At 53.7% G+C, this 115,343-nt stretch carries 80 protein-coding genes and 2 tRNA genes (2 of these 82 cut by a window edge); 35 read left to right on the forward strand and 47 right to left on the reverse strand.

Annotation, left to right across the window (positions count from 1 at the left end; genetic code table 11):
* From Pla22_RS10475 to pdxA, 8 genes are all read right to left on the reverse strand, one after another.
* Window positions 1–78, reverse strand: the 5' portion of a protein-coding gene (locus tag Pla22_RS10475; RefSeq protein ID WP_146514568.1) for a PDZ domain-containing protein. 633 nt of this gene lie to the left of the window's left edge; the window shows 78 of its 711 coding nt (coding positions 1–78); the start codon lies at window positions 76–78; the stop codon falls past the left edge of the window.
* 124 nt (window positions 79–202) lie between these two features.
* Entirely contained in the window at window positions 203–727 is a 525-nt protein-coding gene (locus tag Pla22_RS10480) for a hypothetical protein (RefSeq protein WP_146514569.1), read from the reverse strand.
* A gap of 107 nt (window positions 728–834) precedes the next feature.
* A complete protein-coding gene (locus Pla22_RS10485; protein ID WP_146514570.1) occupies window positions 835–4,662 on the reverse strand; it encodes a protein kinase domain-containing protein in 3,828 nt (1,275 codons plus the stop codon).
* Window positions 4,663–4,828: 166 nt separating this feature from the next.
* The gene (locus Pla22_RS10490) at window positions 4,829–5,968 is read right to left on the reverse strand and encodes a hypothetical protein (RefSeq protein WP_146514571.1); all 1,140 of its coding nucleotides are present in this window, start codon (window positions 5,966–5,968) and stop codon (window positions 4,829–4,831) included.
* A 198-nt stretch (window positions 5,969–6,166) separates the two neighbouring features.
* Window positions 6,167–7,069 (reverse strand): dihydrodipicolinate synthase family protein, encoded by a 903-nt coding sequence (locus Pla22_RS10495; protein ID WP_242631921.1) that lies wholly within the window; start codon window positions 7,067–7,069, stop codon window positions 6,167–6,169.
* Between the two features lie 129 nt (window positions 7,070–7,198).
* The gene (gene araD, locus Pla22_RS10500; RefSeq protein ID WP_146514572.1) at window positions 7,199–8,920 is read right to left on the reverse strand and encodes an L-arabinonate dehydratase; all 1,722 of its coding nucleotides are present in this window, start codon (window positions 8,918–8,920) and stop codon (window positions 7,199–7,201) included.
* A 231-nt stretch (window positions 8,921–9,151) separates the two neighbouring features.
* Entirely contained in the window at window positions 9,152–10,729 is a 1,578-nt protein-coding gene (locus Pla22_RS10505) for a DUF6798 domain-containing protein (RefSeq protein WP_242631922.1), read from the reverse strand.
* A gap of 25 nt (window positions 10,730–10,754) precedes the next feature.
* Window positions 10,755–11,696 carry a 4-hydroxythreonine-4-phosphate dehydrogenase PdxA gene (gene pdxA / locus Pla22_RS10510; protein ID WP_146514573.1) on the reverse strand — a complete coding sequence of 314 codons (942 nt, stop codon included), beginning with the start codon at window positions 11,694–11,696 and terminating at the stop codon, window positions 10,755–10,757.
* Window positions 11,697–11,899: 203 nt separating this feature from the next.
* Here pdxA and Pla22_RS10515 point away from each other — a divergent pair, with 203 nt between their 5' ends.
* From Pla22_RS10515 to Pla22_RS10525, 3 genes are read left to right on the forward strand one after another with little or no spacing between them, the layout of a single operon-like run.
* The gene (locus Pla22_RS10515; RefSeq protein WP_146514574.1) at window positions 11,900–12,436 is read left to right on the forward strand and encodes a DUF6702 family protein; all 537 of its coding nucleotides are present in this window, start codon (window positions 11,900–11,902) and stop codon (window positions 12,434–12,436) included.
* Window positions 12,433–13,803, forward strand: coding sequence for a competence/damage-inducible protein A (locus tag Pla22_RS10520; RefSeq protein WP_242631923.1), 1,371 nt, complete (start codon window positions 12,433–12,435; stop codon window positions 13,801–13,803). Before Pla22_RS10515 ends, Pla22_RS10520 begins: the two co-directional genes overlap by 4 nt.
* Window positions 13,800–14,264, forward strand: coding sequence for a hypothetical protein (locus Pla22_RS10525; RefSeq protein ID WP_207310329.1), 465 nt, complete (start codon window positions 13,800–13,802; stop codon window positions 14,262–14,264). Before Pla22_RS10520 ends, Pla22_RS10525 begins: the two co-directional genes overlap by 4 nt.
* Window positions 14,265–14,326: 62 nt before the next feature.
* On the opposite strand, the gene Pla22_RS10530 is transcribed toward Pla22_RS10525, so the two are convergent.
* Complete coding sequence (locus Pla22_RS10530; protein ID WP_146514575.1) at window positions 14,327–15,613, reverse strand: GspE/PulE family protein; 1,287 nt, start codon at window positions 15,611–15,613, stop codon at window positions 14,327–14,329.
* Between the two features lie 218 nt (window positions 15,614–15,831).
* Between Pla22_RS10530 and Pla22_RS10535 the strand changes: the two genes are divergently transcribed.
* Window positions 15,832–17,277: a RecQ family ATP-dependent DNA helicase gene (locus Pla22_RS10535; RefSeq protein WP_146514576.1), complete on the forward strand. Its 1,446-nt coding sequence runs from the start codon at window positions 15,832–15,834 to the stop codon at window positions 17,275–17,277.
* Window positions 17,278–17,443: 166 nt separating this feature from the next.
* Window positions 17,444–18,853 carry an outer membrane protein assembly factor BamB family protein gene (locus Pla22_RS10540; RefSeq protein WP_165440591.1) on the forward strand — a complete coding sequence of 470 codons (1,410 nt, stop codon included), beginning with the start codon at window positions 17,444–17,446 and terminating at the stop codon, window positions 18,851–18,853.
* 72 nt (window positions 18,854–18,925) lie between these two features.
* Here Pla22_RS10540 and Pla22_RS10545 read toward each other — a convergent pair whose 3' ends face one another.
* Window positions 18,926–19,336 (reverse strand): hypothetical protein, encoded by a 411-nt coding sequence (locus tag Pla22_RS10545; RefSeq protein WP_146514578.1) that lies wholly within the window; start codon window positions 19,334–19,336, stop codon window positions 18,926–18,928.
* A 338-nt stretch (window positions 19,337–19,674) separates the two neighbouring features.
* Window positions 19,675–20,652, reverse strand: coding sequence for an SPFH domain-containing protein (locus tag Pla22_RS10550; RefSeq protein WP_207310330.1), 978 nt, complete (start codon window positions 20,650–20,652; stop codon window positions 19,675–19,677).
* Between the two features lie 413 nt (window positions 20,653–21,065).
* Between Pla22_RS10550 and Pla22_RS10555 the strand changes: the two genes are divergently transcribed.
* A complete protein-coding gene (locus tag Pla22_RS10555; RefSeq protein ID WP_165440592.1) occupies window positions 21,066–21,788 on the forward strand; it encodes a carbohydrate-binding family 9-like protein in 723 nt (240 codons plus the stop codon).
* Window positions 21,789–22,169: 381 nt separating this feature from the next.
* Here the strand turns inward: Pla22_RS10555 and Pla22_RS10560 are convergent.
* Window positions 22,170–22,243 (reverse strand) — tRNA-Pro (locus Pla22_RS10560).
* Between the two features lie 220 nt (window positions 22,244–22,463).
* Between Pla22_RS10560 and Pla22_RS10565 the strand changes: the two genes are divergently transcribed.
* Window positions 22,464–23,606, forward strand: a complete 1,143-nt coding sequence (locus tag Pla22_RS10565) for a lactonase family protein (RefSeq protein ID WP_242631924.1) — start codon at window positions 22,464–22,466, stop codon at window positions 23,604–23,606.
* A gap of 14 nt (window positions 23,607–23,620) precedes the next feature.
* Here the strand turns inward: Pla22_RS10565 and Pla22_RS10570 are convergent, their stop codons facing one another.
* The 4 genes from Pla22_RS10570 to Pla22_RS10585 all read right to left on the reverse strand — a co-directional run bounded on the left by Pla22_RS10570 (window position 23,621) and on the right by Pla22_RS10585 (window position 27,606).
* Window positions 23,621–24,985: an SGNH/GDSL hydrolase family protein gene (locus tag Pla22_RS10570; RefSeq protein ID WP_146514580.1), complete on the reverse strand. Its 1,365-nt coding sequence runs from the start codon at window positions 24,983–24,985 to the stop codon at window positions 23,621–23,623.
* Window positions 24,986–25,032: 47 nt separating this feature from the next.
* Window positions 25,033–26,466, reverse strand: coding sequence for an anthranilate synthase component I family protein (locus Pla22_RS10575; protein WP_146514581.1), 1,434 nt, complete (start codon window positions 26,464–26,466; stop codon window positions 25,033–25,035).
* Complete coding sequence (locus Pla22_RS10580; protein WP_146514582.1) at window positions 26,466–27,290, reverse strand: TatD family hydrolase; 825 nt, start codon at window positions 27,288–27,290, stop codon at window positions 26,466–26,468. Before Pla22_RS10580 ends, Pla22_RS10575 begins: the two co-directional genes overlap by 1 nt.
* A 64-nt stretch (window positions 27,291–27,354) precedes the next feature.
* A complete protein-coding gene (locus Pla22_RS10585; protein WP_146514583.1) occupies window positions 27,355–27,606 on the reverse strand; it encodes a hypothetical protein in 252 nt (83 codons plus the stop codon).
* Window positions 27,607–27,904: 298 nt separating this feature from the next.
* Here Pla22_RS10585 and Pla22_RS10590 point away from each other — a divergent pair, with 298 nt between their 5' ends.
* The gene (locus Pla22_RS10590; protein ID WP_146514584.1) at window positions 27,905–29,464 is read left to right on the forward strand and encodes a hypothetical protein; all 1,560 of its coding nucleotides are present in this window, start codon (window positions 27,905–27,907) and stop codon (window positions 29,462–29,464) included.
* Complete coding sequence (locus Pla22_RS10595) at window positions 29,461–29,886, forward strand: hypothetical protein (RefSeq protein WP_146514585.1); 426 nt, start codon at window positions 29,461–29,463, stop codon at window positions 29,884–29,886. The genes Pla22_RS10590 and Pla22_RS10595 overlap by 4 nt, the downstream gene beginning before the upstream one ends.
* Window positions 29,887–29,904: 18 nt before the next feature.
* Here the strand turns inward: Pla22_RS10595 and Pla22_RS10600 are convergent, their stop codons facing one another.
* From Pla22_RS10600 to Pla22_RS10615, 4 genes are all read right to left on the reverse strand, one after another.
* Window positions 29,905–35,061, reverse strand: coding sequence for a DNA repair ATPase (locus Pla22_RS10600; RefSeq protein WP_146514586.1), 5,157 nt, complete (start codon window positions 35,059–35,061; stop codon window positions 29,905–29,907).
* 82 nt (window positions 35,062–35,143) lie between these two features.
* Entirely contained in the window at window positions 35,144–37,093 is a 1,950-nt protein-coding gene (locus Pla22_RS10605; RefSeq protein WP_146515366.1) for a flotillin family protein, read from the reverse strand.
* A gap of 92 nt (window positions 37,094–37,185) precedes the next feature.
* Window positions 37,186–37,917, reverse strand: coding sequence for a DUF1449 domain-containing protein (locus Pla22_RS10610; protein WP_146514587.1), 732 nt, complete (start codon window positions 37,915–37,917; stop codon window positions 37,186–37,188).
* 102 nt (window positions 37,918–38,019) lie between these two features.
* Window positions 38,020–38,460 (reverse strand): nucleoside deaminase, encoded by a 441-nt coding sequence (locus Pla22_RS10615; RefSeq protein ID WP_146514588.1) that lies wholly within the window; start codon window positions 38,458–38,460, stop codon window positions 38,020–38,022.
* A 46-nt stretch (window positions 38,461–38,506) separates the two neighbouring features.
* Here Pla22_RS10615 and yidD point away from each other — a divergent pair, with 46 nt between their 5' ends.
* Window positions 38,507–38,782 carry a membrane protein insertion efficiency factor YidD gene (gene yidD, locus Pla22_RS10620; RefSeq protein WP_242631926.1) on the forward strand — a complete coding sequence of 92 codons (276 nt, stop codon included), beginning with the start codon at window positions 38,507–38,509 and terminating at the stop codon, window positions 38,780–38,782.
* 258 nt (window positions 38,783–39,040) lie between these two features.
* Here yidD and Pla22_RS10625 read toward each other — a convergent pair.
* The 3 genes from Pla22_RS10625 to ykgO form a co-directional block, all read right to left on the reverse strand.
* Window positions 39,041–39,129, reverse strand: a tRNA-Ser gene (locus tag Pla22_RS10625).
* Window positions 39,130–39,168: 39 nt separating this feature from the next.
* Window positions 39,169–39,558 (reverse strand): DUF4430 domain-containing protein, encoded by a 390-nt coding sequence (locus Pla22_RS10630; protein WP_146514589.1) that lies wholly within the window; start codon window positions 39,556–39,558, stop codon window positions 39,169–39,171.
* A gap of 91 nt (window positions 39,559–39,649) precedes the next feature.
* Window positions 39,650–39,802: a type B 50S ribosomal protein L36 gene (gene ykgO, locus Pla22_RS10635; RefSeq protein ID WP_146514590.1), complete on the reverse strand. Its 153-nt coding sequence runs from the start codon at window positions 39,800–39,802 to the stop codon at window positions 39,650–39,652.
* 147 nt (window positions 39,803–39,949) lie between these two features.
* Between ykgO and larC the strand changes: the two genes are divergently transcribed.
* Window positions 39,950–41,146 carry a nickel pincer cofactor biosynthesis protein LarC gene (gene larC, locus Pla22_RS10640; protein WP_146514591.1) on the forward strand — a complete coding sequence of 399 codons (1,197 nt, stop codon included), beginning with the start codon at window positions 39,950–39,952 and terminating at the stop codon, window positions 41,144–41,146.
* Window positions 41,147–41,187: 41 nt separating this feature from the next.
* On the opposite strand, the gene Pla22_RS10645 is transcribed toward larC, so the two are convergent.
* The 4 genes from Pla22_RS10645 to Pla22_RS10660 are packed head-to-tail and all read right to left on the reverse strand — an operon-like array spanning window position 41,188 to window position 48,988.
* On the reverse strand, window positions 41,188–43,290 hold the full coding sequence (locus Pla22_RS10645; protein WP_146514592.1) for a sulfatase-like hydrolase/transferase: 2,103 nt from the start codon (window positions 43,288–43,290) through the stop codon (window positions 41,188–41,190).
* On the reverse strand, window positions 43,287–46,388 hold the full coding sequence (locus Pla22_RS10650) for a LamG domain-containing protein (RefSeq protein ID WP_146514593.1): 3,102 nt from the start codon (window positions 46,386–46,388) through the stop codon (window positions 43,287–43,289). The genes Pla22_RS10645 and Pla22_RS10650 overlap by 4 nt, the downstream gene beginning before the upstream one ends.
* Window positions 46,385–48,016, reverse strand: a complete 1,632-nt coding sequence (locus Pla22_RS10655) for a DUF5060 domain-containing protein (protein WP_146514594.1) — start codon at window positions 48,014–48,016, stop codon at window positions 46,385–46,387. Before Pla22_RS10655 ends, Pla22_RS10650 begins: the two co-directional genes overlap by 4 nt.
* 45 nt (window positions 48,017–48,061) lie before the next feature.
* Window positions 48,062–48,988, reverse strand: a complete 927-nt coding sequence (locus Pla22_RS10660) for a ThuA domain-containing protein (protein WP_146514595.1) — start codon at window positions 48,986–48,988, stop codon at window positions 48,062–48,064.
* A gap of 453 nt (window positions 48,989–49,441) precedes the next feature.
* Here Pla22_RS10660 and Pla22_RS10665 point away from each other — a divergent pair, with 453 nt between their 5' ends.
* From Pla22_RS10665 to Pla22_RS10685, 5 genes are all read left to right on the forward strand, one after another.
* Complete coding sequence (locus Pla22_RS10665; RefSeq protein ID WP_242631927.1) at window positions 49,442–50,035, forward strand: sigma factor; 594 nt, start codon at window positions 49,442–49,444, stop codon at window positions 50,033–50,035.
* A complete protein-coding gene (locus Pla22_RS10670; protein ID WP_146514596.1) occupies window positions 50,029–51,747 on the forward strand; it encodes a LamG-like jellyroll fold domain-containing protein in 1,719 nt (572 codons plus the stop codon). The genes Pla22_RS10665 and Pla22_RS10670 overlap by 7 nt, the downstream gene beginning before the upstream one ends.
* 8 nt (window positions 51,748–51,755) lie before the next feature.
* Window positions 51,756–54,482, forward strand: a complete 2,727-nt coding sequence (locus Pla22_RS10675; protein ID WP_146514597.1) for a PSD1 and planctomycete cytochrome C domain-containing protein — start codon at window positions 51,756–51,758, stop codon at window positions 54,480–54,482.
* 37 nt (window positions 54,483–54,519) lie between these two features.
* Window positions 54,520–56,016, forward strand: coding sequence for a DUF1501 domain-containing protein (locus tag Pla22_RS10680; RefSeq protein ID WP_207310331.1), 1,497 nt, complete (start codon window positions 54,520–54,522; stop codon window positions 56,014–56,016).
* A 69-nt stretch (window positions 56,017–56,085) separates the two neighbouring features.
* Window positions 56,086–57,678, forward strand: a complete 1,593-nt coding sequence (locus Pla22_RS10685; RefSeq protein ID WP_146514598.1) for a sulfatase — start codon at window positions 56,086–56,088, stop codon at window positions 57,676–57,678.
* A gap of 12 nt (window positions 57,679–57,690) precedes the next feature.
* On the opposite strand, the gene Pla22_RS10690 is transcribed toward Pla22_RS10685, so the two are convergent.
* Entirely contained in the window at window positions 57,691–58,368 is a 678-nt protein-coding gene (locus tag Pla22_RS10690) for a hypothetical protein (RefSeq protein WP_146514599.1), read from the reverse strand.
* Between the two features lie 300 nt (window positions 58,369–58,668).
* Here Pla22_RS10690 and ychF point away from each other — a divergent pair, with 300 nt between their 5' ends.
* From ychF to Pla22_RS10705, 3 genes are read left to right on the forward strand one after another with little or no spacing between them, the layout of a single operon-like run.
* Window positions 58,669–59,760 (forward strand): redox-regulated ATPase YchF, encoded by a 1,092-nt coding sequence (gene ychF, locus Pla22_RS10695; RefSeq protein ID WP_146514600.1) that lies wholly within the window; start codon window positions 58,669–58,671, stop codon window positions 59,758–59,760.
* Between the two features lie 59 nt (window positions 59,761–59,819).
* Window positions 59,820–60,392 carry a hypothetical protein gene (locus Pla22_RS10700; RefSeq protein ID WP_242631928.1) on the forward strand — a complete coding sequence of 191 codons (573 nt, stop codon included), beginning with the start codon at window positions 59,820–59,822 and terminating at the stop codon, window positions 60,390–60,392.
* 15 nt (window positions 60,393–60,407) lie between these two features.
* Window positions 60,408–60,752, forward strand: a complete 345-nt coding sequence (locus tag Pla22_RS10705; RefSeq protein ID WP_146514601.1) for an amidohydrolase — start codon at window positions 60,408–60,410, stop codon at window positions 60,750–60,752.
* Between the two features lie 70 nt (window positions 60,753–60,822).
* Here the strand turns inward: Pla22_RS10705 and Pla22_RS10710 are convergent, their stop codons facing one another.
* Entirely contained in the window at window positions 60,823–62,343 is a 1,521-nt protein-coding gene (locus Pla22_RS10710) for an MFS transporter (protein WP_146514602.1), read from the reverse strand.
* Window positions 62,344–62,596: 253 nt separating this feature from the next.
* On the opposite strand from Pla22_RS10710, the gene Pla22_RS10715 reads away from it, so the two are divergent.
* From Pla22_RS10715 to Pla22_RS10730, 4 genes are all read left to right on the forward strand, one after another.
* Window positions 62,597–63,187, forward strand: a complete 591-nt coding sequence (locus tag Pla22_RS10715; RefSeq protein ID WP_146514603.1) for a glutathione peroxidase — start codon at window positions 62,597–62,599, stop codon at window positions 63,185–63,187.
* 153 nt (window positions 63,188–63,340) lie between these two features.
* Window positions 63,341–64,192: an SGNH/GDSL hydrolase family protein gene (locus tag Pla22_RS10720; protein ID WP_146514604.1), complete on the forward strand. Its 852-nt coding sequence runs from the start codon at window positions 63,341–63,343 to the stop codon at window positions 64,190–64,192.
* A 253-nt stretch (window positions 64,193–64,445) separates the two neighbouring features.
* On the forward strand, window positions 64,446–65,690 hold the full coding sequence (locus Pla22_RS10725) for a metallophosphoesterase family protein (RefSeq protein WP_146514605.1): 1,245 nt from the start codon (window positions 64,446–64,448) through the stop codon (window positions 65,688–65,690).
* Window positions 65,687–69,568, forward strand: coding sequence for an ATP-binding protein (locus tag Pla22_RS10730; RefSeq protein WP_146514606.1), 3,882 nt, complete (start codon window positions 65,687–65,689; stop codon window positions 69,566–69,568). Before Pla22_RS10725 ends, Pla22_RS10730 begins: the two co-directional genes overlap by 4 nt.
* A gap of 115 nt (window positions 69,569–69,683) precedes the next feature.
* Here Pla22_RS10730 and Pla22_RS10735 read toward each other — a convergent pair whose 3' ends face one another.
* The 4 genes from Pla22_RS10735 to Pla22_RS10750 all read right to left on the reverse strand — a co-directional run bounded on the left by Pla22_RS10735 (window position 69,684) and on the right by Pla22_RS10750 (window position 73,725).
* Window positions 69,684–70,520: a 1,4-dihydroxy-6-naphthoate synthase gene (locus tag Pla22_RS10735; protein WP_146514607.1), complete on the reverse strand. Its 837-nt coding sequence runs from the start codon at window positions 70,518–70,520 to the stop codon at window positions 69,684–69,686.
* Window positions 70,517–71,200 carry a futalosine hydrolase gene (gene mqnB, locus Pla22_RS10740; protein ID WP_165440593.1) on the reverse strand — a complete coding sequence of 228 codons (684 nt, stop codon included), beginning with the start codon at window positions 71,198–71,200 and terminating at the stop codon, window positions 70,517–70,519. The genes Pla22_RS10735 and mqnB overlap by 4 nt, the downstream gene beginning before the upstream one ends.
* A gap of 22 nt (window positions 71,201–71,222) precedes the next feature.
* Entirely contained in the window at window positions 71,223–72,245 is a 1,023-nt protein-coding gene (gene tsaD, locus Pla22_RS10745; protein ID WP_146514609.1) for a tRNA (adenosine(37)-N6)-threonylcarbamoyltransferase complex transferase subunit TsaD, read from the reverse strand.
* Window positions 72,246–72,336: 91 nt separating this feature from the next.
* On the reverse strand, window positions 72,337–73,725 hold the full coding sequence (locus Pla22_RS10750) for a UDP-glucose 6-dehydrogenase (RefSeq protein WP_146514610.1): 1,389 nt from the start codon (window positions 73,723–73,725) through the stop codon (window positions 72,337–72,339).
* Window positions 73,726–74,019: 294 nt separating this feature from the next.
* Here Pla22_RS10750 and Pla22_RS10755 point away from each other — a divergent pair, with 294 nt between their 5' ends.
* Window positions 74,020–74,580, forward strand: a complete 561-nt coding sequence (locus Pla22_RS10755; RefSeq protein ID WP_146514611.1) for a hypothetical protein — start codon at window positions 74,020–74,022, stop codon at window positions 74,578–74,580.
* Window positions 74,581–74,605: 25 nt separating this feature from the next.
* Here Pla22_RS10755 and Pla22_RS10760 read toward each other — a convergent pair whose 3' ends face one another.
* Both Pla22_RS10760 and Pla22_RS10765 read right to left on the reverse strand, forming a co-directional pair.
* On the reverse strand, window positions 74,606–75,943 hold the full coding sequence (locus tag Pla22_RS10760) for a serine/threonine-protein kinase (RefSeq protein ID WP_146514612.1): 1,338 nt from the start codon (window positions 75,941–75,943) through the stop codon (window positions 74,606–74,608).
* Entirely contained in the window at window positions 75,940–78,987 is a 3,048-nt protein-coding gene (locus tag Pla22_RS10765; RefSeq protein ID WP_146514613.1) for a hypothetical protein, read from the reverse strand. Before Pla22_RS10765 ends, Pla22_RS10760 begins: the two co-directional genes overlap by 4 nt.
* A 706-nt stretch (window positions 78,988–79,693) precedes the next feature.
* Here Pla22_RS10765 and pilM point away from each other — a divergent pair.
* The 3 genes from pilM to Pla22_RS10780 all read left to right on the forward strand — a co-directional run bounded on the left by pilM (window position 79,694) and on the right by Pla22_RS10780 (window position 86,043).
* Complete coding sequence (gene pilM, locus Pla22_RS10770) at window positions 79,694–81,880, forward strand: pilus assembly protein PilM (RefSeq protein ID WP_146514614.1); 2,187 nt, start codon at window positions 79,694–79,696, stop codon at window positions 81,878–81,880.
* A gap of 95 nt (window positions 81,881–81,975) precedes the next feature.
* Window positions 81,976–83,856: a hypothetical protein gene (locus Pla22_RS10775; RefSeq protein ID WP_207310332.1), complete on the forward strand. Its 1,881-nt coding sequence runs from the start codon at window positions 81,976–81,978 to the stop codon at window positions 83,854–83,856.
* Between the two features lie 135 nt (window positions 83,857–83,991).
* Entirely contained in the window at window positions 83,992–86,043 is a 2,052-nt protein-coding gene (locus Pla22_RS10780) for a hypothetical protein (RefSeq protein WP_146514615.1), read from the forward strand.
* Between the two features lie 235 nt (window positions 86,044–86,278).
* Here Pla22_RS10780 and Pla22_RS10785 read toward each other — a convergent pair whose 3' ends face one another.
* Window positions 86,279–86,503 carry a hypothetical protein gene (locus Pla22_RS10785; protein WP_146514616.1) on the reverse strand — a complete coding sequence of 75 codons (225 nt, stop codon included), beginning with the start codon at window positions 86,501–86,503 and terminating at the stop codon, window positions 86,279–86,281.
* A gap of 480 nt (window positions 86,504–86,983) precedes the next feature.
* Between Pla22_RS10785 and Pla22_RS10790 the strand changes: the two genes are divergently transcribed.
* The 5 genes from Pla22_RS10790 (at window position 86,984) to Pla22_RS10810 (ending at window position 93,288) form a co-directional block, all read left to right on the forward strand.
* A complete protein-coding gene (locus Pla22_RS10790) occupies window positions 86,984–87,418 on the forward strand; it encodes a secondary thiamine-phosphate synthase enzyme YjbQ (protein WP_146514617.1) in 435 nt (144 codons plus the stop codon).
* 183 nt (window positions 87,419–87,601) lie between these two features.
* Entirely contained in the window at window positions 87,602–88,966 is a 1,365-nt protein-coding gene (locus Pla22_RS10795; RefSeq protein ID WP_146514618.1) for a POT family MFS transporter, read from the forward strand.
* Window positions 88,963–90,591 carry an AAA family ATPase gene (locus tag Pla22_RS10800; RefSeq protein WP_146514619.1) on the forward strand — a complete coding sequence of 543 codons (1,629 nt, stop codon included), beginning with the start codon at window positions 88,963–88,965 and terminating at the stop codon, window positions 90,589–90,591. Before Pla22_RS10795 ends, Pla22_RS10800 begins: the two co-directional genes overlap by 4 nt.
* An 83-nt stretch (window positions 90,592–90,674) precedes the next feature.
* On the forward strand, window positions 90,675–92,372 hold the full coding sequence (locus Pla22_RS10805) for a cation:proton antiporter domain-containing protein (protein ID WP_146514620.1): 1,698 nt from the start codon (window positions 90,675–90,677) through the stop codon (window positions 92,370–92,372).
* 16 nt (window positions 92,373–92,388) lie between these two features.
* Window positions 92,389–93,288, forward strand: a complete 900-nt coding sequence (locus tag Pla22_RS10810; protein WP_146514621.1) for a DMT family transporter — start codon at window positions 92,389–92,391, stop codon at window positions 93,286–93,288.
* A gap of 121 nt (window positions 93,289–93,409) precedes the next feature.
* On the opposite strand, the gene Pla22_RS10815 is transcribed toward Pla22_RS10810, so the two are convergent.
* Window positions 93,410–96,787, reverse strand: a complete 3,378-nt coding sequence (locus Pla22_RS10815) for an NACHT domain-containing protein (protein ID WP_165440594.1) — start codon at window positions 96,785–96,787, stop codon at window positions 93,410–93,412.
* A gap of 487 nt (window positions 96,788–97,274) precedes the next feature.
* Here Pla22_RS10815 and Pla22_RS10820 point away from each other — a divergent pair, with 487 nt between their 5' ends.
* Entirely contained in the window at window positions 97,275–98,360 is a 1,086-nt protein-coding gene (locus tag Pla22_RS10820; RefSeq protein WP_146514623.1) for a helix-turn-helix transcriptional regulator, read from the forward strand.
* Here Pla22_RS10820 and Pla22_RS10825 read toward each other — a convergent pair.
* The 7 genes from Pla22_RS10825 to Pla22_RS10855 form a co-directional block, all read right to left on the reverse strand.
* Entirely contained in the window at window positions 98,280–99,281 is a 1,002-nt protein-coding gene (locus tag Pla22_RS10825) for a hypothetical protein (protein WP_146514624.1), read from the reverse strand. The genes Pla22_RS10820 and Pla22_RS10825 overlap by 81 nt on opposite strands.
* A complete protein-coding gene (locus Pla22_RS10830; protein WP_146514625.1) occupies window positions 99,278–99,997 on the reverse strand; it encodes a class I SAM-dependent DNA methyltransferase in 720 nt (239 codons plus the stop codon). The genes Pla22_RS10825 and Pla22_RS10830 overlap by 4 nt, the downstream gene beginning before the upstream one ends.
* Window positions 99,998–99,999: 2 nt before the next feature.
* Window positions 100,000–100,725 carry an N-acyl amino acid synthase FeeM domain-containing protein gene (locus tag Pla22_RS10835; protein ID WP_146514626.1) on the reverse strand — a complete coding sequence of 242 codons (726 nt, stop codon included), beginning with the start codon at window positions 100,723–100,725 and terminating at the stop codon, window positions 100,000–100,002.
* Window positions 100,726–101,416: 691 nt separating this feature from the next.
* Entirely contained in the window at window positions 101,417–103,546 is a 2,130-nt protein-coding gene (locus Pla22_RS10840; protein WP_146515371.1) for a Tex family protein, read from the reverse strand.
* Window positions 103,547–103,587: 41 nt separating this feature from the next.
* Window positions 103,588–104,082 (reverse strand): ATP-dependent metallopeptidase FtsH/Yme1/Tma family protein, encoded by a 495-nt coding sequence (locus tag Pla22_RS10845; RefSeq protein ID WP_146514627.1) that lies wholly within the window; start codon window positions 104,080–104,082, stop codon window positions 103,588–103,590.
* 55 nt (window positions 104,083–104,137) lie between these two features.
* Window positions 104,138–105,001, reverse strand: coding sequence for an SHOCT domain-containing protein (locus Pla22_RS10850; protein ID WP_146514628.1), 864 nt, complete (start codon window positions 104,999–105,001; stop codon window positions 104,138–104,140).
* 383 nt (window positions 105,002–105,384) lie between these two features.
* Window positions 105,385–108,570 (reverse strand): mechanosensitive ion channel domain-containing protein, encoded by a 3,186-nt coding sequence (locus Pla22_RS10855; RefSeq protein ID WP_242631930.1) that lies wholly within the window; start codon window positions 108,568–108,570, stop codon window positions 105,385–105,387.
* Window positions 108,571–108,858: 288 nt separating this feature from the next.
* Here Pla22_RS10855 and Pla22_RS10860 point away from each other — a divergent pair, with 288 nt between their 5' ends.
* Complete coding sequence (locus Pla22_RS10860; RefSeq protein ID WP_146514629.1) at window positions 108,859–109,947, forward strand: methyltransferase; 1,089 nt, start codon at window positions 108,859–108,861, stop codon at window positions 109,945–109,947.
* A gap of 60 nt (window positions 109,948–110,007) precedes the next feature.
* On the opposite strand, the gene Pla22_RS10865 is transcribed toward Pla22_RS10860, so the two are convergent.
* Both Pla22_RS10865 and Pla22_RS10870 read right to left on the reverse strand, forming a co-directional pair.
* On the reverse strand, window positions 110,008–110,964 hold the full coding sequence (locus Pla22_RS10865; protein ID WP_146514630.1) for an RluA family pseudouridine synthase: 957 nt from the start codon (window positions 110,962–110,964) through the stop codon (window positions 110,008–110,010).
* 110 nt (window positions 110,965–111,074) lie between these two features.
* Window positions 111,075–113,351: a PQQ-binding-like beta-propeller repeat protein gene (locus Pla22_RS10870; protein ID WP_390620261.1), complete on the reverse strand. Its 2,277-nt coding sequence runs from the start codon at window positions 113,349–113,351 to the stop codon at window positions 111,075–111,077.
* A gap of 472 nt (window positions 113,352–113,823) precedes the next feature.
* Here Pla22_RS10870 and Pla22_RS10875 point away from each other — a divergent pair, with 472 nt between their 5' ends.
* Window positions 113,824–114,765: a polysaccharide biosynthesis/export family protein gene (locus Pla22_RS10875; protein WP_146514632.1), complete on the forward strand. Its 942-nt coding sequence runs from the start codon at window positions 113,824–113,826 to the stop codon at window positions 114,763–114,765.
* Between the two features lie 17 nt (window positions 114,766–114,782).
* Here Pla22_RS10875 and Pla22_RS10880 read toward each other — a convergent pair whose 3' ends face one another.
* Window positions 114,783–115,343: the 3' portion of a DUF1552 domain-containing protein gene (locus Pla22_RS10880; RefSeq protein WP_146514633.1), read on the reverse strand. 864 nt of this gene lie beyond the right edge of the window; the window shows 561 of its 1,425 coding nt (coding positions 865–1,425); its start codon lies beyond the right edge, outside the window; the stop codon is at window positions 114,783–114,785.

The following is a 115,343-nucleotide window of genomic DNA, read 5'->3' on the forward strand; positions in this document are numbered from 1 at the left end:
ACATAACGAGGGTAAGCCAAGGGAGGAAACGAATAACGCCACGCAGATGATGGCGATCGGTTTAGTTGTTGGGGACATGATCAGGGTTCCTGTGGTGAACAAAGGTGAACGGGTGACGGAATCGGTTGTCAGGGGCGCATGAAGAAATGCGATCGTCGCCCGATCTACGGGACGACGATCGCTATCAATGATCGGAATGGGTCTAGCGACGCCATCCGTTGGATTGGAAGAAGCCGTTGCCACCGCCGAACTGGCGAGTGTTGCTTCGTGAGTAGGCTTTGGTTCGGTTGCCGAAGCCAGTCGAACTGCTGCCGCCGAAGACTTGGCCGTTTCGAACACCTGTGGAACCTTGTGAAATCACACGGCGATTTCCGCCTTGGCTAACCACTCCACCGTGGCTGAAGTGAGTGCCGTTGTGCCCAATGTTCAGGTTCATGTTGTGGGCCGCACCTAAAGGTCCAGTGCCCGCACCAATCGAGTTGGAGATTGCGATGCCGTTCGGACCGGCACCCAGAGCGAAGCCATGTCCGAATTGGCCGCCATTCTTCGAGCTGCTTCGGGATTTTACGATTTGGAACATGCCGTTAGCCGATCCACCGGCTCCTGCACTGCCGTTGGCGATGTCGACCCAAGAGCCAGCACTTTGAGCGGACGCATCCGAGGCGGTGAATAGGAAAGCAGCGACGAGAGCGGCGACGACGGTTTGGATTTTGATGGAGCGTGTCATGAGTCTTCTCTTAAGCAAGGTGTTGTGTTGTTTGAACTTGGTTTTTGCGGCTTTTAACCGCCTCACCAACACCTGCGGAAAGACTCTTGAAACCCCTTAACTCTTTTTTAGAATTCTTTTCCGATGGTAGTCTGCTCGTTCAATTCAGCCTCCGCGGGGAGCTTCCAGACCTCGAGCTCATCCAACCAAACGTCTGCTCGCCCCGAAGCAACAATCTCGACTCGGCCAGAGACAATCGGCTTGCGAGGCTGGTCGTTCGATGCCCCGAAATCGACTGGCACGTCAAATTCGCCCGCCACTTCGGTCCATTCATACGAGCCCGCGGGAATCTTCAACACCGGTTCGCCATTGACGAGCACTTCAATCGCATCGGCCTGCGTGTCATCGGATCTCGCCATCAACGAAAGTCGGTAGGTTCCGCCGACATCGAGCGGTAACGATTGGCCTGTTTGACCTCGTTGCGATGCCGATGGATGGCCCGAGCTCTGGATCCTCAGGCATTGACGTCCCCGGTAAGGCGTCTGAGTAACAAGCCTTGCGGATGACGCGTATCCTTCGGAACTGTTCCATCTCGCACCGCTCGGATCGGCCCAGTACTTCAAAGTGTCAAGTTCAAAGTCACCGTTCAGAAGTGCTGCGCGATATCCCGCCAATGGAGCTTGCGGGACTTCGATTCTGGACACTCGAGGTGACCGAGCGATGAGCTTCAAGAACTCACGCAGCGGGGGCAACTTCGGAGATCCAGGGTTCTGCTCTCGTAAGTTTGCGTATTCGATGGCTAGCGGTTTCATTGAGCGAGTTAGATCGCTCGCCGGCGCAAGCTGCAATGCGTTGGCTACTGCTGTGGAAGCTTCGTCGAACATGCCCAAACGTGCCGAGGTCCGAGCGTATCCAAGCTGGGCTGCTGCTTGATGTTCGGACGTTCGCAAAAGTTTCAACGCACTTTGGTAGGACTTCCTTGCTTCATCGGAGTGCCCCAATTGCTCTCCACTAGCGGCGACTCCGATAGCAGCCCACGAATGCGTGGGGTCACTGTCGAGTGCTTTTTCGAAATCTTCGCGTGCCTCGGCATACTGCTTGGTGCGCATCCGAAGCATGCCTCGAATGGCATAAGCATGGGACGGTACCGTTTCAAACTCGAAAGCTTTCGCCACGGATTCGCCAGCCTGCTCTGCTCGGTTTTGGTTCAATCTGATTGACGCTAGTAGAACGTGCCCGAGAACGAAATCAGGATCGTCGCTGGTCATGCGAGTGGCAATGTCCGCAGCTTCTTCACGTCCTCGCAGATCATCGGCTCCCACAAACATCACGTTGGTAAGGTCACCGATCGGATGAGTGAGAATGGAAGTTTCAAGAAATTGATCCATCGCTTTGCCCGTTTGTCCCACTTCGAAAAGTGCGAGGCCCAATTGCCAACCCACCCAAGGATCGGCCACTTTAGTGCCATCGGTGCTGAGGGCTTTCGCCCGTTGAGCGTCATTGAGGCTCCACCGTCGTCGTTCAGCGACCAGCAATTCTTGAAGCTCGGGTTTTAGAGTTTCATCCTTTGTGATCGCCCGAGCTTGGTAGCGATACATCGAAGAACGATCGGCAAACGCGATGCTGCGTTCTTCGTCGATGGCAATGCATCGGCCAATCGTCTGAATGGCTCGGTCGTATTTGCGCCACGACGGATCATCGTTGCGATCGGCTGCTAGGAAAACGACTTGAGCCAACGATAGTTGGGTCCAATAGCTTTGTGGACGTTCGGTGGATGCACGACCAAATAGGTCCTGAGCTTCAAGCAGCGGATCATCGCTGCCATAGCCGCGAAATAGTCGTTCAAACGCTGGGTCAAGTCCTGCGATCATGCACAACACACCAAGCCCCTGTGCGTCGGCAGCATTTTTGGTCAATCCTAAGTCGCTGCCACTCAAACGCATTCCATTGCCGAGTCGATAATCGGCGACTGATCGATACCAACGCGCCGCTTCGGACGGACGAAAACGATCGAGTCGATCGCTGATGACGATAGCTGCCCTGGCTTCACGCTTGCCGATGTCCGTCCGAAGGAATCGCACGAGTGAAGGTAGAAGAGTACGCCCGGTTCCGATTCGATCGGCTCCGGCCAATCGTGTGGCGATGGTTTTAATCAATAGTGCGTCGAGCACCATCAACTGTTGATAAACATCGTGTCGCAGGTCGTCGGACTGGGTGGGGGTCAAATCTTGGTCGGGCAAGGCATACCACCAATCGTCTCGGTTCCAAATCCCAAGTGCATTGAGCGAAGCAACCGATTCCACGATTGCTTCGGCATCCTTGCTCATGGTGTTGTGCAGGCGAGACTGATCGGCATGATGATAAAATCGCACGATACGCTCGATGCGGTCACCGCGATCTTGGATCTGCAGAAACTCCTGGGCGAGCTGTGGTTCTTTGCCAATAGCGTCGGTCGTGCCGCGTAAGAATCGCAGAGCCGACGACAGACGATTAGCTGACAATTCTTGTTGAGCGAGTTCGAGGGAAACTGCGGCGCTGGTGCGAAGTTCCAGCAACCGTTTGTCGTTGGCAGCAATCAACTCTGCCGCTTTCACGTTGCGTTCTTCGGAAATTTTGTACTGACGTTCGCGTTCGCGGCCCCAAATCAGGGACCCCACAATCGAACCGATCGTTAACAAAATCAAGGCGACGGCCATCGAGTACGAGGCTGCCTGATGCCGACGAATCCAGCGAGCAGCACGAATTCCAATCGGGTCGTCATGAACTGAAACGGATTCGTCGGCCAACCAACGGCGAACATCGTCGGCCAACTCTGCCGCACTTCGGTACCGCTGATGAGATTGCTTCGACATCGCCTTCAAGCAAATTGCCTCGAGCGGCGCAGAAAGCTCAAGATTGATTTGCGAGGGTGGCTTCAGAACGCCCAAGCCAATGCGAACAAGCAGTTGTTCTAATGTCGGGCATTCATCGTTAAGAGTATGGGGAGCTGACCCGGTCAGTATTTGGTAGAGAGTTGCTCCGAGCAAATAGATATCAGTTCGTTTGTTGATCTCATCGAGTTGACCGTTGGCCTGTTCGGGACTCATGTACTGAGGCGTGCCAACGCGTCCGCCGACACGAGTCTCGGTAGACCCGCTATCGCTTGCATCTTCGAGCTGAAGGTTTTCCGTTAAGCCTTGGTCGCTGGGTACGTCAAGCATCTTTGCCAAGCCCCAATCAACGACCAACGTTTCGCCATAGGGGCCAACCATCACATTGGACGGCTTGATATCGCGATGGAGCACTTGTTTGGAATGCGCGTAGTGAATGGTGTTGCAGACCTCGATAAAGACGGTCAGCAGTTCGCGCAGCTTCAATCGCCTGACCTGACTCTCCATTTTTTTGTCAGCGTCGTGGTAGCCTTTGATCGACTCGGCAAGCGTTTCGCCCTCGATGAACCGCATCGCATAGTAGGACTCACCATTGGGCCACGTCCCCATCGCGTAAACGGGAACGATGCCCGGATGCTCGAGTCGTCCGGTAACTTCGGCTTCCTGAATAAAACGGCGTTTTGCTTCGAGGTGGTCACTCCATTTACCGCGGATCTGTTTTAGGGCAACCTCACGACCGAGTTGGCAATCCATGGCCACATAAACATCGCCAAGTCCACCGCTGCGATGCTTCCCCAGAATTTTAAAGCGAGGTTCACCAAGATCGTCGCTACTCGCATCGGCATCGCTCACATCATGGTCGTTGCTCGAAGGAGCCACCATGTGCTGCATGAAGCCGGGGCTAAGAAAGCCTCGTTCTGCTTCCTCGTCGGCACGTAGCAAAGCCGCCACGGCAGATCGCAAATCCGCGTTGTCTCCACAACGCTGGTCCAAAAACGCCTCTCGATCCTCCGCAGAAACATCTAGAGCTTCAAAGAAAATGAGCTCAGCGTTTTCGGGTTCAGGTTCGGGCGGCGGAACATTCACGAGAGACGCAATGCCTTGGTCGTTCGGGAGGTCTGATGCCCGTGAGTCTAATGGAAGATGAATACCTATGTGGCGTTGGACACACGGCCGGACTCTACCGGCCGTTTGTCGAAAGTGCACCGAAATGGCCGGTAAACGCCGACACTATCCTGCATCACCGTTGGATTTAAGTCGACAACAAGACGATGAACGCCTTGAGATACTTATCGATGGTGTCCGCTGATACTTCGTTCCAGCCGGATGTCTTATGACGCAAAATTGCCAGTTTGAAAGACTCAACCGAATCAGCCAGATCATCAGGCAACTCGGGCAATCCCGCAAACGGTTGCACGGGTGCGGCGGGAGCATCGGGGTCAACCATCGAGATCGCTTCGCCGCCTTGTTCCTTTCCGCTACCACCTAACGACATTAATTCGTCTTCTTCGCCAAAGTCGGGTCCTTCGTAAGTTGGCCCCGAAGCGACACCGGGTTCGTCACCGTACTCTTTCGTGCTGCCGCCACCTTGTGCGGGCAAAACGATGTCTTCGTCGGTATCGACTTCAATGACTTGGCTACCAGTGGGGCGATTGGATTCCACCGCACCGAGAGCTTGCCAACGTTGCTCACGCATACCGGCAACGGACCAACCTTCTTTGGACGCTCCTTCAAGCCATAGCGGAGCATCTTCCCAATCGAGTGCGGCAAGAAAGTGGCTCCAGTAGAGTCCCTGGTAGCTTTCGAACGTCGTTGCAAACCGTTCGTGGACTCGTCGCAAACGTCCCACATGTGGCGCAGTCACGCCGCCAACACGGCGGGTCCACGCTTCATCGGAATACTGACTCGACTCGGCACCCGACTCGATCAGGGCAGCACGCCAATCGGCGATGATGCGACCTTTTTCCCAGTTCGTGGTGCTGATCAACGTGTTCCACTGGCCGACGTAAGGCTGAGCCAATTCGACAAGTTTTTCATCGTCATCATCATCAGCCGCGTTATCAATAACCGCGTTATCGACCGCCGCATTGCTGTCGATCGCGGTATCGCCATCTGTAATCGCTGCGACATCTGAAACGTCTTGCGGATCAGTGGTCGTTTGTCCGTCGGCGTTGCGTGCTTCAGCGGTTGCTTCGTTTGCAGCGACATCGTCGGCGTCAAACGCTTCTTTGGCAGACGCTATTTCAGAATCGGCTTCGGTATCGATCGCGCGATCCGCGTCATTGGTGTCCTCGGCGATCGAGCCCTCTGCGACCGTAAAGTCGAACGGGGTAACTTCGGTTTCGTCTTGAACGTCGTGGGTGTCGGTGTCGCGAATGTTATCGGGTGTCATGGGCATCCAATGCGGGAAAAAAGTCAACTCATACGAGGACTCTTACGCTAACGACCGAAGCCTTTCCGCGGGAGAGAGGCGAGGTGATTTCGCCCCTGAGATTGATTTTTCCGCGTCGATTGAATCGACCAGTGAAAATCTGCGGTGTGGAAAAGGTGTTCAGAACATCGCGATTGCGATAGTCGCGGCCCGAGAAGCCTAAGCCATTTGGCTCACAGCAGCACGAATTCTTTCGATTGACGAATCATCAAGGTCGCTGAGCATTGGTTGCAGCGGCCCCATCTTGGCAATGCCGGCCGCTTCGACCGCGTGGTGAAGCACTCGAATCGGATTGATTTCGTTGCGTAGATCCTCCAACGGGCAGAACCACTTTCGAATCGCCTCGGCCTTTTCGTAGTCGCCGGCGTGGATGGCGTGCATCATCTCCATCGAACGTTCGGGAGCGACGCAGATGCATCCGCTCGTGAATCCGGTAATGCCAAAATCTCGCAGGTGAATGATCGCAGGCTGTTCGCCAATACCGCTGACGATTCGTGTGCTTGGGAAAGCGTCAATGACTTCACGAAGATAGTCGTCATTGGATGTGTCTTCTCGCACCACAGCGTACTTGATCCACGAGATCACGCCGTCATCCTCGAGTGATCGGATCAAAGACGCATCGAGCCAGCGATCGAACTTCAAATACACGACAAGCGGTTTGCCCAGGTCTTCGGCCAATCGCCGGATCGAAGTGGCAATGCCTTGTTGGTCGACGACGTCACGTGAAGGAAGCAGCATCGCGGTGGGGAAGTTGAACTGCTGCAGAACCTCAACTTGGTCGCGGGCAAAACCATAAGCCGGGCCAATTGATGGAATCACCACCGTGTCGTCCGAGGTTGATTCGGACAACCACTGCAGTGTTCCGGAGTACTCCGCAAGCGAGATGTGATAAAAGACAGCGTTGCCACCATAAAGCAACGATCGAACTCCACCTGCTTCGAGGAAACGAATGACCTTTTCGTTTTCCTGTACATCAATGTTGCCGTTTGTGTCTCGCGCCATAGGCGGAACCGCAATCACAGATTGACGAAGTTGAGCAGGTTGAAATTCAGATGAGTCCATGATTGTTCAGTCGAAGTTTTAAAGGAGGGAATCGTAGGCGGGAAAGTGAAGTCGAGAGCGTGAAGGTGAGAAAGTTAGGTTGGCTGAGCGTGGTTAGTTAAGCGTGGTTAGTCGAACTTAAAGTGCAGGCTAGTAAATGCCCGGCTCCGCACCGGGGCTACGACCAGTTAGGAAATCAAAGTCGCAACCCTTGTCCGCCTGTGTGACGTGCTTTGCGTACAACCGACCGTAGCCGCGAGCGGGAACAACATCGGGCAACTTTAGTTCCGATCGCCGCCTTGTAATTTCAGCATCATCAACGTGCCAGTGGATGGTTCGTTCGGGAATGTTGATCTCAATTTCGTCACCGTTTTGCACGAGGGCAAGTGGGCCACCCGCAGAGCTTTCGGGGGAAATGTGCAGAACGCAAGTTCCGTAACTCGTGCCGCTCATTCGGGCATCGCTCAAACGAACCATGTCGCGTACACCCTGGACCAGCAATTTCTTAGGGATTGGCAACATGCCCCACTCCGGAAAACCGGGGGCTCCCAGAGGACCTGCACCGCGAAGAATTAGCACGCTATTGGCGTCAACGTCCAAGTCAGGATCGTGAATTCCGGCCTTCATCGCCGGGTAGTCGTCGAACACGACCGCGCGACCGCGATGGATGAGTAGCTTTGGATCCGCAGCGAGCGACTTGATCACGCAACCTTGAGGCGCCAAATTGCCTCTTAGCAAACACGTTCCGCCGGCGGGTGAAACAGGATTCTCACGCGGACGAATCACTTCATCATCAATGACCTCGGCATTCGCAATCTGCTCACCAAGCGTTACCCCACTCACTGTCTTGCACTGAGTGTCCAGAAGGTCTGTCAGACGGCTTAATAGCGCCGGCACACCACCCGCATTGTAGAAATCCTCCATCAAGTATCGACCACTCGGACGGATGTCACCAATCACCGGAGTAATCCGTGACAGTTCGTCGAAACGATCAAGCGTTAGTTCAAATCCGAGTCGACCAGCAATCGCAATCAAGTGAACGATCGCGTTGGTGCTTCCACCGATCGCTAACGCAGCGGTTAATGCGTTATCGAGTGATGATGGTGTTAGAAACGAAGAGGGCGTGAATTTGTCCCACGCCATTTCGACCGCGCGTCGTCCGGTCGCGACCGCCAAACGCGAATGATCGGCAAAAACCGCCGGGGTGCAAGCGGCGCCCGAAAGTGTGAAGCCCATCGCTTCGGCCACTGAGGCCATCGTGCTTGCGGTTCCCATCGTCATGCACGTTCCTGCGGACCGAGCAATCCCGTTCTCGATGCACTTCCACGAATGTTCGCACAAATTGCCCGCCATCCGTTCATCCCAGTACTTCCAGGTGTCACTGCCGCTGCCGAGCGTTTCGTTCTTGAAGCGTCCCTTCAGCATCGGTCCGGCGGGCAGAAAGATCGACGGAATGTCAGCACTGATCGCGCCCATCAACATTGCCGGTACCGTCTTGTCACAACCGCCCATTAACACTGCCGAATCGATCGGGTGACAACGCAACACTTCTTCGACTTCCATCGCCAACAAGTTGCGGTACAGCATCGTCGTTGGCTTCATCATCATCTCGCCCAACGACATCACCGGCACTTCGACCGGAAAGCCTCCCGATTGAAGAATGCCGCGGCGAACTTCGTCAGCCCGGTTGCGAAAGTGCGAGTGGCACGTGTTGAGTTCGCTCCAAGTATTGAGAATCGCGACGACAGGTCGATCTTGGTAATCGACATCATCAAACCCCATTCCCTTCAAACGCGAGCGATGCCCAAAAGAACGCACGTCATCAGGACCGAACCAGCGATGTGAACGAAGTGAGGTGGGGTCGTGAGTCATGTGGGGCAGGTCAAATCAAAGGCGGGAAGGCGGGGTGCAGGAGGCGTGACAGTCTAGCACGGAAAGGCCACATCCTAGAACCAGACTCCGAGTTGCTGACGCAGATAAGTTGCCGACAAAGAAAGGTTGCTAATTCAGACCCAAGGGTGCTTCGGACAACGCATCGCAACTCAGGCAGCGTGACGAAACTTGGCATCATCAAAACAGTGAACTTCTTGCAGTGCGTTCGGCCTACCGTGGCATTTCGTACACGGCGTAGTTTTCGTTGTCGGTGGATGTTCTCGGATAGACTCTAATCAGCGGCAAATTGTCGCCTACCACCTTGCGATCCACAATCAGGAAACGAACGCCATATCGGTCCCGGAAATCGCGCAGAATGCGATAGTTGATCGAGACCCGAACGGTTCCCCATTCCGGTGGATAGACCTCTAGGAAGCGCCGTTTCCATTCCAACAAACTTGCTGCGTCCTGTGGCACGTCTTTCCAGTTCACAACCTCGGCTCGATGCGCGTACCATTTGAAGGTCTGCTGATGGCGTGGCGTTAGGAATACTTCGTCTTCGGGTGTACTAGCCTTGGCCCATTGGCAAACTCGCAGCCAATCTCGATACGCAATCCGTTGCCGATCCAAGTCGGTGTGAAGCACACGGCCAAGCAATCGCTCGTTCACCGATGGTGGCACGCCGGTTCGCATTCGGGCGATGCTGCTGTACGTCACCAGGATCACCGCGACAGCGAAACCGGCAAAGGCAAGTCGCCGAAACTTGCCTGGTTGATATGCCGTTTGAAAAGCTAAAAGAGAAACGCTTAGTGGAACGATCGCATCGGAAACACGAAACCAGTAGTAACGAAGCAGTTTTGCGGCTAGGTCCGGCGCTACCGGTGGCAAGAATCCGACCAACATTCCCACTGCAGCAATTGCAATGACACCGATTGTCCACGCCATCAAACGTCTTTTGGCAGGAGTGTCTTTGGTTGCCGTTAGCGCAAGAGCAAACAGTAAAAACAATAAGCAAGCGTGACGCAGGTACCACCAAAAATCGAACGCGGCGGGCATCAAATGATGGCTGATTCGAAAGTACGAATACACACTCGCGGCGGCAGCGGAATCTTGCGGATCGGCTCCCATCGAAAGTTGAACTGCCGGTATCACACCGGGCAACGACAGCACGCCGCCCAGGACCAGCCATCGGGTAACCAACGGGCAACGAATATTCGCCGGTTGATTTCGTTCCGTGATCCACCAAGCCACCATCGCTGCCACGACCGACCAACCGCCCGTCAAAACGTGAAAGCCTGCCGCGGCGCCGAACCAAACCCACACGCGATTCCATCGTCGTTGAATCAGGTCTGCGATTCCGAAAAGCACGAAGCCATAAGCGGGAACCTTCGCCTCGATTCCACCAATCACCCATTCACCAGCTAGGTTGCCGTACTCGATGCCCGCTATCCAACCGATCGCAACGGCCCAGGTATACATTAGAGAATGCGGCAGCCCACTTTCACGCGAAAATACACGGCATAAACAAGACAAACCTGCGGCGATTAAAGTCCAACCGATGACTCGCCCGATCCATGCACTCGTTGATAAAGACACCCACTGCGTTAGGTAGCCGAAGGTTGAATAGAACAAGACATGTGCTTTGCCCGACGCTGCAAAAAGGTCATTGGCGCACCATTCCGGTTGCCAAAAGTTCTTGGCTTTGACTAAGTAATGAGCCTCGTTGACCATGGGCGGCGCGTCACCGGCATAGACAAAGAACAGCCCCACCAGCACGAGCATCTCGAGCGCTACTTGAGCTCTGGACAAGATCGGGGGTTTCGGTGGAAGCGAATCAGCCACAGGACAAATCAACCGCCATATCTATCGCTGCCACCATGCTTTGGTGATTCGCGGTCCCCTGCCAAGCCAAGTCCATCGCGGTGCCATGGTCGACACTGGTGCGAACGATGGGCAAACCTAAGGTCACGTTCACAGCATCATCAAATGACAACGCCTTCAATGGAATCAATCCCTGGTCGTGGTACATGCAAACGTAGGCATCCGTCTTCGCACGCATGGACGGTGTAAAAGCGGTGTCCGGGGGCACGGGGCCAACGACATTCATGCCACGCACATGACAGAAATCAACTGCCGGTATAATGATCGACTGCTCTTCGCCATGAGAGAACAATCCGTTTTCTCCAGCGTGTGGATTCAATCCGCAAACAACGATCCGACCCGGACGTCCATGCCGTTTGGTCATTGCTTCATTAGCAAGCGTGATCGCTTTAATGACTAGGTCCGTTGTTAACATCGACGGGACATCCGCAAGCGGAACGTGGATCGTTGTTAGCACACAGGAAATTTCGCGGCTCGTCAGCATCATGCAAAAGTCATCGGTGCCAGTTCGCTCGGCCAATACTTCGGTGTGACCCGGAAAGGGGATTCCTGCTAAATGCCAAGCCTGTTTCTGAATCGGCCCCGTCACCACTCCGGCGACTTTGCCTGACATCGCGTCGCTAATCGCCAAGTTAAACGCATCGAAGGAGGCCTGTCCCGTCGCTAGCGAAAAATGCCCGTGACTCACTTCGCCGGCGTCACCAACGTCAACAATGTCTTTTGGCAAAGCCAGCTTCAACAAAGTTGCGATGCGTTTCAATATGACCAACGGGCCATACAGGACTGGGGTGCATCTTTCAGTGATCTCTGGCAGGGCCGCGCATTTGAGTGCCAGTTCAGGTCCCACGCCGGCAACGTCACCCACGGAAATAGCAATACGAGGTTGAGATGACATGGATGTGACTGAACGAATTGGTGAAGGAACGTTAGAATGTGGCAATTAGAATAGGGCAGCGACAACACAGCGGATCATTTTGGCGGCTTCACTGCGGTGAATCGTCTAGAAATGCCTGTCGCTTGGCATCAAGCCGCGAGTATATCGGTTCAAGCCCTCATTCGACAAACACCCTCGTGGTCAACTCAATCCATCGTTAAGCAATGCATTTACTCTCGTTGTTGTTCCTGTTGATGCATCCTGTCCATGAGACTGTGTCCGAAGTGGAGTGGAACGAGCAAACCAAATCGGTCGAAGTGGCCGTTCGTTTTCACAGGCTCGACGAGGAATGGATCCTTAAACAGCCTGTCGTCAAGAACTTCGGCGATAAATTCAACTCTGAAACGCCCGAGCTAAGTGGCGACGAAGCAAGTGAATTGGGGCGACGCGCGATGGGATACTTAGGTCGTCACTATTGTTTCAAAGGCTTTCAGGATCCACAAGCGATTGCCTTATACCGCTGGATCGGTCGCAAGGAAGAAGGAGCCCACGTATGGTGGTACTTCGAAGTCGTCTCCAATGACAAAACGCGTCCCACATTGATTGACCTAACTCTACTGTTCGAACACAACCAAAATTACACGCATCGAGTCGTGTTTCTCGATCAATCCCCCAAGACTTCCGTCAATCTGACGTCGGCGAAGCATCAGGTTTCACTGCCTAGTCCGCAATCGTCAGAGCTGAAGCAAAGCCAACCATGACTGCATCCTCGGATACCCCTACCCTGCCAATGACCGGCGAAGTGATTTCGATTGGCGACGAAATGACGAGCGGAGCTCGCCTTGATACCAACGCCCAGTGGCTTAGTCGCCGAATGGGTGAGTTGGGGATCGAAATTCAATATCACAGCACGGTGGGTGATTCTCTTGCCAATAACATTGACGTGTTCCGGGTTGCGGCAAATCGGGCCGATGTGATTGTTTGCACCGGAGGTCTCGGACCAACTCGCGACGACCTCACGCGCGAAGCTTTGGCTGCGCTTGCTAATCAGCCCCTCGTAATGAAGCCGTCCGCGATGGCTCACATCGAGTCGATGTTCGCGAAACGAAATCGCGAGATGCCCGCACGAAACCGAAACCAGGCGATGTTCCCCGAAGGTAGCGACGAAATCTTTAACCCTCAAGGAACCGCACCTGGGGTGGATATCACGGTGACTCGTGATGACGGTTCCCGATCACGGATCTTCGCTCTGCCAGGTGTGCCAGCCGAAATGAAGCAGATGTTCGATGACACCGTTGCACCGCGAATCATGGAGTCCTTTTCGGGTGCCAACCATATACGCCACCACGTGATGAAGTTTTTCGGAACGGGCGAAAGCGATATGGAAGAGCGTTTAGGCGACATGATCGACCGCAATCGCACTCCGCGAGTTGGAATCACAGTCAGTTCGGCAACGATCTCATTACGCATCAGTGCAACTGGCGTAACACCGGAAGCTTGCCAATCGCAAATCGATGCAACTCGAGAAGAGATTTTGACTCGAGTCGGCGAATTCTACTTCGGGGATGGCGAAACGTTCGAGCAGCAAGACGCAATCGAACTACTTTTGGCTGAGCGAAACCAATCTCTCGCGATCATTGAATATGGGCTCGCTGCGCCGCTGGGGGATTGGTTTGCCGCGTTGGGTAAGTCGCATTCGTATGTCGGTGGTTTGTCGTTTGCCAATGCCGCCGAACTCGCTCGCATGTTTGGATGCGACGATCATGAAATAGCGCTAGCGACGATTCGACAAAACACAGGTGCGGATTGGACGTTGTTGGTAGACAGTTATCCTCTTTTGGATCACACGAGCGATAAGCCCGTTGAGCCAGAAGAGGTAAGGTTTCTTGTCACGGGACCTAAGGTCACCAACCTCAATGCGAACGCGTCTGATACTCCAGAAGCTGGCGGCAATCAGCCTGAATTTAAGCGGCTTGCTGTCGTCCAGACTTGTGCTGACCAACTTACCGAGTGCACCTACGAGAAATGCGTTAAGCTCGGGGGACACCCCAGTATCGTTCACGCTCGCATCGCGAAAGCAGCGATGGCGTTTCTAAGAAGTTTGCTTGCCAACCAGGAGACCTTATGAAAACCATCTCATTGTTTGTTGTCGCATTAGCCTTGATCTTTAATCCTGTTTTTGCGGACGAACCTAACAATCCGAATCGCGAACTTGACTTGGCAAAGTATCTCACGGGCAAGAAGTTTGTAGGCCAGTTCACCGTTGATGGACGAGACAAGCCACCGAGTACCGAAGAGTACGTCATCAGCAAATGCGAAAAACTGCCGGCTGACGACATGTATCGGCTGACGGCTCGGATTAAGTACGGCGATGTCGATAGCGAAGTGCCGATGGAAATCAAAATCCTGTTTGCGGGCGAAACGCCGGTGATCACGCTCGATTCGCTTTGGATCCCTGGTATGGGGACCTTCGATGCAAGAGTGTTGATTCGCCGAAATCGTTATGCGGGAAGTTGGCAACACGATGATAAAGGCGGCCATCTATTCGGTCGAATTTTACCAGCGGACAGTATTGCCGAGCCTGAGTAGCAATGCTGCCGAACCGAAGTAGAAGTGTTGCCGAGCCGGAGTAGCAACTTTGGCTTTTCTTATCATTTCGCTCGCAACGCCAAATCCGCGAGCATCGGATCACTGAACATCCGGTTGGCTTCGATTGGCGAGGTGATGCCTCGCAAAACGCGGGCGGCCATGACTTCGCTCATGTGGACCATTCCCCGCTCGCAGGCCAGCTTTTCGAGGTCACCTGCTGAGCATCCATTGGCAACCTGTTCGCACAACGCTCGATCAAAGAGCATGATCTCTGGGACGCAGGTCATCGAGTCATACCCATCGCCGAAGCACGCTTCGCATCCATCGGCAAGGTACATTCGCGGGGGTTGGTCGCCGAGCAATTCATTGACGCGTTTGGAAACCTCGTTCAAACCATCGGCCTTGACTGGTTGGGCACAAAGCCGGCAAAGACGCCGAACCAATCGTTGGTTAATTACGCCGATCAAAGCACTCGCCAAGAACTTAGGATTGGTTTCGTACTGCAGCATCGAGTCGACTGCTTCAGCGGCCGTTTTAGCATGAATCGTTGCCAACACGAGTTGTCCGCTCGCTCCCGCCCGAACCGCGGTCGCTGCCGTCCTGGCGTCTCGGATCTCGCCGACCATGATCACATCGGGACTGTGGCGAAGGACAGACGAGAGCAGGTCGGCAAAATCGAGGCCTGCCCGCAAATTGACCTGAGTCTGCATCACTCCGGCTAATGCATGTTCGATTGGGTCTTCCAACGTATGAATCTTACGCGTTCCATCGTTGAGCGCTTCGACCGCAGCGTAAAGTGTGCTGGACTTTCCACTCGCGACGGGACCGGCAACGAGAATTAAACCGGATGGCTGTGATATCAGGTCTTTAATCGCGGTGAGTTCGTCAGGTTCGTAACCAAGGCTTTCAATTGAACGCGATCCGTTGACTGGATCGAACAACCGCACGGCAACGTCCTGCCCGAATAAGGTGGGCATCGTCGACAAACGCAAGTCGACCGTGCGTCCCGATTGAGTCGTCAACACCCCGCGACCTTCAGTCGGACGAATGATCTCACCCGCGTCGGATCCGGCGAGTACTCGTAGGTGACCTTGCAGTTTGCGACCATAGGATCTTGCCAAACAGCGGATCTGCTCGACCTTGCCAAATCTACGAATCGACACCATGACAGAGTTTTCGTTGTCCGAGACAAACAAGTCACTCGCTCGACGGTCGACTGCCCATTCGATCAAATTCGCCGCGTACATCTCGGGCGGTGTCAATTCAGTCTCGCCTTCGATGGCAACGAAATCGACTGCGTCTTTGCCGTTCGCCGTTTTGCCGCCGCCGATGAGTTTGTTACGGTGCATCGCTCGAATCCCTCAAGATAAGTTCACGTTGTAAAGTCACGCTGCGTTTCTTTCGCGGAACCACTATCAAGTATTTGCGTGGCGGTTGCAAAGAGTTTGCAGAGGTTTAATAAACTTTGGCTTAGTAAATCGTCGGTTCCCAGCGGGGGGCACATCGGTTTCAATGCGTGCCATATCCGCACATCATGATGAACCAACACGCTTTTTGACCCGTGAATATGTCCGACCCCAACGCCATCGCGATTCTGCAAAAACACTTCCAATACGACACTTTTCGCGGCAGCCAAGCGGCCATCATCGATCATGTTGTCCAAGGCAATCACGCGATGGTAGTGATGCCAACCGGGATGGGGAAATCGCTGTGCTATCAGATTCCAGCACTGATTCATGGCGATCATGCCGAATCGGACGGTACCCCTTTAACGTTAGTGCTATCCCCGCTGGTGGCGTTGATGAAGGATCAGGTTGATGCGTTGACGGCACGCGGTATCGATGCCGCCTTTATCAATTCGTCTCTTGATCGAACGACCCGCATCGCTCGGTACGAAGAGGTCGCTAGTGGTCGTTACCAATTGCTCTACGTCACGCCCGAGCGTTTTCGAAAAGACGATTTTCGTGAAGTCATACGCAAACGGCATATCGCCTTGATGGCGATCGACGAAGCACACTGCGTCAGCCAATGGGGGCACGATTTCCGACCTGATTATTCAAGGATTCGAGAAATTCGATCATTCGTTGGCAACCCTACCACGATCGCGCTAACGGCAACCGCCACTCGTGAATGTCGTTCGGACATTTATCAGCAAATTGGAATTGATGAAAGCGACATCAAGCTATTTCACGAAGGAATCGATCGGCCTAATCTGGCTTTGGATGTCGTGCATGTCATGGATAATGACGGCAAGTTTGATTCGCTCGTCGAAACGTTGCGCAGCGACGAGTATCGCGGCGGTAGCGTGATTGTTTACTTTTCGTTGATCAAAACGCTCGAGAGTTTCAGCGATCGCATGTTGTCGGCCGGTATTGACCACGTCAACTATCACGGTGATCTACCTCGAAACGTTCGTCGTCGAATTCAAAACGAATTTATGTCTGGCGATTGCGAAATCGTTTTGGCGACCAACGCGTTCGGAATGGGAATCGACAAGTCAGACATTCGTATCGTCATGCACGTTGAAACCCCTGGGTCAATTGAGTCGTACTACCAAGAAATCGGTCGCGCCGGTCGCGATGGAAAACCTAGTCTATGTCGTTGGCTCTACGACCAATCAGACCTCATGACTCAAATGCAGTTCATTGAATGGTCCAACCCAGAAGCGGCTTTCTATGATCGCGTTTACACATTGCTTCGCGAACACAACGAAGAGTGTCGGGCGTTTGGGCTTAACTGGATGAATGGACGATTGCAGCGGGTGGCGAAACATGACCACCGCTTGGCCACCGTGATCGCGATGATGGATCGTCACGGGGTGATCGCCGGTCCCCATGAACCGGCATGTTTCGACGTGCTTGGCCCCCTGCCCGAAGAATTGAGCAGCGACGCGTTGCTAGGAGAAAAGAAACGCAACGATCAACAACGTTTGTACGCCATGGTGCAATACGCCGCGGCGGAGCCCGAGGCGCGACAAGCATTCTTTAACGATTACTTCCTAGGCGAAGAGTAATGATATTCCTCGGCTTTTATCAACTTCCTTCGAAACTTGTGAGTCCCTGGCCGGTTTTGCCTACGCCATAGGTCTACAATCAGCACGCTTGCGTGATCCTCCATTCACACGAAATTCATCCACGGGACGTTTCATGACACCTCATCCGATACGCCAAATTCGTTCAATGGCATTCTCGTCTCTCGCCCTCACTCGTTCTTTGACGATATGCGGTTTGGCTGTGGCGGTTGGTGCTTTGCCTGCTATCGGCGAAGACTGGCCGCGTTTTCTTGGAACTTCGGGACAGCTCAAAGCTGAAGCTACCGAAAAGACGCCGACGAAATGGGGTGATGGCGAAAATGTTAAGTGGGCGACCGAGCTGCCCGGCAAAGGGGTATCAAGTCCGATCGTGGTCGGTGACCTCGTTTTCGTGACTTGCTATTCCGGCTACGGAGTCGGTGGAGAAAATGAGTCGATCGACGACCTAACACGACACGTGATTTGTGTGGATAAGGCGACCGGCAAGGTGCGTTGGCAAAACGAGATCAAGGCCGTTCAGCCAGAGGATCCCTACGAGGGCGTCGGAGTGCCCGCACACGGTTATGCGTCGCACACTCCGGTGAGTGATGGCAAACGAGTTTACGCGTTCTTGGGCAAGAGCGGTGTCGTCGCGTTTGACCTCGACGGAAACGAACTTTGGCGACAATCCGTCGGGACTGGTTCGGGCCCGCAGGGGTGGGGATCGTCTGCGAGCCCGGTTGTCTATCAAGACACGCTGATCGTGACTGCGTCAGAAGAAAGCGAGACAATGTTTGGGATCAACGCCGAGTCTGGCGAGATCAAATGGAAGCAAGAGGCTCAAGACTTGCAAAGCACTTGGAGCACGCCAACGTTGGTCACGTCCGAAGAAGGTCGCACTGACTTGGTCATTAATGTTCCCGGCGAAGTTTGGGGCATCAATCCGGAAACCGGCAAACTGCGATGGTATTCACGCGGCACGACGGATGCTTCGACGGCAGCTTCGTTGACTCCCGGAAATGGACTTGTTTTCGCAACCGGTGGTCGTGGAGGAGAGGCGGTCGCTGTGAAGGTCGGTGGAAAAGGTGATGTGAACGACACTCACGTGATCTGGGACGCAAAGATTCCCGGTCGTTTTTCGACACCGCTATACCACAACGATCTGCTATTCACGTTTGGCGATTCGATCATGACCGTCTTCAGCGCCGAGGACGGTGACAAGGTCGGCCAACTGCGTTTAGGTAGTTCTTCAAGCCGTGGTGGTAGAGGTGCGAGCGACGGAGGTGACGGTGAAGGCAATGATGGTGAAGGAGGTGGACGTGAAGGAGGTGGACGTCGTGGTGGCGGACGAGGCGGCATGTTTAGCATGGACTACGCCTCGCCGGTTCTAATCGGCGACAATATCTACATGACCTCGCGGTCGGGCACGGTTTACGTACTTACGGCAACTCGCTCGCCTGAACTTATTGCCGAAAACTCTTTCCCCGGCGACAGCGGGTTTGGCGGAACTCCAGCAGTCAGTGATGGGGAAATCTTCATCCGCAGTGATAGTAAGCTCTACTGCTTATCAAACAAGTGATTCGCACCGCTTCCGGCGCAGCGACTAGATTGGCGATCGCAACCGATTCGCCATCGAAAGAATGCATCACGGTTAACGAGGCAAGCGAGGCGATGGTTGCTCGCTTGCCTTGAACCCGGCAACCGCTTCCATCGAACGTGGCGTCAAACCAGCCGCCACGAACAAGCGGCTCATGCCGACCATGAGTTGGTGCCAATGCTCGACTGTTTCGGGGGTTCCGATAAAGTGAGCGTGACCGTCATCCACGTTGACTTGATCGACTGACGCAAAACCTCGCTCACTGACACGAATCGTCGGTGCCATGTGCATTAGGGCTTCGAGCATCAAGTGATCATGGCAATCTCGTTCGCTGAGTCCTGCATCATCGTAGATCCACAGATGATTCTGGAGGCTGCGGTCGACAGCGTTGAGGGCTGCTTGCTCAACAGTATCAGCAGTGAGGACGACTTCGACAGGACCGCATTGAACATAGAACTTGGACATTTAACTTTTCTTCCGTGAGTGGCGTTGAAACTTGAATGTCGATCAACTGTGTAACGATCAGTTGGGCGACACAGGTATCATCGCGGAGTCCCGGACAAGTCTGGTCAAAGGTGTCTGGAAAGCTGTTTTTCTCAGTGTTTTGCTGGCAAATAGCCGGCCAGTGCGGGGAGCTCAAACGAGGCCTTTGCGTCGTCATTCACGCAGAGGGATGACCTATGTCGAGCTCGCGAACATAGGAAACGCCTTAGCGCCGAACTTCGTTCTGGCGACCCAGGTCATGTGAGTCAAGCACTCAAACCTAGCTGCCGACTCGACCTGCACTTTGGCAATCGCGTTGCCTAAGACCCAGCTTGAACGACGGGCTGGGTGTGCCGGTCGCTGCAAAGAACCACCAGCAAATTTGAAACAAGCGACGCTCGTTGGTCCGCGGTCAATTCGACAATCTCATCCCGTTTGAGATGCTCCAATGCCATCTCGACCATACCGACGGCTCCATCGACGATTTTGGTTCGGGCCGCAACCACTGCGCCTGCCTGTTGACGCTGCAACATTGCCGCTGCGATTTCCGGAGCGTACGCGAGGTGACTGATCCGAGCTTCCGAGACGTGAACGCCAGCCTTGCCTAGTCGCTCTTGAATGTCGGCGCATAGTTGATCGCAGATCTCATCCGTGTTGCCACGAAGTGACACTTCGTGATCATCGTGATCGTAGGGGTAGCGGGTCGCCAAGCTTCTTAGCGCGGCTTCGCTTTGAACTTCAACATAGTGTTCGTAATCGTCCACCTCAAACAAAGCCTCTGCGGTATCCACTACTTTCCAAACCACCACCGCCGATATTTCGATTGGATTGCCGTCTCGGTCATTCACCTTGGATGGTCGGCTCGCGGTGCGTGACTTCGCTTGCGTGATAACGCCTTGCTGCGTCTTTTGTTCTGGTAACGACGAAGAGCCCGTCTCGAAGTTTCGAATTCGCAATGAAACCTTTCGCTTGGACAGAAATGGGTTGACCCAAAAGAAGCCCGACTTTTTGACCGTGCCTTTGTAATCACCAAATAGCAGCAGTACGCGCGAGTCATTGGGGGCAATCGCCATCAATCCGAACAAGGAAATGAACCCTGCAACGCCCAGCACGATCGCTAAGGGAATGGCCAGAATCCCCGTCCCACTAATCACTCCCATCGCAAATAGAAGCGGCGCCAAAAGCATGCAGCCTAACCCCATCATCAATGGCACCCACGCTGACATGGGCGATTCAATCAATCTTTCATGAATCAGAGGCGACTGGCGGGTGGAACTCGTTTGACTTGATTCGGACATCAATGTTTCTCGCAACCAGGATGAAGGGAGTGCAGGAACACCGTCGTTCACGCATACAATAATATGGCTCAAAAACGTCCCGCAGAGGGCGCGCGTCAACTCGTTTAATTACCAGACACGTTTATCAAGCGTTCGGCCGCGTAACGCTATGGGGCCCACATACCTTCGGCTTCACCTGGGTTGCTCACCAGAGGCTTCTTTGTTGGCTAAAATAGCCGGTCGGTCCAGACGCCATCTTCTGCTTCCACGTTGGGAGCAAGGCATCGCTGAAAAACGCGAACAAGGCGGTAGTGTTTGGTCACGTTACTGTTCCGTCACCGGCAACGATTCTGCTGGTCGCTTCTTAAATTCGAAATGTCATGAACACGCTCTGCCGATCTGCCGTTTTAATCCTTGTTTTTCAATCCTGTTCCGTGCTTGACGCTCAAGAAGAGAAAAAACTTTCGCTTGGTGAACAACCGGTGTTCCACGTATCCAGAACGAATGAAGAGATCGTCGTCGACGGGAAGATGAACGAGACGAGTTGGACGTCGACCGAGTCAAGGACGTTCGAGTACTTCTACAATGTTGACAAACCAGACGATCAGCAACGAAGCACGCTTCGAATGCTTTGGGACGACGAATACTTGTACGTGTTCTATGAGATGCAGGACAAATTCCTGACCGCTCGCGAGAAAAATCGCGATGGGCAACCGTACTTCGACGACTGTGCCGAGATCTTTTTCATCACAGCTCCCGATAGCCTGGACACACACATTGGCTACGAACTGAATCTTTGGAAAGCTTCAAACGATTTCGTTTTCTTTAACGATTTCTACCAAGGTCAAAGCTGCGTCCTAAGAACCTTCAATCCAGATTTCAAAGTCGAAGTGACGTACGAAGGCACGCTCAATGACAATTCGGATCAGGATAAAGGCTGGACCATGGAGCTTGCCATTCCGATCTCGAACTTCGATGGCTTGGCAAAGATTGTCCCCGTCAGTGCCGGGAACCAGTGGGCATTCTTAGCGGTACGACAAGATCGCAACGACGTTGAAGGGAACCGTCATTCGACTTCGACAATCTTTCCGATCTACGACATTACCAAGAATGTGCACCAACCGAATCGCTTTGGTTTGATGAAGTTCATCAAGTGACGATCAAGTGGCGAATGAGTGATTGTTGAGTGATTCTAAGCGATAGGAAACCGCGGGCTGCCGGGGAACTTCAGAACTATGGGTGCCGCCTTTTTCACCAAGCAGGTACGTGCAAACCGTAAACGTTCGGTATAGGCGATGCTGGCTCGCCGAGTTAGCAAGCTGTCGCGACGGTCTAGCTCAACGCTCGCCTTTGCCCAAGGCGCCGACCATCACGCCGAAATTTTGGAATGCGGCGAATGAAGTAATCGGTTTGCCAACCCCAAGGCAGGGATTGCCCCAAGTTTGGGGAAGAATCTGGGGGGCAGTTTACGAGAGGAAAAGGCGACGCTGGCCATCTCTCGACCGACATAGGACGAAGTCCTACGAAATAAAGAAAAGTCGGGGCGACATGATTCGAACATGCGACCTCCTGGTCCCAAACCAGGCGCTCTACCAGGCTGAGCTACGCCCCGATTCGTCACGAATGACGTGGTAGTGGACGAGGGATTTCTCCCTGCGTGGGCACAGATTACATGACGGCGCGGTTTTGCGAAAGGTTCGATCAGCCGTTTCTTTTCAATGAAAATGAGACTATTTTTTGACGGCCTCGTCCCGGCAATCCTCCCGGTGTTGGGGTTTGGTAATCTGGATGAATTGAGCCACGATTCGTTTCCACTTTCTAGACGGTTTTTCATGCAAATTACGCATCTTCGCCCGGTTTTCCTACCGGTTTTGTTGACTCTTTTTCTGATGGGATCGGTTTCGATGGCGGACAATGACAGCCTCGATGTTTGGATCGGCACCAGTGCTTCACCGCAGTCTGAAGGCATCTATCACGCTACCTTTGACCCCGCCCAGGGCAAATTGTCTCCTAGCAAGCTGGTCGCCAAGATGATCGGTCCAGGATTCCTGGCTCAGCACCCGACTCTTGACGTCTTGTACGCAGTCGGCAGGCCCGTCGATGGCGAACCGTCCGTGGTTGCTTTCGCGATCGAAAATAATCAGCTTCGCCAAATTAACGCGGTGGCCGTGGGTGACGGGGATGCGTGCCATGTCAGCGTTGATCCAACGGGCAAGACACTGCTAACGGCTCAATACGGTGGCGGCAGTGTAGCGGCGTTCGGACTGAACTCGGATGGATCATTGGCCGAACGAACTGAATTGATCGACCATGAAGGCGGTTCGGGAGTCGTGGCGGGACGCCAAAATAGCTCGCACGCTCACTATGCCGGAATTTCCCCAAACAATCAGTTCGCATTGGTTCCCGATCTCGGGCTGGATAAGGTGATGATCTATCGCCTTGACCCCGAGACCGCGAAGCTGACACAGCATGGATTTGGGAAGGTTCCCGCCGGGGGCGGCCCGAGGCACATGAAGTTTCATTCCAATGGAAAGTGGATCTATGTGCTTAACGAACTGTCACTTAGTGTGACGTTGTTTGATTGGGATGCGGACGCGGGCAAGATGACCCCTCGGCAAACCATTCCTGCGGTACCCAAGCAGGCATTGGCGAAAGAAAAGTTCAAGAGCGCGTCCGAGATCATCGTTCACCCCAACGGCAAGTTCCTTTATTCAGCCAATCGAGGTCACGACACTATCACGGTCTATCGCATCGATGGGTCCAATGGGGAGTTATCAGTGATTGAAATTGAAAACATACGCGGAGCGACTCCGCGAAATTTCAATATCACTCCCGATGGAAAGTGGTTGCTAGCTGCTGGCCAAGATTCCAACACGGTAGCGACGTTTGCGATCAACGATTCGACGGGTGAATTAACCTACAACCAAAACGTGATTAATTCACCGTCACCGATTTGTTTGTTGTTCGGTCGCTAAACCCCAACGCGTTCCTACATCGCCTCGATTCGGATGGTGTGCGTCACGGGTTGGCGGGCGTCTTGAATGGCTTGGACTAAAGGAGCACGCTTCGATTCGGTTTCCGCGACGGCAGCTTCGATGTCCGCTTGGCCCTTAGGCCCATGGAACACTTTCTTGATTTGAACGGTTTCGTAGGCCTGTTTGTCAGCCACCGCATGGTCGACGGCCTCGAACATGTCGGTGAAGGGGTTCTTAGGGAATTCTTTCGCAAGCAGAATGCCCTTGGATAACTCGTCAGCGTCAAATTCTTGTGATTGCTCACCCCAAGTGACTTTCGCGCGATCGCTGTTCAGGCCGCTGACTTTGAGAACAAAACGATTAAGGTCCTCGTGAAACGGGACGAGCGTCATTCCGCTGCGAATGGAATGGTCACGATCCAACGGACCGTCGGCGCAAAATGGGATTCGGTCACTGGTGATTTCGCATATACCATCGGAAAACGATTTCACCACGTGATGTTCGTCGGCGATTGCCGTTTGTTTTTCGAGGTCAATTTCAATCGTGCCTAAGTCTCCGTCGATTCCCATCGCACGCAAAAATCCGTGAGCCATGATGACGTGACCGGCCCAGCCAGGGTGAATCCCATCGCGGCCGGTGACCTCGTAGGGATGTTCGTCAGTGCTGTAGTTGCGTGGAGCAAACACTTGAGCCTGAAGCATCGGCCAAAACATATCTGCAAAACGAGCATCTTCGGTAACGGCAATGTCCAGGGCGATGTCGCGCAAAGCAGCAAGGTTCAGGTTGTGTTCCGTGACGGTCCCGTTTCGTGATTTGACCCAGGTGGCAATCTTTCCCGCGCAACCCGGTGATCCCACCACAACACGGGCACCAGTGTTTTGAAGCTGGCGAACAATTTCGGTGTAGTGATCTCGATACCAACGACCATTGGTGACATCGTAGGGGCGATAGCGAGCGTCGTTCATACCGTATGCCAACGTGGCCAGCGTCGGATCAAAACGTAGTACATCATTTTCAAGTCGACGCAGCAGCCCTTGGGCTGTCTCGCCGCTCCAGCCGAATTGCCGGGTTGAAATGTCGAGGTGCGGGTAAGCCACCGTCAGATAGGTCTCGATCATCCGCGAGTACATTTTTTGCTCGGTGATCGAATCACCGATAATCGCTAGTCGGTCGCCCTCTTGCAGCAACATCGGCCCAGGTTGCGGCGACTTTCGCAGATTGAACTTTTCGAAAGCTTCGTCGTCCGGTTTCGTCTCGTATTCGTAAGGACCAAAGGTGACCGATGGTTTTTGGGCAACTGCGATCTCTTGGGCAACAGCAGGTGCCGTTAGCAACAACAGAGCGATAGCAGAAGCGAACACGCGAGCGAAGGTTTTCATGGCAGGCAGGTCAAGGCAAAGAAAGGAAACGGAACGACATGCCTATCTTAATCGTCAGCAGCGATGATCGCTCGGATCATGCCCTCCGCTTTCGTCCAAGTTTCGATTTCCTCTGACTCCGGCACGCTGCGAGCGGTGATTCCGCCGCCGACCGGGATTTGCCATTGCCCGCCCGTCGCAGTTATCGTGCGAATCAGGATGTTGAAATCTGCGGTCTCGGGACTACTGATGTAACCGATTGAACCGCAATAAGGTCCTCTTGGGTTGGGTTCCAATTCGGCAATCGTTTTCATCGCTTCAATCTTGGGGGCGCCGGTCACACTGCCACCGGGAAAACACGCTTTCAGTAGTGACACAGCATTTTCATTGTCCCGCAGGTCCCCTTCAACGACGGACACGAGGTGCTGAACATATTGATACGCTTCAAGTTCGCATAACTGCGTGACCTGAACGGTTTCATCTTTGCAAACACGCGACAAATCGTTTCGCATCAGGTCGACGATCATGATGTTTTCGGCTCGGTCTTTTTTGCTTGCCGAAAGCTGGGTTGCCAAACGCTTGTCCGATTCTGGTTCACCACTTCGTGAGACCGTGCCTTTGATAGGCCGGGTTTCGACGTGCGAGTTCCGAAGTTGCAGAAAACCCTCCGGCGAACTGCTAAGCACCTGGAAGTCACCGCCGTCGAAGTAGGCCGCAAAGGGTGCTGGATTGACGCGACGCAATCGTTGATACAACTCTGGCGACGACAGGTCCATTGAATGCACCAACCGCTGCGCAAGATTGACTTGGAACGAATCTCCTCGTCGGATGCGACCAACAATGTCGGCGACGGCGGCTCGAAATTCGCCACTTTGGAAATTACTCGTGATGCCGTGATGGTCGGTGGAAAAGCCAGCTTCATGGCGGGCAGCCAACGAACTTGCCTGCGAAGACATCAACGCCGTCGGTTCAACATTCAGCCAAGATTCGACTTCATCGAGTCGCTGTTGCAGATCTTTGCGAGAAGATTGCTCGTCGAGATTTCTAACAATAATCCAAGCCTGGTTCTTTAAGTGATCGACCGCAATGGTCCAATCGTAAACCCCCAGTGCTATCGCTGGGGTCGGCAAATCGTTGTTGGCTGCTACGCCCACATCTTCGAGCCACGTCGCTGCTTCATACCCAATCAATCCGGCGATTCCGCCTTGAAAGGGAGGCAATTCCGGATCGAGCGATGACCCTAAACGGCTGCACCACTCGCTGAGCGTATCCCATGGATTATCGTCCCCGGGAACCGCGCGCAACGTGGCAATCGGGTCACACGTGATGAACGAATAACGCGACAACTTTCCGCTGGGTAAACCATTCTGCTCAGCAGAGTTAGACGCTGAATCTAGCCATAAACAACCGCGACGCTTCGAAAGCGCAGGGAAGACACGCGCGATGGAAAACGATTCAGGCAGCCGTCGTGACAGGATTGCGGAATGACTTCGGTCGGACATTAGGACGAGAATTGTTCTCGAGCAACGAATCCGAAATTCTTACTCTGAGAGAAAAATTCGATGGGATTGTCATAAACCACTTTGCGAATCAGCGACTCGCTATGACCTCGGCGTCGAAGTTCAAAAATCAAATCCGGTACAGCGGTCGGCTTACTTGGTCCCCAATCGCCCGCCGAATTCGCGAGCAATCGCTCACCACCAAAAGTCTCGATGATGTCGGCGGCTCGCTCGGGAGTGCATTTCGTAACGGGGTACAAGGTCATACCAGCCCAGAAGCCTCGGTCGAGAACTTCCTTCACGGTGTGTTCTTCCACATGATCGACAAGGACTCGTTCCGGATTGATCCGCGAATCGCTGCTCAACATATCCAAAATCATGCGTGTCCCTTGGTACTTGTCTTCCAAGTGAGGCGTATGAATCAGGATGGATTGTTGATACTTGACCGCTAGTTCAAGGTGCTCAAGAAAGATGGTCGCTTCATTCTTCGTGTTCTTGTTGAGCCCAATCTCTCCGATTCCCAGAACGTTGGCGGCGTCCAGGAACTCGGGGATCATCGCGATCACGTCGCGCGAAAGCGAAACATTCTCGGCCTCTTTGGCGTTAATGCACAACCAAGTGAAGTGTTGGATGCCAAATTGAGCGGCCCGTTTGGGTTCTACTTCGGTAAGTTGCCGGAAGTAATCACGAAACCCGTCGACGCTGCCACGATCATAGCCCGCCCAAAACGCGGGTTCACTCATCGCGACGCAGCCCATGCGAGCCAAGGTGGCGTAGTCGTCGGTCGTTCGCGAGACCATGTGAATGTGAGGATCGATGTAATCCATAGAACGTTGTGAATTGGCGATGAGCGGTCGGATGAAAGTGCAAAACTGTAAAACGAGATGGCGGCTACAACTTCATTTCGGTTCGCCATTGTGGGTCAAACGGACGCGAGAACAGATGCTGTAATTGCTCAGCTCGATTGGCTGAATCGCTCATGCAAATCTGCATTGCTTCAAGGATCTTTCCACGCTGCTGCTCTTGTTCTTGGTCCAGCTTGCCAGCCCGATCAACGCGATCAAGTGTTGCGGCAACTTCCAGCAGTTTGGCGCGCACGTCAAGAAAAGACTCGGCAAGGATTTGGTCAGCGTTTCGAGACATCGAATTCCATAGAAGTGCATGGTGGAATACAGGACGAAGCAACCTTCGTGACGATTATTCGGGCTGCTACGCCCTCCATTGTAGCAGCTGAATCTCGTATCGCCGGGGGTGTGCACCACAGTATTAGGGGGTTGGGGAACGCATTCCGATAGTCGATGACGCTGGATTTGCCGATTTTTCTACCGTTGAAAATGTCGGTGAAGAATTGTCGCAGCAAAACAACTTACCAAGCCGCGTTCGCCACTACTTGCGGTCTAGATTTCCCTACCAGAATCTCCTGCAATCAAACGTCGGTCCTATGCAATCCCTGTCGACCACTTACGCAACGCTATCCACGACGCGGAATGAAGCCGCGGTCGAGGTCTTAGCGTCGGTGCTCTCGCAAGCGACGGACGACTCGGTGCGAATGATGGCGATTCGGGCGATGCAGTTGCGTCCTGAGTCTCGTGCACCCGAAGCGATTTTCGAAAACTGGGGATTGCTTCGCGATCAGGAAAAACTGACGCTGCGAGATAATGTTTCGTGGCTTGAAAAAACAGTCCTCGATCAGTTGAAGTCGGCTCACGAATCGACCGGAACCGCGATCGAGGTTGCTCGGTTCTTGTCGATGACGTCGGCAGTTCGTCCATTGATTTCATTGGCTGAGTCCTGCAACGACCGCGAAACACAAGAAACCGCCACCCGCGCCATTCTCGAACTCGTCGCTCCCTTGGGCCAGAACGCTCGGCGCGATCACGATCAGCAATCCGTTCGCCTGCCGATTGTTCAACGCCTCGCAGAATCCGTTGACACTTTCTCGGTACACCGTAATGCAAGCCTCGTTGATGCGTTCCTGATTGCGTCATACTGGGGCGATCGCGAATTGCGTCAGATCTTTGCGGATCAGCGTCAGTCCATGAAATTGATTATTCTGCGATTGGGCAAGACAAAGCATCCAGCGGTTGTCGAATTGCTCGCCGGATACGTACGACGTAAGAAGATTCCAAGCCAAGTTTGTGAACTGATCCACGAGCGAAATGATGTTCACTTTCGCGCGTCTTTGCTAACCGCCATCGGAAGTGAACCACCAATGACGGTGATTCACAATTTGCGAAGCATCACGATGCCCAAAAGCTGCGTTGGCGGAGCCGCGTTGCTTGACTTGCTGCCGGCCTCACTGCACGCCGCGTTGGTTCAGCTCTATGGCGCAGCTTGTCTTGAACCAATCGTCACGATGCACGTTGTGGTAAAGGCGCTCAAACTGGGCGGACCAAAAACAGGACACGCGGCGGCGGTGGCGTTAAGCCGATGCGAAATCCTTGACATCGACTATTGGATGCGAGCGGCTGTACCGGTTGCCGACGACGACCTTGAAGAAATCGCAGCGGACCCAGACGCACAACTTGTGAAGTCACTGATAGATTTGCTCGACCATAAAGATGCCGCGATCGTTCGTGGTGTTCGACGAGTGCTTGGGCCGATGCACGCCGAAGCGATGTTGCCTCGGATGGGGGCGCTTCGGCCGCGAAGTCGTCGCCGGCTTGGTCGAGTGATCATGATGATCGACTTGGATGCGATTGACCGTGTGCGTGACGCACTACGCCACTCGGTTTTGAATAAACGGCTCGAAGCAATCGCAATGGCGGACGCGCTTGGGCTTGTGGATTTGCTAACCGATTCCTTCGCTCACATTTCCACCGAAGATCACCAGGAAGCGAGAATGTTGGCGGCTGACGTGATGGCCGACGCGTCGAGCGAAGAAACATTGCAACTTCTCACCGACATGCTCGAACTGCCGGCAAGTCCGGTGCGTGATGCAGCCGAAGCCGCTGTCTTGAAGCGTCGAAAAGTCAACCAACGATCGGGGACACGCTCATGAACATCACAAATTCATTGACGTCGCTTTCGTTTCCGCTCGCTGAAACACACCTGGCCGAAGTTACCCAGCAGTACCGGGAAGACACTTCGATCGTTGACACGTCGATCTGGTGGTTCATGTTGATCCCCGTAGCCGCGATTGCCATTCCGATTTTCCTGCATTGGTTTGTCAACCGGACGCCGGCAATCGTCAATACACCGCTGGGAATGTTGCACGAACTGTGCAAGGTCCATCGACTCAACAAACGAGAGCGTTTGCTGCTTGAATCTGTCGCCGAAGAATTGGGAATGCAACAGCCTGCGGTTCTGTTCGCGGAAGCTAAGATCTTTACCGATGCGACCGAACAAGCGAGCGGGAAAATGGGCTTTGATCAAAAACAGAAGACCACCATCGCGATCTTGAAACGCAAACTATTCAGTTAGCGGAAACAGCCTAGCCACTTATGGTTCCGGGTCGTCTTCAAAGCTTTGCTGGACGGCTCGATAGTTCGCAAGTACCGCATCGATCTGCTGTTGCAGTTTCGTCAGGTCACGGCCATTTTCGATCGATTCGTTCATAATCGGACGCATCCATTCCTGCATTAGGTGGAACTGGCCTTTGACTAAATCAGCCAGGACTCGTGGCACTTTGTGTTGGACCAGGAACTTTTGGTCCGGTGGTGACGCCGCTTGTTGCTTCGCAATCAATTCCAACCTTTCGCTAGTGGATTGTATTGCCGTTCGGATTGATTCCATTCGCGCGTCCATCCGTTCTTCCGATGCGTTGTCGTCCACGGCCAGCGCCCTTAAAATCACTTGGCGAATGGATTCCAAGCCGTCTCGCATCGATGCTAGTTGCCGCATTAATTGACCGGCTTGGTCTTCGCTGTCCATGCCAGCCATGCGGGTGCTTTCCACGTAAGCATATTTGATCGCGTCCCAACGCTCTTTCTCGTCCGGCGTCAGGATATCCATCAACTCTTTGAACTTAAGCACATTGGCCTCGTTGTCCGTCGTCAGCGTTTGCGCATCCTGTTCGTAACTGCTGACAATTAAAGATTGCAGTTCGCGGTCATTCATCACCGAGGCCACTTTTTCGGCCATTCGATTCATGTTTCGATAACTCCCCTGCAACTTGAAGGGAGGTTCGGTGCGGTAGGCGTCCGCTTGGGCGGCCGAGCGAATGTAGGCTCGGTTGACCTTCAGTACGACGTCGCGAACCTTCAGCAATTTTCGCATCACGCTAAACATGTCGCGAACTTGGTCGGATGAAAAATTGCCCAGTAGTTCCATGCCTTCCAACGAATCTCGCCCAGCAGCCTGGATGATGGCACGGGCATCGTCGGGCGAAGCTGTCGATAGGGGTGCCAGCGTTGGGTTGCTGGTCAAGCAGTTTTCCAGATAGCTCATCTCGAACGCGTCCGCGGCGTCGCCAATGATCTCGCCTAGGTTGTACACATCCGCCCGGTTGGAAAGCATGTCGGGGACTTGGAATCGTTCGCCGCTTTCGGTGTACGGATTGCCGGCCATTACGACCGCGACCCGCCGACCACGTAAGTCGTAAGTTCGAGTCTTGCCGTTTCGAACCCCTTCGATCTTGCGAGTCGCATCACAAAGAGAGATGAACTTTTGAAGCAGTTCCGGGTGGGTGTGTTGAATGTCGTCTAGATAGAGCATGACGTTGTCGCCCATCTCCAAAGCCAAGTTGAGACGTTGGATTTCCTCGCGAGCTGCAGCATTGGGTGCCTCATCAGGGTCAAGCGAGGTCACTCCGTGCCCAATCGCCGGACCATTGATTTTCATGAACACGATGCCGAGGCGATTTGCGACGTATTCCATCAGGGTCGTTTTGCCGTAGCCGGGCGGCGAGATTAGCAACAACAATCCCATCCGGTCGGTACGTTTGTCTTCACCGGCGGCGCCCATTTGTTTGGCAAGGTTGTCGCCGATCAGGGGAAGGTAAACTTCGTCGAGCAATCGGTTGCGAACGAAACTGGTCAAGACGCGTGGTTTGAATTCCTCCAATCGCATGTCATCACGAGCGCTCTCGACCAACCTTGATTTCGTCTGATTCATCCGCCGGAATCGGGGGACAACGTCCGTTTGGTAGTTGCGCACTCGGGCTAGCATTTCGTGATAATGAACCGTCATGGAGCCTTTCTGAATGCGTGAATGGCTGCCAGCGAGTCCGGTGATTTCAGTTGCCAAATTCGCCGAGACAACTCGTGCGTGTTTCGGTCCGCCGTTGGCAATCACCCACGCCACTTCGTCGCGGTAGGCAACCGCAGGATCGGTCGGCATTTCATCCGCACGCGAGTTCAAGTACGCATCCGCCCAATTTCGCGAAAGCACAAACCGGCGAAGGGGGTCCGATTCTTTCGTGATGACTGCGTCAAGCAATTTGCTGCGGTCGATCTCGGGAATCGACTCGCAGAAATGCTGGTACAGCTTGCTCGCTCGGTTGCTCAGCGCCCACGTGTCGGGGTCGGTGGTCAATTGATCGAAAAGATAGTTGGCTACGCGCTCGGGAGTGACCTCGGGAGCAAACGACGCAAAAACATCATCGGTTCCTGTGGAAACAACCGACTGAAGACGCTGGCGAAACTCGACGGCTGGACGAGCCATCGGAAATGCGGATGCCAGGTTGGCAAAACCACTGATCCAATGCAACAACGCTGCTCGTGTGTCGCTGGCAACGACCTCGAAGAAGATGATCAACGATGCTGCACGAACGGATGGAGAATGACGGAGCAAGCCAATTGAATTATGGATGTGAGTCAGCGTTTGGAAGATTAGCGTTGCATCCCGATCATGAACACCTTTGGCGTATCCTTCGTCAAACTTGCCATCGATCGACGGCGTGACCCCCTGTTCGAACGCTTCGACCGCCAAGTATTCCGATCGGTACACGTCAGAGTTTTCACTGATTAGTTCTTGCCCCCACAAGTCTTTCGCCGATGCGAGCGCTTCATCCCTAAGGGGTTCAAAGAATTGAGTGCCGGTTAAGTGCAAACAGAGTTCGCCACCACGAAGCACCGTTGTTAAATCGAGAGGTTGATTGTTCACCGCAAATCGCTGGTTGCCCAGGCGAATGATGTCGCCACCATCCTCGTACAAGTCTTGACGATCTTTTAGCTGACGGGTTGAATCCTCGCGAATCGTTTTCAACCGACTTTGCAAGTCTTCTACTCGAACGGCATCGTCGAGGGATTTTAGGTTCTCGATGATGTCGCGAACTTTTTCGACCATCAAGTCGCCGGCAAAGTAAGCAGCAATATCATCCGTCGATTCCATCTTACCGACGCGGGACTCGATGCCTTTGAGGATGCGTTTGGCGGCTGCATCTAACGATTCAGCACGTCGGTTGCGTTTCTCGACCAAGGAAACTTTGCGAGATTCAAACGCAGCGTAAACGTCATCGCGGCGTTCGGCTAACTGGACCACGAAATCATCAAATTCTGCGAAACGGCCTTCGAGTTCCTCAAGCTGTACCATCACCTTGGTTAAGTATTCATCACACTTGGTCGGCGAATCTGAAACATCAAGGTATCCCGCAACGGTTTGCTCGATCAACTTCAACTGCGACGCAAATTCGGCTTTGCCTTCGACGCTGACCAGTTCACTGACACGAGCTCTCAGCGAACTGCGAACTCGATTGAGCGAACCGAACACCTCGGAAATGGAATCAATGATTTCCGTTCGTTTAGTAGCGTCATCGATCCTTAAATTGCTGACCGTTTCAGTCAGCAATTCCAGTTGAGAAGCCCCTTCGTCGATTTCTTTCTCAAGCGTCTTCGCCTCCGCAACCGTTTTCACGGTTTCGACTTTGTTGCCGGCATCTTGGACGCGAACGGTGTACGGATTCAAGGCGCCTGGTGTGAGCAGGAAGTCGACGCATCGTCGACTGACTCGCTCAGCTCGTTCCGCAGTTTCCCGCTCGAGTGATTCGACCAAAGCCTCATCGACATAGCGAAGTTCTTTTAACCCGAGTGCGTGTCCGCGTTGTTGCCGCAGGCTCGAGAGAACGTTCACGAAATCGTCGATGGTTTCAAAACGCCCCCGCTCGATCGACTTGATCAATTCGCCAATCGACTTTTGAACTTCCTTTGTCTTCGCATCGGTGTCTCGACGAACGCGAACGACCTTTTCAAACTCTTCGACCGCCGCTTCGGCAGCTTGGCGGATCGCTCGAATCGGTTTTGCCAGCGACTCGGTTTCCGGTTTGTCGATCCAGAAGTAAGCGTCAAGAATATCCGCTGATTTTTTGGCGAGATCGACATACAATCCTTCGTAGGAGTCGTCCTTGTCGATGAGTTGCAGCAGTTCGCTGCACTCGGCCATGCCTCGCACGATCTCCTTGTTGCCAATCTTGAAAAGCAGCGAATCGGTTTGGTTCTCGGGAACAAAGTTTTCGCTGGTGAATGGCGTTTGCCAGATTTGAATGGCGTGGTGTTTCGCGGGATCTTCTTGCGCTTTAAAGACGACCATTTCGCCGCGGTCAAAGAACGTCTGACCATGGCAAACCAGCGGCGTGTCAACGGTTTGGCGAATAAGGTTGTATCGCAGTTGAACGTAGGTGCCCGAGGCCGGGTTGTAGAACAAGTACAAGTAGTCTTCGCCATTGGGGGCAGCAATCGTGCGTTGATAACGCATGTCGCTAAGCCCGTGATCGAAGCGTTTGAATTCACCAGTTTGCAGGTAGTAACCGCCCGGAAAAATCACTCCGTGGTCGCCCGGTAGCATCACGCAAGAGTGCTCGATTTCGTCGAGTCGCATGACCTTGGACAACTTAGAATTAAAGATCAGATACCGAGTCTTTTGTTCCTGGTAGGGTCGCATCTTAAGCAGAACCAAGTTGCCTAAAACCGCGTAATGGACCTCGGCATCGTCGAGCGTTTGATCAGGATTGTCGACCGGTTCGGCATAGATACCTTCACCACTGCCGGTATTGTTCTCGACCTTGATAGTTAAGTCGCCACCGACCGTTTCCACAAAAACTAGATCTTCGATCGAAATGTGAGGGTGTGCGCCGTAGTGGTGTTGATCACGCGTGGTGCGGGTCCAGCGGAATTCATGCTGGGGTGGATCTCGTACTTCATGTTCGCTTCGATTGTCGAGATACTCAATCGCGTTGGGTGTGACTCGCCACTTGAACGACTTGATGTCTCGCGCGGTCTTTCCGACCTGGAATACCATGTGCAGCATCGGTCCATCGCGAAAAAAGCGAACAAACCGAGTGTCTTTGTAGAACCGATACAATTCGTGGAAGTCGTTGACGAATCGATCTTGTTGAATCAGGTCGAGTGGTTGCTCGTGAAATTGGTGGTCGCGAAGTTCGTAAGCGGAAAAAACGTCAGCGAGACCAATATCCGTTTTGAGCCCAAACTGAACGTTGTACCCGAGCAGGAACTGATCTCCGATGGCGACTAGATCACGCGGCGTACAGTTGTGGTCCGTCGTCACCCGCTCAGTCGCTACGAGCGTGGTTTCGATGTTTCCGAAGACTTCCGCGCGAGCTTCGTTTAGTTTACCTATGCGGTCATGCAGATCGCTGGCTGCTTCACGCAAGCGATTGCGAAGCACCTCGTAAGTTCCAGCGGCTAGCTTGGATTCAGGCATAGCGAAGTAGATGACCGGTACCAAAGAATGAAAAGAAGAGCGTAGGGCAGGCTCTCACCGGCCCTACGACAAAAGCATGGTTCTATGACGCCGAACCGTTAGTGCCGGCACTGACGTTTGGTGACAGCAGGCGGCTGGCCTTTTGGTCGGCCACATTGGCTGTGCCCGCCATGCTTAGCAAGCTCGTCAATTGCGTCCGCACATCGTCGGTCTTTGCCATGCCCATCAATTTGGCGATCAAAGCTGCGATGGATAGATCCTTAACACCGTCGGTATCCAGGTTGAACTGAGCCATCAATTCCTTGATCTGGTCACGGAAGTATTCGGCATTGCCATCGAAGAAGGTGTCCTTGATGTCCGTGGCCACCTTGCTGTTGTAGACAAAGCGATCAATCGCTTTGCCACCCTTAACAGCCGAGGTGATTTGCTCGAAGAACTCTCCATCGCCGCCGACGATGTCGATACGAGCGGCTCTTAAGGCGTCGCCCACGACTCCAGCTTGTGATTCGGCAATGCCTCGCTGAGCGTCAATGGCTGCGATCTCAACTTGCTTTTCTTTCTCGAGTCGCAGTTTGAATTCCTCGTGGTCCTTGCCGACGCTGTCGAGCTGTTTCATCGCTTCGGCTTTCTCGGTGATACCGATCGCTTCGGCACGATACTTCTCGAGTTCGACGTTCGCTTCGGCGAGACCTTGCTTCTCGGTTGCCGATGCTTTGGCTTCGATCACGGTCGCCTCGGCAAGTCCCGGCGCCGCGGTGGATGCGGCATCGGCTTCAGCCAACATCTTGGTTGCGGCAGTTTCCTTCTCTGCCGCGTCGCGACGAGCTTCGGCATCAATACGAATCTTTTCAGCAAGTAACTCGGCTGATTCCTTTTCTGCTTGAGCCAGCTTGGTAAGCCGTATCAATTCTTCTTCGCCCTTCATTTCGGCGGCCGTGACTTGCACTTTCTTCAAACGATCGGCACGAGCAAACTCTTCAGTGTCCTTGATGCGTTCTTGCTCCTCCACAACCGCACGTTCGACAGCGACTCGTTCACGTATCACTTCTTGAATGTTTCGTTTCTCAACCTCGATCGCCTTTTCTTTCTCGACTTCGGCCACGCCGACAACGCGAAGACGTTCAGTCATTTCTAAATCACGGTCGCGATTGACTCGTTCGAGTTCGACCGCATCGGTCTTTTCTTTGTTTCGCTGGGCAACCAGGATTTGACGGCTCTTGTTTTCTTCCGCCACACCGACTTCTTCTTCGGTGATGATGCGGGCGCGTTCAGATTCGAGCTTCTGTTCGGCCTGGACCTTCGCGGCAGCAGCGTTTTCGCGGGCCGTGATTTCGGCGATTTCTCGCTTTTGCTTTTCAACGGCTTCGACTCGTTGACGTTCGAGTGCCAGGATGGTTTCTTCCGCTTCGACGTCTTGTTTCTTGAGCGTTTTCTCTTTGTCGCGTGTGAATTGGTTTTCCTTGACCTTTTCCATCGACGTCAGTTCAGTGATCTTCTTGATCCCCTCAGCGTCGAGGATGTTGGTCGGCGACAACATCTCTAAAGGCGTTTGTTCCAAATAGTCAATCGCTGCGTCATCGAGCTTGTACCCGTTTAGATCGGTGCCAATGACTTTCAGGATTTCATCCTTGAACTTGTCACGTTGATCATACAAGTCAATGAACTCGAATTGCTTGCCGACCGTCTTCAGTGCTTCGCTGAACTTAGCATCGAAGAGTTCACGCATCGTTTCCATTTCGCTGCAACGCTTTGCACCAATGGATTGAGCAACCACCTTCATTTCTTCTTTGGAGCTGTCAACTCGGATGAAGAAGGCGACTTTAATGTCGGCACGAATGTTGTCGCGGCAAATCAATCCTTCGCTGCCTTGTCGGCTAATTTCGAAGCTCTTGAGCGTCAAGTCCATGAACTCATAGCGATGGAACAAAGGCACCACGAACGTGCCTTCAGCGGTGTAGACCGCGAGTCCACTGATTCCTGATTTGATGATCGCTTTGTCAGGACCGACGACGATGTAGCATTTCTTGAACATGATCAAGATCGCAATGAATGCGATGATTGCGATCGCGGCAGCCGCAGCCCAGAAAAAGGGCCAGCTAAATTCGGCAAGCAATTGAGGGTGGGTCACGATGAGGACTCCGAAGGAAGTGAAGTGACTTTGTAAATTCGTTTCTCTCGGTCGAAACCGATGATGAGGGCTTCCGTGCCTTTAGGAAGATGAGGCCCGTCGGTGCGAATGTTCAACAGGAGTGGCGCAGCTTGGGTTCGAAACTTGGCTTGTCCGAATTCGGGCGTTGCTTCCAGAGTGCTGATTTCACATGTAGCGCCGACCAGGTTACCGGCGTGATAGGAGGGGCCGGCGACGAAGTAACCGAGTAGCGGTTGTGTGATGACCTTGGTAAGGAACGTGGCAATCACACCATTACGAATCGTTAGCAACAGGCTCGGTAAAAAGTTAGGGTCGTATCGTTTCGAATCAAACCCATGCCACAGCAGATACGAGACGATCCAAAAAGCACAGGCAAACACACCCGCCCAGATAATGACAGGCACTCGTCCGAAGTTGGTCACGCGTACGGATGCTGCGCCAATGCCTTGCCAAAAATCCCAGTCGGTTGGCACACCGTCGGGCACGTTAACGGCGACATCGGTATCAAGGTCCACACTTGCATCGAGATCAATACCGGTGCCAACGTCGAGATCAGGGACGTCGAGATCAGGGGCGTCGAGTCCAAAATCAATCAATCCAAACATTGCCATCACGGTGTACAAAACCAAAATTCCCACCACGATCGACGCGGGCCAAAGCGGCCCGACGAACATTTGATCGGCGATGAAATCTAGGGCTTCGTTCACGTCAGCGACACTTGAAAGAGAGATGAAAACGCTATGACAGCGTAATCTCAGGCCCCAAACGCAACACGATTTAGGCGCTCAATTCGCCCGCATTTCAGAAAATCAAACTCCGATGTCCTCGTTCCACAATTCGGGATGTTCAGCTATGAACGCTCGCATCAGTTCGATGCACGTTTGGTCAGCTAAGATTTGCAGGTCAATTCCCCGGCCCAGCACATAGGATTCGGGGCCTTGAAAGGTGACGTTTTCGCCAACAACGATTTTCGGAATTCGGTACAACAACGCCGCACCGCTACACATGTCACAAGGTGATAGAGTCGAATAGAGCGTTGACTTGGCGTAGTCAGCGGCGGTCAGTCGTCCTGCGTTTTCAAGAGCGTCCATCTCGGCATGCAGCACTGGACTACCGCTTTGGATTCGCCGATTGTGTCCGCGGCCAACGATTTGATCGTCAATCACCAGCACGCTACCAATCGGAATACCACCTTCGTCACGACCCTTGATGGCTTCGTCGATGGCGGCTTGAAGAAACGGGTCGGTCATTTTGAATTCATCTTGCTTATGCTAGACATTCGGAAGAGCGTTTAACTTGGCTTTTGGCAATCGGCTGGCATCGAAGAACGAAAAGGGTAATGGTCACTCCATGATTCGCCGAGCGATTTCACGATTGGTGATCTTCCCGATTCGATTCTATCAGATCGGGATCAGCCCGATGCTGCCGCCCTCATGCCGCTTTACCCCGACGTGCAGCCAGTATGCCATCGAGGCGATTGGCAAGCATGGTCCAATCAAAGGAACTTACTTGGCGGTCCGAAGGATTCTGCGATGCCACCCTTGGAACCCGGGCGGTCATGATCCACCGTGACCCTGATGCAGCCCTGACTCCGGTGCAGCCCTGACCCGGTGCAGTAGTAACCCCGATGCAGGCCTGGCTGAAATGCAATGGAACCGCGTAGGAGTTGGTTGGGTTGGATGACCCAGTCGTCGCCTACCGGCCTGCCAAAATCGAGTTGCCTAGTATGTTCGTAAGGGGTGGATGCTTTGGCTGGCGGGCGTCGGATCAACGCGTAAAAAAAGCTCGTCACATTCTCAAAGCGAGAACCTGACGAGCGTCGTTAGCAAGCGGATGGTGAGGGATTCGAACCCCCGGTACGATTTCTCGCACGCCGGTTTTCAAGACCGGTGCCATAAACCAGACTCGGCCAACCATCCTGGGCTGATGCGGATTTTAGACATCGTTGCCATTGCAGGCTAGGGTGAATACTCACCGTACGACCAAGACACGGTTGTGGGAGGCGTCAACTCGAAACTGCCGATTCCGACGTTCACATGCTTTCCGTCAACTTTGTACGTCCAACCCTCGGTGCTGCCGGTCGCCACGTCGCCAATCTGATTCACAAAGGCCGTCGTACCGCTGCCTGAAATGTCGATTTCGATTTCCTCGACGTTTCGCATCACTGCTTCCAAAGTTGTGCCTTCCAAGACATCCTCAACGACCACTTTTTGAGTCTTGCCATCCGTAATGACTTCGATAATGACCGAGCCGGAGACAACCGTAGGAGCGGTTGCCGAACGTTCGGCAGTCTGGGAACCGCAGCCCCATGCGAGCGGAAGAAGACAGAAAAACAGGAGATTTCGCATGAGTGTCAGCTTTCCGTTGGGATGGATAGGCGCATGAAAAACGACCGACGTTTGGCCGGTCGCTTCGTTCGCTGGTCAAAGGTCGCTGGTTCTAGCGACGCGTTTTCTTCGTCTTGGCATTGCCCTGACGAACCTTAAACTTTGGGTTGCTCTTGCAAATCACGTAGATTCGGCCGCGGCGCTTGACCACTTGGCAATCTGGGTGGCGATATTTCAGGGCGCCGATGCTGCTGACAACTTTCATCAGATTGAACTTGTTTTAAGATTATGGAGTGCAATTGGCGGCAGAACCGCTTGTGTTAGGCTTTGAATCGCGGAGTATAGCAACCATCGGCGATCTTTCAACGCCAAGTACACCCTTGACTTACCTAGCACACGGAAAAACCTGAAAATGCCTAAAATCGCCTACTTTGACTGCCTTAGCGGAATTTCTGGCGATATGACTTTGGGGGCTTTGGTGGATGCCGGCGCAGAGATTGCCGCGATCGAGGCCGCTGTTCGCTCGATGGGCCTGCCGGAGCTGACCATTACCTGTACAGAGGTTAAGAAGCACGGTTTCCGGGCGATCAAAGTCGACATCGGTCACCCGCCCGAACACGCTCATCGGCACCTACATCACATCACCGATATGATCGACGGCGCGACCGAGATCGAGCCCGAAGCCAAAGAATTGGCGAAGAAGATCTTTCACCAGGTCGCTGTCGCCGAAGCCAAAGTGCACGGTTCCACGCTGCAGAAGGTTCATTTTCACGAAGTTGGTGCCATCGACTCGATCGCCGACATTGTGGGTGCGGCCGTTGCCATGACTTCGATGGGAATCGAAATCGTCGAAGCTTCCCCTGTTCCAACGGGAACCGGATCGATCACGATCGCTCACGGGAAAGTCTCGATTCCCGCGCCGGCAACCGCCGAAATCTTGAAGGGCGTACCGATTGCAGCAAGTTCCGTGGAGTGCGAGTTAACTACGCCCACGGGTGCCGCCATCTTAAAAGCGTGTGCCCGAAGATTTGGCCCCCTTCCGTCAATGACAATGCACTCGATCGGTTTCGGCGCCGGGACAAAGGATCTTGAATCTCAAGCGAACGTGTTGCGAGTGATCGTTGGCGAAGTCGCCGCCTCGGAACGATCCGCATCAAATAGCATCCAGCGCGATGAAATCATGTTGCTGGAAACCAACATCGATGATTGCACCGCCGAACAGATCGCTGACGCCGCAGAGCGATTGATGGATGCTGGTGCACTCGATGTCATTCAAACGCCTTGCCAAATGAAGAAAGGACGCAGCGGTGTGAGCTTGTCCGTGATTGCCAACATCGATCAAGCCGCATCGCTCGAAGCGATCATGTTCGAATCGACTTCGACGATCGGTATCCGACGCCAAGTGATTCCTCGACACAAGTTGTCACGAACTGACCAAGTCGTCGCGACTGCTTTCGGCGAAGTGTCAGGCAAAGCCGTGACGCTGCCGAGCGGGCAACAACGGTTTAAGCCGGAATATGATTTGGTCAGTCAAATTGCGAAACGTGCTAACGTTTCTCTTGCCGACGTCGTCAGTGCCGCCCAAACGGCCTGGTCCGACAATCGTTGATCGTTTGTCCGAAAAACATTGCGTATTCGATCAACTATCGATCACTTGAACTCGTCGTGGTCCAAATGGCCGTCGTTGTTCTTGTCAAATGTTTTGAAGCGGCGTTCCAGGTTGGCTTGCCCTAGTAGTCCAGCCTTGTATTCATCAAACGATAACCGCTGGTCCCGGTTGGTGTCCCAGCGGACGAACGCGATTTGACGCTTCGATTGACCTTCCATGGATCGGTTGACCTTAGACTTCGTCTTAGTGGTTACATTGACGTTAACGAGTGCCGTTGCCGAATAGGGAACGTTACTTTTCTGATGCGTCGTCTTATCAACCACTTCGGGGTAGCTTCGCAGAAAGTTGTTTTCGTCTATCAGGTTGATGAAGTAGTGCGTCGTTCCTTGCGGCAAGGTCGCCGTCACTTTCGAGCTCGAAACTAACTTCGCAGGCGTGCGAAACCACTCTTCCGACTTCTCGCCACCATTGAGCGTGTAGATCAGATTTGCTTTGGTCACGACGGCGCCCCGTTCGGTGTAGCTAAACTCAACTTGGTCGTCTCTTTGGTGGTGAGCGTCGACGGTGCATACCTGTTCTTTGTGAGGCAGCGGAGTGCGAACGTTAGGGTTGAAGTACGGATAGCTAGCCTTCATTTCAGTCAGTATTTCGCTGAGCCGGTTGTTCATTTGTTGGGCTTTTTGCGGTAGCGACGATGCCAGATTGTTAGCCTCTTCGATGTCGACGCGATGCTGTTTTCCATCTTCGGTACGGTAGAGTTGGTATAGCTCCAGCTCGGCGGGGGCGGTCGGATTGTTGAGATGGTCGTAGTTTCGGACCAGTTTGTAGTCGCCGATTCGAATTGTGCTTTCCAACGCAATGCTGTTGGGGAAATGCCAGACCATTGTGTCGCGAACTTCGCCATCGGGTTCACGAACAAGCGCTGGGTCGCGAGGATTGATCAGAAGCAAATCCGCCAAGTCGTATCCGTCAAACGATTTGTTGTTCGGTACGGGAGTCCCCGTGAGCGAAAGGATCGTGGGATAGAAATCGAGTCCATTGATCATCACGTCTGACTCGACACCCTTGGCTATCTCAGGGCCGAACACGATCAACGGAACGCGGGTACCGCCTTCCATTGCCGATATTTTTCCGCGGTCGAGCGGATAGTTGTCGGTAATGATTTCGCCAGGATGACGCTCCATTGCTCCGTTGTCGGAAGTGAAGATCACGTACGTGTTTTCACTAAGTTTGTGTCCAGGCCACCTAGGGTCGTCGGTTTGATCGAGCAAGTCCACCACTCGCCCCACGTGGTAGTCCAACTCTTCGACCATCGCGCAGTAAAACGGATTCGTTTGTCCGTCGCCATTCCACTCACTCGGGGTCTCGGGCAGCTCAACGCCCAGTTTCTTACAGTACTTCAACAAGCGTGCTTCGCTTCGAGTTTGAATGGGAGCATGCACCAGCCAAGTCGCGTAGTAAAGAAAAAACGGTTGGGCTGAATGGTCGCGAACGAATGTGAGAGCGTCTTCGCTGTTTTGATGGTAAGCGAAACCATTCTCGTCGAGGCGATACGGATCGTTGGCGTCTTCGGTTGCAAAGCCCGTCAATCGGTGCGGCTTCATTTTCGCTGTCGTACCAAGATTGTGGCGTGTCCAATCAAAGCCTTGATCTTCAGGTTGAGGAAATGCGTGATGGTCAATTGCCATGTGCCATTTTCCGCAGTGTCCCGTCACGTAACCGTTTTGCTGAAGCGCACGGGCCAACGTCATCTCGTTCTCGGGCATCCGCCCGCTGTACCAAGGTTCCATCATCCGATGAACGTTTTTGTTGTATGGCGTCGGAGGAGACCCACCAACGACGTGAGTCTTCTGCGCCCGTGCGGGATGGTTGCCGCTCATGATCGCACATCGCGATGGCGCGCAAGTTGGAGCGGGCGAGTAGGCCTGCCAAAACTTGATACCACGATCCGCCATGGAGTCGATGTTCGGCGTCTCCATGGGCGAAGGCTCGTCAATGTCATAGCACTTCACGTCCTGCCATCCCAAATCGTCGGTCAGCAGCAAGACGATATTGGGTTTCGTCGGTCGTGGTTCATCTGCAAACGCAATGCTCGTTACGCTTAGTGCCACAACTGCAAGAGTCGCCCATTGGCTATAGATCATGGATGGAATTCAATCGTTTGAGGTTGGGTGTCCGATGAGCGAACGTTGTAAGTGCGACTCCACGTTTTCGTACTCGGGTCGTAGTCCGTTTGCCAGAAGTCGTTTCCGTGGACATTCTGGTCGAGCGGCTTGCCGTTGACGCTTAAATGATGCCCTCGAGGGGACGCGAGTCCGGTTAGCGTAATCGGAACATATCCAAGCCCGCCGGCAAGGGTGAACTCAGCGTTGTCATTTTCCGCGACGATGCAGACATCGGGGTAAACGCGGACGAGTTTGCCCGTTTCCAATTGAACGTGACGATCATTGCCTATCGCTTCACGATGAATCATTTTCCAAGTGTTCGAGTCGATTGCCAAAGCTGATCGCAAAGACTCGTTGGGACCGTAGTAGTCGTCAGCAAACTGCGGCATCACGATGTGTTCAATCGTCGCTTCAATAAAATCGCCTGGCTCAAGTTGAGTAGTGTTGGGCGGAGGGACAATATCGAGGGTCGACGAGTCTTGTCCATGCCGCGAAACCCCATGTTCGGCCATCCAAGGCAATGCGGTTTTTCCGCCGAGTTGGGCTTTCCAAGAACGAATCACAATCCCTCGATTTGCCCAGGCTCCGTCACCCTGTTTTGGTGCCGGTTGACTTGCCTGATGCAGCGACGCCCAAGCGGTTTGTCCGGTGCATTGGATTGGTTGCCCACGATACACATCGCCGCCACCTTGAGTGTTCCACTCTTCAAGCACACCTGACTGATCGCCGATCGCAAATTTTCGTTCGTGAGTCGAGTTGTACGTGTCGGCACCGACTTGGAAGATGGCTAAGCGAGTAAACGGAGTCGCCTTTTTGACGTCCATTCGCAGCCGATAAACTCCTCGCACGAGATCATCCGTTCTTGCAAGGCTAACGGTGACCGAATGCTTGATGGTGTCGCCGATTCGTCCGTCATAGGTGACCTCGGTTAAGCAAGGACCACTGCGGTGGTGTGTCGACTTCACCTCGCTGTGCGGGACTCGATTCTTATCGGCACCGAAGAAACGAAAGAAATCACCGCCACCAACATTGCTTGTCCAAGTCCACTTCTTACCGTTCATCGAACGAACCATCACCGGACGCACGTCAGTAATCGTGCAGTTGGCCTGCACCTGATCGGGTTCGTAGCAGATGCTTTCGCCCCATGAACCCAAAGCACTCTGGTGCCACAATTGGTTACTGCCCCAGCCAATCAAAGAGAGTTGCGAATGAGAAGCTGCCGCGACACCGCCCCAGTGTCCATAAACAATGGATAGTTCCAACTCGACGTTGGTTTTCGCCGGCAAGCGTACCTGAGTGATCGCGTGCAGCCATTGGCCGCTGTAAACCCCGGCGCTGGTGTTGTTTAATCCTGGATCAATGTGCCAATTCTTGCTTAGTTGAATGGGGATGCCCGTAGGTTCGCCATTGCGGTCCCTTATGATCGCCGAGATTCCCGTGATGGCTGCCCCGAAGCGGTGCCGAAACCCAGTTGATGTTTTCTCGAACATTAACCTTGCGACTTGGTCAGTGTCGGCTGAGTTGGATAAAAACAGACGAACGCGTTCCATCGCGTTGTTGTGCTGCAGCGAAGGGTCGTGGTGATCGGCTTGCGGCAAGATCGGGTCGATACCGTCGAGACTGATTCGGTGACACCCGAGCGTCGAGTCATAGGTTGCCAAAAGTGGATGATCGCTTGGTTGCTCAGTGGCACGAACCTCCAGATCGGTTTGCATGGATGCACGTGTCGATTGCGCGGGGGCGATCGCTAAGCTAACTTGCTTCCAGTCATCGTCAGGCAAATCGGCGGGCAGTTCTCGTTTCTCGTTTAGCACGCCCGCAGGCGATTGAAGCTCAACTTCCAAGGCAGCGATTTTCCATCGCTCTCGTGGAGGGTTCATCGCGGCGGTTCCGTTGTCACGAAAGCACCATTGACGAGTCGGCTCAATCGATGGGTGGGAAGTTTCAGAGTTGGAAGTTTCAGAGTTGGAAACCGCGGGATGATCGAAACGCTTTTGGATTTCAGCTTCGTTTAGCGCTCGGTTGTAAAAATTCACTTCGTCGATCACACCGCGAAAGTGGTAGCCGTCTCCAAAATTGTCCTGCCGACGGCCGAACGTGATCGGGTTGCCATTGGGAACGCGAGGTCGCCCAACGGTCGTTTGTCCCGCCAGTTTTCCGTTTAGGTAGAGCCGCAGAGTTTGTCGGTCGTAGCTGATTGCCAAATGATTCCATGCGTTGAACTGCAATTCATGCCCGCCGGTGGCGTCGGTTTGAATCGTATTCTCGCTTCCGCGCCCCGTGTTAAGACGTGCCTGGGGAACTCCGTTGACGATCACAATCCCGAAGTTTCCTTCGGTTGCTTCGTTAGCGCCTTTGCACACCAACCAAGGAAACGTTTTCTCGCTGGCGCGAAAGTCCTTGGGGACGAACGCCCACAGTTCTAGGGTGAACTTTTCGGAATCCAATTCAACCGGGTGGGCAACTTCGAAATGATTGGTCCCATCGAGCCCAAATCCGCCACCAACTCGGCCGAAGCTGTGGTCGCCGGCTTTGATGGGTTGTCGACCCGGACGTGCTGCCAAAACCAGACCCAAACGATCCGGCCAAGCAACCGTTTCAAATCTTGCTTCGACATTCAATGGTTCGCCGTGATCGGAAACAAAGACAAGGTCCGTGATGTCGGCTCGCTGTAAGAACTGACCTGACTCGATTAAGCGAGGGCCGCCAAAACGCGACCAAGCTCCTCCTTGAGTGCATCGGTAAGATTTTCCGTCGACTTCAACGCGAAGAGTTAACTGCGCCGGAGGAAGTCGTTGGAGTGTGGTTCCCGCTTTGACTTCGTCGGTTGGGCTATGCAGTGAACCAAAATGCGGAACGGCAAGCGATTGAGTGTCGAGAACGAATCCGTAGTATCCCGTCTGGATACACCGCTGCCATTTCGCATGCGGTGAATGAGAGGGGAACCCATCCGCCCACCACATCGACGTGCGGTCCTGCGGATGCGGCATCATCAGCAGCGGATCATTCGCCACTGAGTTCGAAAACCACAATAGCCCGATCAGGATCGACGCGGCGATCTGCGTTGACATTCTCATGGGGTGTTGTCGGGCAAAATATCGACAACCAGAACCGAAAAACCATCGCCTTCGGGCTTCCTAAACGAAGGCCATTGCGAAATCGTTTGCTCGACCGGTTCACTAAAGGTCCCAGTGAATGGATCAAACCAAGTGCCTTTCATCTTTCGACCCTTCGCATCTTTAGGTAGACGCGGCCCGATGCTGATGTTCTCTTTGGGGACGTAGAAGACAAAGAGGTCATCGTCGTTGTGCAGACAAAACCCGCTATTGCATTTGGTATCGCCAGCGATCAATTCACCGAGGCGATACTTTTCCACAAGTGTTCTGAGATGACGGTAGTAATCCAATCGCGGCCGGTCGTCGGGAGCTAAAGATTCGACATCCGGTATGATCACATTCCAAGCTGCATTTTGCCAGTAATGCGTGGGATAGGTTCCCGCAAAAACGCATTGATAGGCACGTTCCAAGCAGGTCTCGGGTGAGACATAGCTGCCTGGAAACACAACATAGGGTGCGTCCTCGTAACCACCATGCTCGATGTTCAATATGGGTTTCCCCGGGAAGTCTTTCACGACGTTCCGCATCGTGCCATACAATTCAGCGTGCCATAATTGCACGGAAATGAAATCGAGTTTGTTGGGGAATCGCCTGCAGTAACTGTAATCGTGAACGGTGACCAAGCGACGGTAAGCATCCAGCTTCCGGAGACGTTCAATCCGTTGGCTGATGTAGTTCACGTCGTTATGGCCGTACCCAAGTGCTTCTTTGGAAATGTCCCAAATCAAGTTGGGAAACGCTTGGTAACGTTTGACGACATAGTCGAAATATCGATTGTCAGCATCCGAGTTCGCTTCGGGCCAGTTCACTTTCTTGTTCCAAACGTAGATCATCAAGTGAGCAGCGATCCCTTTCTGGTCGAGATAGTCGATCACCCGATCAAGTCGTTGGAAATATTCAATGTTCAATTTCGAATGATCAGGATGGGTGTTGTCGCCACCAAACGGAAATACGCGAGGATTGCCATAGTCGTATTCTTTTGGCAACCGATCGTCTTTCTGCCAGTTCACGTCGTAGGCGAAGACATTCATCACCACTTGGTTGAATCCGTTCTCGGCCAAACGATCAATCCATTGACGAGTCAAGGGAATGTCAGTGGGGTTCTCTGCATCCAGAGCGAATAACCAATCGAACTCGAAAGCAATCGGGTAGTACGCTTCGCCATCTTGGTAGTGAAACTGACGTGGCGAATTTTCGTTAACAACAATGCTTCCGCGTCGCCCACTCGCCGCAGGCTCAGCGGCGATCTCTCCTGATTTCTTGTCCAATGCGGTCGAACTCGACCGAGTGACGTATTTCCACGATCCAGGCTTTGGGGGCGTGAATCGCAAGACGAACCCGTTCTGGCCGTCAAAGAAGCCAGGGATCTCGAGTTGGTCCCCGTCGTCGCTTGAAAATGTCGCCGAAAATTCAGTCTCGGTACCCTCATCGGCTCGCAGAGCTTGATTGAACTGAATGTCAATCACGTCCCATTGGCGTGCGGCGATGGTTTGGTCGTCGATGTGCCGTTGAGCCTCGCCTGCCCAGCTTGGCAATGCGACGACCAACAACGTGATTTGCAGAAGCACTAGTAATGCGGGGACTCTCAAGTCGTTCTCCTGATTTGTTCAGTCTTGGTGTTAGAGCAAGTGATGTTACTTCGCAAGATGCGCACTGGGCACACCTGTCTCGGATAGGTTTCCAGTAGTCCATAGCAGTCCTCGAACGACGAGGTTGAGATACCGTTGATCGGCAACGGTTTCGTTCTGATGACCCAAAGACGTACTGAAGATCTTAGTCTTGTTGGGGCCATACTCGTTGGTCCATGCAACGACGGCGGTCGATTCCCTCGCTTTCGCCTGAGGATCCTTCTTCAGATCGCGTTTATTGGGTTGGGTCATTTGATTACCCTTGGTCAATGCGGTGGTGTCCGAAAATACGCGAAGGTTGTTGTAAAGTTCTTCATCAACGGTGGTCCAATCTCCAAGACCTTGGGTTATCGGATGGCTCAAGTTGGAGTGGATAATATCAATGGGTGACTTGGGACCATGCGCAGTGGACTGCACACCAATCATCTCGTACCAAGCTGCATTGTCTGCACCGGGATCAACAGGACTTCGGAAGTCGCCCCAGCGGTAACTATGCATCGCACAATGCAGGTTGACTGCAGGTGTGCCGGATCGGTGAGCTTTCAAAATTCGATCGACATAAGGTTTCGCGGTGACATCGGCGGAACACTCATCATGAATCACCACGTCGTAACCATCGGCCCATTCATCGGATTCATAAATTTCAAACGTCGTTTTGGTTGACTTATTCGAGCTAAGTATCACCGTAACATCGGCATGGATGCGTGCTTCGATACCTTCTTTGAGCAATTGCGATTGAGTTGAGTAATCGTGGCAACAACCGCCAGCGACAAGGAGCACTCGTAACGGCAACGACTGGTCTTTTGGTTGATCGGCTTGCGCGACGCTTATGAAGCCTAGACTGAACAGAGCGGCAGCAAGAAATGCCGTTAGCGTGGAGGCAGCGTTAAGCCCAGTGTTAGGCCCAGAGTTCAGTGCAGGGAGAGGGTTCATGGGGAGATACGTTGTGCGGCGGAGAGATAAACGCAGTTGTTGCGATCGGAAGCTTTCTCACTGTAACGAAAGAGCCAAAAGCATTCCTGTTTGTGCCGCCTGAATTTGGTTTAAATTTGGCGAAGGTCGGGCGTGGGAATGGATGGCTGACGGTACAAGAAGCATCGGCGGACGAAACGTCTGGTTTCCGATCCCCTTTCGACGAGCGGAGGACCTAAGATAAAGCATCATGAATGCAAAATTCTTGGTCAGCTTGAACGAGATATCCGGGCTTGAAGCGAAGGGGGTGGATAGTGCGAGGGTTTCACCACGTCCAAGCTACTAGGCTGAAATCGCTTCGACCAGATATCGATGTCGGTCTCTATTCCGAGGGTTTTAGCGTCGCAATTTGAATTTCTCTCCTGTGGCGAGAAATTTTGTGTCCAAATTCGCAGACTCAAGATGTGATTCCGTATGGACCGCCAACCTTCGACAAATTCCCAACCTCCGTCGCCAGAGGAAACCGCCAAAACTGTTCACGACGATAGTCGTGAGCGAGGCGAGGAGTTCGTGCGCCTGCTGATGGAACACGAATCGTCGGTGCGTATGTTTCTGCGAGGTTTATTGCCGACTTGGAATGATGTCGATGAGGTGATCCAAGAGGCCAGTTTAGTTGCGTGGCGTAAATTCGATGATTTTGAGCTCGGGACAGCATTCGGTGGCTGGTTGCTGACCATCGCGAGGTTTGAGGCGATGTCCTATCGCCGTCGGATCTCACGCTCGCCGTTAGTGTTCTCGGACGAAGTCTGGGAAGTTCTCGCTCAGGAGTCAGTGCCACCAGATACCGCCGATAATTATCAACAGCATTTAGAAACTTGTTTGCAAAAAATGCCGACGGAGCACCGTGAAGTGTTGCTGCGTGTGCACTCCCCCGGCGCTGTAATTCGCGATGTGGCAGTGCAGTCTGGTCGTAGCGAGCAAGCATTCTACAAAGTGATTCAACGACTTCGTTCTTCGCTGCTCGATTGCGTATCCAAGAATATGGCATTGGAGGAAGAAGGATGTTGAAGTCTGAACTTGAAGCGTTAGTCGCTGCATGGATCGATGGTCGAATCAGCGAATCAGAATCACAAACCCTGCAACGCGAATTGCTGAGTTCTTCCGAGGCGCGAGCTTACTTTCGTCAGGTCGCTCACCTCGACGTCGCGCTACGCCGCACTGCGGGCGGCGAGGTGCCAATGTCCGATGTTGGTGTTTCATCTCCCGATGATGCAACCGTTTCATTGCCAGCTTCAATTTCAGGTCAAGGCAAGTTCAGGTTTTCGCGATGGTCGACGTTGGCGATTGCCGCATCCGCGATGATGGCGGTAGCCACCGTTGCGTACTGGCAAGGTCGACAAACTCAGTTGGCCGCCGAACCCACCGATCCCGCCGCATTCGAAGGGATACCAAGTGAAGAAGAGGGCGAACGCACGCTTGCCGGTTATGCAATTCTTCGCAGCGCTGCCGGAGTGACCTGGGCGGATGGCTCCGACCCGCATCGTCAAGGATCCGTGCTGCCTGGTGGTACGTTGGCGATCGATTCGGGTGCGATGGAGATTGATTTCTTCTGTGGAGCCCAGTTGATTGTTGAAGGCCCAGCTACGTTGGATCTTGAATCGGATTGGTCCGTGCGAGTGGTACAAGGCCGCATCCGTGCGAACGTTCCTCCCGCCGCTCGCGGTTTCGTGGTGAAGGCCGCCGATTCGGACATTGTTGATTTGGGGACTGAATTTGCGCTCGACGTCGCCACTGATAATGTTCGCGTGGAAGTCATCGAAGGTGAAATTGAACTGCGTGGCGGCCAACATGACGGCGACCACCTTTTTACTGGCGAAGGTCAATCGTTAATCGGGATGCACGCAGACAGCGATTTGCTTTCGGGTTTGATTACCGTGGGCGGCGTTCAGCAACTGCAACGCGAAGCTCAGCAGCGACGCTTCGCAGATTGGTTGGCCCATTCGCAACTCCTTCGCCAAGATGAACGATTGATTGCGTATTACGCGATGTCAGACGCCAGCGTTAATTTCAATACTGATCGAACAATTCCCAATTTGGTGACTGGTGGTTCGGAAGGTGACGGCGGGGTGATTGGTCCCGTGAACCAAACCGTAGGTCGGTTAGGTTTTGAGTCTCATGGACTTCAATTCGATCGTCCGGGAGCGCGTGTTCGCACTTGGCTTGATGGCGAGTTTGAATCGTTCACGTTCGCGTGCTGGGCTAGGATCGATGAACTGTCACAGAAGTACAACTCGTTGTTCATGAGTGACGGGTACGAGAACGGTGAGCCGCATTGGCAAATTCGCGACGATGGCCGTTTGATGTTTTCGGTGATGGTCGACGACGATCAAGTTGTGCAGGTGACCAATGCGTTTGATCAATCCGTCGTTCGGGACGCGGGTTTGCATCGCGTCTACATCACGGAACCGTTTTGGGATATTTCCAAGAGCGGGCAGTGGTTTCACATCGCTTCGGTTTATGACCCCCAGGCACGGGACGTTCGTCAATACGTTAACGGGAAGTTACTAAGCCAGCACAAAATCGAGGACAAGTATTACGTACCCTCGCTTAGGATCGGAGCCTCCGAGATCGGAAATTGGGGGCAGCCGTTTCGAACGACTCCTTGGTTTGCCGTTCGCAACCTCAACGGGGCCATCGATGAACTTGCCATCTATAACGCGGCGTTGAGTTCCGAAGAGATTCAGTCGCTTTATCACAATGGAAAACCTTTCGGCTACTAAAGATTTTTATGCGTACGACAAAACTGATTCTGTTGGCGATCATGTTCTCATTCATGGGGGCCGTTGGTGAAGCGGAAGCCAGCGACATTGATTTTCAACGGGATATCGAACCGATATTCGAAGATCACTGCTTGCATTGTCATGGCGAAGACGAGCAGGAATCTGGGTTTCGTTTAGATCGTCGGGTCAGCTTGCTGCGCGGCGGCGATTACGGGCAACGTGCCGTTGTTCCGGGCGATGTCCAAAATAGCTATCTGATTGATGTGGTCACGCACGCGGACGCTGATATGGCGATGCCGCCCGATGACGATAAGCTTTCCGATGAACAAATTGACTTGCTGAAACGCTGGATCGAACAGGGAGCGATTTGGCCGGGGCAAATGGATGAGGTGGCTGAAGAAGAGGTGGAACACTGGGCGTTCTTGCCCCTGAAGAGCGAGTTTGACCACCAGACAATCGACGACTTCTTGACGGAAAAGCTGACTCAGTCGGGACTTGCCTACAACGCACCGGCCGACGCACGCTCGCTAATCCGCCGAGCCTCGATAGTGCTGACCGGTTTGGCCCCAACACCCGAACGCACAGAAACCTTTCGAACATCATTTGCGGCCAACGCGGATGTCGCATACGCAGAACTAGTGGACGAACTGCTCGCTTCACCTCACTTCGGTGAACGTTGGGCCCAGCATTGGTTGGATGTCATCCGATGGGCCGAAACCAACGGCAGCGAAAGCAATTTGTATCGCAAGAACGCGTGGCTCTACCGCGACTATGTCGTCCGCGCTTTCAACGAAGACAAACCTTACGACCAGTTCGTTCGTGAACAACTTGCCGGCGACTTGATGGGCGCCGGTGATGCCACCGGATTCTTGGTCTCTGGTCCGCACGTCCCCGCCGCGACGGTCGGGCAAGAGGAATCCGCGATCCGTCAAGCAAGAGCAGACCGGTTGGATGAAGTCCTGCAAACCGTCGGTGCATCGGTGATGGGCGTTACGATCGGATGCGCGCGATGCCATAATCACAAGTTTGATCCGTTTTCGATCCAAGACTACTACTCGATGACGGCGGTGTTCCAAGATATCGAATTCGGCAGCCGCTACCCCGAACTATCCGACGACCATCCTCGGATGAAGCGGAAGGTGGAACTGCAAAAACAACTCCATGCACTGCGAAAGCAAATGCTCAAGCCAGGTTGGGGTTGGGTTGAGGATTGGCAGGGATACCAGGAAGTTCGGTTCCCGCCCAAGACCGTCGATGCAATTCGGATTTCGTTTGATAACCGCTGGGTGCAAGCGGATGAAATCGAGATCATGGAAGCGGGGAAACAAAATCGTAATGTAGCCAAGCCAGAGTTTGGTACCGTGGTCACCGACAATCCGGCAACGCATGTGGAAGGTCAGCCTATCTCGCGTTTGGTTGATGGTGTGTTCGGTACGAAGGGCTGGCGAGGGAAGTCGCCACCCAAGTCGAAAACGCTTCCCTGGCTACAGTTTCAATTCACCGAACCGGTCAACGTTGATGCGATTCGTATAAGTAGCAACCGTGAAGATTTCTACGAGACGGACTATCTCGAAGGCATGAACAAGTCGCAGTACGGCGAGTTCAAAATCGAAGCACGCGACGCGGAAGGAAACTGGAAGCCGTTCAGTTCGACCGCTGCGATGAAAAAGAAAACAGCCCAAGACGATCAACGTCAGCAGTTGCAAGCCGAGATCCAATCGGTCATCACGGACCTGTTGGTCGAAGGGCCTCAGCCAGCTTTCTTGGCACAATTCGTCGAACCAGTCGAAACGTTTGTCTTCTCGCGTGGTAGTCCAGAAAGTCCACGCGACCGAGTGTTCGCGTCAGCTCCCAAATTGCTAGACGGTAATCTAGGTATTGAACCGGATGCCGCCGGGCCAATGCGTCGCAAAGCTCTGGGGGATTGGTTGGTGAATCCTGACAATCCATTGACGCCGCGTGTCGCATCGAATCGCATTTGGCACCACATCTTTGGTACTGGAATCGTGTCTACGCCAAGTGACTTTGGCAAAGCCGGCGCACTGCCTTCGCACCCCAAATTACTCGATTGGTTGGCAAGCCAGTTCGTTGATTCGGGATGGTCCGTCAAAGAAATGGTCCGCATGATCGTGATGTCCGAAGCTTTTCGCCAATCCAGTGCACCGCGTGAAGACGGTCTTGAGGCGGATGCGTCGGCAGTGTTGTTGTGGAGATTTCCTCCGCGTCGTGTAGAAGCGGAAGTAATCCGTGATTCCATGTTGTTAGCATCAGGTCGATTGGACGAGTCGATCGGTGGCCCGAGTTACCGCATTCACAACGTCAAGAAACGCTACGCTCAGTGGGAAGTCGTCGACAATAGCAGTGACGAAACGTGGCGTCGCATGCTGTATCAAGAGCGAATGCGACGAGTCGACGATCGCATCTTCACGGCGTTTGACTTTCCTGATTGTGGACAGATACGGGCAAAACGTCCTGTCTCGACCACTCCGTTGCAAGCTTTGAACTTAATGAACAGCGACTTTGTTGTGTCGCAATCAGAGTTGTTGGCACTGCGAGCGAAGGACGAAGCGGGCGAAGCAGTGAACGACCAAATTGTTCGTTGTTTTGAGTTATTGCTTTGCCGCCAACCGAGCCAAGACGAACTTGAAGCCGCGATCGAGTTCTGCAAGTCGCAGGAATTGGCGTTGTTGTGTCGGACCCTAATCAACACCAACGAATTCGCCTTTTTGCCCTAATGATCCCCTACTTTGTGATCCCCTACTTAGTGATCCAATGATAAACCCAGAAAAACTAAGCCCGATGGGACGATCTCTACTAGATCGTCGCTCATTTCTTGGCCAATCCGGCATGTCGCTTGGTGCAATCGCGCTCTCGCAACTGCTAGCCCAGGACCAATTGTTAGCATCCGATGCTAAGGATGAGGTTGGTCCGATCAGGCCCGCCATTGATGACAAAAAGCCGTACGCATCACGGAAACCGCACTTTGAAATGCCAGCGAAGCAGGTGCTGGTGATTTATTGTCCGGGTGCAGTCAGTCACGTGGACACGTTCGATTACAAGCCTGAGCTGTACAAGCTGCACGGACAGAAACCACCTGGGTTGCCCGAGGTGACCTTTGAAGGTCCGACTGGCAACATCGCCAAACCTTTTTGGGATTTCAAACCGCGAGGCCAGTCCGGCAAGATGGTCTCGGATCTGCTTCCCAACTTGGCCGAGCAAGTCGATGACTTTTGTTTTGTTCATTCGTTGACGACGCAGACCAGCGCTCACCCCCAAGGCGAAAACTTCTTTAACACTGGTTTCACGATGGAAGGCTTCCCATCGTTCGGAGCCTGGGTGACGTATGCACTCGGATGCGAAACCGAAGAACTGCCCGCATTCGTTGCCATCAACGATCCTCGTGGACTCGCGCGCAGCGGCAAGAACAATTTTGGTAGTGGCTTCTTGCCCGCTGCGTTTCAAGGAACGGACTTCACGGCAGCCAATCCGCCCGCGAATCTTTTTCGGCCGGAGGGTTATGGACCCGCAGCGGATCTCGCGAGTGTGAACCTGTTGCAGCAACTAAACGCCAAGCACTTGCAGCAGTTCCCCGGCGATTCCGATCTGGCAGCCAGAATCGCAAGCTACGAATTGGCGGGGCGTATGCAGACTTCGGTGCCTGAGATTATGGAAATCGCCAATGAACCTCAACATGTGCATGACGCCTACGGAACAGGTACGGGAACTGAACTGAAAAAAGCCTACGCGAACAATTGCATCCTCGCGCGGCGATTGCTCGAAAAAGGCGTGCGAGTGGTTCAGTTGTTTAATGGAAGCGATCCTGCGGGCGGAAACGGAATCACCAACTGGGACTCGCACAGCGACATCTTGAAGACGCACGCCATGCAGGCCGAGATTATGGACCAACCGACTGCGGCTTTGATTGCCGATTTGAAGCAACGAGGGATGCTTGAGCATACGTTGGTTGTTTGGTGCACCGAATTTGGACGCATGCCATTTTTGCAGGCCAACGGTACTGGGCGAGATCACAACCCGGATGCGTTCACGTGTTTTCTGGCGGGTGCCGGCGTAAAGCCTGGATTCAGCTACGGCGAAAGTGACGAGTTTGGGTTTAAGGCCGCCGTGAACGAGACTACCGTCTACGATTTCAATGCGACGTTGTTGCACCTGATGGGACTCGATCACGAGCGTCTGACGTTCTACCACAACGGCATAGAACGCCGGCTGACCAATGTTCATGGGCATGTGATCAAAGACGTACTTGCCTAACGCCACGTTTGGATGGTGGATTTTCAATCACGTTTCCTACTTCGTACCTCAACGCAAAGCGATCTCTTCATGAGTCTTTGGTTCAAGACGTTTGTTTTCTTCCTGTTGGTAATTGTCTGCGTGAGCGATAGTTCAGCGGCTGACAAGCCGAATGTCTTGTTCATTGCCATCGACGATTTGCGGCCTGAACTCGGATGCTACGGTTCCCCGATTGCCGTGTCACCCAACTTAGATACCTTGGCGCGGGATGGGTTGCTTTTCAATCGAGCGTATTGCCAACAAGCGATTTGTCGCCCATCGAGAGCGAGCTTGATGACGGGATCGCGACCTGACACCACGGGGCTCTACCACAACTACGTTGAACTTCGAGAGTTGCAGCCGGACATACTGACACTGCCTGAACACTTCATTGAGCATGGATACGAAGCCGCATATTGCGGCAAGATTTTTCATCAGGGTGACACCGACGAAGGCCGTTCATGGAGTCGTGATCGAGTCAAGAGCGTTAAAGGAATCAAGAGGCCCGTCGGTGCCTATGCACTACCGGAGAACAACAAACTTAAGAACGACAACATGAAAGCCATGTTGGCCAAGTACGGTCAACAGGCTCGCATGGGACTTGGCAGTGGGCCGGCATACGAATCTGCAGACGTTGAAGACACCGCCTACGCCGATGGTTTCAATACCCAGCTTGCCATTGCCACGATGAAAGAGATGGCCGAGAACCCCGACAAGCCATTTTTCCTTGCGATGGGATACAAGCTTCCCCATCTGAATTGGTGCGCGCCGAAAAAGTATTGGGATCTCTATGATCCCGCTGCAATACCCATGGCCACTCAGGACGCTGCTCCGAAGGACGGTGCGTCGATGGGTCTGCACGCCTCGTTTGAATTGCGGACTCGCGTTGGAATTCCTAAGTCTGGACCGCTCGGTGAGGAGCTTGCCCGCAAACTTAAGCACGCCTATCTAGCAAGCACGAGTTACGTCGACGCTCAAATCGGTTTACTAGTTGCTGCGCTCGACGAGGCCGGTCTTCGTGACAATTCCATCATCGTGGTTTGGGGCGACCATGGTTGGCACCTTGGCGACCTGGGGGTGTGGGGGAAAGCTACCAACTATGAAATTGCGACTCGAGTTCCCCTGATGATTTGGACACCGGGGATGAAGTCGCGTGGAACCCCGTCGGATGCACTCGTGGAGCTCATTGATATCTTCCCGACGCTTTGCGAACTTGCCGAGATCCCTATTCCACAGCACTTGGAAGGCAAGAGTTTCGTGCCGCTATTGGATGACCCCAAGCAGCCGTGGAAGGAAGCCGTGTTTAGTCAGTATCCCAATCCGGCACTTCGTGAATGGGCCGCCAATCCATTGTCCGTCGGCATGCGTGAGACTTGGTTTGGCCCCCTCATTGAAGAAGTGGAAACCCGCATCAAGGATCAGATGGGTGACCGTTGGGACCGTGACTTGATGGAACAGCGATTGATGGGATATGCCACTCGCACCGATCGCTACCGATTGGTGCAATGGAAAGACACTTCCGCTCCCCAAACCAAACCGATCTTCATCGAGCTTTACGACCATCAAACGGATCCGGGTGAGACGCGGAACATTGCCGCCGGTCACCCCGACTTGGTCGCAAAGCTTTCTGCACTGACACCCTAGCCGAACATCAAACTAAGGTTGCATGATCCAGTGCCGCTTCGGCGCTGCGTCAACTTCCGGTTTGGGAAGTGTTTCGAGCGAACGATCCTGAAACCGCAACGGACTCGGTGACGCGGTTTCCACTGGCATGTCGTACGACGGTTTAGCGCTGGCAAGCGATCCTGCCGCTCGTGAGGACGGGTATTCGCGAGTAGGTTCCAACGCAACAAAACGCTCTGTCGTAGGTGCAACCACTGGCATGGTAGTAGGGGGAGCGGTCGATGGAGCGACGTCCATCACGGCAAGCCGATCTTGGGACCGTTTCTGGTCACTGATCTCAGCGATCGCCCCCAATCGCTCTTTGGTAGAATCGGGACGTTCGATTGGCTCCAGCAGGTCTTCAAAGGTCAACGGCGCATCAATCCGACTGGGCCGACGCTGCGTTTGTCGGGGTCGTCGAATGGAATAGTCCGTGAACGCGATCGACGCGTCGCCAGCGGACTCGACTTCGTTCAGCAGGACTAGCTTCTCACCATCGTCGAGTTGGGATGCCAATTGATGCACCGGAGGTGCGTCGAGGATGGATTCCATCGGACCGGTGGCCTGAGTTGGAACGCTGGACGCGTCAGGAACGACGGTCGCTCGGCGAAACGGGAGTGCGGCGAGTGTACCGCCGGTGACGATTAAAACGCCAAGAGTCAAAGTGCGCAAAGGAGGGCTCGGAGCTGGGAGGAGCAAAAAAACGCGGCCCAGCCAAGCGGGAGAAGCTTGGGGAAGGGAACAGCGTCACCGCCAGCTTCGTCCATGAAACTATGTCATCGTTGCATCATGCAAAGGTTAGACATCGGCTTGTCCATCAGCTTTCGTGAGCAATTCCACGAAAAAATCGTGGAATATCATGGGAATGCGGCAGCTTGCCGTCCACCCACTTCGTCAACGTAGACTCGGGTGATACGATTCTGGGCACTATTTATCATTGTCCGTCCCCGATCTCTCGCGACCCGAATTCCTATGGAAGCTGGCATTGTTGGCCTGCCGAACGTCGGCAAAAGCACCCTTTTCAACGCGCTGACCTGTTCTAAGGCGGCTCAAAGCGAAAATTATCCGTTCTGCACGATCGAGCCCAACGAAGGGATCGTGGCTGTGCCCGACGAACGCTTGGAACGAATCACCAAGTACATTGTGCCGAAAAAGATAATTCCCACGTCCTTGAAACTGGTGGACATCGCCGGAATCGTCAAAGGTGCCAGCGAAGGGGAAGGCTTGGGGAATAAGTTTCTAAGTCACATCCGCCAAGTCGACGCGATCGTTCAGGTCGTGCGATGCTTCGATGACCCCGACGTCATTCACGTCTCTGGTCAAGTCGATCCGGTAACCGACATCGAAATTATCGAAACGGAATTGATGCTGGCCGACATCCAGACCCTCGAGAACGCGTTTTCCAAGGCCGAACGCACTGCCCGAAGTGGTGACAAGGAAGCGAAGCTTCGCATGTCGGTCATTGAAAAATGCAACGCTCATCTTGCTCAGGATTTGCCGCTGCGAACGTTAACGCTCACCGAACCCGAGCTGGCTTCAATTTCCAGCTTTGGATTGATGACCGCCAAGCCTATTCTCTACGTCGCCAACGTTAGTGAGACGGATTTGGAAGGCAAGGATCCGCTTGTTGCAAAGGTGCGAGAACACGTTGCCAATAGCGGAGCCGAAGTGGTTTGCGTTTGTGCGAAGCTTGAATCGGAACTAGCGGAATTGGACGAACCCGATCGCAGCGAAATGCTGGCTGAACTAGGCTTAGACGAACCCGCCTTGAACCAGATTGCTCGCGGGACCTATCGGACGCTCGGTTTGGAAAGCTACTTTACCGCTGGCGAAAAAGAAGTGCGGGCATGGCCCATTCCTGCCGGAGCGACGGCTCCGCAAGCTGCCGGTGTGATCCACTCGGATTTTGAGCGCGGGTTCATTCGTGCAGAGGTCTACACCTTAGAAGACTTGGAAACCTACAAGAGCGAAAAAGACATTCGCCAAGCCGGTAAACTACGTGTGGAAGGCAAGAGCTACGTCATGAAAGACGGTGACATTTGCCACTTCCTGTTTAATGTTTGATTGCAGTTACGTTTCACTTTGGGTCTCTCTCCCCCCTTTTTCCTCCTCCTGAGGGTTTCATGAACAAAATGTTGATTCCAATTCTCTTTGCCTTAGGCACTGCTGTTTTCTGGGGATGTTACGGACCTACGATCGGTAACGCCGCTGCCCCGGTGGTGAATGGGGCAAAGTTGTGGACTCCGTTCAAGCCCTACGTCTTCATCGGGATCGCTTACTTGGTGATTGCGATCGCGGGAGGGTTGGTGATGATGAGCGTTAAAGGCGATTCGTTCTCGTTCTCAGGCGATCACTTTCCTACGGCGAAGTGGGGATTCTTGGCTGGTTGCCTAGGAGCAGCAGGTGCTCTTTGTCTGACCACCGCAATGATGACCAGCAAGGGAAACGCGTTGCTGGTCATGCCAATTGTCTTCGGTGGCGCGGTTTCGGTAACTGCGATTGTTTCGATCATCAAGTTGCATGGCCACGTCAGCATCAATCCATTGCTTTGGGTGGGAATGGCACTTACGGTGATCGGTGTTGTCATCGTGGCGATGAACACGCCGCACGGGCACGCTGCACCGGCTCCCAAAGTAGAGGCGACGGTCACGGATTCGAACGCAACGACATCGGATCCAACGACGGCTCAGTCATAGTGTTGATGGCGTGATATGAGCGATCTTGATTGGCAGCGCGTCCGTGAAATCGACGCCGAAGTAACGCACGTTTGGATGGTCCGCACGTTTTTGAAACATGCGGATGAAGCGGAAGATGACGAAGACCTTCGCGACATTGTTCGCGATCTGTACGACTTCATCTTGGCCGTGGGGCCCGTGGACGAGGTCCAGGAACCCGCTGCGTACTTGAAAATGGCCAAGAAAAAACTCCGCCGCCTTCATCGGGCGACGGAGTTGTATGAAACGATTCAACCGGAAGTCAGCGGCCACACGAATTTCGTGATGGCCGCTCGTTCGCTTCGATTAGCTGTTGATCGCATCGAGATGCGGCTAACCTAAGGCCGTTTGCTTGCACTTATAGTTCTGCATGCACTTATAGTTCTGCATGCACTTATAGTTCTGCATGCACTTATAGTTCTGCACCGGGTGCTGGCTCGCCAAGTGCCGATGCCGCACCGTGTTCTTCTCGGGGCGATTTAAACGCGACCATTAGAATCAGGTAGAGAACCGCCATCGTGGCGGGAACCAAAGCTGTCATGCGAATCGCCATGCGACTGCCGTGAAGTGTTGCTTCGGCCACCGGTGGCGCGTCCACTTCGGCGTTAGCCTTGTTTTCGTTCCACCACTGATACTGCTCACGCAGTCCCTTGAAGCCTTCTTCGTTGATGGCGTCGCCGGCGATCGCGACATCGGATTCGATCGCTTCACCGTTGTCGCCAAGCATCCCAGCCTTGGATCCGTCGATTCCGACAATCGCAGGGAAGAACAAGAACTTATTCTCGTTAGGTGCTTTCACCCGAGCGAACGTCTCAGGATTGTTCTCTTGGATGTACTGCGACGCATAGTAGTCCTGCTTGTAACCAATACCAGGACCACCGAGGTAACCGGCCGAAGTCATTCCCACAAAACCCATAAGCGCCATCGCAACGGTGGCACTTTGCGGGAATCGCTCGCCCACGACACCAAGCATCGTCGGCCAAAGGAACGTCTTGCCGAGAGCATAAACCGTGGCTGCGAAGAACATGAACGGGACACTGTCGCCGATGCTGATGAGGTAAAGTCCGCAAGCACCGATGCACGCACTGGCAAGCAACAGGCCAAGCGACGAGATGCGGTGGACGATTGGACCAGCAAAGAAACGCAGGCCAGTCATCAGCAGCGAGGTATAGATGAACAGTGCCGTTCCCAAGATTGCACTCGAAAGGATGTTGGATGTGATCTTATTAATCCAACTGTCCGTTCCCAGTTCCACGTAGCCAACACAGGCGTGTGCGATCAGCAGGATAATGAAGAACGGTCCGACTAGACGAGCGAACATGCCGCCGTAGGAAATGTTCCCGGACTGAGCATCCGTTTTGGGAAACTTCTCTTTCAAGACGATAAAGCCATACATCGCCGTCGGAATCAAATAGGTAGCTAGCAGGATTTCCCATCCGATGCTGCCCTTAAGGAATACGATCAGACCGCCGATCACCAAACCGGCCGGCCAACCAGCGTGCAAGATGTTGAGGTAGTGCGTCTTTTGCTCGGGGTAAAGCGCCGCGGTAAGCGGATTGATCACGCCCTCGCAGATGCCGTTGCCGATGGCGAAGATAAACGCCGACCAGAATAAGATCGCGTAAACTGCGTCCTTGCCGGCGGCGTTGAACACAGGCGTCGCCGAAAACAGCAGAATCGCCGATACAATGTGACAAACAAAGGCGATCATCATCAGCGGCTTGTAGCCGATCCAATCGACGAGCAAACCTGCAGCCAAGATCACTAGTCCGAAGCCTAGCAAGCCGCCACCGGTGATTTGACCCAATTCGGTCATCGTGAAGCCGTACTTGTTTGACCAGATGTCCAACAAGCCGCCGCGAACGGCGAATCCGATTCCCGCTGCTATCAGCGTGAGAAAGCCGGCGACGAGTAGTGTTTTACGATTTTCCATGGGCGGTCATTTAAGCTGGAGAGGGATGGGGGAGAGTATCAAACGCCAAATGCTGGCATTTGAGCGGCCCTCCGTCAAGAATACTGGCGGCTATTCCAACCAAAACGCAACGTTAATCACGAGTGTCGGCCCGTGCTACTGTCACGGTCCGTATACTCTCTCTTAAAGACAAAGTTCCCGAATCAGCTGGCCAGAATTCTCTTTCTGGAGCTAATTTGGTTCACTTCCCCCCCTGCAAACAGGATCCCTCCCCATGCGAACACTGCTAACCCTCGCTTTAACTCTCGGAGTCATGACAACAATGGCATCGCAACACGCCCGTGCCCATGAAGGCCATGATCACGAAGGTCATGAATGTGCCTTGGATTACAAAATGAAGACGATCGACGGCGACGAAGTTGATTTGGAAGACTACGAGGGCAACGTGGTGCTGATCGTCAACACAGCGTCGAAGTGCGGTTTGACACCTCAATACGCGGGTCTGCAATCGCTTTACGAGAAGTACAAGGACAAAGGGCTTGTCATCATTGGGTTCCCCTGCAACCAATTCGGTAGCCAAGAGCCCGGGACCGAAGCCGAGATCAAGACGTTTTGCAGTACCAAGTACAGCGTCACGTTTCCGATGATGAGCAAGGTTGACGTCAATGGCGACGACGCCGCCGCCATCTACAAGCACTTGACCAGCAAGGACCTCAAGCCTGAAGGTGCTGGCGAGATCAGTTGGAACTTCGAGAAGTTCTTGATCGACCGTGAAGGCCAAGTGGTCAATCGCTTCTCACCGCGTACCAAACCAGACGACGCAGATTTGCTCAAGGCGATTGAATCCGAACTGGCCAAGGGCTAGTACGAGCCAACCTTTGGCATCCTATTTGGACTAAACTAACGCGGCGACCTACTTTAGGCCGCCGCGTTTTTCGTATCACGGAATTCATTCCGTCTACCCAATCCGTCGACATCTCAAGCCATCTCTGCAAACGGAACGATTCCGTTCGACGTTATGAAAACCACTTCGCTGTTCCTGATCGCGTTTCTTGCATTTTCCGTCACTGCCATCGCGGGGGAACCGTTACTAAAGTCCGGCGATACGGTTGCGTTTGTCGGGGGCACATTTGTCGAACGGATGCAGCAAAGTGGCGCGATCGAAGCCGAGCTGCAATGTCGACGTCCAGATTGGAAACTGAGGATCCGCAACGTTGGTTGGTCCGGTGACGACGTTCATGGCATGGCTCGCAAGGTCTTTGATGGACCCGGAAATGGCTATGCTCGCTTGATGCAAGACATTGAAACCTCCAAGGCAAACGTCGTGGTTGTCGCCTACGGACCTTCGGAAGCTTCCGACGGAGATGAATCGGTCCAGCGGTTTGGCCCTGGACTGGAAAAACTGATTGCTGATTTGAAAGCTAGCGACAAACGCGTGATCCTTGTCACACCCATCGCGATGCCGGGTTACCGAGTGCCCGGATACGAAGATGCGATTGCGCGGTGCCAATCCGTCGTTCGCATGGTGGGTGAACAAGCCGATTCGCCTGTGGTTGATTTAACATGGAAGCCGAGCCCGAGCGAAGTGATCGACAGTGGCCTGCTTCCCAACGACGAAGGTTACGCAAGCCTGGCTGATGAGCTCGCCGATTCCCTCGTTGGCGGCAAACCTTGCGATCAGCGTCACGACAAGCTCGCCGAAGCGATCACGGCAAAGAATCAATTGTTCTTCCACCGCTACCGCCCGCAAAACGAAACGTACTTGTTGTTGTTCCGAAAACATGAGCAAGGCAACAACGCGGTCGAGTTACCGCAGTTTGATCCGTTGGTGGAATCGGCAGATCAGGATGTCTGGGCAGCCGCAAAATAATTGCTAGCAACTCAGATACCGATCTTCATTCTCGCAAACCCCCGTTTTCGTTGATAAAACCAGACTTGGCCCGGTTTCACGATTTTCGTTAAACTCCCAGGCCTACGTAGCCGAGTGCCGCGCGGTTTTCTTCACAAGATGTGAAGCCGATGTGGGAGACAAGCTTGGCTTGAACAGCGTTTTGACGGTTGAGTTTGATGCTCAGCCAATTCCGTCAGGACGCTGCGACCGTAAGGGACCAGGGAGGGATTCAATGCCAGGCGAGTCGTTCCGATTCATACACGCCAGCGATTTTCATCTCGAAAATCCACTCAGCGATCTCGATGCGCTGCCACCGCACCTGCGTGATGCGATGGCCGATGCGCCACGCCGGGCTGCATCCGCAGTCTTCGAAGCTGCGCTGGTCGACAACATCGACTTTCTTGTCTTGAGCGGCGATCTGCTCAATCCGCAAACCGCGGGACCGCACGGCATGTCGTTGTTGCTGGACTACTTCGACAAGCTACACGCTAAAAAGAAGCCCGTCTTTTGGACGGCTGGTATCGTTGATGATCCAGCCCGTTGGCCCGATGCTGTTCCGCTGCCCCCGAACGTGACGTTGTTTCCCAAGAACCGCGCTATCATGGTGCCCGTTGAGCGTGCCGGTCGAACCATCGCGATGGTTGTCGGACGAAGTAGCGATGGGCGAAACGTCTTGCACGTTCCAAGCTACCGAGTGGATCCCACCGATCATTACACGGTTGCTGTAGGCTACGGCGATGCCGAAGCGAAAGCGTTGGCCGAAGGGCGTTTTGATTTTTGGGCACTGGGTGGACAGCACAATCGAACCGAGATCGAAGGCGGCGCGGATTCGGGGGCGGTCTATTGCGGTACGCCTCAAGGTCGCTGCCTCGATGAAGACGGCGCTCATGGATACAGCACCGTCGATGTTGACGCCGATGGCACCACCCGTGTTCACGCCATCGAGTGTGACACGTTCCGCTACGTCGACATTCGCATCACGGCCGAAGAGATCGCGGCGGTCGGCGGAATCCGAAATATCATTGGTGAAAAAATTGTTCGTGCCCAACACGAAGCTGGGGGACGTCATTTGATCGTCGGCTTTGATGTCTCGATCGCTAGTGGCGAAACGATTCAGTCCGTCGGCGATGTTGAGGAACTACTCACGTGGGTTCGCCGCGAATACGGCCATGGCACTCCATCGGCTTGGACAGCGCGGATCAACGTTCGTGCCCCGCGTCAGTTTCCCAAGCAATGGACGGACGAAGACACGATCTTGGGCGACTTCCTGCGAGCCGCCGAAAAACATCGCGCCACCGAAGGTCGCGATATGAACTTATTACCGTTCACCGAAGAGCAACCTGGCTTGCCTAGCACGACCCAATCGTTGTTAGCAGAAGTCGCCAGCGACCAACGCACCGCGGTGCTTGGTGAGGCAACGCTCTTGGGTGTGGAATTACTTCGAGGCGGAAAGCCTAACTTGGTCAAGTCATCATGAAGATCAAAGACATTCAAATCGACGGTTTCGGTGTTTGGACGGGCCTTTCCGTCGATTCCCTGCCCGACGGCATGACGCTGTTTTACGGCCCGAATGAGGCTGGTAAAACCACGTTGATGCAGTTTGTTCGCGCGATGTTGTACGGGTTCACTCCCGACCGCCGCGAAAAGTACCTGCCGCCGATCTACGGGGGAACGCCCGGCGGTGCAATGCGCGTGACGGGACCGGGGGGCGGATACGAAATTCGTCGTCACAGCCAACTAACCGATTCCAACGTGACCGGTCGGCTATCCGTCACCGGCCAAGACGGATTGGCTCAGGGGCAACACCGACTAACGGGTTTGCTTGGCCAAATCGATGAACCGATCTTTACAAACGTATTCGCGATCGGCATGCGCGAGCTGCAAGAATTAAGCACGCTCGACGACACCTCCGCTGCGGACGAACTCTACAAATTGTCTAGCGGTCTCGATCGCGTTTCTTTGGTTGATGTGCTGCGAAGTCTTCGCGGTGGTCGCAAGGCGATGGTGGGGAAGGCTTCCGCGATCGACGAAGTGGAGGCCGACAAGCTGGCCTCGTTGATTTCGAAGCGAGAAAAGCTGCGTGATGAGGTCGCGAACCTGACGCGTGGCGGAAGACGGTGGAGCGAGTTAGCGTCACAGCGTCGCAGCGGCCAGCAAGAAATCGAACAATTGACCGAACGAATCGGCGTTTGGGAACGCGAAGCGCGCACCGTCGAAACCGCGACCGGTGTGTTCGAAGCATGGCGCGAGCGAGAAACGATCGCCAAAACGATCGCGAAGCGTGAATCGGAGGTCACTCTGCCGGATGAAGCGCCAGGCCAGTTGGTGCAGATCGACGCGATGATGGAGGAGCGACGCCAAAAGATCGAAGAAATCAAAAACAAGCGTCGTGCCATTCGCGAGAAGGCTTCACAGCTACCAGTGTCCAAACGCATGGTTGATCTGGAAGGCCGCATCCAAGCCGCCAGCGAACAAGCGACGTGGGTGGAAGCTCTCGAAGAACAAATCTTAAGACTCGACGACCAGATCGAGAAAGCACGAAAACAACTGGATTCGGATGCCGAGAGTCTCGGGATTGATGAAGATGATCGTGAGGCTTTAGCCCAAGGCGATGTTTCGCAGTTGCCCGACATGTCGCGCCAAACGCTCAGCGCACTATCGGGTCCCGCTCGTCAAGTCAAAGAACAAACCTTCTTGCTTAAGCAGGCCCGGACCGAAGGTGCCGACCACAAGGCTCGCGCCGACAAAATGGGTGAATCGCTGCGTTCGATATTGGACCGCGCTCACTCAAGCAATCTGCAGCAAGCGATTCGTGAGCAAACGCAGTTAATCGCGACGCTTAAGCATCGCATTCAAGTTGGCGAGCACCTCGAAAAGATCAAGCGTCATTATCGCGAACTTGAAAAAGAGTCCGTCGAACTGACCACATCCGAAGCGTTGCCCGTTGATCGATTGATCCTGCTTGCCGTGCCATTCATCGTCGGTGGGATGGGGCTGATCTATGGGTTCGCGCACGTCTTCAATGTCTATTGGCTCGTCAGTGAACCGGATCCGACATGGGGCATGCTGTACTTGTTGTTTGGCATCATGAGCCTGTTGACGTACTACTTCGGTCGCGAAAATGGTCAGCGTAGTACTTCACTGGACCTGGAAGACTGCGAACGACAGATCGATACGTTGCGAAAGCAAATTCGAGAAATCGAAGCCGAACGATCCGATATCGACAACTCGTTGCCTACCAATGGCGAATCACTCGAACTGCGACTGCGTGAATCGGAAGCGATGCTATCCGAGCTCGAATCTTCGCTTCCAACCTACCATAATCACGAAGCGGCTCTGCAAGCGTACAAGGCGACTCGCAAGCGAGCCGAAGAAGCCGCCCAAGGACTTCGCCACGCAAAACGAGATTGGTCGGCAACGCTTGAACGACTCGGACTGAGCGAATCGATGTCGCCCGCGAGCGTTCGCAAGCTTGGCGACGGATACCAAACTCTGCAAGCCAGCCGACGTCGACTCGACGAGTTGTTGGACGAGCGAGAGCAGCGTCGGCGAGAACGACAAACGATCGCAAAACGAATCGAAACGCTTTATTTGGAAGCTCTCGATGTCAACGAGGAAGCCGCATCTAGCTTGCGGGCGAATGATGACGATGACTTCGACGATGCACACGAAGCTCGCGTTGAGAACCGTAACGAAAATCGACGCGACAACCGAAACGAAAAACGCGGTGACCGCCGTGACGATCGCCAGCAAGACCGTCGCGATGATCGACGCGATGATCGACGCACTGAAAGTGTCAGTCCCTATTCACGTCATCGTGCCCTCACGGGACCTTTGGAACAACTGCATCATCTTCACGAAGAACTGTCGCGCCAGCAGCACTGGATCAAAAAGCGTCGCGATCTCAAAGAACAAGACCTGCAGCTCAAACGCCAGCAATCCAACCACCACCGTCAACTGGAACGTTGTGAGCAGCAGCGTCGTGGCCTGTGGGCGAAGTGTGGCGTAGCAACACCCGAGCAGTTCTATGCGATGGTCGACACCAAAGCGACCTTGTCAGAACTCAACAAGCAACATGAAGAGCTCGAGAAGCAAATTCGATCGATCATCGGAACTCATGTTGATCCGGAAGATGTGGCTCGCGAGATCGAAGGTGCGACCGCAACTGATCTTGAACGACGTTGGGAATCTTTGACCACGCGAATCAGCGAAACCGAAGCTCGCATTGCCGAACTGCGTACACTCGCAGGCCAACTCAGCCAGGAAATGAAGCAACTGGGCGATGACAATCGTTTGACGGTGGCTCAGTTGGAACTCGGCTGCATCGAACGAAAGATCGAATCAACAGCACGTCGTTGGCAAACGCTCGGAATGGCTAGTTGCTTGCTGGAAGATGTTTGCAAGACCTTCGAACGCGAGCGTCAGCCGGAAACTCTTCGGGAAGCATCGTCGTTCTTGGCTCAACTAACCGACGGCAAGTACAACCGCATTTGGACCCCGCTTGGCACCAACCAACTTAAGATTGACGAGCCGAGCGGCAAGTCTTTGGCACTGGAAGTTCTTAGCCGGGGAACTCGCGAAGCCGTGTTCATTGCGCTGCGACTTTCGTTGGCTGCTGCGTATGCTCGCCGCGGAGTGATGTTGCCGCTAGTTCTTGACGACGTGTTAGTGAACTTCGACCGTGATCGTGCGATCCATGCTGCTCGCACGCTAAAGACGTTTGCTGAACTGGGGCACCAGGTGATGATGTTCACCTGCCATGAACACATCGTCGATATTTTCCACGATATTGACGTTGAGGTTCGGCTGATGCCCGCCCAGGGCGAACCGGGGCGTGCAACGGTCATGATCCCTGAGGAAACCCACGAATACGAAGAGTATGAAGAAGAGTACGACGATGAGGTCGAATACGAGGAAGAAGAAGTTCTAGAGCTCGAGCCGGAACCTGAACCGGAGCCCGAACCCGTGGTCGCTGAAAAGGCGCCCGAACCGGAAACCAAAATCGTCTACATCGAACGACCTGAGCCAAAGCCGGAACCTAAGCCACAGCCTAAGCCTGAGCCAAAAAAGAAACCACGGCCAAAGGTCGAGTATGTGGAATACGAAGAACCAAAACCGGTGTACGTTGAACCCGAACGCATTCTTGAACCGGAGTACATCGAAGAGCGTGAACCAGCCATTGGTTGGGCGTGGTTCGAACGTGAGCCCGGAAGACGCTTCGAAGAAGCCGAAGAAGCTCTCGCTGCTATCACAAGCGATGAATGGATCGGCGATCACGGACCCGAAATTCCAGACGATGTGTGGAACGGCGAGCGTCGTGAACCGGTCGAGCGAAATCCGTCTTGGTGGTCGTAACTTCGTAGTTTGGCGGCCACACTCTGAGTCGTAGTCTGAGTCGTAGTCTGAGTCGTAGACTGGGGCATAGTCTGGGGCATAGTCTGGGGCGTAGACGCTCTTGATATGGGCTTAATTAGCCACCAAAAACCTCGATTTCAGAATGTTCTAGGCCGATCGACGTCGCCATCTTCGATAATGTCGATAACGCCGCTCGACCGGTACTCCCAAGGTCAACGGTCCAATCGTTGACGTACAGGTCGACATGTTTCATCAAAACTTCGTCGGCAAATTCTTGAGCGTACTTGCGCATGGTCGGAAGAGCACGCTCAGGATCCGCGAGCGCGTAATCGAGTGAATCGCGAATGACGGCTTGGACGCTTGCGGTGGTGTCACGATCCAGTTGGCGACTTGCCAAGATGCCGCCTAGGGGAAGTGGCGAATGGGTTTCGTTTTCCCATCGCGTGCCAAGATCTTCGACCAAAGAAAGCCCCTGCTCTTGCCAGGTGAAACGGCCCTCGTGGATGCAAACTCCAAAATCAGCGGATGCGGATTTGAGCCGTGGCATGATTTGGGAAAAAACGTCCTGATCTAACCGTGTTGTGTTGGGATAGAACAAGCGGAACAGCAGCGTCGCAGTCGTCAGCTTGCCCGGGCAAAGCGTAAGCTGAGACTCGTTGCGGGGCACGGTGTCCTCGCGGGCCGCTAGCAATAAGGGGCCAACACCGAATCCAAGCGCCGAACCACTGGGCAACACAACAGTAGATTCGGTCAATAACAGCGCCGCGTGAAAGCTCGCCTTGGCTACATCAAAATGGCCGTTCATCAACCCTCGGTTGAGTTCGTCGATGTCGAGCAATTGAATATCAAAGTCGAGGCCTCGCCAATCAACCAAGCGGTTAATCAAGCCAGCGAACGCAAAGGTATCGTTAGGGCAAGTCGAAATGGCGAGCTTTATTGGTTTACGTGTCATACCGTCGGCATCCACGCGTGATCGAGCACTTGTTTTGCCATCTCGGCAGTTGCCCGCAGCGCATCATCAATTCGCCAATTTGCTTTTTCTCGATCACCTACTTCGTTTGAAATACCACGAATGATCTGCAGCGGTACACCGGCGAGTGTGCAGGCCACCGCTACCGCAAAGCCTTCCATGTCCTCGGCAACCGCGCTGGGGTACCGTGCCGCCCGCGCATCCCGGTCTTGCGAATTGGCTGAACCAGCGCAAACACTCAACAAAGTTCCGGCGCAGGGAACTCGTGGGTCGAAAGTGGCGACCAACGCGATCGCATCGCTGACCTCGGGCATGGCATCGCGTGCGGCGAATTGTTTCCAGCCAATGTCCTCGGCACTTTGGAATTGGTCGCTCTGCCCCACACCGATGCCGTCACAGATCACTCGGTCAAAGCGGCAGGCAGTACCGACCGGAAATCGTTGGACATCAAACGAACCCGCGATCCCCAGCAACAATACTCGCGATGGCCGGTAACGAGCGACAAGAGCTCCGGTGCGTGCAGCAGCAGCGATAGGACCAAACCCAATGCGCTGGAAAAAAATGCCTTCGCCAGCCTCACTCGAATCGGCCGCCGTATCCGACAATTGCCGACGTAGTGGTTCGAGTTCGAGCGAAGTGGGAACAAGAATAAGGTCTGACAAGTTTGCGTCCTGAAAAGACAGATTAAAACCCACGTTGCAAACCGGGAGTCACATCGAGGTCGTAACTGGCAAACTCGCCGCGTTTGATTTTCTCAAGTGCGATCGCTCCCATCACCGCATTGTCGGTGCAAAGATTCATTGGGGCAATGGTCAGATCAAAGCCGACTGAGTCCGCGGCCGATTGCAGCCCATCGCGAAGTTTTCGGTTGGCTGCCACACCACCACCGACAATCAATCGTTTGACGTCATACTTTTGAACTGCTTTGCGACTTTTGTTCACCAACACGTCCACCACCGCCGCTTCGAACGATGCACACACATCAGCCTTGGTTTGATCCGCCAATTTCAATTTTGAAAAATCGGTTTGTCCCGGACCGACAATTGCGTAACGAACGGCGGTCTTGAGTCCGCTGAAACTAAAATCAAAATTCGGTTTGTGGATCATCGAACGCGGAAAGTCATAAGCCTTTGGGTTTCCCGACGCCGCGAGGGCCGAAACGGCAGGGCCGCCGGGGAATCCAAGGCTTAGCATCGCCGCCACTTTGTCAAAGGCTTCACCGGCCGCATCGTCAATCGTGCCGCCAAGGTATTCCAAGTCCAGCGGCGATGTGCAGTGGTACAGGCTAGTATGGCCGCCGCTGACAACCAGTCCGATGCACGGATACACAGGCACGTCGACGGCCAACTGACAGGCGTACAAATGAGCGTGCAGGTGATTGATGGCGACCAGCGGTTTGTTCCACGCAAGTGCTAATGCTTTCGCCGCGACAACGCCCACCAACAATGAACCAGCTAAGCCCGGTCGATCGGCGACAGCGATCGCGGACAGGTCGCTCGGTTTGACACCCGCCTTCTTGATCGCAGTGTCGATCACGGGCAAGATCCGTTCAACGTGAGCTCGAGCGGCAATTTCAGGGACTACTCCACGGAACTTCTCGTGCAGCAACTCTTGCGTTGCAATGCATTCGCCAAGAACCGTGCCGTCATCGTTGATGACGGCGGCAGCAGTTTCGTCGCAGGTCGATTCGATAGTTAAGATCGGCATGACGGTTGTTCTACCGTACGGTTGCGATCACTGGGAGGGTTGGCGGTCCAACAGAAAGCTCGCCACGCCAGCACCTCCTGCGGACATTTCGCTAGGACTTGCCGATCGCGTGAATCTCAAACCCGATTTTTTCGAGCTGGCAGCGATCGAGCAGGTTGCGACCATCGAAAACGAAGGCAGGTTGCTGCATGGAATCGTAAATCTGCGTGAAATCGAGTTCCTTAAACGCGTCCCATTCTGTCATCACTGCCACAGCGTGAGCACCTTTGGATGCTTCGTAGCAATCCTTCGCCACACTGACGTTTTCGGCGATCAAGCGTTTGTCTAAGTCGCTGATGTTGCCCTGCATGTCGGTGCAGGCCTCGGTAAGCGTCGCACGGATCTGGCCTTCGCTGACGCGAGGGTCATGGATCACCACCCGGGCGCGTTCGCGGATCAGATCGCGACAGATGTAAATCGCAGCCGATTCGCGTGTGTCGTTGGTGTCTTTCTTAAACGCGTAGCCCCAGATCGCGATCTTCTTGTCGCTGACGGTATTGAACATCGTCTTGACAATGCGCTCGGTGAATCGCTGTTTTTGATAGTCGTTCATGCTGACGACTTGTTCCCAATACGCGGCCACTTCGCGAAGTCCAAAGTGTTCGCACAGGTAAACCAAGTTCAGAATGTCCTTCTGAAAACAACTGCCACCAAAGCCGACGGAGGCCTTCAAGAATTTGGGACCAATTCGCGAGTCGGTGCCGATAGCGCGAGCAACTTCGTCAACGTCGGCGCCGGTCGCTTCGCAAAGTGCCGAGATCGCGTTGATCGACGAGACTCGCTGTGCCAAGAATGCGTTGGCGGTCAGCTTAGAAAGTTCACTGCTCCAAAGGTTCGTCGTCAAAATACGATCACGGGGAATCCATTTTGCGTACACATCGCAAAGCTTGTCGATCGCTTCTTGCGATTCGCCACCGATCAAAACACGGTCTGGCTTTAGGAGATCCTCGACGGCGGTTCCTTCGGCTAGGAATTCCGGGTTGCTGAGCACATCAAAGGTGGCACCGTTACCTGAGCTGGAAAGGATTCGCTTGACTGCTTCGGCGGTGCGGACGGGCAACGTTGATTTCTCAACAACGATTTTGTGGCCACTTGAAACTCGAGCGATTTGACGAGCGCATTTTTCAATGAACTCTAAATTGGCGGCTCGGCCAGCACCCATTCCGAAAGTCTTGGTGGGTGTGTTGACCGAGATGAAAATCATGTCGGCGGCTGCGATCGCCTCGTCGACTTTTGTCGAGAACGTCAAGTTGCGACCTCGAGCCTCTTGGACGACCTCATCTAGACCCGGTTCGTAGACCGGAAGATCGTCCGAGTTCCAAGCGTCGATTCGGGTTTGATTGAGGTCAACGACCGTCACTTGAATGTCGGGACATTGTTTGGCGATCATCGCCATTGTGGGACCACCAACGTAACCGGCGCCGATACAGCAGATTTTCATAGCAACAAATTGGTTGCGAAATATCGCAACCCAAACGGGGAATAAATGGCGTGAAGCCAGGACGCAAGCCAGACATGATAGTTCAGTCGCGGCCGGATGCAGGCTCGCTTTCTAAGATGAGATCCTAAAGCTGATCTTGCGACCCGGGGTTCCAAATTGCCTAATCGTCAAGAACGACCGAATTCACCTCGAGCGACTTCACGGGGCCAGATTCGACCGAAAAACCATAGGGGCGATTTTTTGTCGCTTCTGAAAACTTTTCGAGACTTCTGCGTTGTCGCAAGGGACAAAACCGTGAACTTCCGTGCTTTGAGTTTCCAAACCTCCGGCGATGTCCTCGCCAGCGTCCTGGTAGGAGTCATGGCAATCCCCTTGGCAAGCGGATGTGGCATGAACGCTGCGACCATTGACTCTATCCGTGAAGTGGTAGAGCAGTCGTCCACGGGTGATGTGTCGCAGTCAAGCAATGCGGATTCAGATTCGCCGCTCTCGGTAGCGTTAAGCAAGTTGAAAGGCGAAGCCGATGGGCGCGGTGCAAACTCGGGCGAAGATCCGGAATTCACTTCGACTTATAGCCCGCCGTTTCCCGATCGCGACAACCCGTTCTACTACCCCAGTCGCGGCGAGGAAGCTGAAGTCAACGATGCGACGGCTTCGGTTGCCGATATCGAAGTGCTTGGCTTTGCGAGTATTCACGAACCCACGGTTTTGCTTCGCACCAAGTCGGGTGTCAAATCCATGAAAGTCGGCGATCGCATCGATGGTGTGACCGTGGTTAGCATCAGAGAACCGGTGGTTGAGTTGAAGCTAGGAACGCTTGTTTGGACCGCGACGATGTTTGATCGCGGCCGATAGCGATCGCAATAGCCAGTTCGACTAATTAAATCCGCCCTCGAACCAGGAAGCCAACAATGGCGCCCGCCAGCAGGCTTAGGGGGACGGCGATCGACAACGCGATTGCAATGGCGACGGTATGAGATGGTCGCGATGAAGTTTGCAATCCGATCCCTGATGGATAGCTCGACTCGCTCCACTCGTGCAGCGCCGCTTCTGTTTCTCCATTAACGGCGCCGCTTCCCGACGCGTCGATGATCTCGCGAGGCTCGCGAAGTTGGGAGGGTTCGTTTGGCGGTGGTGGTGGCGTCCATGATTGGCGTTGTTCAGACAAATCCGTTGCCGGTGCGATGGGAGCCATTCCCGCATTGGCCCAAGGTTCCAGGCGTTCCGCGACTTCGGCCGCCGATGGGATGCGTCGAGCCGGATCTTTTTCCATCATGTCCGCGATTACATCGACAAAGTCCTCGGTCAAATCAGACGCCAAGTTGCGAGGGTGCCAGGGTGTTTCTTCGCAGTGCCGTCGACACTTCGATCGCGAATCGCCACCGGGGAACGGGACCTTGCCGGTAACGGTGTAGTACAGCGTGCATCCAAGCGAATAGATGTCGCTGGCTGGGCCGACGGAACGTGGATCACGAACCTGTTCAGGGGAAAGATAGTCAGCGGTGCCCACGATCTTGCCCGCCATGGGATCGTCTTGCAGACCCATGCTCCAGGCAGCCAGTCCGATGTCCGAAAGCTTCGCATGACCATCGGGCGTAACAAGGATATTGCCCGGTTTGATGTCGCGGTGAATCAGCCCAAGGTCGTGCGCGTATTGAAGCCCCAAAGCTGATTGAGAAATCACCACGGCCGCCTCTTCCATGGTCAGCGGACCAAGCCCATCGCGAAGGCGGTTGCGAACCATTTGCCGCAGATCCGTTCCCGGAACGTACTCGGTCACTAAGTAGTGAATCTTGCCGTCCTGTCCGGCATCGAATGCGCGAACCACATAGGGATTGTCGAGGCCAGCTTGGGTGCGAATTTCTCGCATGAAGCTGCCGCGAGATTCAGCAGTTGATTTTTCCAGCGGCAACACCTTGACCGCACATTCACGCCCCATCACTCGGTGCACAGCTTTGAACACTCGCCCCATACCGCCTTGGCCGATGAAGTCAGTGATAAGGTACGGCCCCAGCGACAGTTTCGTGCGTCCTTGACGCAGTTGTTCGGCTTGGTACTTGGTGATAATGCCGCTCATCACCAGCGTTTCTGCGACAACCGTGTCGTTATCCGTGCCGGCATGCTCGACTGCCCGAGCATACTTCCGCTCGCTCACCAAGCCACTTCGCACGGCGGCTTCGGCAAAGGTTAGCACGGTTGATGAAGAGGGTTGCGTCATGCGACGGAATTAGGATCAGTGGGTGAGGGAGACTCTGCGGACGAACCAGATCCCAATGTAGAGGCAAACAGAATGAGCACATCGGTGACTCCGTGGCTCTTCATGGGAACGTTGCACACCCCGCCTTCGCAAACCAGTGTTTCGTCCGCTAATGATTCCCGGTCGTTTCGCCATTGGTTCAGCATAGCAATCGCGGAATCGCGAAGAAGAAAACCGGTCTGGATGTCACGAAAGAATCGCAACTTTACTTGACATTGGCGTGCCACTGTTTGGATTAAGCGAACTTCAACGGCGAGTGATCCGTCGGGCTGGCTATAAGATTTCATTCCGCTGATACGAACGCTGCTCGGTGCAACGTGCGCGAACCAACCGGTCGATTCAACCGACGGTTTTAATTCGACCGAACGAATGATGGGTGGCGCAATTCGTGACATCGCTTGTTCGACCGGATGAGGAACATCGAATCCGTAGGCAAGCGAACATTTCGACTGCGTTTCGCCTTGAACATGAATCAGGGTGTCAAAGAAACGATCGCCCACGACACGGTGATAAGGATAGCCATCCGATGTGATCAACGTCTTTCGCTCGGCCTCGTCAATCACTAGGCCCAACGGAGCAACAAGACGTCGACTGCTCACTCGATGGATTTTTTCGCGAATCAGGCATCTTGGGATAGCCGAATCGCCTGAGACCGCGGCGCGAGCGGCGATGTATCGTTTCCAAGGGTTTCCACCTAGTTCGATTTTGTTGTCCAGTTCAATCTCGGTTTCCAGCAATCGACTCCCGCGGCGAAGCGTGTACGTGACCACAAAGTTCGCCAACGTTTTTGATTCATGCTCAAGCACACCTTGAGCTCGTATCACACCACGTGAGGCGGATGATTCCAAGACTTCAAGTGATTGGCACCGCATGGTTGAAGCATCGGAATCTTTGTTCGTTGCATCGTAGCCGCACGCCACCAAGCGAAGTGAAAACCGATTGCCACGGACTCCGCCGCTGTAGACTCCTGACACGCCACCGGTTTGGTCGCTGATCGCAACTTCCATGAACTCGTTATGCAGGCGGCCGCGTTCGCCAATGGTGGATGGCTTGCCCAGGAATTTATCGCGAGCCCACCGGAGAGGCGAAAAGCCGAGGTCGTCGCGTGATGCTGGTTCCGTCGATGATGCATTCGACGAGGAATGAGAAGTGACACTTGCCGTCGAACCTTCTGCGTTTGCAATCGCGAATCCAAAAGCAGGAACATCGATCGTTGCGTGGTAACGATTGCTTTGCTTGGAAATTCCATAGATGTGTTTGCCGTTGGCAATTTTCTGCGGCACGTCCATGTCAATACGCGTCGGAGTACTTTGGCAGTTCAGAACCAAACGCGAAGATGCGCTGTCGCTCGGAACGCCACCAATAATACCCACCATCGATGAAATCGCATCGTCTAGCGTCGCGCCGGATGTCGAGTCGGAAACGCTCGGAAGCGAGTTGGCGAGCAGGCCGTTCATGGCAACGAACAGTTGGTCACGCTGACTGGTGACCGATTTGCAGAACGAATCTGCCAAAGAAGAAATCGGATTGACGCTTTGGCTCGTCACGCGAGCGACGAAGTCGTCGGCCGAAGCAGGACCGGTGACCGAAAGATCACCTTGATGGTAGGGACGTTCGCCAAGATGAAAGTACTCGTCAATCTTCCAAAACCGTCCCAGGGCGACGCACCATGACGCGGCGCGACGCAAGTCACGGAAACTATCGCAAACACGGCCGGGCCAGTGAACGAGTAGCCCAGTTGAAACCTCACCATTGTCGATGGACTCGCCAAGTTTAGTACCGATGGTGAGGAATGACGAATCGCTTGCTGCGTCGATCGGCTTGGCGGTCAACGCTTCAATATCGCCGCCCGGAATAGGTAACGTCACTTTCGCTTCCTCGCCGAAGCCGGAGCCAGCCGCAAAGTTGATGGGGATAATTCCGCTGTACCCGAGCCTCGCGACTTCACCAAGCAGATCCGACGGCGTGTCACCATCGAGCCTTGCGTAAACTCGCGGAGCAGCGCCGATGCAACGCACTGCTAGTTCGTGTGACTGCGTGAATGCTGCGGCGGCGTCGGCAAAACTAAGCGTATCGAACTGAAGGTTCTTCTCGGGACCGCCAGCAGCCCAGCCCAGGTCCTGGTCACGCAAACGACTTTGCACGGCTGTTGTTGTTTCGTCGGCTTGGGAAGCGAAGTACTCGAGCGCGGATGTGTCCAGCAAAGCATTGATGGGTGTAGGCAAAACCGAGCTTTCATCGGCACTCTCGGACGCATGCAGCGGAGCGTTGGCTAGTTGCGCAATCGCACTCGCCGCCGTCGAGCCAGTCACCAGCATCAGGTCGACCAAGTGAGGGTCGGACGTGAAATAATGGTCGCGTTCTTCGGCCAAAGCGTCGAAGACCTCGTGTAACGCTTCAATCGCTTCCTGGGTTCGCTTCTCGACGAAGGCGGTAGCGGCAGCAACGAGGCGGCTTTCAAAATGGATTTGGTCGAGGTTGCTGGTGTACCGCAGGCGGCGAGTCATGATTTGAACTTGCAGCGACGTGTAAGCAGCAGCATAGAAGTCGTCGACGCCAATCGTGCGTTCAGTGTGAGGTTGGTCGCCGAAGGTTTGATCGCTAACGGGTTCAAGACCCAGAGCCGCCGCCATCTCGTCTCGGTTAGCTCCGCTGATCCACTTTGCACCGGCGGCTTTCGCTCGGTCGATGTAGCCCGGGGGCAATTTAGCTTCGGACGGCGAGGGAACCGCGATCACTCGACCGGCAAAGTCCGTAGCGTGGGTCGTGGAGTGATCGTCTAGTGAATCCACGTTCGGATTGGGCGCGGCGTCCAAATTGGGTTCGGGCGGCGCGTCAGCCCGGTACCACTGCGGAACCTGCCCGCTGCGTGCGATCAATTCCGGGTGCCAAAGCACGGTCCAAGCCGCCAAAAGGCTACAAGCGTCACGATCGCTAAGATCGGACGGGAAGTCTTCCAGCGTCGAGACAGGAATCAAGACGCAGCACTCTTGAGCAGTAGCCATGGATCGGAAAAAAATTTGACGTGTGGGTTGCAAAACGAATAGACTGAGGGGGTGAGTGAACAAAGCACTCACGTACTTATCCCCTTACTTTTCAACAACTTATCGGCCATCAGCGGCGTTACCACCCGGCAGTCACTCGAACTGCCTTCACGGCAAAATTTGGCAAACCTTGGACCGACAAGGGCGGCACAATTAATCGTAATCAACACAGCTTTGATTCGGTTTACAAGCCCAACGAGGTTCAGTTCGCAAGGTTCCGTCGGGAAGGTTGGGTCCACGAGGTCGGCAAATTCCCATTCACGACAGGGATTCACAGTCAAATTCTGGGTGTGAATTCCAGTGTGGATCACAACGTCGATCCGGGTTTCGAGGCGTTCCCCAACACCACCAAAGGGTTCGTGGCTGATTCCAAAACCGATAACCGGCAATGAAACGCAGGCGAATTGGCATCCCGAGCCTAATAAAGGGCGCGAAATGACGTCATTCTCTGTAAACTAGTGCTTTAACAGACAAATAAGACCCCCTGGGGTCACTGGCCTACGTTGACGTTCGAGGTTCGAATGCGGCGTGGGGCGACTTAGCGTCGACCAGTGGGCCACTCATTTCGATGCAGGTCCGATCGACGGGACCCATCAAAGACAATGATTTCGACGACATGAATTCGACGATGATTTCGGCAACTTTTTCAACTTTGAACTGATTCAATATGGCAAGCTCAAGCAATGGCGTTTGGGGAATTGAAGTCGGACAAACGGCTCTCAAAGCGCTCCACTGCACTCTTTCACATGGCGAAGTGATCGCGGACGCGTTCGACTTGATCGAATACCCCAAGATCCTCAGCCAACCCGAGTCGGATCCCGAGGAGCTGATTCACGACGCTCTCGTCCAGTTGCTCGAACGCAACGACGCATCCGGTTCGGACAAGGTCTGCATCAGTGTGCCGGGCCAAAGCGGTCTGGCGAAGTTCTTCAAGCCGCCGCCGGTCGAAGTCAAGAAAATCGCCGACATCGTTCGCTACGAAGCACGTCAACAAATCCCGTTTGACTTGGCCGACGTGGTTTGGGATTTCCAGATGATGCCGGGCAGCATGGTCGAAGAAGGCTATGCCCTGGAAAGCGAAGTTGGTTTGTTCGCCATGAAACGCGAAATGGCATACCGCCAACTCGCGCCATTCCAAAAAGTGGATTTGGAAGTTGACCAAGTGCAACTTGCTCCGCTGGCACTCTACAACATGGTCGCCTATGACCGGATGCACGAACGCGTCGACAACGACGTGTTCGACGTCGATAACCCACCGCCGTCAACAGTCTTGTTGTCGATCGGCACTGACAGCAGTGACTTGATTATCACGAACGGTTTTCGAATCTGGCAACGTAGCATGCCGATTGGCGGCAATCACTTTACTCGTCAGTTGACCAAGGATCTGAAGTTGACCTTCGCTAAGGCGGAGCACCTCAAACGAAACGCACGGGAAGCCGTTGATCCGAAGTTAATCTTCCAAACCATGCGCCCGGTCTTCAATGACTTGGTGACGGAGGTGCAGCGATCGATCGGTTTCTTCCGAAGCATCGACAAGAAGGCCGAGATCGGCGAGATGTTGATCGCCGGCAATACCGTGAAAATGCCGGGCTTGGCAGCCTACCTGGGTAAGAACCTTGGGTTCGACGTCGACGTCATTGATCGTTTCAATCGCCTTGGCGGTGAAGACGTGATGGCGATTCCAACGTTCCGCGACAATGCACCGACGTTTGCTGTTTGCTATGGACTGTGTTTGCAGGGTCTGGGTGTGTCGCAGGTCCATGCCAGCTTGGTGCCCCGCGAAATTCTGACCCAGCGACTCATTCGCGCCAAAAAGCCCTGGACGATTGCTGCCTTAGCCGCGTTGTTGATGGGGATGACGGGGCACTACATGTTCACTCAAAAAAGTTGGGCGACGACCGAAGACGAATTGTGGAAACGGGCAACGACTGCAGTATCAACCACTTCGTCCTATTCGAGCCAACAAATTTCCGAAGACAGCATGCTTGAAGCAAAGCTGAAGTACCTCAACCAAATGGGGAAAGAGGTCTCCGGAAACGCCGAACGGCGTTTGAAATGGCTCGAAATATTAAAGATCGTCAACGACGCGGTGCCTCGCTTGGATCCCAACGGTGGCAAGGACATCAAAAAGTATGAGGATCGCAAAGACATTCAAGTAGAACAGATCGAAACGAAGTACTTCGAAGATCTGAAGAAAGAATGGTTCACCGCGGAACTTGCTGATCGTTATCGCAGCGAAGTTCGCGACTGGCGACAAGTGATTGGAAAGCCACTTACTGAAGAAGAGTTAGAGGCACTTGAAAAAGACAAGGGGCCGACGGGACCGGGCTGGGTCATTCAGTTGACATGCTACCACTACTACAACAGCGAAGAACGAGAACGACTTGGTACCGAAGAGAACAACCATGTTCGTCGCTACATGACCACCAACTTCATGGAGAAGTCGGTCGAAGTTCCGGTGGGCAAAGATGAAAAAGGCGCACCGATCTTCGAGAGTTTTACCATGAAAGAGATGGGGCTGTCCTATCCATTGCTGCTGAACGTCGAAGAAGCGAAATGGGAAACCATACCAAATCCTGACTACGAACCAGATGACACCGCAGCGATGATGGGCGGTCCAATGGGCGGTCCAATGGGAGGCCCCATGGGCGGCTTCGGAGGTCCTGCGGCGGGCAGAAACGACAAGCCCGATGAGGATGTTGAGCTGCCCACGATCCGAGTCAAGAAACTGGACTTCATTTTCCAAGTGGCTTGGCAACCGAACGAATTGACAGACCGCCTCGAAGCAAAACGGCTCGCTGAAGAAGAAGCTGAAAAAGAAGCGAAGAACGGAAACAAAGTTGCAGCCAATTAACGACTGTTAGTCTGCAATCCCATTGCATCGACGATCATCCTGATCGCCGAAACACATCACCTCAACTACACCACCCCACTGCCGAGTCGATCGTCATGGATCAAGTCAAAGAACAACTCGCTATCGTCTTGAAGTACGGATTCTGGATCGGCTGTTCCTTCGTCCTGCTGCTGTCGTCTTACTTCTGGTATTCCGCCACTTCGGCACTCGACCAAGAGCGTGTCTCGCAGACTAGAAAAATCGAAGGGGCAATCAGCGAAGTGGCGAGTGTGGAAGCCAAGCTGTCTACGCATCCCAATGCGGTTTCTCACGCGCAGATGCAGGATTTGATCACGAGACGGCAAGACGATGTGCTTGAGTCCTGGGACAACCTGTTTGAACGACAACAGGAAATTTTGACTTGGCCGACTGAAGAGTTAAAGGAAGACTTCACCAGCAAGTTCATGATCAATGGGAAGGCGAAAGTCCCGATTGAGGTCTATGTTGATTTCCCGACGCCCGCTAGCCAAGAAATTGTTGCAACGCTTCGAAGTCGATACGCTCGCTATATTGAAAACGTGTTGCCTGATATCGCCAAGATTGGTGGCACTGAATGGACGGCCAGCTTCAAAAGCGCCGCGGCAATGGGAATGGGTGGACCCCCCGGGATGCAATCGACTTTTAACCGCCCCACCGTTGACATCACCGGTGCAAAGGGCGGTCCGCTGGTGAAGTGGGACGAAAGTAGTCAGTCAGGTCTGCTGTCGGACTTATTCCCATGGCGGGCAACCGGGCTTCCGAGCACCTTGAACATCTACTACTCGCAAGAGAACCTTTGGATATGGCGGCAGATGATGGAGATCATCGCTACCGTCAACGGTGCGGCGCAACAGCCCTACCAAGCCAAGATTCACGAAATCAATCGACTAAGTATTGGTAGCTCGGTGCAATTCGTCGCTGGTTCTATTGCCTCGCCCGGTCAAGCCGGCATGGGAATGGGAATGGGAGGCGAGATGGGACAAATGGCGGCCCAGCAAGCCGAGATGGCAGCGATGATGGGATCGATGGGCGGCGCGGGATACGGTGGTCCGGGATCCTCGCGAACCAAGTCACAAGGGAACGATCCTGCCGATGATCGCTACGTTGACGAGTCTAAGAAGCCAATCAAAGGCAGCACACTTCGAAAAGCACTTAAGAGCAATCAACCTACCGATGTCGCTCTCGCGGTAGCCAAACGTATTCCCGTGATGATGTCGTTGAAGATGAATCAAAGATCCGTCCCCGAGCTTCTTGCCGCGTGCGGAAGCGCGAAGCTAATGATCGAAGTCGAACAGGTTCGCATTTTGCCCAAGTCAGGTGCGTCGGAAGCTTCCGGTGGCGGTATGGGATCGATGATGGGTGGTGGTGGGCCGCCCATGGACGATGGCATGGGGATGGGAATGGGCATGGGACCGATGATGGGCGGCGGTACAGCAGCCTCAACGAAGCCAGCCGATGAATTCCCGCTCGATATGACCGTAGAAATTTACGGACTGATTTACATTTACAACCCGATGAATCGCGAACAGTTGGGATTGGAAAAGATCACAGAGAAAACGGTCGACAAGGTTGTTGCGACGATCAGCGGCGACGGCGAAGCCAAAGAAGAACGTGACGAGCCTGTCGCGGATCAAAACGATGTGTTGCCGACTCCTGACGCTGCACCCGCAAATGGTGCAGCACCTGCTGACGGCGGTGCTCCTGTTGAAGGTGGTGCTCCTGGAGTTGGCCAACCCGAAATCGATCCGGGGACTGGACCCGCAGCCGATCCTGCTGGCGAAGCGCCGGCGCAACCTGCCGTTGACAGTGCGCCGGTTACTGGTTCGCCGGCGAAGGATCCGCCCGACCGGGCGGTCTCATGGCTAAACAGCGATACGCGGTGGCGAAAGTATCAGGGCGATGCGAGTAGGCACTTCACGCCGTCACACTTTGCCGACCGCAAGTTACTGGTTTCGTAAGACTCATAGGATTGCTAAACGTATTCGTTTGCGTAACGCGATCAACACTTTCACACTCAATTCAAAACACTGCAATTCGTACGCGGGTATCCGGAAATCGGATTCCCATTCACGGGCAAGCTAGAGAGAAGCAAGATGGACGCTGATAAAATCAAAAACTTTTTCATCAGTCATTTTGAAAAAATGATCTTCGCAGCGATCGTGGCTGTATCCGGGTACTTGGTTTATCAGGGCGTCGGAAAAGAGAACTATCTCAACAAGCACCAGCCGGACGAGTTGATCGCCGATGCGAACCAAGTGAAGCTTCAGATTGACGAAGACCACAGCGAGCAAGTTATCGCCGAACGGAAATTCACAAACGATCGTGAGATTTTTGAGAAGACGGTTACCCTTTACGAACGCGTTGATCCCACACACTATCCGATTAAGAATGCCTGGGCCGATCCGGGCGCCGAAGCGGTTATTCGACGTCAGGATCCATTGCTAAGTCCCGTTGGCGATATTCGCACGATGGGTGTGGTGTGTTCATTGTCGTTTGCAGGTGCGAAGGCTCCCGACGACTATCCTGCCGCAAAGCTTGAGCCAGCCGATGAGCTAGAGAAAGCCGAAAAGAAGAAACGCCCGAAAAGAGGCTCACGGAATCAACCATCAATGGAAGAGATGATGATGGGAGGAATGGGCGGACCATCGTCCGAAGAAATGATGATGATGATGGGTGGCGGTCCACCGCCGACTGCACCTAAAGGCAAACGAGGTAAGAATGACGATGGTCGTCCAACGGGGCCCGCTCGCAAGTTGAACAAGAAGTTTGACCGTGGGTTTGCGGCCGTGCCTGAAAGTTCAACGAACAATCCGCAACCTAAGTTGGGTTGGTTCATTGCCGGCACGGCATTGTTGCCTCACCGCGAGATCTACGAGGCTTACGAAATGGCATTTCAGGATGCCAGCGGCTACAACACCAGTCGTGATACGCCGATCTATTTTGATCTTCAAGTCCAGCGAGCTGATGTGAGCGAAAAGGCGGTTGCCGACTTAACCGACGATGACTGGAAACTGATTTGGGATCGCTTCAAGTACACGCTTTTGGCCAGCAAGCTATGGAGTGGGTACGCGCCCGAGATCGTGGAAGAAGACTACCGCGACGAAAACATTACAATGTGGATTCCTCCGGTGCTTCTGGATGATTACAGCGATTTTGCTACCCATCCTGAGATTCCATTGCTTTCCAAGGCAGACCTTAAGATTCGAAAGCTCAAAGAACTTCAAGGTGATGACGACGACGAAGCCGTCAACCCGGATGATTTTGACTTGGAAAATGCTGAGTTTGCGTTGACGGGACCCAAAACGGGAGCACGCAACTTTGGGGCTGGGCCCGGTGGTTCGGGAATGATGATGGGCGACCCTAGCATGATGATGGGCGGCGGAATGGCGATGTTCGGCCGGGGCAAAGTGGAAGATGATCCCGTCATCAACAAGTTGGTGCGATTTTATGACTTCGCTGTCAATCCACTGACTACGCAATCGGCAAAGCCCGGACGTACTTACGTCTATCGACTTCGATACGCCGTGGTCGATCCAAACTTCCCTAGCGATCCAAGTTTGCAGCCCAAGTCGAGCCAGCTCGCCGCCGAGGTGGCAGCACGAGTGATGGAGAAGATGAATGAGGCACGCAAAGCCGAAAAGCGAGATTTCAGCATGTGGAGTCCTTGGAGCGATCCGAGTGATCCAGTCAAGTTGCCTTCCCTGCAGGAAGCGTTTGCCGGAAGCGTTGACCCAGGTTCGATTAGCATCTGGGATGTCGATGGGCGTGAAGTCGAATACCGTCGAGACGCTCCCACGGCGGAGCTGGCTTTGACTCAGATGGACATGAATACCGGCGTGCGAGCCCAGATCCTTCTGAAGAAGGTCGAAGAGGGCAGCGTGCTTAGCCACAAGACTCCGGCCGCCCAAGCGGTCGATCCAATTTCGCTTGAGGTGAAGAAGCTTCCCGACTACGAAATCCTCAGCGGGTCAACAGTGATTGACCTCGCCGGCGGTACCGCGCTGTCGATCGTCGAAGACGGGCTGACACAACCCAGTACGATGCTGATCTATGACGAAGTCACCGGAAAGCTAATCGTGTCTGATGATGTGACCGATCAGTTCGAATTCCGGATGAACAGCTACGCTGACGAACGAGGCGAGTAGGCTCGGCAACACTGTTGGGCTTGATGAGGCAATGAGCTGGGACTCTATCGATCGGTCATTCGCGACAGCGAATGTTAGAGCCCAGCGATCGCGTTGCGTGCCCTGTCCGTGCGTGAACCCAGTTCGTGAGTGAACCCAGTTCATTTGCATGAATCAGCAGACACCGATATCAACGAAAAAACCCCGCCTGGACAGTCCTAGGCGGGGTTTTTGAGTACGGTGAAACTGGCCGCTATTACTCGCGAGGGCGAATTGCACCTGTCAAGCCGCTGTAGTCGACTCGGTCGGTCGTGTGCCATAGAGGCTGACCAAGCTCAACTCGCTTGCGAAGCACTTCGATCTTGTCCGGGCTGCCCGCAGGAGCGTCGGTAGGCTCGAAGTTGTCGTCCTGGTTCGGCACAAAGTCTTCATCGTGACCATAACGAAGGATGGCTTCAAAGACGTTTTTGCACTGGCTCATATAGTTTCGTTTCCAAAGATTCTTAACCACGACCCGCAGATCCAATCTGCCTTAATCAGTGGTACTTGTTTCCGATGCGACGTGTCCATTGTCGCGGTTTGTTATCACATGCTTGATTATTGACGTGTTTGGGCTTTCGTCAACAAAAATTTACGCTAGGGAACCTCGTTAGGTGTTCTTTACCGAAGCCAATGGGGAGCAGGTAAGGTGTTCCGAAAGCTCCGTGCAAAGCACTGGCATCAGCGATGAATTTCGGCGAATGTTGCTAGCTATGTCGCAAGGGGGGAGAACCGCACCTTGATCGCTGTTCATGGTGTGATCATTCCCTTGTCAATGGGGGGCGGCGTCAAGGGCCGCCAGCGAAGTATTGCGAATTCATCGAAATCAAGCTGGGTGGTGCGGGTCCAGCACCAGGTTGGTAGATTGCAAAAAGAATTCGAAAATTTTTTTTGTAACTTCACAATCCTGCTGACACTTGAGATGCCTATGTGGATCCAACGGATCCTCCGTTTACCCCCAGTTCGCCGCGGTTTTCATTTGGTAACCGGCCAGATCGTCGAATCGGTGCCCGAGATCGCCCAAATTCAAACGGGATGGATGCAGGTGTTTATCCAACACACTTCGGCATCGCTGACCATCAACGAAAACGCGGACCCAGATGTTCGTCATGATTTCGAAACGGCCATGAATCATGCCGTCCCCGAAACATTACCCTACGTTCATACGATTGAAGGCCCAGACGACATGCCGGCTCACGTGAAGGCGTCGATGATGGGGGCATCGGTGATGGTACCGATCGGTGGCGGGCGTTTGCAGTTAGGAACTTGGCAAGGGATCTATCTGTGCGAGCACCGCGATCAAGGCGGCAGTCGCAGCGTTGTGGTGACCATCCAGGGTGAACCCGCCGCCTCGTGAGATCGGTGGACACGAAAAACCTAGCTCGCGTCCAACGATGGCCGACTGTCATCGATCTTGAGTCCCCGAATCGGCTATCTTGTGCGGCATGTGACCACGTCGTCCACCGCCAATCATCGCTGAAGCCTTCGCGATCGTCTTGGGAACTACTTTACCCCTCTGAACCTACGTGATCTTTCGCTCATGTCAAAATTTCAAACGTCACCCTATCCCATCGAGACGCTTCCACCGGGGATTCCTTACATCGTAGGAAACGAAGCGGCCGAGCGGTTTAGCTTCTACGGAATGAAAGCCATTTTGACGGTGTTCATGACTACGTACCTGTTGGGGGCCAACGGTGAAGTCGATCCGATGAGCGACACCGACGCAAAGTTCTGGGTCCACACGTTCGTGATGGTGGCCTATTTCACTCCACTGCTTGGGGCTTTCGTCGCCGATTGGTTGTTCGGCAAATACAACACGATCATGTACCTGTCGGTGCTCTATTGTTTTGGCCACTTGGCATTGGCTTTGGATGAGACTCGCTGGGGACTTGCGATCGGGCTAAGTTTGATCGCTTTGGGAACGGGAGCAATCAAGCCTTGTGTTTCGGCTCACGTCGGCGATCAATTCGGGAAAAAGAACTCTCATTTGTTGGCCAAGGTTTTTGGATGGTTCTATGTCGCAATCAATTTGGGGGCGTTTGCTTCAACGCTGTTAACGCCCTGGCTGTTGCAGAACTACGGATCCCAGGTGGCATTTGGTGTTCCCGGGGTATTGATGGCGGTGGCAACCTTTGTGTTCTGGCTCGGTAGAAACCGATTTGTGCATATTCCGCCTCGTGGTTCGGTAGTGTTTCGCGAAACGTTTACCGGTGATGGCTTGAAGGCGATTTTGAATTTGGCCCCTGTGTACGTTTTGGTCGCTATTTTCTGGAGCCTGTTTGATCAAACGGCCAGCGCGTGGGTTCTTCAAGCCGAGAACATGGATCGCACCTTTTTTGGAGTCAACGTTCTTTCAAGCCAAATTCAAGCCGCCAATCCATTCTTGATTTTGGTCCTCGTTCCCCTTTTCAGCTACGTGGTCTATCCCGCGATCAATAAGGTGTTCACGCTAACGCCGCTAAGAAAAATTGGGATCGGAATGTTCATCACGGTCGGCGCGTTTTCGATCAGCGCGCTGATTGAATCAAGCATTCAGTCCGGTGGACGTCCCAGCATCAGTTGGCAGATCTTGGCGTACATTATCCTTACGGCCGCTGAAGTGATGGTCTCCATCACTTGCTTAGAGTTCAGCTATACGCAAGCTCCCAATAGCATGAAAAGTATCGTGATGAGCTTCTATATGCTTTCGGTCTCGTTAGGCAACTTCATCACCGCTGGAGTGAATGCGGTCATCTCAAACGCGGACGGTACGTCTAAGCTTCCAGGTGCTACTTATTACTGGTTCTTCACGGGTTTGATGCTTGTTGCCGCAATCTTGTTCATCGTGGTAGCCAAGCTCTATAGCGGGCGCGAATATGTCCAGGAGTCACCGACCGCGGAAGAAACCGCTGATGCGATTTCATGAATCAAGACGATGAAGCTCGGTTGATTGGAATGCTTCGGCGCGTGGTGCGCGACTGTGGCAAACTGTACGCGACTAGCGCTCGATTGATGGTTCGGCGGTACCCGACGGAAATCGAAGGGCTGCCCGAGCGGTTTTCGGAGTTGATGGATGATCTGCATCGTGGACTGATCATCAAGGTTTACGTCACCATCGTTCGGGCAGACGAACGTTGGACGGGTCCAGAGAAGCGAGTCGCCGCGGCGCTGATCGAACATTTGTGGCAACAATCGCTCAGCGGCAAAGAACTTCGTGAAGCTGCGACAGGTCTGTTTCAACAAGCAGATGCCTTGTCGTGGGATTCGTTGGTCGCACCGTTTGTGCGCTACAAGGCACTGGCCAACAGCAAGGCCCAGGTGGGAACCATCGTGATGCGATTGGCCAATCTTGTGGCCAAGTGCGATGGTCAAACAATGCCCGAAGAGCAAATTGCTTTGCATTCGCTTCAACACGAAATTGATGCGGCATTGCATCCCGCTTCGCCTCAAGAGACGCTTGCGCCGCTATCGCGAGGCCGTCATGCTGTCGTGCAAGAAAAACAGCAATATGGTAATCCCGACGACGGAGCATCGAACCCGCAGTTTTCACCTGGGGAACAACAGCGCCGCTTGCAATCGGCGATGAATGAACTTGATGGTCTCATCGGGCTCGCCGAGGTCAAGCAGCAAGTGAAAAGCTACGCCAATTTCTTGAGGCTGCAGAACCAGCGGCAATCCAAGGGACTGTCCACCATGCCCATTAGCATGCACATGGCTTTCGTTGGAAATCCCGGGACGGGGAAAACCACGGTGGCTCGAATCGTGGGGCAAATCTTAGGTTCGATGGGAATGCTCAGTCGTGGGCACGTGGTTGAAACGGATCGCACTGGTTTGGTAGCTGAATACGCAGGGCAAACCGGTAAACGTACCAACGATCTTTGCGATTCGGCGCTGGGTGGTGTGCTTTTCATTGACGAAGCCTACAGCCTTATTGATACATCGGGCGACGACTCGTATGGGCGAGAGGCGATACAAGCTTTGCTCAAGCGAATGGAAGACAATCGTGATTCGCTTGCGGTCATCCTGGCGGGCTACGGCAATGAAATGAAGTCGATGATGCAGTCCAACCCGGGGCTCTCTTCGCGAATCAATACCCAGATCGACTTCGCCGATTACTCGCCGGCTGACTTGGGACGGATTTTTGAAACGATGTGTGTGCAAAATCAATACGAATTGCCAGCCCAAGCTCGGCATCGTTTATTGATTGGCTTTGACCATCTCTTTGGTAGTCGAGATCGGCATTTCGGCAACGGGCGGTTGGTCCGCAACTCATTCGAAGATACGGTTCGCCGATTGGCGGATCGAATTGCCAGTGTGGCGGAATTGAGCGAAGAATTATTAACGCGTTTGACGGTCGACGACATCAGTATTCCTGGGCTCAGTCACGAGCAGATTGAACGTCTTAGAAACCGCCCTCACAAACTTCGAATGGATTGCCTGGGGTGCCAAAGGCGGATTTTGGTGCAACCATCGGCGCTAGGAAAACGAGTCAAATGTGGTAAGTGCGGACACAAGCAAGTTGCCGATTGGGCCGATGTCTACCACGGATAGATAACCGACCTGACATGTGTTGAAACGGTCAATCGTTTAGACTGCCGCCTTTGGATGCCATCCTTTCCGTCAAGTCAATCTTCATGGCAGACTTTCAACTTCACATTTCCGGGACCCTCGGATTGCTGCTGGGCGTATGCTTGGCGGCCGGGGTGTTTGCCGATCTGCTTCACCTTCCCAAAGTGACGGCCTACCTACTGGTCGGCTTGTTGGTGGGCCCGAGTTTGTTGGATTTGGTACCGATCGACCACGTGCACATCTTCGAGCCGATCTTGAAGCTTGCGATGGCGTTGGTGCTATTCAACTTAGGGTGCGAATTCACATTTGCAAAGTTTCGCAGGATCGCCCGGCGTTGTTTAATACTTTCCGCCGCCGAAATCTTCGCAACCTTCTCGCTTGTCACGCTTGGGTTATTGGTCTTTGGAGCTCCCGCGAGCATGGCGATCTTGTTGGGTTGCCTTGCCGTCGCGACGGCTCCGGCCACAACAATCTTGGTGCTCAAAGAATTTCGCAGCGAAGGCCCGATCACCGAGAAGACTGGCTTCCTGGTGGCAATGAACAATCTTGCTTGCATCTTGCTCTTTGAGTTCGGATTCTTGTTTATCCAGATGAAGCAAGGCGGTGCCGCGTCCTCGTTTCTTTCCCAAGCTGGCATTGTCGTCACCGACATCGTCGGGTCCATGGTTTTGGGCGTCGTTGGCGGTCTGGTCATCAGCTACGGTTGCGGGTTTTTGAACTCCAAGCGCTGGCTTGTGTTGTTGGTTGCTACCGTCACATTCTTGTTGGGAATCGATGAGTCCCTGCATGTCCCCTACATGTTGACCTTCTTTGTGATGGGGGTGACTGTTGCCAACACGTCGGATTACAAAGCCAAGATTGTTGACGAGCTTGATCACTTGTCAGGGCTACTCGCCGTTCTATTCTTTGCGGCTCACGGCACTGAACTGGATGCGAAAGCGTTCGTTGCCGCCGGCGCTCTTGGGGTGGTGTATATCGTCTCTCGGATATTGGGAAAGTGGCTCGGCATTTACGTTGCCGCCAAGTTGACCAACCAGTCCAACGAAGTGCGGGTTTGGCTCGGTGGGTGTCTGTTCGCCCAGGCCGGCGCCGCTATCGCTCTTTCGACGATTGCAGTCGAGCGAAACCCGGAATTGGGATTGCCAATACAGGCGATCATTCTTGGTTCGGTGGTGCTATTCGAGATCATCGGCCCGCTGTTCATAAGAAAGTCTCTCATTGAAACTGGCGAGGTTCCCTTAGCCCAGGCGATTCACCATACCAGCCGCACGCCCGTACAACAGTTCCAAGCCGTGGTGGATCGTTTTCGAGCCGCGGTACGCAATGCCGAACATACCGTGGATGCAGAAACGGTGACGACCAGCCGCGTTAAGGTCAGCGATTTGATTCGCAAGACAAAAGGCATACCGCAATCCGCCAATTTTGATGATGTGATCGACCATATCGAACATTCACACGACAATACCTATCCGGTCGTCGACGACCGGATGGGAGTGGTGGGAGTTATTCGCTATCCCTTGCTCAGCGATGTAATGTTTGACCACAGCGCGTCGCAACTTGTTCGCGCCGAGGATTTGGTGAGTGAATCCAATGCAATTCTCCATCCCGACGATCCGGCTGCTCGGGCGTTTGAACTGTTCCAAAACGAAACGGACGATTGCATTCCAGTGGTCACTCGCGTTGAGCCAATGGAATTGCTAGGAGTCGTTCGACGTAGTGACGTCATGCACGCGTTGATCACTCAGCGACGAAAGCGGAAATGAGCACGTTGCTCGCCTCATGAATTGGTTGTTGCTTTCCGTTGTGTCGGCATTCTTGTTGGGTCTGTACGACGCGGCAAAGAAGACGTCCGTGCGCGGTAATGCGGTTCCCCCGGTGTTGTTCTGGGCGGTGACTTGCGGAGCTTCGATATGGATTCCATTGCTGATCGCGGGCCGAATCTTTCCCAGTGAATTTGCCGCCTGGAACCTGTATGTGACCCCAATCAGTGGTTCGATGCACTTGGCGATTTTGCTGAAGTCGACAATCGTTAGCATCTCGTGGACTTTGGCGTACTTCGCGCTTAAGCGTTTGCCTTTGTCGATTGCTAGTCCACTGCGAGCCATTGGACCGGTGTGGACAATCTTGATCGCTACGCTTTGGTTGGGCGAACGGCCGACCTACCTTCAGTGGATCGGCATTGCGATCGTGGTTGTCTCGTTTTTCGCCCTTTCATCGGTGGGTAAGAAAGAAGGCATTTACTTTCGCCGAAACCCAGCGGTCGGGTGGATGATCCTAGCGACCATAGTGGGAGCATGCAGTGGCCTCTATGACAAGATTCTACTACAGCGGTTTCATTTGGATGCGGCGACAGTCCAGGCGTGGTTTTCAATCTACTTAGTTGTCGTCTTGTTACCGTTGGTGGTGTATTGGCGCGTCTACGATTCCGTCAAGACTCCGTTTCAATGGCGACGATCAATTCCGTTTATCGCAATTCTTTTGTTAGCGGCGGACTTCGCCTATTTCACCGCACTGTCCGATCCCGATGCGTTGGTGTCGGTTGTATCTCCGGTTCGTCGCTCTGCCACCGTCGTTTCATTTGCTCTTGGGGTGATCTATTTCGGTGAGAAAAATGTCGGAGCGAAGGCGGTCTGCATCGCGATTTTGCTGCTCGGAGTATTCACGCTGTCATTCGGCTAAGGAGGCGTGCCGATTGCCTTGAGTGATCAGCCCGAATTGGTCTCAGTGTGTTGGGAGAGATATTCGATGTGGCAAGGAAGCCATACGATTGGGCGATGGGACGATAAGAATTCTTGCCGTTCTATTTCGGACTTCGGCGGTGGACGCCCAGCCCAATTTCATGAAGGTAGGCGGACCACTGCGGATTAGAATCGCATCTCTGGACGACACGTGAAAGGTTCTTTCGCCAAGTCGCAAAGGCCGGTGGTCGACCGTCGTCATAGCATGACGCGAGTTTCTCACCAAGTTCAGTGGGAAGGCTAGAATCCACCAGTAGACATAGGTCCTGGTAGATTTTTTCTCGGTCGTTGGATTGGTAGCCTTCATTCCCTTCGGACACCATGTACCAATAACTCAGGAAGTCACTGCGTTGCCGTCTCGGCAACGCCACCGCAATTTCCTGAACGGCGTCTGGCGTCGAAAGGCAGGGCGAAGTTTCCGATCGATCCTTCTTGGTAGCGACCAGTCTTCCCGAGTCGTCGAGCACGCGGTCGCCAATCCAGATCCATTGGCGATCAAAGAGAACGTGACAGAACTTTTCTTTCATCGAAGGATGGTCATGAATGATCTCGATCAACGTTTCGCAATCAATGTCGATCATATGTTCGACCAAAATATCGACGATCTTGCTCACTGTTTCCGGTGAACTTTCTTTAACGCCTTTTTGTTCGCCATTGAAGAGTTGAAGGTTTCTTCGTACTGCTTGAGCGAAATGAACACGTGCAACGTCAAAGGGGAAAGTCTGCATCAAAAGCGAGGCAAGACTAAGGTGTGCGGCCGATGAAATCCGTTCGGGATGTGTGAGGTCATTCCACATCGCAACGACGTTTGATTGAACTGCGTCGCAGATCACGTTGCGACGCTGCCGTTGATCCAGTGAAAGCAAATGTCGATTTAGCGACTCTACTTCCACTTGGCTAGGGTTCTGAAGAACTCGGCAAATCTCTTGGCCAAGCAGAGATCGCAGTATCGGGTGTTGGTTCGTTGAGGCGTCCTGGATTGCGGATATTGCTGCAAGGACCGGAGTGGTGCTTTGAAGTCGCGGCGATCGTTGCAGAGTGCTCACGATAAGATCGGTGAATGCAGAACCGATGTCCCAACGAACAATCAGGTTCAATGCCTGCTCGATCGTTGCGGTTCGATCAAATGAGGCGAAGTCACTTGCTCGACTAGTGATAATCGATAGATTGCCCGCTTCCATCAAGCGTTTAAGGCAGAGTCGCTTCGTCGCCTCCGAAGTCTTGGCATCGCATGCAATATCGATCAACACATGCGAAAAATCATGCACTTGGTGTTCCCGAAGTCTTGCGAGCGAATCGTTAAGCTCTTTGGTGCGGTCGCACTGAGCCAAGATATCCGCGGCAAGTTGGCGATCGATCAATTGGCCTGTCAGCGGTTCGATCGACTTTGGCTGATAAGAGTTGCTTCGATCTTCTCTGGTTAGCCGAATCACTTGGACACCCGGGCGAGATGAACGCCAAGTCTGGTTGGCCGTGGGGTTGCGTAGACGATCGAGGGCCATCCGCAGTTGGCGTTTGGTTTCCGGTGAACATGGTCGATCGAGCGATCGCTGGACTTTATGTATCAGCGACATCAAAAGCGGATCGTCGGCTCGATTGCTATTTTGCGACGCAAGAAAAAGTTTGGCGAGTCGCAGCAGGAGCGTTTTGGATTGGTCTGTTCGATGCAACCATCGTTTGGCATGTTCGTGCCAATGTAGGGAAGAGCATCGTTCAAGACGTACCGCATGGATCAGGAACGGGAATCGTTCTTTGGATTGCATTGCGGCATCGAACTGATCTTCGACCTTTTGGTTATTGGCAGTCGCATGAGTGATGTTGGCTGTCTCATGATTGTTCATGTTCAGCCAATGATAGGCAGCGAAATAGTCTCGGATCGCAGTAAACGCAAATGCATAAGAATCAATCGTCGAGTTCGCCACACGAACAAGTCGACTCTGTAACAGGGGCCAATGGTGACACCCCGAATCTTGAGCAATCCGTTCGAGTTCTTCGGAGAAGAACGTGCATCTTGGGCACTGAGGGTTAAACACCATTCGGTTGGCGAGACTTGCAAACGCATCCAAGTGATTGAGACTTAGCTGGCTATTGGATGAGTCCGCGTTGTGGAGATTTTGACGAGACCATCGTACGAGTTGTTCGATAAGCCGAGTTTGGTGAAACGCTAAGTCACTGGTCTTGCAATTTGCAAACGCGGAAGTTGTCTGATGCAACCAGAAGGGCGATTGAGTAAACTCGCGATAATGAGAGTGGATTTCCACCGCTGTTTCCGTTGCAGTTTCTTCTGTGGCCCCGTAACGATTCATGAGGGTGGAGGTAGCTACGTTGAATGCAACGTCGGACGACAATTCCTTGAGCCAGCAAAGAGTCGTTTTTTTCTGCTGGGCAAACGCTTGCGGCATTCCGCTAGCCTGCGTGGTTATCAGTGTGGTCACGTGTTCGGATTCGAATGCAATTCGTTCGCGAACTAGATCTCTTTGATCAAGGGGAACCTCGTTCCAGTTATCGAGCAGCAAGAGAAAGTTCTCGTTTGATTGGCACAGCGATCGAATTCCAACGCTTGCTTCGCGGAGTTGTTGGCTTGGACAATTCAGCGAGATGCAGAAGTATTCCATCAAGGATATGGATGGTCGTTCGCGGATGGCTGCGGCGAAGGCGACAAGGTCGACCACAATCGGATAGTCATAGTGCTCGAGGTTTCCACTTGCGCCTTGAAAGGCTAGCCATTGGACGAGAGTAGATTTCCCACTCTTCGCTTCGCCAATCACGAGTAGTTCGTGAAGAGTATCGGAAAGCAAGTCGATCAATGGAAAGCCGATGCTACTACGGTTTGCAGCTTGAACCGACGGCATGTTGATCGCTGCTTCGCGATGGATGAAAACTTTATCGATGGGTTCGCCGCAATGACCGGGAACGGAGGACGCAAGATGTGTCCAGCGACGGTGGCTTTGAAGTTGATCCAGCCACTGTCTTAGTAAGACGTCTGCGATCATAGGTTGGCCGGCTACCGAATCCAGTTGCGCGGACACATCGAGGCACCATGATCCGTATGCCATGTGGGGCATTGCGTCGGTCCGAGACGCCCCTGCATGCGTCAGGCTTTTCGTGTGAGAGTTACGCCGCAGAGTTGACCGAGTAAAATCGCGAATAAGCGACGGACTTGGGTCGGCGTTCCAGATTCCGGAACGTTCCCAGTCAGTGATGATTGTCGGCAGCGATTCTGTATACGCAGTGGGAAGGATTCCTAGCGATCGAGCCAACGCTGCAATCCGATTCAGCAGTCGGCTAGCGGCGATGGAGCCGTTTGGATCTTGATCTGGGGACTCTTCGCGAAAGTCGGATCGCGGAGCAGCCTCTTGATGAAGCTCGTGCTGGCCTGACTCGTGATGTAGCTTCAAGAGCTGCTGGAGAACAAACTGTAAGTAACACTCGGACAGCATCTTCCTCATCCCTGATCTATCAAGTCCTTCGATTGACATAGGAAGCCTCACGCCTACTTGTTTCGCGGGGGCGCCTCACGCTTGCTATCGTGGACTTGGTTGGACGGAACACTCAATAGGATCACATCGATCTCTCACACGAAGGGGGGTTAGCCATCCGCCTGACAGGCGACTAGGTTGTGGAAGCAGGCTTCGATAATCGTGAGTTATCGATTTGGTCGAACACTTTTGCAGAGAATTTGCTATCGTTTTATCCTGCTACCCTTTCGGGGGTGCAGCGACTTTGATTGATCAAAAAGAGATGCGGCCAACGCGTCGAGACAGTGCCCCGATGACCAAGAATTGCAACAATTCACGACTCCCAGGTCTCGGCTCAAACGCGCTGGCCGCTCGATGGAATGTTACGACGTTGCAGTGAACGATGTGCGCAAGAGATGCGCAAAGCGAAAACATTGTCTGCAAGTGAGTCAATTAGTTCGGATTGATAATGCCACGCGGAAGTACTCATATTCGCCAAGCTCGGAATCGGCTTGGACTATCGCAACTGCAGGCGGCCGTTCGCGCTGACGTGAGTGTGCGAACGCTTCAGTTTGCCGAATCGGGTAAAGAAGAAGTCACGATCCGCACGATGACCCGAATAGCGGAAGCGCTGGGACTCTCGTTAGAAGAGGCCATGCGAGACGATAACGCTTTGGAGAATGACCAGTTCAAACTGCTGCCCTGGTCGATTTCGCGTTTCATCACAGCCCGAACACAACCAACGCTAGACTCTTATTGCCTTGATGAGGACCGTGCTCGGACAGTCATCTTGAAGATGCGAGAGTCTTGGAAAGTACATCTGGAAAACACAGGATCATCCGGCACGGACAATCACTTCGGCGTAGCTGACCGCACGTTGGACGCCCAACTTGACGAATACCTCGAGCGTTATCTGTCGTTGTGGCGACGTTGTCCCGAATGCATTCAAGTAGCAACCGGTGCAGGCATGCAATATGGGGCAAGTGTTGTGCTTCCCGTGACGGATTCGGCTTACGAACGACTGGAACGTGGCGAAATCACATTCATGCAGATCGGGCCCGAAGATCTTGTTGAAGATAGTCAAAACATCGTGATTGATTCGGTGGTGGAGTTCGCTGGTACCGGAAATCCATCATGGCATAAATTTACGTCGAGCCTGAGCTACTTGGTGTTCTGCCAAATTGCAATGCTCTCACAAGCGCCGACTGGTGATAATTTTCGCATGCTATCGTTTTCAGCGAGCCCCTTAAATTTGCAACGGTTACAGGCCACGGGCTTTCGGGAAACCGGAGTCACGATGCCAAAGTTTGATTATTCCATTTGCGTTTTCTCGACTCGTGAGCCTTCCGGCTACGATGAACATTACGTTCTTGCGTCAACAACAGCGCACTTCTCGCATTTGGTACAAGGCTTGTGCAACGCGACCGCTCGCATTCGCGATCGACGTGTCATGATTAAGCACACGCTGGGACTGTTAAACAAATTCTTGAAGCGGCCCAGACTTCGCAGTCTTATCGCTCGAGAAGTTGATCAGCAACAAACTTTCGCTGGTTGATTCAAAACTCTGCCATGTAGGTTTGCTTTGCAGTGACCCGCCGTGACGTTCCCAAAATTGGTGGAAGCTCAATAACGTCTTCTGACCGTTCAGCTGATGACCCTCTCGCAGCTGGAACGTAAAGCGATCCGATTCGTATCGCAGATAACCGGTCCGGGATACCCACTGTTCCGCTCGCCAGGATTCGATCTCGCGACGTACCTGACTAGCGAGTCGATAGGCAGAGCTACGAATTAGCCAGTGGTCCCCGATTGCTTGAGCATAGTCGCCGGTGCAAATGGATCGGCCTTCGCGGGATAGAACCAAGCTCCCTTGCTTGTCATCCACGGAGGCAAGCACATCACTGGCGACGAGCCGGTAAAGTGGCTCACCGAGTTCGTCTCGATGAGTTGCAGCAAAGCAAGTGTGCCCCACTTCCGCGACGCCATAACAATGCAAGACGTCAAGTTGGCATCCACGATCGGCCAACTGCTGCGTCATGTACGTTTCAAGGGAAGCGGGGAAGTAGTACCCGCCGGCTGCCCAAAGCATACGTTTGGGTAGGCCGTACGGGGTGTTCAACATTTTGATTAGCAAGTCGGCACCCGCTAGCGGTTGCGCGGCAAATACAACGCTGCGTTCTTGTTGAGTGGCAAGACGCAGCGAGCGAATCAACGTGGGAGCGTGTAAATACGTGTCGACAAACGGCACCGAAGTTTGGATTCCCAACGCGGCCGGATAAGCACTAATGATCATCGCGCGATCATTCAGGACCTGTCCGAGCGATGGGAATGCTTGGACCAGTTCGCCAATTCGACCATGATCCCCGTGTCCGATGACACGATACCCGCCGGGTTCTAACGAGGTAGAACCCGCAGCATAGGAGAGTTGGCATGGACCCTGAGGGAAAACAGAATCTTCGGGCGTTTGCGTAGCGATCATCGACGGGTCCCGTAAAGTACTTCGAACGGAGGTTCTGCGACTAAGTTTTCCATTCGGCGTTCGCGAACCAAGGTTCCCTTGACGTCCCAGCACGACAATTCAAACCACTCGCTTAGAAACTTCATCAGGAAAAACGGCTGCCAGATGCGTGTCCGGATCCACGAGTCATCGTAAGAAAACACGCCTTCGGTCGATTCAGGACGCTCATGCGTCCACGCTTGGTTCCACTGAAAGTCCGTACGAGCAATCTCTTGCGTTCGCCGCGACGTGAACGCATCACCCGGCACAACACATGCAAAGGCACCGCCACGTTTGAGCAAGCTCGACATTTTCATCGCGGTCGTTTCCAATTCATCGAGCGTCAAGACGTGATTCAAGAACCACGCTGAACTGATCAAGTCGAAAGATCCTTCATTGGCTTGGAAGTCGTCAAAGCTGGCGCAAGTGAAGGAGGTTCCTTCGCGGTGACTTTGCGAATGAGCGATTTGAATCAAGTCTTCGGAACTGTCAACGCCCACAATGTTGTAAGCGAAGGGCTCTAGAACTCGCGTTGATTCGCCATGACCACATGCGATGTCCAAAGCACGTTCGCATGGTTGCGGCAAGAGTTGTTCGAGAGCCAAGTGGTGACATCGATGAACGCTGTCGTAGTACTCTCGCACCTGATTGGCTTGTGATTTGTAACGGTCGTAGTTTTGCCAACGATAGGTCGTCATGGTTAAGCACCTTGGAAGTGACGGGATGGAAAGGGATGAGAATGGATACCGACATTCGCAATCGGAGGACTTTGGCAATCGTCGTCTGCGGATTGATGAATGTCATGGCAACGTGCAATGTCCGCCGCCGTGATCGGTTGTTCGACCTTCTCGAATAGATCTGAAAAGAACGATCTTGAATTTGGGTCTGCACGCATCAGCAAGCAGATACTTGCGGTGCCTAGCAAAGGATGAACGAACTCGGAATCCTGAATGACTTCGAATCCAATTCGTTTGTAGAACGGAACAAGCTTCTGGTCGGCGTTTATCAAAACTAAGCGAGAGCCTTGGACGATCTGGTCTCGCCACGCGTGTCGCAACATCATTCTTAAAGTGCGGAACGACGATTTTCCCGTTCCTGAAATTCGGAACTTACACGTCGTAAACACTTCCTGGTGGAACGATTTCAGGATGCAGGATGGGTAGATGGACTGGCAATCGAGAATGCCGTCCACCAAACGAGTGACGGTGAGCGTGCCAACGGCAAGTTCGCCGTCAAGCAAGCCGTAGTGATAGCTGTAAGCGTCAAAAGGAAATTGAACGGGCCCCGAATTGCCGCGGCCACGAACGTCGACCAAATGCTCATACAGCGAATTTTGGTCTCCAAAGTCACGCACGACCTTCAGTCCCGTTTCCCAGTCCTTGGCGAGAACTTGGTAACCGCGACTTTCTTCGGCTACCAATGGCACCCTGCGCGGCTTTAAAATCAAAGTTGAATTGACCATGACGCTGTAAGACGACTTAAGTTGTGGGACGGCTCGGATGAAGTCGAGGGTCGCTCACTGGTTCATTCAATCACTCGATAAGCCGGCGATGATGTTCGAAAGCGATTCCTCTGCCCTTAGGTCGCGAGACAACAAGAGACAGTCACGAGACGCGTGACGGGACAGGCCGCGAGACATCATCCGGTGGACGTTGCTTAGATCCGAACCGCTGAAGTCAAGCGTCTTGCGAAGAGAACACCATTCCACGTCGCTCACAGAATTCCCGAGAAAAACTACGAATTCAATTGCGATGTCCCGCCGATGTCTCAGCACGGTGCCCAAGACACACGCACCTGAAGCGATGCCGTAGCAACGTCTTCGCGATGGCGTTGCAATTCGTGCCGGGCTGAGCCGATTTTGCGACAAGGTTTCGACGCGTGGGCTGTTAAAGATTCATGCCGAAACGCATGCGAGAATCCATGTCGATAAGCATGGAAAGCAGAGAGTGCTGATGACGCCACCCCTTCATTCCATTGTCGGGAAAGATCGGAAAGGAAGGGCGATCGTTGAACGGTTCAACCGTGATGAACACCCATGTCCCTAGTTTCGTTTGGGAATGACGTTATCAGGCGAACGCACCGATGGCATGACGTGTGCGACGTCAAACTATCGAAGTCTAAAACTTTCGAGTTGCGGCGATTCGTTTTCGTGGCAAGTCAATTTCCAGTATCTTCACCTTAACAATGTCGCCGACTGACACGACATCATTCGGATCGCTCACGTATTGATTGGCAAGTTGCGAGATATGGATCAGAGCGTCCTGGTGCACGCCGATATCGATGAATGCACCGAAGTGAGTGACATTGGTGATAACGCCTTCAAGCATCATGCTTGGCTTGAGGTCCTCCATCGAATTGACGGTATCGTCAAACTTGGCCACTCGGAACTCGCTGCGAGGATCGCGACCAGGCTTGCCCAACTCCGATATGATGTCGGATATGGTTGGTACACCGAACCTATCGTCCACAAACTCTTCAGGCTTCAGCTTGCTGCTTAATGTTGCGTTGCCAACTAGAGATGACAGATCCGCTCCGAGTTTCTGAGCCATTTTCTTGACCACGCCGTAGCTTTCCGGGTGCACTGCCGAATTGTCTAAAGCAACGCGTCCGTTGCGAATTCGCAAGAAGCCAGCGGCTTGCTCGAATGCTTTCTTGCCTAACTTGGGAACCTTGGTCAATTCGTTCCGATCCGAAAAACGACCGTTGGCGTCGCGGTAGTCAACAATGTTCTCGGCAAGTTTGGGGCCGATTCCCGCGACTCGAGCCAGCAGCGGAGCGCTGGCGGTATTCAGGTCCACACCGACACGGTTCACGCAGGATTCCACCGTGCGATCGAGGCACTTGCGCAACTGAGTTTGATTCACGTCGTGTTGATACTGTCCTACGCCGATCGATTTAGGGTCCGTTTTTACAAACTCGGCCAATGGATCCTGCAAACGTCTTGCGATACTGATCGCCCCTCGGACGGTAATGTCCAGATCAGGAAACTCCTTGCCTGCCAATTCACTTGCCGAGTAGATTGAAGCTCCCGATTCACTGACCATTACTTTCGTTACTGAAAGTTTGTTATCGCGAATCAAATCACCAACGAAAGAATCCGTTTCTCGCGACGCCGTGCCGTTTCCGATTGCGATGAGTTCGACCTGGTGTTTTTGAATTAGCGCCAACAGCGTCTTCGATGCTGCCACCGAATCGTTCTTTGGTGGCGTAGGGTAGATCGTCGTGTTTGTGATGAACTTTCCTGTCGCGTCCACGACTGCGACTTTGCAACCTGTTCGAAATCCGGGGTCAATGCCAATGGTCACTCGCGGACCTGCAGGCGGCGACATCAGCAATTCATGAAGGTTCTTTCCAAACACTTCGATCGCCTCTTCGTCGGCTTTTTCCTTCAAGATTTGCAGCACCGTAGATTGAGTTGCCGGGACCAGTAGTCGTTCGTAGCAATCTTCGGCTGCGGCCGCGAGTTCACGATGGAATTCGAACTGCCGGTTGGTAAGCACTCGCGATTTCACTTGAGTGATGGCGTAGGCGTCGTCCATCGCCAGTTCAACCTTCAGGACACCTTCCGATTCGCCCCGCATCATCGCCAGCAAGCGGTGCGAGGGAATCTTCTTGATCGGTTCTTGGAAATCGATATAGGATTCAAACTTGCTGGCTTCCTCTTTTTTACCTCGCTTGACCTTCGATGCGACTTTGCCACTTTCGAAAGCCAAGTCAGCAACCATCGTGCGTGTTGTTGGATCCTCGGACCACTGCTCGGCGAGAATATCTAGTGCACCTTGCAAAGCAGCATCAACGTCGGGGACGCCGAGCTTGCTGTTGACGAACTGGTTCAGCAGTTCGGTTCTGGGGCCACTGAGCTTTTCTTGCCGCAGCAGCACATCGGCGAGTGGCTGCAATCCTTTTTCGCGAGCGATGCTCGCACGCGTTCGTCGCTTCGGTTTGAACGGCAAGTAGATGGCTTCAAGTGTGCGCAGGTCGGTGCAGCTTTCAATTTGCCGGCGCAGTTCATCACTAAGTAAGCCTTGTTCATCGATGCTCTTAAGAACCGTCTGTTTGCGTGAAGCAAGCGTTTCGGCTTTCTCGAGTGCATCCTCGATCGCACGCAGGGCAATCTCATCGAGTCCGCCGGTGACTTCTTTGCGGTACCGAGCAATGAAAGGAATCGTGTTGCCGTCTTCGAGCAATTCGATTGCTGATTGCACTTGGCGAATCGGCAAACCAAGTTCATTGGCGATGTTTTCGATGTGAGCTTCCATTCTGCGTAGTGCTGCCTTGCGTTCTTGGTTTACTTAACGGCCTGTTGAAAAAAGTGACGCACCGCGCGTCCACTGATGGTTGTTTTTTCGATTAGTTCGTTTGCGATCAACTTCACGGCGTAGCGATGGCCTTCGTCTGCGAGTTGATGTTCTGCCTTGTCGAGAAGGCGTCGAAACATTCGCTCGTGTTGGCTTTCGCTGCCGGCACGTTGGCAAAGTAATCGTTGAACGAGCCTAAGGTCTTCCGATGCTCCCTGGGCACAATACTCACCCGTAACGTGCGATTCGGCCACCATGCCGGCGAGCAGAATGAGCACTTCTTCTTCCATTGCGTTCTTAGTGGCTTTGCTACGTCCGTCGCCGAGTTTGCATAAGCCCGCATGTTGAGTTCCGAATTGTGACTTTCCTGGTTTGATCGTAACCTTGTGAATGTTACGGCCCAACGAAATCGCCATCACCGCATGTCCCGCTTCATGATGAGCGGTTGCGATCAGTTTCGGTGAAGGGGAGGCGTCGTCATTCATGAAGGCAAGAGTATAGGCCGTTGCCTTCGTGGGACCAACGGGAACATCGATCAGACTAGATCCGCGAAAGCAGTTCCGCGCGCTTTTGGTCAAACTCTTCCTGAGTGATGTAGCTCTTGTCTCGCAATTCGCCCAGCCGATTGATCTGGTCAAAAATATCGCTCGAATTCGAAGTTGCTTGACCGTTAGACGATGCGGGTTGGGAAGTCGGCAAAGGTTCCGGCGCTGCGACCGGTTGAGGTGCAGGTGTAGGTGCGATGTTTTCTACCGGCGCGGTGTTGGCAACGCCATTGCGGCTGACAACGGGAAGTGTTGAAAGAGAAACGGTGCCAAATTGACTGGTGAACGTGATGGAACCATCGCCGGATTGCTGCTGGCTGAATCCACCGATGTTGTGTTGTTGTGTGTCGTAGACCCAAATATCACTACCGGTGGCCACGGCAAGTCGACGTGCGTTCGCAAAGTAGGCGTACTTCACGTGGTTCTGCGAACCACTGGCCGAAGGCTGTCCGAGTTCAGTGGGCCACCAATTTTGGTTTGGATCGGGAACGAATAGGCTGTTTTGCGAAAAGCCACCACCGGCGGTCTGTGTTTGATGATCCGAACCGCCACTCTGGCTTTGTGATTGGAACGACCCGGTGAACATTCCAGTTTGGTTCTGAGAGATCGCGGTCGCGCAGTCTTCACAAAGCGAGGATACGCGATACTTCAAATTCGTGTTGAACATATCACCCAGCATCATCATGCCGCCTCGCATCCATTGTCCCGATCCACCGAACTCGGGGTGGCTGAACTGAGCCATGCTGCCGTTTCCGTTGAGGACTGCAATCAACATGTGGGTCACTGCATCGACTGAAAAGCCATGACGTTGCGAAAGATCCTGAGCAATTTGTTGGCCGGATGATGAAAGGGTTGACATGATGAGCTCGATAAACAGGGGTAGATTGCCAAAAGGAAAGAGGCCGCCACCTCAGATTCAGTCCACTCTAGTCACGACAGGTGCCGTTGGCTGACGGAATGACTGACCACTCAGTGTCTAACAAAACTCATGTTAACGGTAGGCATTGAAATGCAATTTTGATGAACGTGCATCGCGAAGAGCTCTAGAGGCCGCAATGGATGCAATTTTCCCTAGAAGGCACCCTGGAGAGCGGCGAATCGCCGGGGACTGGGCGTGTCCGACCACCGCTAGCCCCTAAAGCAACAAGTGCGTCCCAGGGAAGCCCGACGGAAAAAGGCAATCGAAAATAGCTAGGCCAGAAAAGCCATGCCACCAAAGCCATTTGAAAATCACAGCCCGGGTTATGCCGGGCGTTTACGGCTTCGTTTGCGAGACATGCCAAAATCGTCGTCGCTGGTCGAATCCAACGGATCTGATATTAGCGGTTGTGATGGTTGATTCGCGGCAAGCCAGTTTTTCTCTTTCAGGAACTTGGTTACCGTGCTCAACAGAGCGTCTCGGAATCGGTATTCGTCAGATCCTTCTTCGATCCACGCCCGAACTTCGATCCGCTGAGAGCGTTTGCCGACGCAAACCAAAGTGGCCTGAGGGGCGGGCGAGAGTAGGATATCGCGCTGCTCGAGCACCAACTCGGTCAGGGTTCGGCAGACGTCGGCAGGGCGTTCGTCGCGAGTCACCGCGACTTCGATGGGAATTACCTTGAGACGCCCGGCTCCCAACCAATGCACCACGTCTTCACTGACAAAGTTTTTGTTCGGAACAATGACTTCACGACCGTCATCGTCAGTCAGAACGGTGGTGCGCAGTTTTTGAAATGAGACTCGGCCAGTGACGTTACCGACCGAAACCAAATCGCCAAGTCGAGCGGGCTTTTCAAAAAGTACGATCAATCCACCGAACAAGTTTCTAACCATGTCTTGCAGACCGAACCCTAAACCAATCGTGAGGCCGACCGCGAGCCACTGAATCGCCTGCCAACGGATTCCGATCCATTTGCAAGCGATGAAGCATCCAATGCCAAACAAGAGGCACCGGCCCAAGACGAGTGAGAAATGTTCCATGCCTTCATCAAACGAAACCCGTTGAAGAACTAACGCGTCAAATAGAGCAGGCAAGAGTTTGGCGAGTTGAAAGGCAACAAACAGAGTGGCAGCGGCCATCACCAAATGCAACGCCGTAACGGGAGTCGTTTCGGTGACTTCGCTAGTCATGGTTTGTCCTATCGCATCCACGGTCGTTTGAGTGACCGTATCTTTGATATTCCAAACGACAGGGTTGCCCATGCGAATGTTGGGGAACACATCAATCCACAACCATCCAAAACAAACGATCGCAACGAGTACGAGCGCGCATTGACAAAGAAAAGCCAAGTGGTGCTTGAGTTCTAGGAAATGTTCGCCCAACACACCGACTTCGGCTTGAACTTCGATCTCTCCGTACTCGTCAAATTTGCGAGGTGGCGGAGTCACGCCGGTCAGCATTTGCCAACCATGAGCGGAAACTATCTTCACGCTAGCCCAAAGAGTGATTCCTATGAATACCGCGATGAGAGTGAAGAGCGCGCGTTTGGTGAGTTCATTGGCGGTGAATCCGTAGCCCAACGCAGACAAAGCGAACAGTGCGATAGGAAACGCGATTGCAGCGACGTAAATCACATAACGCACGCGATGGATCACCTTGCCGCCGAACTTGGCGATGAAGGGTTCCAATGATCCACCATTGGGTTTGAAAAGCCGATGCGAGGTCCACGCGATTACCAACATCGCGGTCATGAAGCCAAATCGCGAAACGTTTCCTCGCCACATGCCGTGGTCGACCGAACCCATCACCGTGATCGTATACGAACCGATGACAAGGCAGATTCCCACCAGGGTTAGATACCGCATCATGGTTTGTCGTCGAGGAAGGTCAATCTCCACGTGCTTGTCCACGTAGCCAAAGTTGCGCAGCAATTGTCGGGGAAGCTCAAATGCTAGAGCCACTAGCGATCCCGCGTAGAATCCGCCCGACGCGTAGAGTGTCGATTCGGAAACAATTCCATTGCCAAGCCATCGTGCGACTGCCCAAAGGACGCCTGGGATGGCCGATGCCGTGACGATAGTTAGAACGCTGGAAGCGACTTTTCGAACCGCTGGTTTCGAATCTTTCATTCGCTTTCGATTGCCGATTCCTATCAACCAGGATTTGGCGAACCAGCGAACGATCAACAAAAACACAATTGTGGCGAGCAAACCGATTGCGCCCACCGAGTCGGTGCGGAACTTCTGGTCGAGCGTCGGCCCAAAATCGGCACTTCGTCTCGAATCAAACAAGGCGCTGATGCCGCCGCCAAGATTCTTAAAGTCACTTACGCTGACTGGGTCTCCGCTGCGAATCCATATCACATGTTGGTCAATCAACGTGCGATAGTCGCTGGTCAATTCCACCGACGCCGTACTGATCGAATCCAGTTCGCCGATCTTTGCTTGGTAGTCTTCGTAGCCTTGCTGCAATGCGTGTAGCCACTGGCTTCGTTGCATCAACAGGCCTTCGATTTGAGCGGCAAGCGAAGAGCGTTCGATGGTGGCCGAGTTGTACCCTGCGTCGGTCATCAGAGTGGCGGTCTGCGCGGCGGGATCACTTCCGTCATAGTCCACCATTTCTAGTTCAAGTTGCCGTTGCCTTGAACGTTTCAGTTCATCGCTTGCAAAAAGGGTTTGCGAATCGTCGACTTGCCATTGATCAAGTTGTTCTCGCTTATGACGCAGCAAAGTTCCGATCGTTGGCGTTAATCCGTAATGCGTCAGCTTCGCGTTGACGGTTTCAAAGTCGTTGCGGGTTGACTCTAGCTTTTCGTTAGCATCAAAAACTCGCTGCGACACCGACATGTTTGTCTGAGCGAGATCGGCCCACTGATCGGCAAAGTTTGCGTTCTCCGTCGCCAGCGTTTGTGCAATAGGTGCTGATGTTGCGGCGATTCTTCGAAACTGCTCAGCGGTTTGCCGAGCGGAATGAATCGTGGCAACACGGTACGGTGAAACGGGAAGTTCGTCGAATCGGTTATCGCCCAATCGGTTTTGCTCAGTCGTTTCGTTGATCGGGAAACGAGGCCGCGAGTTGTATGTTCGTGTCGCTGCTAATTGCAGGGGCGGTTCACGTTTGATCTCCCGATCGCTGCTGTCATCTCGATAAGATTCGCGGCTTGCCACGGCAGGCTCGCGGCGGGTAACCGTGGGTTCGTGCATCACCGTAGTTGGTTCGATCACCCGGGAACTGATGATTCGAGCTCCCGGCGGCAGTCCTTGAGAGGATCCCTGCGGCAACGACTGGGATGAACTGATGACCTGTGACGATCCGATCGGGTAGCTCGACGGATACGAGTTGCTGACTGGGTATGACTGGGGATAGGAACCGGGGTAGACGATGTTCTGGGCTAGCGCAGGGCGGCAAAATCCCACCGACATGACAGCCATCACCAAGGCGAGTTGCGCAAGCTGGATGCGAACTTGAACATGGCGACGATGGTTGGGGATTATCAATGGGCTCATCTTCGACCGCAGCTTGATGGTGTGACGCTGTAGTTTTGGGGACGCCTCCGACATGCCGTGGCGCAGTCTGGCGAACTGTGAAATACGGCAATTTCCCGTTTGGCTCTACATCAGTTCAGTTTCACGCCGAAAATTATTGCCACGCTTGGCTAGCTCGTCGTGATGAAGCCAACAAAACACGGCAAAACCGCTTCGAGGACCTCATCGGACCTCATCGGAACGCGGCAGAGGGCGGTTTATCGGCGTCGCTGGCTTCGAGCCGCGCCCGTCTTCGGCTAGACTGTCGCGATGAACGCTGACTCTGATCATTTGCACCTTGCCCCCCCTCAAATTCTGCCGCCGTTGCCGAGCGAGCAGTTGGCAATGCAGCGAATGAGTGAATTAGTCGCTCAGCGGATCGGTAGCGTCTTGGTCATGTCGCCCGGTCGAGGTCAGGCAGCTTGGCAAGCCCCAACGCTTTGGCCCGATGCGAGTGTCGTGAGTTGGTTTGTTGACTCTCATCGTGCTGCCCAGGCCGAGTTGGCTGCGACCCAAGCGGGGCATCAACCGAGCATCGTCTGCGCCGCCGATTTGCCGACCCAGACTTTTGACATGGCAGTTTTGCCGGTGCTCAAAACTGGTGAAGCAGAGATGAACCGTGATCTATTGCAACAAGCGGTTCAGCGATTGCGAATCGGCGGAACCTTGATTTCGGCCGTCAACGCCGCAAACGATCATTGGTTGCAAGCTCAGATGCAAGCGTTGTTTCCGAAAGTGAAGTGTCTGCGCACCGAAGCGGGATGCATCTACGAAGGCACTAAGAAAGCGGAATTGAAGAAAGTCCGTCGTTTCGATTCCGCGATCGAGTTCCGTGTGGACGACCAGTTGATGACAACGTTTTCTCGACCCTCAGTGTTCTCGCACCGAAGCATTGACACAGCAGCACGAATCATGATTCGTGAAGTTTCAATCAGTGACCACGATAATGTACTTGAACTTGGCTGTGGAAACGGCGCGGTAGCGTTGGCGGCTGCTTCGCGATCTCGTCACGGAAGGATCTATGCGGTTGACTGCAACACTCGAGCAGTTGAATGTACCCGTCGCGGCGCCGAGTTTAATCAGCTTGATAACGTTACGGCGATTCTGAATCATGACGGCGAACTTGATGGCCAAGTCCAGTCGTGCGACTTGGCGCTTTTAAACCCGCCCTATTATGGCGAGTTTTCAATTGCCAAGCACTTTGTGAATACCGCAATTCGCTATGTTCGCGACGGAGGTCGGATTTGGATCGTCACTAAGCAGGCTGATAATTACCACCACCAAGAATGGAGTGGTGCCATCTTCGATGGGGCGACCAAGGTGCAAGGCTATGACTTGATCTGCTATCGGAAGATGTAGGTCGCACTTGCGTGCAGTGCATGATTGTCACGTGAGCAAAGCTTCTGAAGATGCAAAGTATCAGTTGAGATCTTGATTGGAAAACGGTATGGAGTCTGTTCTCGAGAACACCATCTCGCGTCCATGGTTAGGATGCAGCAAGGTCAGTCTCGCCGCGTGCAGGCACATCGGCGGGTCGCTTACTCGCAGCGTTTGATGAACGCCTAGTTGACCGTGCTGCAAATACAATGGGTCGCCGACGATGGCGAATCCGAGTGACCACAAGTGGACTCGGATTTGATTCGTGCGGCCCGTCACGGGAATCGCTTCGACAAGGGTAGTGCCGTCGTTGAAACGCTGAAGCACCTTGAAAAGAGTCTTCGCCGGTTGGCCGTCTGGATGAGTGATGCGCGAACCACGCGTATTGCGGTGTCCAGCAAGTTGAGCGGACGGTCCGATCGGGAGTTCACAAGTTTGATGTTCCCACGGAACATGTCCATGCACTCGAGCGACGTAATCCTTCTTAACGGTTCGTTGTTCAAACTGTTTTTGCACCAAGCTTGCCGATTGCTGATTTCGACACACAACCACGACTCCCGTCGTGTTGGCGTCGAGTCGGTGTGCCATCCGTAACGAATCACCGGGGTAAGCTGACTGCAAGAAGTTTAAGAGTGTGTTTCGATGAAAACGGCCGCTTGAGTGGACTGGCAAAGGTGCGGGTTTGTCGACAACGATGATGGCGTCGTCTTCATGAATGATTTCTACCTTGGCAGCGACCTCTGGTTCGACAACATCGTGCATGGTGTGGACGAACGTCTCGCCAGCGTGGACTGTTTGATCGAAGGTGGCGGCTTGTGCACCGAGCTTGATGTCTCCGGCGTCGATCCATGACTTCCACCTTTCCGCAGAAATAGGCGGATGAAGGTTTTGTAGAAAGTCGAGCATCGCCATTCCATGATGAGCCTGACGAACTCGCATCACGCGTTCATTTTCGTAGGGCGCACTGCCGGGAAGAGGATCCATGACGATGGTTTTCATCGCCCTATGAAAACCGCCACCACGGACCCCGTCAATTCGGCGAGACGAAGTTTCGTTTCGTGAGATCGTGCGATTGAGTTGTCGGCAACTCAATGAACTCGACCGCAAAGTTACGGATTGCTCGTCACTGTCACGTTGTCGATGTAGATTTCTGCGTTGGTTGCGTTTCCAAACAAGCCAGGACTTCCCTGCACGTTAGGAGCTTCGTCGGTCGCGGTGACGGTCCATTCGGAAGGTTCGGGATCTTCTCGCGGCCAGACTTTACCTTTGAGCACCGCGGTCCCATCTTCAACGGACGCTTGAAGTTTCAAGCGATACCAGACTCCCGCCTGCCAGGAAACAGTCGTGCTTTGAGCCATTCGTAGCTGAGCCGCCCAGGTACGAATTTGCAGTTGTTGTGACTCGCCCATCAAATCAAGTGTGTAACGTTGAGCGATGATTCCCATGTCGGGTAGCTTCGCGGTTCCGTCTTGAGCTTTCACGTCGGCGGTGACGGTGTAGTCATGCAGGTCCGTCGGGCCAAACCACGTTTGGCTGCGAGTGCCCTTCGGGATGGTGCTGATCTTGACGATCAGCGGTTCGCCTTCGACCTTCCGGGCTTCGTGACGATAGCGAGCACCGATCCAGGTGATCGGAACGGTGTTGTCGTCGAATTTAAAGGTCCATGGCAGCGACGGAATAACACGGACTCGCGCGATGCCGGTGAGGCCACCAGCCTTGACCAAGATCGTCGCTGATCGGTGAGCGTTTCCGTCGTTGGCGGTCTCGGTGTTATTTTCGGAATCGGGAACCATGTACGTTCCGCTGGCGTCTATCTGGCCAGCACCGATGACTTCAAAGGACAAGTCGCTGGTAGAACTAGCAACACGCCGACCGAGTGAATTAAATGCGTTGACGGTGAAACGAAGTGTTTCGCCTGGTTGGACGATGGCTTCGGCTGGGATCAATTGCAATTGCGCCGCCAACGAGTCGCTGATTTGACCGGTCTGTGACGGGCTATGGGCATTTTCGGACAACTGCGGTCGAGACGAACTAGCCTGCGCTTTGCTCTTGTCGGACAAGCAGTAAAGACCGCCGGTCGTTGGCAAATAAATTCGACCATGGGACGCGATCATCGACCCGCCGACATCGTGACCTTTGGGCAAACGCACTTTGAAAACTGACTTCACGCCCGACTCCGTAGGACGCAGAATATGAACGATGCCGCTGGCGGTGGCCGCGTAGATCTTTCCGTCGGCGTACAACAAGCTTCCACGCATCGCCGTACCAAGCTTCATCGGTTTGCCAATTTCCTCACCTGTTTCCGTATCGAGCACATGCAAGCGAGACGAATCTTCGACCACGTAGAGTCGCCCATCGATCAACAAGGGTGAACTCTTGCCGACGGTAAGTTCCTCGGTGCGCCAACGTTCGGCCGATGCCGAATCAAGGCTAGCGACGGGACCCTCGATGCTAACCACGGCACCCATCGCGGTTCCTTCGGGATTTTCTTCACCATGTGCGGCGTAGATATTGCCTTGGTTATCAATCACTGGGGAAGTATTGATTCCGCGCCGAGACAGCGGTTCTCGCCAAAGAATTCTGCCGGTTCGCGGTTGGATGCCGTACAAATCACCGTCACCTGAACCAGCGACCATTACATCTTGGCCGCCGATCTGGGTGATGATGGGTGTGCTGTACGTCGTGTCCTCGGGCAAGGGACGAGTTGCGGTTAGCCAAACGAGTTCACCTTCATTTTTTTCGAAGGCAAGAAAGCGATGGGCTGGGCGTGCGTTTTCATCCCAGCCTGTCGTCACGCCGCTGATGATGACTAGGTCTTCGTAGACAACCGGTGTGTTGGTTCGACCGCCATACGTGCTGAGCATGCCAAATTCTTCGCTCAGCGATCGCGACCAAATCGTTTTACCAGTGGCGCCGTCAATGCACTGAAACAGACAGCACGCACCGAACGCATAGACTCGATCCGTTTCCGGATCACCACAAACGTTGGACCACCCCACTCGTTCGGCAGGCAGGTCGGAAAGGAATACGTTGTAAACGTTTTCCCACAGCACTTCCCCTGAGGCGGCGTCCAGTGCGATCACTTTCTCGGCGTCTCGTTTGGTGTCGGGTTTGTCACGCACGATGGTGAATAGTCGACCGTTCATCACAATCGGAGTACTGATGCCCGAGGCGGCTTCGCTCTTCCAGACCACATTGCTATCTGGTTCGTCACCTACGTCGGCGGGATCAAACCGTTCGATAAGTCCCGATTCGTTCGAGACTCCGTTTTGATGCGGGCCTCGCCAACTAGGCCAATCCAAAGGATCGGGCTGAGCTGCAAGAGCCGAAGGATGAAAGACGCTTGAGAGGCAAACGGTGGATAGAAGAAGCAAACCACCAAACACAAACGGTCGGATCACGGAGAGCATTCGAAAAAGAAGGTGAGCACCGGCTCGATCGCTCGCAACATCCGAGACGAATCCACGAGCTAATGTCTGAGTCGGCGCGTCAAACCTGAATTAGGTTCTAACGCGACCGTCCACTCAGCGGAATTCTAGCTCCCCGTCAAATATTCCGCTACTTAGTTCGTCGCCAAAATTTGGGCCTTATCGCGAGAGCGTCCAGGTATGGCTAGTTCGAGGCAATTCAGCCAGGCACGTAGAAGTCCCAGCACGTAGAAGTCCCAGCAAGGTGAAGACCCAGGATGGTGAAGTCCCAGCAAGGTGAAGACGCTTGGAGGCGAAGTCGTTAAAGGTTTGAGCATGGGGGTGCGGTCGCTGGGGCCGTCGTTGGCAATTCCTGAATTGGGCGTGATTATCAGGTTAGACTAGTGACCTTGGCGGACGCTTTCGGCTTCCCCGTTCCAGAGGACCTCTCATGTTTCGAATCTGCTCGCTTTGGATTGGTTTTCTAAGCGTATTCCTAGTCCATCAATCGTGTGGTGCTCAGGGCGACTCAATGCGCTATCAAGCCTATCGACCAGCGTTTTCGCCTTCGAAAACAATCGAACCGACGCGTCCAGAGATCTCCACTGGCTCGCGAACGCAATTCGAAAAGGTGGCGTATCGACTCGGGCCAGGGGACGTGGTGGGAATGGTTGTTCAAGGAGTGATCGGAGACTTTTCTGCGTCGAACGTTCGAATGCCTGACGGTGATGACCCCGCTCAGTTACCCGCGTTCGGTCATCCATTGGTCGTCCTGAAAGACGGCACACTCCCCTTACCGTTGATCACGCCGGTACGCGTCGATGGGTTAACGGTGACCCAGGCTCGCGACGAAGTTGCCCGCCGATACATCGAAGCCAAGATCTTGAAACTGCCGAATCAAGTTTGGGTGTCGTTGATGCGTAAACGAACTGTCACGGTCAACGTGCTGCATCGGACTTCGGGCCCCAACCTTCAACGCGTCTCCAAAGTAAGGTTGCCGGGCGATCAAGCCAGCACGGTAGCGGCTGTGGCCGAATCGGGAACCTTTGACCCGGACGCGATAGCGAGGTTGATACCCCGTCGGAATCACTCCGGTTTGTCGGGGAGTTTGCGAGACGGCGATACGATCTCGCTCGATTCGCCTGCGGTCGGTTATTTCTACAGCGGTGGACTGTTGCCCGGGAACCAGCATCGCTTGCGATCGAACCAACCCATCAACGCGTTGCAAGCGATTTCGATAGCGGGTGGTTTTAAGGGATCGCGTTTGGGAATCGTGCCACGGCACGTTGTCATTATCCGAAATGGTTCATCGGTTCGCATTCCTTACTCGCAAGTATTACAGAACCCTGGGGCCTGGACGATTCGACCTGGCGATCACGTTTGGGTTCAGTAGCGCCGAGTCCCTTGCCACTAGCTCAAGTCGAGTTTGCCGGTGCTTGTGCCGAAAACATCTTGATGCACACCCATTCGCTCCATCATCGACAAGTACAGATTGCAAAGCGGAGTTTTCTCCGGTGCGGTGAGTCGTCGTCCTGTTCGAACACTGCCACCGCCGCGTCCAGCAAGCAACAGCGGCAGGTTTTCTGTTTCGTGCCTATTGCCGTCGCGCAGTGAAGATCCAAACATCACCAACGAGTTGTCCAATAGCGTGGAATCCCCTTCGGAAAGCGATTTCATCTTCTCAAGCAAGTAAGCCACCTGTTCAACGTGCCACGTGCCGATTTGCTCATACACCGCGATCTTCTTCGGATCGTTTTCGTGGTGCGAAATCCCGTGGAAGGATGTCTTTACTCCGTTGAGGAACGAGAACGTTCGTCCGGTTTGAGCGTTACCAAACATGAAGGTCGAAACGCGTGTCGTGTCGGTCCAGAATGCCATCACCATAATGTCCAGCATCAAACGCACGTGTTCGATGTGATCGTTGGGAATTCCGGGGCCGGGCCGTGGGATCTCTAGTTTCCCTTCATTGAT

Source organism: Rubripirellula amarantea, assembly GCF_007859865.1.
GTDB classification, from domain to species: Bacteria; Planctomycetota; Planctomycetia; order Pirellulales; family Pirellulaceae; genus Rubripirellula; species Rubripirellula amarantea.

Coding starts and splice junctions, on each gene's coding strand:
- Pla22_RS10480 (WP_146514569.1), bottom strand. CDS start 727: ATGACACGCTCCATCAAAATCCAAACCGTCGTCGCCGCTCTCGTCGCT.
- Pla22_RS10490 (WP_146514571.1), bottom strand. CDS start 5,968: ATGACACCCGATAACATTCGCGACACCGACACCCACGACGTTCAAGAC.
- Pla22_RS10495 (WP_242631921.1), bottom strand. CDS start 7,069: ATGGACTCATCTGAATTTCAACCTGCTCAACTTCGTCAATCTGTGATT.
- araD (WP_146514572.1), bottom strand. CDS start 8,920: ATGACTCACGACCCCACCTCACTTCGTTCACATCGCTGGTTCGGTCCT.
- pdxA (WP_146514573.1), bottom strand. CDS start 11,696: ATGTCATCTCAACCTCGTATTGCTATTTCCGTGGGTGACGTTGCCGGC.
- Pla22_RS10515 (WP_146514574.1), top strand. CDS start 11,900: ATGCATTTACTCTCGTTGTTGTTCCTGTTGATGCATCCTGTCCATGAG.
- Pla22_RS10520 (WP_242631923.1), top strand. CDS start 12,433: ATGACTGCATCCTCGGATACCCCTACCCTGCCAATGACCGGCGAAGTG.
- Pla22_RS10525 (WP_207310329.1), top strand. CDS start 13,800: ATGAAAACCATCTCATTGTTTGTTGTCGCATTAGCCTTGATCTTTAAT.
- Pla22_RS10530 (WP_146514575.1), bottom strand. CDS start 15,613: ATGCACCGTAACAAACTCATCGGCGGCGGCAAAACGGCGAACGGCAAA.
- Pla22_RS10535 (WP_146514576.1), top strand. CDS start 15,832: ATGTCCGACCCCAACGCCATCGCGATTCTGCAAAAACACTTCCAATAC.
- Pla22_RS10540 (WP_165440591.1), top strand. CDS start 17,444: ATGGCATTCTCGTCTCTCGCCCTCACTCGTTCTTTGACGATATGCGGT.
- Pla22_RS10545 (WP_146514578.1), bottom strand. CDS start 19,336: ATGTCCAAGTTCTATGTTCAATGCGGTCCTGTCGAAGTCGTCCTCACT.
- Pla22_RS10550 (WP_207310330.1), bottom strand. CDS start 20,652: ATGTCCGAATCAAGTCAAACGAGTTCCACCCGCCAGTCGCCTCTGATT.
- Pla22_RS10565 (WP_242631924.1), top strand. CDS start 22,464: ATGCAAATTACGCATCTTCGCCCGGTTTTCCTACCGGTTTTGTTGACT.
- Pla22_RS10570 (WP_146514580.1), bottom strand. CDS start 24,985: ATGAAAACCTTCGCTCGCGTGTTCGCTTCTGCTATCGCTCTGTTGTTG.
- Pla22_RS10575 (WP_146514581.1), bottom strand. CDS start 26,466: ATGTCCGACCGAAGTCATTCCGCAATCCTGTCACGACGGCTGCCTGAA.
- Pla22_RS10580 (WP_146514582.1), bottom strand. CDS start 27,290: ATGGATTACATCGATCCTCACATTCACATGGTCTCGCGAACGACCGAC.
- Pla22_RS10585 (WP_146514583.1), bottom strand. CDS start 27,606: ATGTCTCGAAACGCTGACCAAATCCTTGCCGAGTCTTTTCTTGACGTG.
- Pla22_RS10590 (WP_146514584.1), top strand. CDS start 27,905: ATGCAATCCCTGTCGACCACTTACGCAACGCTATCCACGACGCGGAAT.
- Pla22_RS10595 (WP_146514585.1), top strand. CDS start 29,461: ATGAACATCACAAATTCATTGACGTCGCTTTCGTTTCCGCTCGCTGAA.
- Pla22_RS10600 (WP_146514586.1), bottom strand. CDS start 35,061: ATGCCTGAATCCAAGCTAGCCGCTGGAACTTACGAGGTGCTTCGCAAT.
- Pla22_RS10605 (WP_146515366.1), bottom strand. CDS start 37,093: ATGTTCAAGAAATGCTACATCGTCGTCGGTCCTGACAAAGCGATCATC.
- Pla22_RS10615 (WP_146514588.1), bottom strand. CDS start 38,460: ATGACCGACCCGTTTCTTCAAGCCGCCATCGACGAAGCCATCAAGGGT.
- Pla22_RS10630 (WP_146514589.1), bottom strand. CDS start 39,558: ATGCGAAATCTCCTGTTTTTCTGTCTTCTTCCGCTCGCATGGGGCTGC.
- ykgO (WP_146514590.1), bottom strand. CDS start 39,802: ATGAAAGTTGTCAGCAGCATCGGCGCCCTGAAATATCGCCACCCAGAT.
- larC (WP_146514591.1), top strand. CDS start 39,950: ATGCCTAAAATCGCCTACTTTGACTGCCTTAGCGGAATTTCTGGCGAT.
- Pla22_RS10645 (WP_146514592.1), bottom strand. CDS start 43,290: ATGATCTATAGCCAATGGGCGACTCTTGCAGTTGTGGCACTAAGCGTA.
- Pla22_RS10650 (WP_146514593.1), bottom strand. CDS start 46,388: ATGAGAATGTCAACGCAGATCGCCGCGTCGATCCTGATCGGGCTATTG.
- Pla22_RS10660 (WP_146514595.1), bottom strand. CDS start 48,988: ATGAACCCTCTCCCTGCACTGAACTCTGGGCCTAACACTGGGCTTAAC.
- Pla22_RS10665 (WP_242631927.1), top strand. CDS start 49,442: ATGGACCGCCAACCTTCGACAAATTCCCAACCTCCGTCGCCAGAGGAA.
- Pla22_RS10670 (WP_146514596.1), top strand. CDS start 50,029: ATGTTGAAGTCTGAACTTGAAGCGTTAGTCGCTGCATGGATCGATGGT.
- Pla22_RS10675 (WP_146514597.1), top strand. CDS start 51,756: ATGCGTACGACAAAACTGATTCTGTTGGCGATCATGTTCTCATTCATG.
- Pla22_RS10680 (WP_207310331.1), top strand. CDS start 54,520: ATGATAAACCCAGAAAAACTAAGCCCGATGGGACGATCTCTACTAGAT.
- Pla22_RS10685 (WP_146514598.1), top strand. CDS start 56,086: ATGAGTCTTTGGTTCAAGACGTTTGTTTTCTTCCTGTTGGTAATTGTC.
- ychF (WP_146514600.1), top strand. CDS start 58,669: ATGGAAGCTGGCATTGTTGGCCTGCCGAACGTCGGCAAAAGCACCCTT.
- Pla22_RS10700 (WP_242631928.1), top strand. CDS start 59,820: ATGAACAAAATGTTGATTCCAATTCTCTTTGCCTTAGGCACTGCTGTT.
- Pla22_RS10705 (WP_146514601.1), top strand. CDS start 60,408: ATGAGCGATCTTGATTGGCAGCGCGTCCGTGAAATCGACGCCGAAGTA.
- Pla22_RS10710 (WP_146514602.1), bottom strand. CDS start 62,343: ATGGAAAATCGTAAAACACTACTCGTCGCCGGCTTTCTCACGCTGATA.
- Pla22_RS10715 (WP_146514603.1), top strand. CDS start 62,597: ATGCGAACACTGCTAACCCTCGCTTTAACTCTCGGAGTCATGACAACA.
- Pla22_RS10720 (WP_146514604.1), top strand. CDS start 63,341: ATGAAAACCACTTCGCTGTTCCTGATCGCGTTTCTTGCATTTTCCGTC.
- Pla22_RS10725 (WP_146514605.1), top strand. CDS start 64,446: ATGCCAGGCGAGTCGTTCCGATTCATACACGCCAGCGATTTTCATCTC.
- Pla22_RS10730 (WP_146514606.1), top strand. CDS start 65,687: ATGAAGATCAAAGACATTCAAATCGACGGTTTCGGTGTTTGGACGGGC.
- Pla22_RS10735 (WP_146514607.1), bottom strand. CDS start 70,520: ATGACACGTAAACCAATAAAGCTCGCCATTTCGACTTGCCCTAACGAT.
- tsaD (WP_146514609.1), bottom strand. CDS start 72,245: ATGCCGATCTTAACTATCGAATCGACCTGCGACGAAACTGCTGCCGCC.
- Pla22_RS10750 (WP_146514610.1), bottom strand. CDS start 73,725: ATGAAAATCTGCTGTATCGGCGCCGGTTACGTTGGTGGTCCCACAATG.
- Pla22_RS10760 (WP_146514612.1), bottom strand. CDS start 75,943: ATGACGCAACCCTCTTCATCAACCGTGCTAACCTTTGCCGAAGCCGCC.
- Pla22_RS10765 (WP_146514613.1), bottom strand. CDS start 78,987: ATGGCTACTGCTCAAGAGTGCTGCGTCTTGATTCCTGTCTCGACGCTG.
- pilM (WP_146514614.1), top strand. CDS start 79,694: ATGGCAAGCTCAAGCAATGGCGTTTGGGGAATTGAAGTCGGACAAACG.
- Pla22_RS10775 (WP_207310332.1), top strand. CDS start 81,976: ATGGATCAAGTCAAAGAACAACTCGCTATCGTCTTGAAGTACGGATTC.
- Pla22_RS10780 (WP_146514615.1), top strand. CDS start 83,992: ATGGACGCTGATAAAATCAAAAACTTTTTCATCAGTCATTTTGAAAAA.
- Pla22_RS10785 (WP_146514616.1), bottom strand. CDS start 86,503: ATGAGCCAGTGCAAAAACGTCTTTGAAGCCATCCTTCGTTATGGTCAC.
- Pla22_RS10790 (WP_146514617.1), top strand. CDS start 86,984: ATGCCTATGTGGATCCAACGGATCCTCCGTTTACCCCCAGTTCGCCGC.
- Pla22_RS10795 (WP_146514618.1), top strand. CDS start 87,602: ATGTCAAAATTTCAAACGTCACCCTATCCCATCGAGACGCTTCCACCG.
- Pla22_RS10800 (WP_146514619.1), top strand. CDS start 88,963: ATGAATCAAGACGATGAAGCTCGGTTGATTGGAATGCTTCGGCGCGTG.
- Pla22_RS10805 (WP_146514620.1), top strand. CDS start 90,675: ATGGCAGACTTTCAACTTCACATTTCCGGGACCCTCGGATTGCTGCTG.
- Pla22_RS10810 (WP_146514621.1), top strand. CDS start 92,389: ATGAATTGGTTGTTGCTTTCCGTTGTGTCGGCATTCTTGTTGGGTCTG.
- Pla22_RS10815 (WP_165440594.1), bottom strand. CDS start 96,787: ATGCTGTCCGAGTGTTACTTACAGTTTGTTCTCCAGCAGCTCTTGAAG.
- Pla22_RS10820 (WP_146514623.1), top strand. CDS start 97,275: ATGCCACGCGGAAGTACTCATATTCGCCAAGCTCGGAATCGGCTTGGA.
- Pla22_RS10825 (WP_146514624.1), bottom strand. CDS start 99,281: ATGATCGCTACGCAAACGCCCGAAGATTCTGTTTTCCCTCAGGGTCCA.
- Pla22_RS10830 (WP_146514625.1), bottom strand. CDS start 99,997: ATGACGACCTATCGTTGGCAAAACTACGACCGTTACAAATCACAAGCC.
- Pla22_RS10845 (WP_146514627.1), bottom strand. CDS start 104,082: ATGAATGACGACGCCTCCCCTTCACCGAAACTGATCGCAACCGCTCAT.
- Pla22_RS10850 (WP_146514628.1), bottom strand. CDS start 105,001: ATGTCAACCCTTTCATCATCCGGCCAACAAATTGCTCAGGATCTTTCG.
- Pla22_RS10855 (WP_242631930.1), bottom strand. CDS start 108,570: ATGAGCCCATTGATAATCCCCAACCATCGTCGCCATGTTCAAGTTCGC.
- Pla22_RS10860 (WP_146514629.1), top strand. CDS start 108,859: ATGAACGCTGACTCTGATCATTTGCACCTTGCCCCCCCTCAAATTCTG.
- Pla22_RS10865 (WP_146514630.1), bottom strand. CDS start 110,964: ATGAAAACCATCGTCATGGATCCTCTTCCCGGCAGTGCGCCCTACGAA.
- Pla22_RS10875 (WP_146514632.1), top strand. CDS start 113,824: ATGTTTCGAATCTGCTCGCTTTGGATTGGTTTTCTAAGCGTATTCCTA.